Source organism: Hydrogenophaga pseudoflava (genome assembly GCF_004353865.1).
Taxonomy (GTDB): Bacteria; Pseudomonadota; Gammaproteobacteria; order Burkholderiales; family Burkholderiaceae_C; genus Hydrogenophaga; species Hydrogenophaga pseudoflava.
In genome coordinates, this window is sequence record NZ_CP037867.1 from 1,497,059 (window position 1) to 1,609,285 (window position 112,227).

Annotated in this window: 105 protein-coding genes, 1 tRNA gene and 1 riboswitch (2 of these 107 only partly in view); of the genes, 77 read left to right on the forward strand and 29 right to left on the reverse strand. The window is 67.6% G+C overall.

Annotated elements, in window-relative coordinates; genetic code table 11:
• The 7 genes from ahbB (HPF_RS07355) to HPF_RS07385 form a co-directional block, all read left to right on the forward strand.
• Positions 1–45, forward strand: partial view of a siroheme decarboxylase subunit beta gene (ahbB, locus tag HPF_RS07355; protein WP_165961664.1) — the final stretch only. The gene continues 981 nt to the left of window position 1, outside the view; 45 of the gene's 1,026 nt are visible here — the last part of the coding sequence; its start codon lies off the left edge, out of view; it ends in the stop codon at positions 43–45.
• On the forward strand, positions 29–529 hold the full coding sequence (locus HPF_RS07360) for an Lrp/AsnC family transcriptional regulator (protein WP_127806818.1): 501 nt from the start codon (positions 29–31) through the stop codon (positions 527–529). Before ahbB (HPF_RS07355) ends, HPF_RS07360 begins: the two co-directional genes overlap by 17 nt.
• Positions 516–998, forward strand: coding sequence for a siroheme decarboxylase subunit beta (gene ahbB / locus HPF_RS07365; RefSeq protein ID WP_133156193.1), 483 nt, complete (start codon positions 516–518; stop codon positions 996–998). Before HPF_RS07360 ends, ahbB (HPF_RS07365) begins: the two co-directional genes overlap by 14 nt.
• Positions 999–1,003: 5 nt before the next feature.
• Positions 1,004–2,233 carry a heme d1 biosynthesis radical SAM protein NirJ gene (gene nirJ, locus HPF_RS07370; protein WP_133156194.1) on the forward strand — a complete coding sequence of 410 codons (1,230 nt, stop codon included), beginning with the start codon at positions 1,004–1,006 and terminating at the stop codon, positions 2,231–2,233.
• 70 nt (positions 2,234–2,303) lie between these two features.
• Positions 2,304–3,857: a nitrite reductase gene (locus HPF_RS07375; RefSeq protein ID WP_243721759.1), complete on the forward strand. Its 1,554-nt coding sequence runs from the start codon at positions 2,304–2,306 to the stop codon at positions 3,855–3,857.
• The gene (locus tag HPF_RS07380) at positions 3,854–4,429 is read left to right on the forward strand and encodes a cytochrome c oxidase subunit 3 (RefSeq protein ID WP_243721701.1); all 576 of its coding nucleotides are present in this window, start codon (positions 3,854–3,856) and stop codon (positions 4,427–4,429) included. The genes HPF_RS07375 and HPF_RS07380 overlap by 4 nt, the downstream gene beginning before the upstream one ends.
• 14 nt (positions 4,430–4,443) lie before the next feature.
• Positions 4,444–4,719 (forward strand): cytochrome C oxidase subunit IV family protein, encoded by a 276-nt coding sequence (locus tag HPF_RS07385; RefSeq protein WP_133156196.1) that lies wholly within the window; start codon positions 4,444–4,446, stop codon positions 4,717–4,719.
• Here the strand turns inward: HPF_RS07385 and HPF_RS07390 are convergent, their stop codons facing one another.
• Together HPF_RS07390 and HPF_RS07395 are read right to left on the reverse strand one after the other, a co-directional pair.
• A complete protein-coding gene (locus HPF_RS07390) occupies positions 4,720–5,730 on the reverse strand; it encodes a hypothetical protein (RefSeq protein WP_133156197.1) in 1,011 nt (336 codons plus the stop codon).
• Positions 5,731–5,813: 83 nt separating this feature from the next.
• Positions 5,814–6,146, reverse strand: coding sequence for a metal-sulfur cluster assembly factor (locus tag HPF_RS07395; protein WP_066150018.1), 333 nt, complete (start codon positions 6,144–6,146; stop codon positions 5,814–5,816).
• Positions 6,147–6,255: 109 nt separating this feature from the next.
• Here HPF_RS07395 and HPF_RS07400 point away from each other — a divergent pair, with 109 nt between their 5' ends.
• The 32 genes from HPF_RS07400 to HPF_RS07555 all read left to right on the forward strand — a co-directional run bounded on the left by HPF_RS07400 (position 6,256) and on the right by HPF_RS07555 (position 37,398).
• Positions 6,256–6,690 (forward strand): c-type cytochrome, encoded by a 435-nt coding sequence (locus HPF_RS07400; protein WP_066150021.1) that lies wholly within the window; start codon positions 6,256–6,258, stop codon positions 6,688–6,690.
• 13 nt (positions 6,691–6,703) lie between these two features.
• Complete coding sequence (locus HPF_RS07405) at positions 6,704–8,155, forward strand: cbb3-type cytochrome c oxidase subunit I (protein ID WP_133156198.1); 1,452 nt, start codon at positions 6,704–6,706, stop codon at positions 8,153–8,155.
• Positions 8,156–8,173: 18 nt separating this feature from the next.
• A complete protein-coding gene (locus HPF_RS07410; RefSeq protein ID WP_133156199.1) occupies positions 8,174–8,986 on the forward strand; it encodes a CbbQ/NirQ/NorQ/GpvN family protein in 813 nt (270 codons plus the stop codon).
• Between the two features lie 52 nt (positions 8,987–9,038).
• Complete coding sequence (locus HPF_RS07415; RefSeq protein ID WP_079366941.1) at positions 9,039–9,992, forward strand: 4Fe-4S binding protein; 954 nt, start codon at positions 9,039–9,041, stop codon at positions 9,990–9,992.
• Positions 9,992–11,842, forward strand: coding sequence for a nitric oxide reductase activation protein NorD (locus HPF_RS07420; protein WP_133156200.1), 1,851 nt, complete (start codon positions 9,992–9,994; stop codon positions 11,840–11,842). The genes HPF_RS07415 and HPF_RS07420 overlap by 1 nt, the downstream gene beginning before the upstream one ends.
• A gap of 70 nt (positions 11,843–11,912) precedes the next feature.
• Positions 11,913–12,605, forward strand: coding sequence for a Crp/Fnr family transcriptional regulator (locus HPF_RS07425; protein ID WP_133156201.1), 693 nt, complete (start codon positions 11,913–11,915; stop codon positions 12,603–12,605).
• A 25-nt stretch (positions 12,606–12,630) separates the two neighbouring features.
• Entirely contained in the window at positions 12,631–13,722 is a 1,092-nt protein-coding gene (gene tsaD, locus HPF_RS07430) for a tRNA (adenosine(37)-N6)-threonylcarbamoyltransferase complex transferase subunit TsaD (protein ID WP_066150040.1), read from the forward strand.
• A gap of 120 nt (positions 13,723–13,842) precedes the next feature.
• On the forward strand, positions 13,843–15,132 hold the full coding sequence (locus HPF_RS07435) for a branched-chain amino acid ABC transporter substrate-binding protein (RefSeq protein WP_133156202.1): 1,290 nt from the start codon (positions 13,843–13,845) through the stop codon (positions 15,130–15,132).
• A 15-nt stretch (positions 15,133–15,147) separates the two neighbouring features.
• Positions 15,148–16,326 carry a pyridoxal phosphate-dependent aminotransferase gene (locus tag HPF_RS07440; RefSeq protein WP_133156203.1) on the forward strand — a complete coding sequence of 393 codons (1,179 nt, stop codon included), beginning with the start codon at positions 15,148–15,150 and terminating at the stop codon, positions 16,324–16,326.
• Positions 16,327–16,456: 130 nt separating this feature from the next.
• Positions 16,457–16,723, forward strand: coding sequence for a 30S ribosomal protein S15 (gene rpsO, locus HPF_RS07445; RefSeq protein ID WP_066150048.1), 267 nt, complete (start codon positions 16,457–16,459; stop codon positions 16,721–16,723).
• 229 nt (positions 16,724–16,952) lie between these two features.
• Entirely contained in the window at positions 16,953–19,082 is a 2,130-nt protein-coding gene (pnp, locus tag HPF_RS07450) for a polyribonucleotide nucleotidyltransferase (protein WP_133156204.1), read from the forward strand.
• Positions 19,083–19,099: 17 nt separating this feature from the next.
• Entirely contained in the window at positions 19,100–20,089 is a 990-nt protein-coding gene (locus tag HPF_RS07455; RefSeq protein ID WP_133156205.1) for an NAD(P)H-quinone oxidoreductase, read from the forward strand.
• A 19-nt stretch (positions 20,090–20,108) separates the two neighbouring features.
• On the forward strand, positions 20,109–20,852 hold the full coding sequence (gene tpiA / locus HPF_RS07460) for a triose-phosphate isomerase (RefSeq protein WP_066150057.1): 744 nt from the start codon (positions 20,109–20,111) through the stop codon (positions 20,850–20,852).
• A gap of 33 nt (positions 20,853–20,885) precedes the next feature.
• The gene (gene secG, locus HPF_RS07465; protein WP_066150060.1) at positions 20,886–21,281 is read left to right on the forward strand and encodes a preprotein translocase subunit SecG; all 396 of its coding nucleotides are present in this window, start codon (positions 20,886–20,888) and stop codon (positions 21,279–21,281) included.
• A gap of 155 nt (positions 21,282–21,436) precedes the next feature.
• Positions 21,437–21,521, forward strand: a tRNA-Leu gene (locus tag HPF_RS07470).
• Positions 21,522–21,570: 49 nt separating this feature from the next.
• Positions 21,571–21,930, forward strand: a complete 360-nt coding sequence (locus HPF_RS07475; protein ID WP_066150062.1) for an NADH-quinone oxidoreductase subunit A — start codon at positions 21,571–21,573, stop codon at positions 21,928–21,930.
• A gap of 27 nt (positions 21,931–21,957) precedes the next feature.
• Positions 21,958–22,437, forward strand: a complete 480-nt coding sequence (locus HPF_RS07480; RefSeq protein WP_066150065.1) for a NuoB/complex I 20 kDa subunit family protein — start codon at positions 21,958–21,960, stop codon at positions 22,435–22,437.
• Positions 22,438–22,469: 32 nt separating this feature from the next.
• Positions 22,470–23,084 (forward strand): NADH-quinone oxidoreductase subunit C, encoded by a 615-nt coding sequence (locus tag HPF_RS07485; RefSeq protein ID WP_079366933.1) that lies wholly within the window; start codon positions 22,470–22,472, stop codon positions 23,082–23,084.
• 2 nt (positions 23,085–23,086) lie between these two features.
• Positions 23,087–24,340 (forward strand): NADH-quinone oxidoreductase subunit D, encoded by a 1,254-nt coding sequence (locus HPF_RS07490; protein WP_066150070.1) that lies wholly within the window; start codon positions 23,087–23,089, stop codon positions 24,338–24,340.
• Between the two features lie 35 nt (positions 24,341–24,375).
• Entirely contained in the window at positions 24,376–24,870 is a 495-nt protein-coding gene (nuoE, locus tag HPF_RS07495; RefSeq protein WP_066150074.1) for an NADH-quinone oxidoreductase subunit NuoE, read from the forward strand.
• The gene (gene nuoF / locus HPF_RS07500; protein ID WP_066150077.1) at positions 24,867–26,234 is read left to right on the forward strand and encodes an NADH-quinone oxidoreductase subunit NuoF; all 1,368 of its coding nucleotides are present in this window, start codon (positions 24,867–24,869) and stop codon (positions 26,232–26,234) included. The genes nuoE and nuoF overlap by 4 nt, the downstream gene beginning before the upstream one ends.
• Before the next feature lie 13 nt (positions 26,235–26,247).
• Entirely contained in the window at positions 26,248–28,374 is a 2,127-nt protein-coding gene (nuoG, locus tag HPF_RS07505) for an NADH-quinone oxidoreductase subunit NuoG (RefSeq protein ID WP_133156206.1), read from the forward strand.
• Entirely contained in the window at positions 28,371–29,453 is a 1,083-nt protein-coding gene (gene nuoH / locus HPF_RS07510; RefSeq protein WP_066150083.1) for an NADH-quinone oxidoreductase subunit NuoH, read from the forward strand. The genes nuoG and nuoH overlap by 4 nt, the downstream gene beginning before the upstream one ends.
• A 15-nt stretch (positions 29,454–29,468) precedes the next feature.
• Positions 29,469–29,978, forward strand: coding sequence for an NADH-quinone oxidoreductase subunit NuoI (gene nuoI / locus HPF_RS07515; protein WP_066150086.1), 510 nt, complete (start codon positions 29,469–29,471; stop codon positions 29,976–29,978).
• A 19-nt stretch (positions 29,979–29,997) separates the two neighbouring features.
• Positions 29,998–30,636, forward strand: coding sequence for an NADH-quinone oxidoreductase subunit J (locus tag HPF_RS07520; RefSeq protein ID WP_066150089.1), 639 nt, complete (start codon positions 29,998–30,000; stop codon positions 30,634–30,636).
• A complete protein-coding gene (gene nuoK, locus HPF_RS07525; RefSeq protein WP_066150092.1) occupies positions 30,633–30,950 on the forward strand; it encodes an NADH-quinone oxidoreductase subunit NuoK in 318 nt (105 codons plus the stop codon). The genes HPF_RS07520 and nuoK overlap by 4 nt, the downstream gene beginning before the upstream one ends.
• Before the next feature lie 4 nt (positions 30,951–30,954).
• Positions 30,955–32,985: an NADH-quinone oxidoreductase subunit L gene (gene nuoL / locus HPF_RS07530; RefSeq protein ID WP_133156207.1), complete on the forward strand. Its 2,031-nt coding sequence runs from the start codon at positions 30,955–30,957 to the stop codon at positions 32,983–32,985.
• A 13-nt stretch (positions 32,986–32,998) separates the two neighbouring features.
• Positions 32,999–34,474 carry an NADH-quinone oxidoreductase subunit M gene (locus HPF_RS07535; RefSeq protein WP_066150098.1) on the forward strand — a complete coding sequence of 492 codons (1,476 nt, stop codon included), beginning with the start codon at positions 32,999–33,001 and terminating at the stop codon, positions 34,472–34,474.
• A 35-nt stretch (positions 34,475–34,509) separates the two neighbouring features.
• Positions 34,510–36,018 carry an NADH-quinone oxidoreductase subunit NuoN gene (gene nuoN, locus HPF_RS07540; RefSeq protein WP_133156208.1) on the forward strand — a complete coding sequence of 503 codons (1,509 nt, stop codon included), beginning with the start codon at positions 34,510–34,512 and terminating at the stop codon, positions 36,016–36,018.
• Positions 36,015–36,317: a DUF2818 family protein gene (locus tag HPF_RS07545; RefSeq protein ID WP_133156209.1), complete on the forward strand. Its 303-nt coding sequence runs from the start codon at positions 36,015–36,017 to the stop codon at positions 36,315–36,317. Before nuoN ends, HPF_RS07545 begins: the two co-directional genes overlap by 4 nt.
• Positions 36,318–36,326: 9 nt before the next feature.
• Positions 36,327–36,923: an NUDIX domain-containing protein gene (locus tag HPF_RS07550; protein WP_133156210.1), complete on the forward strand. Its 597-nt coding sequence runs from the start codon at positions 36,327–36,329 to the stop codon at positions 36,921–36,923.
• A 7-nt stretch (positions 36,924–36,930) separates the two neighbouring features.
• Entirely contained in the window at positions 36,931–37,398 is a 468-nt protein-coding gene (locus HPF_RS07555) for a DUF1178 family protein (RefSeq protein ID WP_133156211.1), read from the forward strand.
• 40 nt (positions 37,399–37,438) lie between these two features.
• Here HPF_RS07555 and HPF_RS07560 read toward each other — a convergent pair whose 3' ends face one another.
• Both HPF_RS07560 and HPF_RS07565 read right to left on the reverse strand, forming a co-directional pair.
• Entirely contained in the window at positions 37,439–38,767 is a 1,329-nt protein-coding gene (locus tag HPF_RS07560) for a Glu/Leu/Phe/Val family dehydrogenase (protein WP_066150115.1), read from the reverse strand.
• Positions 38,768–38,900: 133 nt separating this feature from the next.
• Complete coding sequence (locus HPF_RS07565) at positions 38,901–39,878, reverse strand: dipeptidase (RefSeq protein WP_133156212.1); 978 nt, start codon at positions 39,876–39,878, stop codon at positions 38,901–38,903.
• Positions 39,879–40,083: 205 nt separating this feature from the next.
• On the opposite strand from HPF_RS07565, the gene HPF_RS07570 reads away from it, so the two are divergent.
• The 6 genes from HPF_RS07570 to HPF_RS23630 all read left to right on the forward strand — a co-directional run bounded on the left by HPF_RS07570 (position 40,084) and on the right by HPF_RS23630 (position 45,832).
• Positions 40,084–41,676, forward strand: a complete 1,593-nt coding sequence (locus HPF_RS07570) for an ABC transporter substrate-binding protein (protein WP_066150119.1) — start codon at positions 40,084–40,086, stop codon at positions 41,674–41,676.
• Positions 41,677–41,760: 84 nt separating this feature from the next.
• On the forward strand, positions 41,761–42,789 hold the full coding sequence (locus HPF_RS07575) for an ABC transporter permease subunit (RefSeq protein WP_133156213.1): 1,029 nt from the start codon (positions 41,761–41,763) through the stop codon (positions 42,787–42,789).
• On the forward strand, positions 42,786–43,643 hold the full coding sequence (locus HPF_RS07580) for an ABC transporter permease subunit (protein WP_066150124.1): 858 nt from the start codon (positions 42,786–42,788) through the stop codon (positions 43,641–43,643). The genes HPF_RS07575 and HPF_RS07580 overlap by 4 nt, the downstream gene beginning before the upstream one ends.
• Before the next feature lie 19 nt (positions 43,644–43,662).
• Positions 43,663–44,637: an ABC transporter ATP-binding protein gene (locus tag HPF_RS07585; RefSeq protein WP_133156214.1), complete on the forward strand. Its 975-nt coding sequence runs from the start codon at positions 43,663–43,665 to the stop codon at positions 44,635–44,637.
• A complete protein-coding gene (locus HPF_RS07590) occupies positions 44,637–45,629 on the forward strand; it encodes a dipeptide ABC transporter ATP-binding protein (protein WP_207959325.1) in 993 nt (330 codons plus the stop codon). Before HPF_RS07585 ends, HPF_RS07590 begins: the two co-directional genes overlap by 1 nt.
• A gap of 62 nt (positions 45,630–45,691) precedes the next feature.
• Positions 45,692–45,832 (forward strand): hypothetical protein, encoded by a 141-nt coding sequence (locus HPF_RS23630; RefSeq protein ID WP_164868443.1) that lies wholly within the window; start codon positions 45,692–45,694, stop codon positions 45,830–45,832.
• A gap of 224 nt (positions 45,833–46,056) precedes the next feature.
• Here the strand turns inward: HPF_RS23630 and HPF_RS07595 are convergent, their stop codons facing one another.
• On the reverse strand, positions 46,057–47,844 hold the full coding sequence (locus HPF_RS07595; protein WP_133156215.1) for an ABC transporter transmembrane domain-containing protein: 1,788 nt from the start codon (positions 47,842–47,844) through the stop codon (positions 46,057–46,059).
• A gap of 148 nt (positions 47,845–47,992) precedes the next feature.
• Here HPF_RS07595 and HPF_RS07600 point away from each other — a divergent pair, with 148 nt between their 5' ends.
• Positions 47,993–49,321: a GDSL-type esterase/lipase family protein gene (locus tag HPF_RS07600; protein WP_165961665.1), complete on the forward strand. Its 1,329-nt coding sequence runs from the start codon at positions 47,993–47,995 to the stop codon at positions 49,319–49,321.
• Between the two features lie 6 nt (positions 49,322–49,327).
• Here HPF_RS07600 and HPF_RS07605 read toward each other — a convergent pair whose 3' ends face one another.
• The 3 genes from HPF_RS07605 to HPF_RS07615 form a co-directional block, all read right to left on the reverse strand.
• Complete coding sequence (locus tag HPF_RS07605; RefSeq protein ID WP_066150139.1) at positions 49,328–49,564, reverse strand: hypothetical protein; 237 nt, start codon at positions 49,562–49,564, stop codon at positions 49,328–49,330.
• A 155-nt stretch (positions 49,565–49,719) separates the two neighbouring features.
• Positions 49,720–50,820 carry a lipocalin-like domain-containing protein gene (locus HPF_RS07610; RefSeq protein WP_133156217.1) on the reverse strand — a complete coding sequence of 367 codons (1,101 nt, stop codon included), beginning with the start codon at positions 50,818–50,820 and terminating at the stop codon, positions 49,720–49,722.
• Positions 50,820–53,387, reverse strand: coding sequence for an ABC transporter permease (locus tag HPF_RS07615; protein WP_133156218.1), 2,568 nt, complete (start codon positions 53,385–53,387; stop codon positions 50,820–50,822). The genes HPF_RS07610 and HPF_RS07615 overlap by 1 nt, the downstream gene beginning before the upstream one ends.
• Positions 53,388–53,481: 94 nt before the next feature.
• Between HPF_RS07615 and HPF_RS23635 the strand changes: the two genes are divergently transcribed.
• The 10 genes from HPF_RS23635 to HPF_RS07660 all read left to right on the forward strand — a co-directional run bounded on the left by HPF_RS23635 (position 53,482) and on the right by HPF_RS07660 (position 63,044).
• A complete protein-coding gene (locus tag HPF_RS23635) occupies positions 53,482–53,652 on the forward strand; it encodes a hypothetical protein (protein WP_165961666.1) in 171 nt (56 codons plus the stop codon).
• Between the two features lie 80 nt (positions 53,653–53,732).
• Positions 53,733–53,841, forward strand: a riboswitch (TPP riboswitch).
• A gap of 60 nt (positions 53,842–53,901) precedes the next feature.
• On the forward strand, positions 53,902–54,942 hold the full coding sequence (locus HPF_RS07620; protein WP_133156219.1) for a thiamine ABC transporter substrate-binding protein: 1,041 nt from the start codon (positions 53,902–53,904) through the stop codon (positions 54,940–54,942).
• A 2-nt stretch (positions 54,943–54,944) separates the two neighbouring features.
• Positions 54,945–56,537, forward strand: a complete 1,593-nt coding sequence (locus tag HPF_RS07625; RefSeq protein ID WP_133156220.1) for an ABC transporter permease — start codon at positions 54,945–54,947, stop codon at positions 56,535–56,537.
• Complete coding sequence (locus tag HPF_RS07630; protein ID WP_127806690.1) at positions 56,530–57,183, forward strand: ABC transporter ATP-binding protein; 654 nt, start codon at positions 56,530–56,532, stop codon at positions 57,181–57,183. Before HPF_RS07625 ends, HPF_RS07630 begins: the two co-directional genes overlap by 8 nt.
• Before the next feature lie 176 nt (positions 57,184–57,359).
• A complete protein-coding gene (locus HPF_RS07635) occupies positions 57,360–57,770 on the forward strand; it encodes a MarR family winged helix-turn-helix transcriptional regulator (RefSeq protein WP_241559591.1) in 411 nt (136 codons plus the stop codon).
• Positions 57,771–57,820: 50 nt separating this feature from the next.
• On the forward strand, positions 57,821–59,266 hold the full coding sequence (locus HPF_RS07640) for an efflux transporter outer membrane subunit (protein WP_133156221.1): 1,446 nt from the start codon (positions 57,821–57,823) through the stop codon (positions 59,264–59,266).
• 31 nt (positions 59,267–59,297) lie between these two features.
• Complete coding sequence (locus HPF_RS07645) at positions 59,298–60,545, forward strand: HlyD/EmrA/EmrK family protein (protein WP_133156222.1); 1,248 nt, start codon at positions 59,298–59,300, stop codon at positions 60,543–60,545.
• Positions 60,546–60,547: 2 nt separating this feature from the next.
• Positions 60,548–62,152, forward strand: a complete 1,605-nt coding sequence (locus HPF_RS07650) for a DHA2 family efflux MFS transporter permease subunit (RefSeq protein WP_133156223.1) — start codon at positions 60,548–60,550, stop codon at positions 62,150–62,152.
• Positions 62,153–62,173: 21 nt separating this feature from the next.
• Entirely contained in the window at positions 62,174–62,617 is a 444-nt protein-coding gene (locus HPF_RS07655; protein ID WP_066150160.1) for a hypothetical protein, read from the forward strand.
• Between the two features lie 79 nt (positions 62,618–62,696).
• Complete coding sequence (locus HPF_RS07660) at positions 62,697–63,044, forward strand: heavy metal-binding domain-containing protein (protein ID WP_079366915.1); 348 nt, start codon at positions 62,697–62,699, stop codon at positions 63,042–63,044.
• Here the strand turns inward: HPF_RS07660 and HPF_RS07665 are convergent.
• Genes HPF_RS07665 through HPF_RS07675 form a run of 3 tightly spaced genes read right to left on the reverse strand, consistent with a single transcriptional unit; the run spans position 63,016 to position 66,708 of the window.
• Complete coding sequence (locus tag HPF_RS07665; protein WP_133156224.1) at positions 63,016–64,278, reverse strand: lytic murein transglycosylase; 1,263 nt, start codon at positions 64,276–64,278, stop codon at positions 63,016–63,018. The genes HPF_RS07660 and HPF_RS07665 overlap by 29 nt on opposite strands.
• A gap of 16 nt (positions 64,279–64,294) precedes the next feature.
• Positions 64,295–65,659: an MBL fold metallo-hydrolase RNA specificity domain-containing protein gene (locus HPF_RS07670; RefSeq protein WP_127806685.1), complete on the reverse strand. Its 1,365-nt coding sequence runs from the start codon at positions 65,657–65,659 to the stop codon at positions 64,295–64,297.
• 26 nt (positions 65,660–65,685) lie between these two features.
• Positions 65,686–66,708 (reverse strand): ZIP family metal transporter, encoded by a 1,023-nt coding sequence (locus HPF_RS07675; RefSeq protein ID WP_133156225.1) that lies wholly within the window; start codon positions 66,706–66,708, stop codon positions 65,686–65,688.
• A 211-nt stretch (positions 66,709–66,919) separates the two neighbouring features.
• On the opposite strand from HPF_RS07675, the gene HPF_RS07680 reads away from it, so the two are divergent.
• The 4 genes from HPF_RS07680 to HPF_RS07695 are packed head-to-tail and all read left to right on the forward strand — an operon-like array spanning position 66,920 to position 69,753.
• Positions 66,920–67,939 carry a sulfate ABC transporter substrate-binding protein gene (locus HPF_RS07680; protein WP_133156226.1) on the forward strand — a complete coding sequence of 340 codons (1,020 nt, stop codon included), beginning with the start codon at positions 66,920–66,922 and terminating at the stop codon, positions 67,937–67,939.
• 42 nt (positions 67,940–67,981) lie between these two features.
• Complete coding sequence (gene ssuE, locus HPF_RS07685) at positions 67,982–68,581, forward strand: NADPH-dependent FMN reductase (RefSeq protein ID WP_133156227.1); 600 nt, start codon at positions 67,982–67,984, stop codon at positions 68,579–68,581.
• Positions 68,582–68,608: 27 nt separating this feature from the next.
• Positions 68,609–68,824, forward strand: coding sequence for a TOBE domain-containing protein (locus tag HPF_RS07690; protein WP_066150175.1), 216 nt, complete (start codon positions 68,609–68,611; stop codon positions 68,822–68,824).
• Positions 68,825–68,826: 2 nt separating this feature from the next.
• Complete coding sequence (locus HPF_RS07695; RefSeq protein WP_127806682.1) at positions 68,827–69,753, forward strand: CysB family HTH-type transcriptional regulator; 927 nt, start codon at positions 68,827–68,829, stop codon at positions 69,751–69,753.
• A gap of 67 nt (positions 69,754–69,820) precedes the next feature.
• On the opposite strand, the gene HPF_RS07700 is transcribed toward HPF_RS07695, so the two are convergent.
• Positions 69,821–71,191 carry an LLM class flavin-dependent oxidoreductase gene (locus HPF_RS07700; RefSeq protein WP_243721702.1) on the reverse strand — a complete coding sequence of 457 codons (1,371 nt, stop codon included), beginning with the start codon at positions 71,189–71,191 and terminating at the stop codon, positions 69,821–69,823.
• A gap of 24 nt (positions 71,192–71,215) precedes the next feature.
• The gene (locus HPF_RS07705; protein WP_133156228.1) at positions 71,216–72,085 is read right to left on the reverse strand and encodes a TauD/TfdA dioxygenase family protein; all 870 of its coding nucleotides are present in this window, start codon (positions 72,083–72,085) and stop codon (positions 71,216–71,218) included.
• A gap of 262 nt (positions 72,086–72,347) precedes the next feature.
• Here HPF_RS07705 and HPF_RS07710 point away from each other — a divergent pair, with 262 nt between their 5' ends.
• From HPF_RS07710 to HPF_RS07760, 11 genes are all read left to right on the forward strand, one after another.
• Complete coding sequence (locus HPF_RS07710; RefSeq protein WP_133156229.1) at positions 72,348–73,427, forward strand: ABC transporter substrate-binding protein; 1,080 nt, start codon at positions 72,348–72,350, stop codon at positions 73,425–73,427.
• Positions 73,428–73,455: 28 nt separating this feature from the next.
• Positions 73,456–74,298, forward strand: a complete 843-nt coding sequence (locus HPF_RS07715; RefSeq protein ID WP_133156230.1) for an ABC transporter permease — start codon at positions 73,456–73,458, stop codon at positions 74,296–74,298.
• Between the two features lie 23 nt (positions 74,299–74,321).
• Positions 74,322–75,104 carry an ABC transporter permease gene (locus HPF_RS07720; protein ID WP_133156231.1) on the forward strand — a complete coding sequence of 261 codons (783 nt, stop codon included), beginning with the start codon at positions 74,322–74,324 and terminating at the stop codon, positions 75,102–75,104.
• Between the two features lie 20 nt (positions 75,105–75,124).
• On the forward strand, positions 75,125–75,952 hold the full coding sequence (locus HPF_RS07725; RefSeq protein WP_133156232.1) for an ABC transporter ATP-binding protein: 828 nt from the start codon (positions 75,125–75,127) through the stop codon (positions 75,950–75,952).
• A 25-nt stretch (positions 75,953–75,977) separates the two neighbouring features.
• Positions 75,978–77,078 (forward strand): ABC transporter substrate-binding protein, encoded by a 1,101-nt coding sequence (locus HPF_RS07730; RefSeq protein ID WP_133156233.1) that lies wholly within the window; start codon positions 75,978–75,980, stop codon positions 77,076–77,078.
• Positions 77,075–78,409 carry a sulfatase family protein gene (locus tag HPF_RS07735; RefSeq protein ID WP_133156234.1) on the forward strand — a complete coding sequence of 445 codons (1,335 nt, stop codon included), beginning with the start codon at positions 77,075–77,077 and terminating at the stop codon, positions 78,407–78,409. Before HPF_RS07730 ends, HPF_RS07735 begins: the two co-directional genes overlap by 4 nt.
• Positions 78,410–78,491: 82 nt before the next feature.
• Positions 78,492–79,052 (forward strand): RBBP9/YdeN family alpha/beta hydrolase, encoded by a 561-nt coding sequence (locus tag HPF_RS07740; RefSeq protein WP_133156235.1) that lies wholly within the window; start codon positions 78,492–78,494, stop codon positions 79,050–79,052.
• A gap of 103 nt (positions 79,053–79,155) precedes the next feature.
• A complete protein-coding gene (locus HPF_RS07745) occupies positions 79,156–80,154 on the forward strand; it encodes a sulfate ABC transporter substrate-binding protein (RefSeq protein ID WP_133156236.1) in 999 nt (332 codons plus the stop codon).
• A gap of 3 nt (positions 80,155–80,157) precedes the next feature.
• A complete protein-coding gene (gene cysT, locus HPF_RS07750) occupies positions 80,158–81,048 on the forward strand; it encodes a sulfate ABC transporter permease subunit CysT (protein ID WP_133156237.1) in 891 nt (296 codons plus the stop codon).
• Positions 81,045–81,962 carry a sulfate ABC transporter permease subunit CysW gene (cysW, locus tag HPF_RS07755; protein WP_133156238.1) on the forward strand — a complete coding sequence of 306 codons (918 nt, stop codon included), beginning with the start codon at positions 81,045–81,047 and terminating at the stop codon, positions 81,960–81,962. The genes cysT and cysW overlap by 4 nt, the downstream gene beginning before the upstream one ends.
• A gap of 19 nt (positions 81,963–81,981) precedes the next feature.
• Positions 81,982–83,088 (forward strand): sulfate/molybdate ABC transporter ATP-binding protein, encoded by a 1,107-nt coding sequence (locus HPF_RS07760; protein ID WP_133156239.1) that lies wholly within the window; start codon positions 81,982–81,984, stop codon positions 83,086–83,088.
• Positions 83,089–83,100: 12 nt separating this feature from the next.
• Here the strand turns inward: HPF_RS07760 and dmeF are convergent, their stop codons facing one another.
• The 3 genes from dmeF to HPF_RS07775 form a co-directional block, all read right to left on the reverse strand.
• Positions 83,101–84,069 carry a CDF family Co(II)/Ni(II) efflux transporter DmeF gene (gene dmeF, locus HPF_RS07765; protein WP_133156240.1) on the reverse strand — a complete coding sequence of 323 codons (969 nt, stop codon included), beginning with the start codon at positions 84,067–84,069 and terminating at the stop codon, positions 83,101–83,103.
• Between the two features lie 73 nt (positions 84,070–84,142).
• A complete protein-coding gene (locus HPF_RS07770; protein ID WP_133156241.1) occupies positions 84,143–84,994 on the reverse strand; it encodes a plasmid replication/partition related protein in 852 nt (283 codons plus the stop codon).
• Between the two features lie 62 nt (positions 84,995–85,056).
• Positions 85,057–86,682 carry a gamma-glutamyltransferase family protein gene (locus tag HPF_RS07775; RefSeq protein ID WP_133156242.1) on the reverse strand — a complete coding sequence of 542 codons (1,626 nt, stop codon included), beginning with the start codon at positions 86,680–86,682 and terminating at the stop codon, positions 85,057–85,059.
• 485 nt (positions 86,683–87,167) lie between these two features.
• On the opposite strand from HPF_RS07775, the gene HPF_RS07780 reads away from it, so the two are divergent.
• Together HPF_RS07780 and HPF_RS07785 are read left to right on the forward strand one after the other, a co-directional pair.
• On the forward strand, positions 87,168–88,829 hold the full coding sequence (locus tag HPF_RS07780) for an AAA family ATPase (RefSeq protein ID WP_133156243.1): 1,662 nt from the start codon (positions 87,168–87,170) through the stop codon (positions 88,827–88,829).
• A gap of 28 nt (positions 88,830–88,857) precedes the next feature.
• Positions 88,858–89,727 carry a DNA adenine methylase gene (locus tag HPF_RS07785; RefSeq protein WP_133156244.1) on the forward strand — a complete coding sequence of 290 codons (870 nt, stop codon included), beginning with the start codon at positions 88,858–88,860 and terminating at the stop codon, positions 89,725–89,727.
• A gap of 188 nt (positions 89,728–89,915) precedes the next feature.
• Here the strand turns inward: HPF_RS07785 and pdeM are convergent, their stop codons facing one another.
• From pdeM to HPF_RS07820, 7 genes are all read right to left on the reverse strand, one after another.
• Complete coding sequence (pdeM, locus tag HPF_RS07790) at positions 89,916–90,590, reverse strand: ligase-associated DNA damage response endonuclease PdeM (protein WP_133156245.1); 675 nt, start codon at positions 90,588–90,590, stop codon at positions 89,916–89,918.
• Positions 90,587–91,210 carry a glutathione S-transferase family protein gene (locus tag HPF_RS07795; RefSeq protein ID WP_133156246.1) on the reverse strand — a complete coding sequence of 208 codons (624 nt, stop codon included), beginning with the start codon at positions 91,208–91,210 and terminating at the stop codon, positions 90,587–90,589. The genes pdeM and HPF_RS07795 overlap by 4 nt, the downstream gene beginning before the upstream one ends.
• Before the next feature lie 86 nt (positions 91,211–91,296).
• Positions 91,297–93,801 (reverse strand): ABC transporter permease, encoded by a 2,505-nt coding sequence (locus HPF_RS07800; protein WP_133156247.1) that lies wholly within the window; start codon positions 93,799–93,801, stop codon positions 91,297–91,299.
• On the reverse strand, positions 93,785–94,510 hold the full coding sequence (locus HPF_RS07805) for an ABC transporter ATP-binding protein (protein WP_133156248.1): 726 nt from the start codon (positions 94,508–94,510) through the stop codon (positions 93,785–93,787). Before HPF_RS07805 ends, HPF_RS07800 begins: the two co-directional genes overlap by 17 nt.
• 53 nt (positions 94,511–94,563) lie before the next feature.
• Positions 94,564–97,110 (reverse strand): ligase-associated DNA damage response DEXH box helicase, encoded by a 2,547-nt coding sequence (locus tag HPF_RS07810; RefSeq protein WP_133158052.1) that lies wholly within the window; start codon positions 97,108–97,110, stop codon positions 94,564–94,566.
• Between the two features lie 23 nt (positions 97,111–97,133).
• Entirely contained in the window at positions 97,134–98,789 is a 1,656-nt protein-coding gene (locus HPF_RS07815; RefSeq protein ID WP_133156249.1) for an ATP-dependent DNA ligase, read from the reverse strand.
• Positions 98,786–99,844, reverse strand: coding sequence for a ligase-associated DNA damage response exonuclease (locus HPF_RS07820; RefSeq protein WP_079367112.1), 1,059 nt, complete (start codon positions 99,842–99,844; stop codon positions 98,786–98,788). The genes HPF_RS07815 and HPF_RS07820 overlap by 4 nt, the downstream gene beginning before the upstream one ends.
• Positions 99,845–99,979: 135 nt before the next feature.
• On the opposite strand from HPF_RS07820, the gene HPF_RS07825 reads away from it, so the two are divergent.
• The gene (locus tag HPF_RS07825) at positions 99,980–100,606 is read left to right on the forward strand and encodes an ankyrin repeat domain-containing protein (protein ID WP_165961667.1); all 627 of its coding nucleotides are present in this window, start codon (positions 99,980–99,982) and stop codon (positions 100,604–100,606) included.
• A gap of 3 nt (positions 100,607–100,609) precedes the next feature.
• On the opposite strand, the gene HPF_RS07830 is transcribed toward HPF_RS07825, so the two are convergent.
• The 4 genes from HPF_RS07830 to HPF_RS07845 form a co-directional block, all read right to left on the reverse strand.
• Positions 100,610–101,749 carry an NAD(P)/FAD-dependent oxidoreductase gene (locus HPF_RS07830; RefSeq protein ID WP_133156251.1) on the reverse strand — a complete coding sequence of 380 codons (1,140 nt, stop codon included), beginning with the start codon at positions 101,747–101,749 and terminating at the stop codon, positions 100,610–100,612.
• Positions 101,750–101,816: 67 nt separating this feature from the next.
• Positions 101,817–103,184, reverse strand: coding sequence for a DUF1254 domain-containing protein (locus HPF_RS07835; RefSeq protein WP_133156252.1), 1,368 nt, complete (start codon positions 103,182–103,184; stop codon positions 101,817–101,819).
• Positions 103,181–104,539, reverse strand: coding sequence for a DUF1254 domain-containing protein (locus tag HPF_RS07840; protein ID WP_133156253.1), 1,359 nt, complete (start codon positions 104,537–104,539; stop codon positions 103,181–103,183). Before HPF_RS07840 ends, HPF_RS07835 begins: the two co-directional genes overlap by 4 nt.
• Positions 104,536–106,686, reverse strand: a complete 2,151-nt coding sequence (locus HPF_RS07845) for an acetate--CoA ligase family protein (protein WP_133156254.1) — start codon at positions 106,684–106,686, stop codon at positions 104,536–104,538. Before HPF_RS07845 ends, HPF_RS07840 begins: the two co-directional genes overlap by 4 nt.
• Positions 106,687–106,769: 83 nt before the next feature.
• On the opposite strand from HPF_RS07845, the gene HPF_RS07850 reads away from it, so the two are divergent.
• The 3 genes from HPF_RS07850 to HPF_RS07860 are packed head-to-tail and all read left to right on the forward strand — an operon-like array spanning position 106,770 to position 109,758.
• Positions 106,770–107,483 carry a TetR/AcrR family transcriptional regulator gene (locus HPF_RS07850; RefSeq protein ID WP_066150258.1) on the forward strand — a complete coding sequence of 238 codons (714 nt, stop codon included), beginning with the start codon at positions 106,770–106,772 and terminating at the stop codon, positions 107,481–107,483.
• Complete coding sequence (locus HPF_RS07855; protein WP_066150262.1) at positions 107,480–108,739, forward strand: alkyl sulfatase dimerization domain-containing protein; 1,260 nt, start codon at positions 107,480–107,482, stop codon at positions 108,737–108,739. Before HPF_RS07850 ends, HPF_RS07855 begins: the two co-directional genes overlap by 4 nt.
• A 44-nt stretch (positions 108,740–108,783) precedes the next feature.
• Entirely contained in the window at positions 108,784–109,758 is a 975-nt protein-coding gene (locus HPF_RS07860) for a Bug family tripartite tricarboxylate transporter substrate binding protein (protein ID WP_133156255.1), read from the forward strand.
• A gap of 285 nt (positions 109,759–110,043) precedes the next feature.
• Here HPF_RS07860 and dnaJ read toward each other — a convergent pair whose 3' ends face one another.
• Both dnaJ and dnaK read right to left on the reverse strand, forming a co-directional pair.
• Positions 110,044–111,180 carry a molecular chaperone DnaJ gene (dnaJ, locus tag HPF_RS07870; protein WP_133156256.1) on the reverse strand — a complete coding sequence of 379 codons (1,137 nt, stop codon included), beginning with the start codon at positions 111,178–111,180 and terminating at the stop codon, positions 110,044–110,046.
• 86 nt (positions 111,181–111,266) lie between these two features.
• Positions 111,267–112,227 carry the 3' portion of a molecular chaperone DnaK gene (gene dnaK / locus HPF_RS07875; RefSeq protein WP_066150268.1) on the reverse strand. Its footprint extends 986 nt past the window's final position, so the window shows 961 of its 1,947 coding nt (coding positions 987–1,947); its start codon lies off the right edge, out of view; the stop codon is at positions 111,267–111,269.

Here is a 112,227-nt window from a genome sequence, read left to right on the forward strand (position 1 = left end):
GCCGCAGCCCCTTTGCCGGAGGTGCCCCATGGCTTCGCCCGATGACCTGCGCCTGATCGACCGCCTGCACGGAGGCTTTCCGCTCTGCGACCGGCCCTTTGCCGAGGTCGCCGCCACACTGGGCTGCACCGAGGACATGCTGATCGACCGTCTGCAGCGCCTGCTGGCGCACGGCGACCTCACGCGCTTCGGTCCGCTGTTCCAGATCGAACGCGCCGGTGGCCGCTTCGTGCTGGCCGCGATGGCCGTGCCCGAGCAACGCTTCGAGACCGTGGCCGCGCAGCTGGGTGCCATGCCCGAGATCGCCCACAACTACCGCCGCGAGTCGGCCCACCCCGACCAGCCCGGCGCCACGCCGCTGAACATGTGGTTCGTGATCGCGGTCGAACACGCCGACCAGGTGGACCGCGTGACCCAGGACATCGAGGCCATGACCGGCCTGCCGGTCTATGCCTTCCCCAAAGAGCGCGAGTTCTTCGTCGAACTGCGCCTGCCCCTGCTGCCCGGAGGCCACCATGTCCCTGGATGAACTGGACCGCCGCATCATCCGCGCTACCCAGTCGGGCCTGCCGCTGGTGCCCCGCCCCTACGAGGCCGTGGGCGCGGCGCTGGGCATCAGCGGCGAACAGGTGCGCGAGCGCCTGCAGGCCATGCTGGACGAAGGCCTGGTCCGCCGCATTGGCGCCGTTCCCAACCACTACCGCCTGGGCTTCACCGCCAATGGCATGAGCGTGTGGGACGTGGCCGACGAACGCGTCGACGAACTGGGCGAGCGCGTGGGCCAGCTGCCCTTCGTGAGCCACTGCTACCGCCGCCCGCGCCGCGCACCCGTCTGGAACTACAACCTGTTCGCCATGCTGCACGGCCGCTCGCGCGACGAGGTCGAGGCCCAGGCGCAGCAGGTCGCGGCCCTGCTCGGCGACGCCTGCCGCGCACACGACATCCTCTATTCCACCGCCATCCTCAAGAAGACGGGATTGCGGATTTCCGAAAGCTGAGAACCATGTTCCGCATCAGCCAGTACATGCGCGAACTCGCGCAAGCACAACAGACCGGGCAGTGGCCCGCCGCCAGCCGCCGCGGGTTGGGCACACCGCCCGGACCCGTCGTGATCTGGAACCTCATCAGGCGCTGCAACCTCACCTGCAAACACTGCTACGCACTCTCGGCCGACCACGACTACACGGGTGAGCTGAGTGGCGACGAGGTGGCCACGGTGATGGACGACCTCAAGGCCTTCCGTGTGCCGGTGCTCATCCTCTCGGGCGGCGAGCCGCTGATGCGGCCGGACCTCTTCGAGATCGCCGAGCGCGCCAAACGCATGGGCTTCTACACCGGCCTGTCCACCAACGGCACGCTGATCGACGCGCCCATGGCCGACCGCATCGCCGCGCAGGGTTTCGACTACGTGGGCATCAGCCTGGACGGCCTGCGCGAAACACACGACAAGTTCCGCCGGCTCGAAGGGGCCTTCGACCGCAGCCTGGCGGCGGTGCGCCTGCTGCGCGAGCGCGGCGTCAAGGTCGGCCTGCGCTACACCATGACCGCGATGAACGCGCACGACTTCGCGCCACTGCTCGACCTGATGCGCGCCGAGCGGGTCAACAAGTTCTATTTCTCGCACCTGAACTACGCCGGCCGCGGCAACATCCACCGCGGCAAGGACGCGCAGTTCCAGTCCACCCGCGACGCGCTGGACCGGCTGTACGACCGCGCCTGGCAGGCCGCGCGCGACGGGCTGGACGAGGAGTACGTGACCGGCAACAACGACGCCGACGGCCCCTACCTGCTGCAGTGGGTGGCGCAGCGCTTCCCGCGCTGGACCGAGGCCCTGCGCGAACGCCTGGTGGCCTGGGGCGGCAACGCCAGCGGCGTGAACGTCGCCAACATCGACAACCTCGGCGAGGTCCACCCCGACACCATGTGGTGGCACCACGCCCTGGGCAATGTGCGCCAGCGGCCGTTCTCGCAGATCTGGATGGACACGTCCGACCCGCTGATGGCCGGGCTCAAGGCCAGCCCGCGCCCGGTGGAAGGGCGCTGCGCGAAATGCCAACACTTCGCCATCTGCGGCGGCAACACCCGCACGCGGGCGCAGCAGCTGACCGGCAACGCCTGGGCCGAGGACCCGGGCTGCTACCTGAGCGACGAAGAGATCGGTCTGCCCGCCGGTGACGCCACGGCGTCCACCCGCCGCACGACCATCCTGATGAAGGAGGTGGATCATGTCTGAACCCGCGAACCGCTGGACCGAACGCCTGGCCAACACCGCACGCGCCGCGCTGGTGCTGGGCCTGTGCTGGATGGGCGTGGACATGGCCGGCGCGCAGACCATCGACGCCAAGGCCCTGTACCAGCAGAACTGCGCCGCCTGCCATGGCGAGCAGCGCACCGGCGCCATGGGCCCGGCCCTGCTGCCCGAAAGTCTGGAGCGCCTGCGCCCGGCCGAGGCGCTGAAGGTCATCCAGCAGGGACGCCCCGCGACGCAGATGCCGGGCTTTGCCCAGCAGCTCAGCGCCGAAGAGATCAACGCGCTGGCGACCCACATCCGCACCCCGGTGCTGCCCGCCCCGCGCTGGACCGAGGCCGACATCCGTGCCTCCCGCACCTTCAATGAAGCGCCCAAGGGCGAGCCGGCGAAGCCGCTGTGGTCCGCCGACCCGATGAACCTGTTCGTGGTCGTCGAAGGGGGTGATCACCACATCAGCCTGCTCGACGGCGACAAGTTCGAAGTCATCACCCGCTTTGCCAGCCGCTTCGCGCTGCACGGCGGCCCCAAGTTCACGCCCGATGGGCGCTACGTGTTCTTCGGCTCGCGCGACGGCTGGATCACCAAGTACGACCTCTGGCGCCTGCGCGTGGTGGCCGAGGTGCGCGCCGGCCTGAACATGCGCAACGTGGCGGTGAGCGGCGACGGCCAATGGGTCATGGCCGCCAACTACCTGCCGCACAGCGTGGTGCTGTTCGACGCCGACCTGAACCTCCGGCAGACCTACGCCGCCGCCACGCTGGACGGCAAGGCCACTTCGCGCGTGTCGGCCGTGTACGACGCCACGCCGCGCAACAGCTTCGTGGTGGCGCTCAAGGACATCCCCGAGCTCTGGGAGATCTCCTACGACCCGAAGGCCGCGCCGATCTACGACGGCCTGGTGCACGACTACAAGATGGGCGAGGCGATCGCCAAACCCGGCTTCCTGGGTGTGCGCCGCACGCCGCTGGAGGAGCCGCTGGACGACTTCTTCTTCGACCAGAGCTACCGCCATGTGCTGGGGGCCACACGGCCGAAGGACGTCTCCACATCCGGGCCGAAAACCGGCGACGGCGCGGCCACCGCGCAGGTGGTCAACCTCGACGTGCGCCGCAAGATCGCCGACCTGCCCATCGCCGGCATGCCGCACCTGGGCTCGGGCATCACCTTTGCGTGGAACGGCAGCACCGTGCTGGCCTCTCCGAATTTGAAAGGCGGCGCCATCGACGTGATCGACATGAAGACCTGGAAGCCGGTCGCCACCATCCCCACGCCCGGTCCGGGTTTTTTCATGCGCAGCCACGAGAACAGCCGCTATGCTTGGACCGACTCGATGATGAGCCCGACCGCCAAGGACACCATGACCCTCATCGACAAGACCACGCTGCAGCCCGTGGCCACGGTGAAGGAGCCCGGCAAGACCCTGGCCCACATCGAGTTCACCAAGGACGGCAAGTACGCACTGGCCAGCGTCTGGGAAATGGACGGCGCGCTGATCGTCTACGACGCCGCCACCTTCAAGGAAGTCAAGCGCCTGCCCATGAGCAAGCCGGTGGGCAAGTACAACGTATGGAACAAGATCACGCGCTCCGAGGGCACCTCGCATTGACGTCGGCGGTTCATCATGAGCCGCGCCTGGCCGGCGACGGTGTGGTCTGGTTGCTGGTGCTGGCCGAGCTGCTGACCTTCGGTCTGCTCTTCGTCTCGTTCGCAGTCACCCGCCACCTGCAACCCGAGGTGTTCGGCCCCGGCCAGGCCGCATTGAGCCTGCACACCGGGGCCCTCAACACCCTGCTGCTGGTGGCGGCCAGCTGGGCCGCCGTGCGCGCGGTGCGCTGCTTTGAAGCGGACCAGGGCCGGGCGGGCGCGCACTGGCTGCTCGCCGCGCTGGCCGGCGCCATTGGTTTCCTCGTCGTCAAAACCCACGAGTTCGCGGGCAAGGTGCAGCAAGGGTTCGACTGGGCCACCGATTCGTTCACGCTGCTCTACACCCTGCTCACCGGCTTCCACTACCTGCACGTGCTGGTGGGTGCCATCGTGTTCGCCGTGCTCTGGTTCAAGGCCCGTGCCGGCGCCTACGGGCGTGCCAACCACATGGCGCCGGCCTCGGGTGCGGTGTTCTGGCACATGGTCGACCTGCTGTGGATGGTGCTGTTCCCGCTGGTCTACGTCATCCGCTGAAGGCTGTGAAGAACATGCGATTGAACAAAGCCGACACCATCTTCGCGCTGCTCGCGCTCGCCACCTTGGCCAGCTGGTGGCTGGGCGAGGGCGCTGCCGTCAGCGGCCAGCACCTGGGCACGGTGGCGACACTCGCCGTGCTTGCGCTCTCGGCGCTCAAGGGCGCGCTGATCGCGCTGGACTACATGGAACTGCGCCAGGCGCCCGCGCTGTGGCGCCGCGCGGTGATGGGCTGGCTGGTGGTGGTGCTGGGGCTGATCGTGCTGTTCAGCGTGGGGCTGCGCGGCTGATCAGCGCCCCCGCCGCACCGCCCGCACCATCACCGCCCCGAACAGCACAAACGCCAGCGCGTGGCCCGCGCCTGCCGCCGCCAGTCCATCCGCCCAGCCCGTGACCGATGCCCCCACCCGCAGCGCCAGGCTCACCCCCAGCACCGCCAGCGGCAGCAGCGCCCAGCGCGTGGGTTCGGGCCGCCAGCCGGCCAGGGCCGGCAGCATGATGGGGGCGTGGCCGAAGACCATGGCCATGACGAAACCCAGCCAGAGCGCGTGCCAGGCGACGGTCTGGCCCATCAGCCCCAGCACCGACCCCGTCGCCAGCCAGACGTAGCCGACCACAAGGCAGATCGCAGTGTGGCCGGCCCAGCCTTTGGCGCGCCACTGGCGCGTGGCCACGTCCCAGCGCAGCAGCCAGGCGGCCAGCAGGGCCATGGTGGTCCACCACAGCACCGTGGCCACACCGGGTTGCCACAGCGCCAGCAGCACCGCGGCCACTGCACCGGCCCAGACCAGCAGGAAGGCTTTCGAGGCCCACCCGGGCAGCTTCACCAGCCGCGTCAGTTCGCGCCGTTCGCCGGCGATGGTCAGCACCAGGAAGGCGCTCCAGCCGATGCGGGCGGCGTCCATCTGGCCCATCGCGAAGGCGGCGTTGGCCACCAGCAGGGCCAGCGCACCCGAGGCCTCCACCGCCAGCGGCAGCGACATGGCGCGGTTCGATCCGGCCCAGGCGTAGAGCCACACCAGCCCGGCGGCCGAGGCCACCCACAGCACGCCCGCAGCGGTCCATTGGCCCACGCCCCAGGCCAGCCAGCCGCCCAGGGCCGCCAGCACCGGCACCCACAGGCCGCGCCGCAGCGCGACCACGCGTTCGAGCGCGATCAGGGCGCCGAAGAAGCCGGCCATCATCACCGCGCCGTGGGCCGTGATGGCGTGGGCGCCGGTGGGGCCGAAGCCCTGCGCGGGCAGGCTGCCCAGGCGCACCAGGCCGCCACCCACGGCGCCCAGCAGATTGAGGATGGCCATGACAGCCGCCAGGCCGACGGCCCAGCGGGGCAGGGGCGGCGGTTCGGCCGGGCGCGCCGGGCGGGGTGGCCTGGGGGGCGGGTTCACCATCCGAAGCGCGCCCGCAGCGCCGGCGCCAGCCGCTCGGGCGACCACTCGGTGTCCCAGTCCATCTGCACGTCCACCGTGGTGCCGGGCGGGCAGACACGCTGCACGGCGGTCAGGGCGTCGTCCACCATCACATCGGCCATGGGGCAGGTGGCGCTGGTGGGAATGAGCGTGACGGCGACCGAGGCGCCGTCGATGCGCACCTCACCGACCACACCCAGGTCCACCAGGTTCTCGCCCATTTCGGGGTCGTCCACGGTGGCCAGGGCGGCCATGACGGCGCTGTGCAGGTCGGCGCCCGGTGCGTTCGTATCGGTCTTTGTGTCCATGGAACCTCACTGTGAACGGGCCTTGTGACCCCATCCTTGAACCAGTTCAAGGACGATACCCGAGCAAAACAGGAGGATACGCGCCATCAACCAGTGATGGAGGGCTTCCATGAGCCAGACGCAAAGCGGGTTTACCAAACAGACCGCCCGCAACATGTTCTACGGTGGCAGCGTGTTTTTCGCGCTGCTTTTCGCGGTGATCGTGTTCGACACCGAGAAACGCATCCCCGAGCGCTCCAACGCGCAGGCGATCACACCCGCCGTCGTGGCGGGCAAGAAGATCTGGGAGACGCGCAACTGCATCGGCTGCCACACGCTGCTGGGCGAGGGCGCCTACTTCGCCCCCGAACTGGGCAACGTCTACAAGCGCCGTGGTGGCGATTTCATCAAGGGCTGGATGAAGGCCATGCCCACGGGGGCGCCGCACCGCCGCCAGATGCCGCAGTTCGACCTGAACGAGCAGCAGCTCAACGATCTGGTCGAGTTCCTCAAGTGGACCGGCGAGATCAACACCGAGAAGTGGCCGCCCAACATCGAAGGCTGACCGGAGAAGCACCATGACCATCGCAACACTCAAGTACCAGAGCCAGTCGGTCTCCAGGAACTACTTCATCGCCGCCATGGTGCTGTTCGCCGGACAGGTGATCTTCGGCATCACCCTCGGCCTGCAGTACGTGATCGGGGATCTTTTCTTCCCCTACATCCCCTTCAACGTGGCCCGCATGGTCCACACCAACCTGCTCATCGTGTGGCTGCTGTTCGGCTTCATGGGCGCGGCCTACTACATGGTGCCGGAGGAATCCGAAACCGAGCTGTATTCGCCCTTGCTGGCGAAGATCCTGTTCTGGGTCTTCCTGGCGGCCGGAGCGCTGACCATCGTCGGCTACCTCACGCTGCCCTACGCCAAGCTGGCCGAACTCACCGGCAACCAGTTGCTGGAGACCATGGGCCGCGAGTTCCTGGAACAGCCGCTGCCGACCAAGATCGGCATCGTGATCGTGGCGCTGGCCTTCCTGTTCAACATCACCATGACCGTGCTCAAGGGCCGCAAGACCGCCATCACGGTGGTGCTGCTGATGGGCCTGTGGGGCCTGGCGATCTTCTTCCTGTTCAGCTTCGTCAACCCGCACAACCTGGTGCGCGACAAGATGTACTGGTGGTTCGTCGTCCACCTCTGGGTGGAAGGCGTGTGGGAGCTGATCCTGGGCGCGCTGCTGGCCTATGTGCTGGTCAAGACCACCGGTGTGGACCGTGAGGTGATCGACAAGTGGCTGTACGTGATCATCGCCTTCGCGCTGATGACCGGCATCCTGGGAACGGGCCACCACTTCTTCTTCATCGGCCTGCCCGGCTACTGGCAGTGGATCGGCTCGATCTTCTCGGCCATGGAACCCATTCCGTTCTTCATGATGACGGTGTTCGCCTTCAACATGGTGCAGCGCCGCCGCCGCGAACACCCGAACCAGGCCGCCGTGCTGTGGGCCGTGGGGACCTCGGTCATGGGCTTCCTGGGCGCCGGCCTGTGGGGCTTCATCCACACGCTCAGCCCGGTCAACTACTACACCCACGGCTCGCAGATCACCGCCGCCCACGGTCACCTGGCCTTCTACGGTGCCTATGTGCTGTTGGTCATCACGCTGATCAGCTACGCCATGCCCACGCTGCGCGGCCGCATCGCCAACAGCCAGAAGGCCCAGTCCGCCGAGATGTGGAGCTTCTGGGTCATGACCATCGGCATGTCCGTGATGGTGCTGGCCCTGACCGGCGCCGGCATCCTCCAGGTCTGGCTGCAGCGCATGCCCACCGAAGGCGCCATGGGCTTCATGGCCACGCAGGACCAGCTGGCCTTCTTCTACTGGACCCGCGTCGCCGGGGGTGTGATCTTCCTGCTCGGCCAGTTGCTGTACTTCGCCAGCTTCTTCATCGGTGGCGAGCCGGTGCGCGCCGACACCGTGAAGACCAGCGCAGGTGGTGGCGTGCTCGGTGCCCGTCCCGCACAACGCGCCTGATGGAACGAGGACACGGTCATGGACCACAGTGAACAGCAGCATCTGGTGAATGCCCCGTTCTACGCCGAACAGGCCGGCGAGGTCGCGCTCTTCGAGCACGCCTTCCGCCAGCGCCTGCCGGTGCTGATCAAGGGCCCCACCGGCTGCGGCAAGACCCGCTTCGTGGAGCACATGGCCGCGCGCCTGGGCCGGCCACTCATCACCGTGAGCTGCCACGACGACCTGAGCGCGGCCGACCTGGTCGGCCGCCACCTGATCGGCGAGCAGGGCACGGTCTGGGCCGACGGCCCGCTGGCCCGCGCGGTGCGCAGCGGCGCCATCTGCTACCTCGACGAGGTGGTGGAAGCCCGCAAGGACACCACCGTGGTGCTGCACCCGCTGGCCGACGACCGCCGCGTGCTACCCATCGAACGCACCGGCGAACAACTGGTGGCGCCACCGGGCTTCATGCTGGTGGTCAGCTACAACCCCGGCTACCAGAACCTGCTCAAGAGCCTCAAGCCCAGCACGCGCCAGCGCTTCGTGGCGCTGACCTTCGGCTACCCCGCGCCCGACGTGGAGCGCGGCATCGTGGTGGCCGAGGCGGGTGTCGAACCCGCGCTGGCCGAACGCCTGGTGACGCTGGCGCAGGCCTTGCGCCGCCTGACCGACCACGACCTCGAAGAAACCGTGAGCACGCGCCTGCTGGTGATGGCGGCGCGCCTGGTCGCCAGCGGCCTGCCGCTGCACGTGGCCTGCCGCTCGGCCATCGTCGACGCGCTGACCGACGACTTCGAGACCGCCGCCGCGCTCGACGAGGTGGTGGTCGCCATCCTCGGAACCCGCACCTGAATTCCGTTTGCAGCGGCGGCGCTGCGCCTTCCTCCTCGTTTGCCACACAAACATGCAGCGCCGCCGCCTCTTCTTCCAGCTCGGCTTCTTCGCCCTGTTCCTGCTGGCCCCCGCACTGAACCTGCTGCGCTTCGACCTGCACGAGGCCCAGCTCTGGGTCTTGGGCCAGCGCTGGAGTCTGGGCATCGACGCCTTCCGCGCCGGCGAGATCAGCGCCAACCAGGCCGCCATCCAGATCTTCGTCAGGGCCTTCCTGCCCGCCATCGTGCTGATCGTCGCCTTCCTGGGCGTGGCCTGGAAGTACGGCCGCCTCTACTGCGGCTGGCTCTGCCCGCACTTCACGCTGGTGGAAACGCTCAACACCGCGCTGCACCGCGCCTGCGGCAAGCTCAGCATCTGGGACAAACACCGCACCCGGCGCGCAGGCGTCCAGCCCTCGGCCCGCTGGTGGCCGGTGTTCTTCACGCTCTGCGCCGTGTTCGGCTTCCTCTGGGCCATCACGCTGCTGACCTACCTGCTGCCACCGGCCGAAATCTGGGGTGGTCTGTTCAGCGGCACGCTCACGCCCAACCAGGCGCGTTTCCTGGGCGCGGGCTCGCTCATCTTCACGCTGGAATTCGCCTTCGCCCGCCACCTGTTCTGCCGCTTCGGCTGCGCGGTGGGCCTGTTCCAGAGCCTGGTCTGGATGGCCAACCCCAAGGGCATGGTGGTGGCGTTTGACCGCGACAACGCCCGCGACTGCCGCACCTGCACCACCGCCACCTACCCGCAGGGTTCGGCCTGCGACAACGGCTGCCCCATGCGCCTGCACCCGCGCAACATCAAACGCATGATGTTCTCGTGCGTGCAATGCGGCCAGTGCCTGGATTCGTGTGAAGAAACGCGGACCGCTCAAAAGAGCGAGCCGCTGCTGGAATGGAAGGTCGGCGCCGACGCGGTGCGCGAAACATTGCGCCAACGCAAGGCTGAGCGCGAAGCGGCCGCCGTCCTCGAAAGGAACGTCTGATGGAAGAGTGGGTCGGCAAACAGTGGGACCGCTTCATCCGCCGCGCGGCCCACCGCCAGCACGATGCGGCCGCGGTCACCCTCGGCGACATGCAGCGCACGCTGCACCTGATGTTCCGCGCCGCAGGCGGCGCACCGGCGGTGCGGGTGGCGCCCGCGGCCGAGACCCGCGTGGGCGGCGCCCGCGACTGGCTGCAGCGCGTGGCCGGCACCGGCACCCACGCGGCCACCGGCCGGCTGGAACCCGAGGCGCTGTCGCTGCCGCCGGTGATCGCCGTGCACGCCGACCCGGCGCTCAACCGCGCGCTCTACCTGTGGCTGGCCGCGCTGGCCGCCCACATCGAACCCACCGGCGACTGGATCGCCGACAACCGGCACGCCACGCAGCGTGCGCTGGCCACCTTCCCCGGTCTGGCCGAACGCCACACCCAGCTGCTGGCTGCCGAAACCGCACTGCGGCCAGCCCCCTCGCGCCTGCGCGGCCGAGCCGCCGAGGCCGAGCGCCGGGTGCAGCAGGCGCTGGCCGGGCAGGACGATGAACCCGTGGGCGGTCATCCGGTCGGCGATGTTCGGCCCGACGAGGTGGCGCCGGTCTGGCTCTGGCTGGACACCACGGCCGCAGCCGCCGCCGCGCCGGTAGCGCGCGACCAGGAACCCGAGGCATCGGGCGCCGAGCGCCCAGCCACCACCCAGGACGCGCGCCGCCGCCGTGCGCAGACGGTGGCCGACGAACGCGACAAGGCGCCGCTGATGATGTTCTTCCGCGCCGAATCCATCCTGTCCTGGGGCGAGTTCGTCAAGGTCAACCGCGCCAGCGACGATGACGACGACGGCAACGCGCTGGCCGCGGCCAACGATATGGATGTGCTGGCCATCGCGCCCGACGGACAGACCACGGCCTCGCGCGTGAAGTTCGACCTCGACCTGCCCAGCGCCGCCGCCGACGACCGGCCGCTGGGCCCTGGCATCCGTCTGCCCGAGTGGGACTGGCGCCGCGGGCAGCTGATCGAAGACCACTGTGCGCTGCAGACCCTGGTGACGGCCGAGCCACCGGTTTTTTCGCCACCGCCGGCCCTGAAGGTCACGGCCCGCCGCGTGCGCCGGCGCATGGAGGTGCTGCGCGGTGGCATGGGCCGCCTGCACGCCCAGCCCGAAGGCGACGAGCTCGACCTGGACGCCTGGGTGCGCCACGCCGTGGAAGCGGCGGCCGCCCCGCGCAGCGAGTCGCCCGCGGTCTTCAGCCGCCGGGTGCGCAGCGAGCGCAGCCTGGCCACGCTGCTGCTGGCCGACCTCTCCCTGTCCACGGACGCCTACGCCACGCAGACCGCGCGTGTGATCGATGTGATCCGCGACGCGCTCTATGTGTTCGGCGAGGCGCTCTCCGCCAGCGGCGACCCGTTCGAGATGCTGGGCTTTTCTTCGGTGCGGCGGCAGAACGTGCGCATCCACCAGCTCAAGGGCTTCGATGAGGCCTGGGGGTCACGGCCCCGCGACCGCGTGGGGGCCATCAAGCCCGGCTACTACACCCGCATGGGCGCGGCCATCCGCCACGCCACCGCGCGGCTGGCCGAGAGGCCCGAACGCCAGCGCCTGCTGCTGTTGCTGACCGACGGCAAGCCCAACGACCTGGACGTGTACGAAGGCCGCTACGGCCTGGAGGACACGCGCCACGCGGTGCAGGCCGCGCGCACGGCCGGTCTGCTGCCGTTCTGCATCACCATCGACGAGACCGCCCACGACTACCTGCCCGCGCTGTTTGGCGACCAGGGCTACGCGCTGGTGCGGCGTCCGCAGGAACTGGTCAACAAGCTCTCGGCGGTGCACCAGCGCTTCATGGCCCGTGCCGCCTGAGGTCATGCCCGGTACCGGGCACGGTTCGCGGCTACAGTCGGTGGCTCCACCGATCCGACCGCCTGTTCCCATGGACCTGTCCCGCTTCGACCTGCCGCGCTACCTCTCGATGCTGCCCCTGTTCCAGGAGATGCAGGCTCCCGAGCTGCAGCGCCTGGCCCAGGGCAGCCAGTTGCGCGAGTTCGCGCGTGGCGCCGACATCTTCCGCATCGGCGACCCCTGCGACGAGTTCCACGTCACCGTGGCGGGCCAGGTCAAGCTGTTCGCCATCTCGCCGGCCGGGCAGGAAAAAATCATCGAGCTCGTCGGGCCGGGCAACAGCTTCGCCGAGGCGCTGATGTTCATGCAGCGGCCCTACATCATCAACGCCCAGGCCCTGACCGACACCCTGCTGCTGAGCGTGTCGCGCGCGGCGGTGATGCACGAGATCCAGGGCGACGCGCAGTTCTGCATGCGCATGCTCGCGGGCCTCTCGCGCCGCCTGCACGGCCTGGTCAACGACGTGCAGGCCTATTCGCTGCACAGCGGTGTCGAGCGCGTGATCGGCTACCTGATGCGCGACCTGCCCGAAGAGGGCGGCGAGGCCGCGGCCAGCGTGCTGCTGCCTGTGAGCAAGGCCTCCATCGCCTCGCGCCTGTCGATGACGCCGGAGTACTTCTCCAAGGTACTGCGCGAACTGGAAGACCAGGGCCTGATCGAGGTCGACAAGCGCGAGATCCGGTTGCTGGACACCCAGCGCTTGAGCCGCTACCCCTTGCAGTGAAGGTGGCCCGTACACTCGCCGCCCTATGTTGATTCTCGGATTCGAGTCTTCCTGCGACGAAACCGGTGTCGCCCTGGTCGACGCCAGTGGCGACGCCACGCCGCGCCTGCTGGGTCACGCGCTGCACAGCCAGATCGAGATGCACCAGGCCTACGGCGGCGTGGTGCCCGAGCTGGCCAGCCGCGATCACATCCGCCGCGTGCTGCCGCTGACCGACGCGGTCATGGCCCAGGCCGGACTGCCGCTGTCGGCGGTGGACGCCATCGCCCACACAAGAGGACCCGGTCTGGCCGGCGCGCTGCTGGTGGGCTCGGGCGTGGCCTGCGCCCTGGGCATGGCCCTGGGCAAGCCGGTGATCGGCGTGCACCACCTCGAAGGCCACCTGCTGTCGCCCTTCCTGAGCGCAGACCCGCCGCAGTTTCCCTTCGTCGCGCTGCTGGTTTCCGGCGGGCACACCCAGCTGATGCGGGTGGACGGGGTGGGGCGCTACGAACTGCTGGGCGAGACCATCGACGACGCCGCCGGCGAGGCGTTTGACAAGTCGGCCAAGCTGCTGGGTCTGGGCTACCCGGGCGGGCCGGCGCTGTCGAAGCTGGCCCAGCAGGGCGACCCGGCGGCCTACAAGCTGCCACGGCCGCTGCTGCACAGCGGCGATCTGGACTTCTCCTTTGCCGGCCTCAAGACGGCGGTGCTCACACAGGTCAAGCGCCTGGCCCAGGCGCACCCGGATGGCCCGGCCACCAGCCACCTGGCCGACCCGCTGACGGCGCAGCAGAAGGCCGACGTGGCCGCCAGCGCGCAGGCCGCCATCGTGGACGTGCTGGTGAAGAAGTCGCTCGCGGCGCTCGACCAGACCGGCCTGCAGCGCCTCGTGGTCGCTGGTGGCGTGGGCGCCAACAGCCGGCTGCGCGAGCAGCTCAACGCCGCCTGCGCCCGGCGCAAGGTCCGCGTGCACTACCCCGAGCTGCACCTGTGCACCGACAACGGCGCCATGATCGCCCTGGCCGCAGGCCTGCGCGTGCAGGCCGGTCTGGCGGATCTGGCGCCGGGTGGCTACCACTTCGACGTGCGCCCACGCTGGCCACTGGCCGAGTTGTCGGCCGACACCGCCGTCTGATCCTTCCGCCCGAACCCGCGCCATACCCGGGTGGGGTAGCCTCTGTAATTATGAATTAGACTGCGATCAATCTGTCGCGTAGGTGACTCCTTGCGGCGGTGAACCACGGAGCCCACCAATATGCAATTCACTGAACACTTCTCGCGCCGCGGCGCCCTGGCCGCCCTGTTCGCGGCGTCCCTGTCATGCACCAGCGCCTGGGCGCAGCCTGCGGCCGAGCCCATCCGCATCGGCATGATCGAAGGCCTCTCGGGCCCGGTGGGCAACGCCGGCGAGGCGGTGTACCGCAACCTGGTCTGGGCCACCGAGCGCGTCAATGCGCGCGGCGGCGTGAAGCTGCCGGCCTCGCAAGGGGGCAGCCGGCCTCTGGAGGTGGTTCGCTTCGACAGCAAGGGCCAGACCGAAGAGGCGCTCTCGGGCCTGCGCTCGGCCGTCGACAAAGGCATCACCATCGTCGCGCAGGGCAATTCGTCGGCCGCAGCGGCCGGTCTGATCGACGCCATCAACAAGCACAACGAGCGCGACACCGCGCGCCAGGTGGTGTTCCTCAACTACTCGGCGGTCGACCCGCTGCTGACCAACGCCAAGTGCAGCTACTGGCACTTCCGCTTCGATGCCCACGCCGACATGCGCATGGGCGCGCTGATGAGCGTGCTCAGGGAAGACAAGGCGCTGAAAGGCATCTACCTGATCGGCCAGGACTATTCCTTCGGCCAGGCGGTGCTCGCCGAGGCGCGCCAACAACTGGCGGCCCAGCGGCCGGACGTGAAGATCGTCGGCGACGAGCTGCACCCCATGGCCCGCATCAAGGACTTCGCGCCCTACGCCGCCAAGATCAAGGCCAGCGGCGCGCAGGCCGTGCTCACCGGCAACTGGGGCAACGACCTGACCCTGCTGGTCAAGGCCGCCCGCGAGGTCGGTTTCGAAGGCAGCTTCTACACCTTCTACGGCAACGCACTGGGCGCCCCGGCGGCCATGGGCGACGCCGGCATCGGCAAGGTGGTGGCCGTGGCCGACTGGTTTCCCAATGTGCCCACGCGCGAGTCCGAAGCGTTCTACCAGTCGTTCCGCCAGCGTTTTCCCAGCCCGGCCGACGACTACGTGCACATGCGCATGCAGCTGATGATCGAAGCGCTGGCGCAGGCCATTGAGAAGGCCGGCTCGGTGAAGGCGGCCGACATCGCTGCCCAGCTGGAGAAGGCCCAGGTCACGCTGGCGGGCCAGACCGCCCGCATGCGCGCGGCCGACCACCAGTTCCAGCAGCCGCTGGCCGTGGCCGTGATGGACGGCCAAGGCGCGCCGGGTGTGAAGTTCGATGTCGAGGGCTCGGGCTACGGCTTCCGCGTCATCCGCCAGCTCACGCCCCAGCAGGCCGAGATGCCGCACAGCTGTAACATGGCACGTCCCTGATTGATTGGAGCGTTCATGCGGCCGGTGGTGGAGAGTCTGGAAGAGTCGCGCATTCGCGAAGTGGCCAATGCGGGCATGGGCCTGGATGGCGTGCTCAAGTTCTGGTTTGGCGAGAGCGACGAGGTCACGCCCGACTTCATCCGCGAGGCGGCGATTGCCTCGCTGAACGTGGGCGAAACCTTCTACGCCCGCAACCTCGGCCTGCCCGAACTGCGCCACGCCATCGCCGGTTACACCCACACCCTGCACCCGCAACTGGCCACCGACCACTGGTTCGACCGCATCGCCGTCACCTCGGGCGGCGTCAATGGCCTGATGCTCGCGTCCCAGGCGCTGGTGGAGGCGGGCGACGAGGTGGTGGTGGTCACGCCGGCCTGGCCCAACCTTGTGGCGCAGCCGCAGATCATGGGCGCCCGGGTGCGCACCGTGCCGCTGACGGTGGCCGCCGATGGCGCCTGGGTGATGGATCTGGACGCCCTCCTGGCGTCGGTGACACCGGCCACGAAGCTGTTGATCCTCAACGCGCCCAACAACCCGACCGGCTGGACGCTGACCCGCGACGAGCAGGCCGCGATCCTGGCGCATTGCCGCCGCACCGGCACCTGGGTCTTGGCCGACGAGGTCTACGAACGCCTGTACTTCGCCAGCGACACGGCCAACGGTGCGGCGCCGAGCTTCCTGGACGTGGCCGAGCCCGATGACCGGCTGATCGTCGCCCACAGCTTTTCCAAGAGCTTCCTGATGACCGGCTGGCGCCTGGGCTGGCTGCTGCTGCCCAAGGCGCTGACGCACCCGGTCGGCAAGCTGATCGAATTCAACACCTCCTGTGCCCCCGTGTTCGTGCAGCGCGCCGCCACGGTGGCGCTGCAGCGCGGTGACGAGGTGACACCCGGGTTGGTGAAGCATCTCCAACGCTGCCGGGACACCCTGGTGCCCCTGCTGCGCGAGATCCCGGGCGTGCAGCTGGCCGAGCCCAAGGGCGGCATGTACGCCTTTTTCCGCCTCGAAGGCCAGGACGACTGTCTCGCCACCGCCAAGCGCCTGGTGCGGGAGGCGGGGCTGGGGCTGGCCCCGGGCAGTGCCTTCGGGCCGGAAGCCGCGGGCTGGCTTCGCTGGTGTTTTGCCAGCCGCGACCCGCAGCGCCTGGCCCAGGGCGCCGAGCGCCTGCGCCATTGGCTGCGCACTGCAGCCTGACCCACTGGTCTATAATGCGCGGTTGTCGCCCGATCCGGGTGGCATCTTCACGCCCGTTGTGGCGGCCGGGTTTCTCCAGGGAAAGGTCGGCTGGCTGCGGCGGGTCGCACGTAACCAGACTGGAATCACCATGATCGAAAAAACCGTCAAGGCCGCTGTGGTGGCCGACAACGCCCGTGCTGCCAACGACACCGGCAGCCCCGAAGTGCAGGTCGCCATCCTGACCGCACGCATCAACGAACTGACCCCCCACTTCAAGCAGCACGCCAAGGACCACCACGGTCGCCGCGGTCTGCTGCGCATGGTCAGCCGCCGTCGCAAGCTGCTGGACTACCTCAAGTCCAAGGATGCCGACCGCTACATTGCCTTGATCGCCAAGCTGGGTCTGCGCAAGTAATCTTGAGCTTGCCGTGACACGCGAAAACGCCTGAGTTGGCTCGCCGGCTCGGGCGTTTTTCACTTTGATTTTTCAGAAAATTTTCGGATAAGGGGACGAGCAGAGCGAAGCTGTGTCATTCCAAGGGGCCTGCAACGGCGCAGGCCCGCTGGAATGGCATCGTGTTCTGCAGGTTTCCGGCTCCGGGCCGCGGGCGGCGCCACAGACGCCCATCCAACAGGAGAGACACATGACCATGTTCAACAAAGTCACCAAGACCTTCCAGTGGGGCCAGCACACGGTCCGGATGGAAACCGGCGAAATCGCCCGCCAGTCCAGCGGCGCCGTGCTGCTCGACATGGAAGGCACCGTGGTGCTGGCCACCGTCGTGGCCAAGAAGGACGCCAAGGCTGGCCAGGACTTTTTCCCTCTGACCGTCGACTACCTCGAAAAGTCCTACGCCGCCGGCAAGATTCCGGGCAGCTTCTTCAAGCGCGAAGGCCGCCCTTCCGAGTTTGAAACCCTGACCAGCCGTCTGATCGACCGCCCGATCCGCCCGCTGTTCCCGGACGGTTTCTTCAACGAAGTCCAGGTGGTCATCCACACCGTGTCGCTGAACCCGGAAGTGGACGCCGACATCGCCGCCATGATCGCCACCTCGGCGGCCCTGTCGATTTCCGGCATCCCGTTCAACGGCCCGATCGGTGCTGCGCGCGTGGGCTACATCAACGGCCAGTACGTGCTGAACCCCGGCCAGACCGAGCGCCAGAACAGCCAGATGGATCTGGTGGTGGCCGGCACCGAGGCCGCCGTGCTGATGGTCGAGTCCGAAGCCGAGCAACTGTCCGAAGAAATCATGCTGGGCGCCGTGGTGTTCGGCCACGAGCAGGGCAACATCGCCATCGCCGCCATCAACGAGCTGGTGCGCGACGCCGGTAAGCCCGAGTGGGACTGGCAGCCGCCGGCCAAGAACGAGCCGCTGATCGCCAAAGTCGAAGCCCTGGGCAAGACCAAGCTCGAAGCCGCTTACCAGATCCGCAACAAGCAGGCCCGCACCCAGGCCTGCCGCGAGGCCTATGCCGCCGTGATGGACGGTCTGAAGGCCGAGGGCGTGGAGTTCGACAGCGTGGCCGTCGAAGGTCTGCTGTTCAACATAGAAGCCGCCATCGTGCGTGGCCAGATCCTGGCTGGCGAGCCGCGCATCGACGGCCGCGACACGCGCACCGTGCGCGCCATCGAGATCCGCAACAGCGTGCTGCCGCGCACCCACGGCTCGGCTCTGTTCACCCGCGGTGAAACCCAGGCTCTGGTGATCGCCACGCTGGGCACCGACCGCGACGCGCAGCGCATCGACGCACTGTCAGGCGACTTCGAAGACCGCTTCATGCTGCACTACAACATGCCTCCGTTCGCCACCGGCGAAACCGGTCGCGTGGGCAGCCCCAAGCGCCGCGAAATCGGCCACGGCCGCCTGGCCAAGCGCGCGCTGATTGCCGCGCTTCCGACCAAGGAAGACTTCCCCTACACCATCCGTGTGGTGTCCGAAATCACCGAGTCCAACGGTTCTTCGTCGATGGCCTCCGTCTGTGGCGGCTGCTTGGCGCTGATGGACGCCGGCGTGCCGATGAAGGCGCACGTGGCCGGCATCGCCATGGGCCTGATCAAAGAAGGCAACCGCTTCGCGGTGCTGACCGACATCCTGGGGGACGAGGACCACCTCGGCGACATGGACTTCAAGGTGGCCGGCACGACCAACGGCATCACCGCCCTGCAGATGGACATCAAGATCCAGGGCATCACCAAGGAAATCATGCAGGTCGCCCTGGCTCAGGCCAAGGAAGCACGCATGCACATCCTGGGCAAGATGCAGGAAGCCATGGGCGAAGCGAAGACGGAAATCTCCAACTTCGCGCCGCGCCTGTACACCATGAAGATCAACCCGGAGAAGATCCGCGACGTGATCGGCAAGGGCGGCGCCACCATCCGTGCGCTGACCGAAGAGACCGGTACCCAGATCGACATCGGCGAAGACGGCACGATCACCATCGCGTCCACCGACGGTGCCAAGGCCGAGGAGGCCAAGCGCCGCATCGCCGAGATCACGGCCGAAGTGGAAGTGGGCAAGGTCTATGAAGGCCCGATCACCAAGATCCTGGACTTCGGTGCTCTGGTCAACCTGCTGCCCGGCAAGGACGGCTTGCTGCACATCAGCCAGATCGCCCACGAGCGCGTCGAGAAGGTCACGGACTACCTCAAGGAAGGCCAGATCGTGAAGGTCAAGGTGCTCGAGACCGACGAGAAGGGCCGCGTCAAGCTGTCCATGAAGGCGCTGCTGGACCGCAATGGCGGCGGCGAGCAGGCCCAGCAACAGCAACAGTAAGTCGCTGGGGCCAAGGCATGGAAGCGGTCGAGATCAGCGGCTTCGGTGCGCCCGAGGTCCTGCGCCTGACGGAGCGTCCGGCGCCGGTTGCGGGCGCGGGCGAGGTGCTGATTCGCGTGCGCGCCTCGGGCGTGAACCGCCCTGACGTGCTGCAGCGCAGCGGCTCCTATCCGCCGCCGCCGGGCGCTTCCGACCTGCCAGGTCTGGAGGTGGCCGGGGTCATCGAGTCGGGTGATGCCGATGCGATGGCGCAAGCGGGATTCAGGCTGGGCGATCGCGTCTGCGCGCTGGTGGCCGGCGGTGGCTATGCCCAGCACTGCGTTGCACCGGTCGGCCAGTGCTTGCCGGTCCCGGCTGGGTTCGACGACGTGCAGGCCGCGGCGCTGCCCGAGACCTTCTTCACCGTCTGGAGCAACGTGTTCGACCGTGGCCGCCTGCAGGCAGGCGAAACCCTGCTGGTGCAGGGTGGGACCAGCGGCATCGGTGTGACCGCGATCCAGCTGGCCAAGGCCTTTGGCGCCACCGTGATCGCCACGGCCGGCAGCGACGAGAAGTGCGCCGCCTGCCAGAACCTGGGTGCCGACCACGCCATCAACTACCGCACGCAGGACTTCTCGGCCGTGGCCAAGGAGCTGACGGGCGGGCAGGGCGTCAACGTGGTCCTCGACATGGTCGCAGGCGACTATGTGGCTCGTGAAGTCGAGTGCCTGGCCGAAGACGGCCGCTTGGTCATCATCGCGGTGCAGGGCGGCGTCAAGGCCGGATTCAACGCCGGTCTGGTGCTGCGTCGCCGGCTGGTGATCACCGGTTCCACGCTGCGGCCACGCCCGGTGGCGTTCAAGGCCGCCATCGCCGCATCGCTGCGTGACAAGGTGTGGCCGCTGCTGGAGCAGGGCCGGGTCCAACCCGTGATCCACAGCACCTTCCCAGCGGCTCGCGCCGCTGAGGCCCACGCATTGATGGAGTCCAACCAGCACATCGGGAAGATTGTGCTGACCTGGGCCTGATCCCCTTTCGGAGACTGAGATGAGCAAGAAACTGATCGCCGGCAACTGGAAGATGAACGGCAGTCTGGCAGCCAACGAGGCATTGGTTCAGGCCATGCTGGCGGGCATCGGTCAGCCGCCGGCCGAGGTCGCACTGTGCGCACCGGCACCCTACCTGGCCCAGTTGCAGGCGCTGCTGCAGGGCAGCCCGATTGCCTGGGGTTCGCAGGACGTGTCTGCTCACGAACAGGGGGCATACACCGGCGAGATCAGCGTGGCCATGCTCAAGGACTTTGGGTGTCGCTACGCCATCGTCGGCCACAGCGAGCGCCGCCAATACCACGGTGAGACCGACGAGATCGTGGCTGCCAAGGCGCAACGCGCTCTGTCGTCTGGCATCACGCCCATTGTGTGTGTCGGTGAAACCCTGGCCGAGCGGGAAGCGAACGAGACGGAGTCCGTGGTCAAGCGCCAGCTGGCAGCGGTGATCCACACCGTGGGTCATTGCATCACCGAAATCGTGGTGGCCTACGAGCCCGTGTGGGCCATCGGCACCGGAAAGACGGCCACGCCGGAAATGGCGCAGGCTGTGCACGCCGTCTTGCGGGCCCAGCTGGCCGCCGCGACCACGAACCCCAAGCGGGTGCACATTCTCTACGGTGGCAGCATGAATGCGGCCAACGCGGCCAGCCTGCTGGCTCAGCCCGATATTGATGGTGGCCTGATCGGTGGTGCATCGCTCAAGGCTGCAGACTTCCTGCAAATCGTCGCCGCGGCCGGCTGACGATCATCCCCCTCACGCATTTTCGGAGCAGACATGAACGTTTTGATGACCATCCTCCAGGCTGTCCAGATCCTTGCTGCCATCGGCATGATCGGCCTGATCCTCATGCAGCATGGCAAAGGCGCCGATGCCGGTGCCGCCTTCGGCGGTGGCGCGGGTTCGGCGAGCCTGTTTGGGGCCTCCGGAGGTGCCAACTTCCTCTCGCGCACCACTGCGGTGCTCGCAGGCGTCTTCCTGACCTGCACCTTGGGCCTGGCCTACTTCGGCAACCTTGTTCCGACGACGGCGCGCTCTGGGAGCGTGTTGGAGAGCGTCGTTCCCGCGACGCAGATCCCGGCAGATTCAACTGCTCCGGCCGGTTCTTCCGCCGCGCCGGCAGAGACCCCGGCTGCACCGGCCACCGGCGCAGCGCAGATCCCTGGCAAGTAACTGCTGACAGGTGTGTGCGGCCGCTCTGGAGAGTGCATGGCGGCCGCCCCGAAAAAGCCCGGGAATTATCGAAAACCCGGATCGTTTCAGGGTAAACTCTATGGGTTGTCGAGAACGCTCACACCAGCCCTCGTGAGCCAGACAATGCAGACCCAGCCGACGTGGTGAAATTGGTAGACACGCTATCTTGAGGGGGTAGTGGCGAAAGCTGTGCGAGTTCGAGTCTCGCCGTCGGCACCAGACAAAGGCAGGCAGGGCCATCAGGCCCTGCGCATGGAACCGACCCACGATGAGTCTCGAACAATATCTCCCCGTGCTCTTGTTCATCCTGGTCGGTCTTGCCGTCGGCGTGATCCCCCAGGCCTTGGGCTACATCCTGGGGCCGAATCGGCCCGATCCCGAGAAGAATTCCCCCTACGAATGCGGCTTCGAGGCCTTCGAAGATGCGCGCATGAAGTTCGATGTCCGCTACTACTTGGTGGCCATCCTCTTCATTCTCTTTGATCTTGAAATCGCGTTCCTGATTCCCTGGGCGGTGGCGCTGACGGACATCGGTTCGACCGGCTTCTGGGTGGGCGTCATCTTCCTGATCGATCTGCTGGTCGGGTTTGTCTACGCTTGGAAGATTGGCGCCCTGGACTGGGAATGATGCGCCTGCGGGCGCTGTGGAGCACACATGATTGAAGGTGTCCTGAAAGAAGGCTTCATCACCACGAGCTACGACTCGGTGGTGAACTGGGCCAAGACTGGATCTCTCTGGCCTATGACCTTTGGTCTGGCCTGCTGCGCCGTGGAGATGATGCATGCCGCCGCAGCGCGATATGACATCGGTCGCTTTGGTGCAGAGGTGTTCCGGGCCAGCCCCCGTCAGTCTGATCTGATGATCGTGGCCGGCACCCTGTGCAACAAGATGGCGCCTGCTCTGCGCAAGGTGTACGACCAGATGGCCGAGCCTCGCTGGGTGTTGTCCATGGGGTCTTGTGCCAATGGTGGTGGCTACTACCACTACAGCTATTCCGTGGTGCGTGGCTGTGACCGCATCGTGCCGGTGGATGTCTATGTGCCAGGCTGCCCACCGACGGCCGAAGCGCTGATCTACGGGATCATCCAGCTGCAGCAGAAGATCCGTCGCACCAACACGATTGCCCGCGCCTGACCGGTGCCTGGACTGAGTCAGAAAGACGGCCCATGAGCGACACAGCTTTCTCCATCCCTGCCGAGACCATTGCTGCCCAGGTGGCGCAACTGCTTGGCGAACGCGCGCGGTCTGTCACAACCGACCGCGGTGAGGTCACCCTTGTGGTGGCTGCATCCGACTACCTTGAGGTCATGCAGACCTTGCGTGATGCGTCACAAGCTCGTTTCGAGCAACTCATTGATCTGTGCGGCATCGATTACTCCACCTACGGCGACGGCCGGTGGGAGGGGCCCCGCTTTGCAGTGGTCGTCCATCTCCTGTCGGTGAGTCTCAACCAGAGGCTGCGCGTGCGTGTGTTCTGCTCGGAAGACGATTTTCCGGTGGTGGCGTCGGTGTCCGGTCTCTGGTCGGCGGCCAACTGGTACGAGCGTGAGGCCTTCGACCTGTACGGCATCGTGTTCGAAGGCCACAACGACCTGCGCCGCATCCTGACCGACTATGGCTTCATCGGTCACCCCTTCCGCAAGGACTTTCCGCTGTCGGGTCATGTCGAGATGCGCTACGACGCCGAACGTCAGCGAGTGGTCTACGAGCCGGTGACGATCGAGCCTCGCGAAATCACACCCCGCGTGATCCGTGAAGACAACTACGGCGGGCTGCACTGATCATGGCTGAAATCAAGAACTACACACTGAACTTCGGTCCGCAGCACCCTGCAGCACACGGCGTGCTGCGTCTGGTGCTGGAGCTCGACGGTGAGGTGGTGCAGCGTGCCGATCCGCACATCGGATTGCTGCACCGCGCCACTGAGAAACTGGCCGAGCACAAGACCTTCATCCAGTCGCTGCCTTACATGGACCGTCTCGACTACGTGTCCATGATGTGCAACGAACATGCCTATTGCCTGGCCATCGAGAAGCTGCTGGGTATTGAAGTGCCGATCCGTGCGCAGTACATCCGGGTGATGTTCAGCGAGATCACCCGTCTGCTGAACCACCTGATGTGGCTCGGTTCGCACGGCAATGACTGCGGCAGTTCGACCATCCTGATCTACGCGTTCCGCGAGCGGGAAGACCTGTTCGACATGTACGAAGCGGTGTCGGGTGCGCGCATGCATGCGGCCTACTTCCGTCCGGGTGGTGTCTATCGCGATCTGCCGGACACCATGCCGCAGTACAGGCACAGCAAGATCCGCAACGCCAAGGCGATGGCTGAGTTGAACCAGAACCGCCAAGGCTCGTTGCTCGACTTCATCGACGACTTTACGCAGCGGTTTCCGACCTACCTGGCGGAGTACCACACTCTGCTGACCGACAACCGGATCTGGAAGCAGCGCACGGTTGGCATCGGTGTTGTCAGTCCGGAGCGTGCTCTCAACCTGGGCATGACCGGTCCCATGCTCCGCGGTTCCGGCATCGCCTGGGATCTGCGCAAGAAGCAACCGTACGACGTGTACGACCGGGTCGAGTTCGACATCCCGGTTGGCAAGACCGGTGACACCTACGACCGCTACCTCGTCCGAATGGAAGAGATGAAGCAGTCCAACCGCATCATCAAGCAGTGCGTGGACTGGTTGCGCGCCAATCCGGGCCCGGTCATCACCGACAACCACAAGGTGGCGCCTCCCTCGCGCGAAGCGATGAAGTCGAGCATGGAAGAGCTGATCCACCACTTCAAGCTCTTCACCGAAGGCTTCCACGTGCCCGAAGGTGAGGCCTATGCCGCCGTCGAGCACCCCAAGGGTGAGTTCGGCATCTACCTGGTGAGTGATGGCGCCAACAAGCCGTACCGGCTGAAGATCCGCGCCCCTGGTTTCACTCACCTGTCCACGCTGGACGAAATGGCCAAGGGCCACATGCTGGCCGATGCGGTGGCCATCATCGGCACGATGGACATCGTTTTTGGAGAGATTGACCGATGATCTCGACCCCCGCTAACCAAGGCCCTGTGACGGCCATGGAACTGTCCGAGGCCACCAAGGCCCGCTTCGCCCGCGAAGTGGCCAAGTACCCCACGGAGCAGGCCCAATCTGCCGTGATGGCGTGTCTGTCGATCGTGCAGCAGGAGCAAGGCTACGTCAGCCATGCTGCCGAGCAGGCGATTGCCGACTACCTGGGCATGCCGGTGATGGCCGTCCACGAGGTGACGACCTTCTACAACATGTACAACCAGCGGCCGGTGGGCAAGTACAAGCTCAACGTTTGCACCAACCTGCCGTGCCAGCTGCGCGAGGGGTACACCGCGCTGCACCACCTGGAAAAGAAGCTGGGCATCGCCATGGGCGAGACCACGGCGGACGGCCTGTTCACGCTCCAGCAGAGTGAATGCTTGGGCGCCTGTGCCGATTCGCCGGTGATGCTGGTGAACGACCGCCACATGTGCAGCTTCATGAGCAATGAGAAGCTCGATCAGCTGATCGATGGTCTCAGGGCCGCGGAGGGCAAACAATGAACGCCCAGCAAGTGCTTGCTCAGTTCGCTGCCACGGGCGTGCAGACCTGTTTCCATGGTCGCCACATTGAGCCTCAGATCTACAAGGACCTGAACGGCAGCAACTGGTCGCTCAAGGACTACGAGGCGCGCGGTGGCTACCAGGCCCTGCGCAAGGTGCTGGGCATGGATGGTTCCGCGCCGAATCCCGAGACCGGTGCCGTGGGCATGACGCAGGACCAGGTGATCGCGACCGTCAAGGAGTCCGCGCTGCGCGGCCGCGGGGGCGCCGGTTTCCCCTCGGGCCTGAAGTGGAGTTTCATGCCCCGCCAGTTCCCCGGGCAGAAGTACCTCGTGTGCAACTCGGACGAGGGCGAGCCGGGCACCTGCAAGGACCGCGACATCCTCATGTACAACCCGCACATCGTCATCGAAGGCATGGCGATCGCGGCGTACGCCATGGGCATCAGCGTGGGCTACAACTACATCCACGGCGAAATCTTCGAGGTGTATGAGCGTTTCGAAGCCGCCCTGGAAGAAGCCCGTGCCGCCGGTTACCTGGGCAACAACATCATGGGCTCGAACTACTCGTTCCAGCTCCATGCCCACCATGGTTTCGGTGCTTACATCTGCGGTGAAGAAACCGCGCTGCTCGAATCGCTGGAAGGCAAGAAGGGGCAGCCCCGCTTCAAGCCGCCGTTCCCGGCCAGCTTTGGTCTCTACGGCAAGCCGACCACCATCAACAACACCGAGACCTTCGCGGCGGTGCCCTGGATCATCCGCAATGGTGGCCAGTCCTACCTCGAATGCGGCAAGCCGAACAACGGCGGTACCAAGATCTTCTCGGTCAGCGGTGACGTGAACCTGCCGGGCAACTACGAAATCCCGATGGGCACGCCGTTCTCGAAGCTGCTGGAGCTGGCCGGTGGTGTGCGCACTGGCCGCCAGCTCAAGGCGGTGATTCCTGGCGGTTCGTCTTCGCCCGTGCTGCCGGCCCACATCATCATGGACTGCACGATGGACTACGACTCCATCAGCAAGGCCGGTTCCATGCTGGGGTCGGGTGCCGTGATCGTGATGGACGACACCCGCTGCATGGTCGAGTCGCTCAAGCGCCTGTCCTACTTCTACATGCACGAGTCCTGCGGTCAGTGCACACCCTGCCGCGAAGGCACGGGCTGGCTCTGGCGCCTGGTCGACAAGATCCAGCGCGGTGACGCCAAGCCGGCCGACATGGACCTGCTGGACAACGTGGCCGAGAACATCATGGGCCGCACGATCTGTGCCCTGGGTGATGCAGCGGCCATGCCGGTGCGCGCCATGCTCAAACACTTCCGTCACGAGTTCGCGGCCATGATCAAGGCCGACACCGCGACCTCTGCCTGATCCGGAACACAACATGGTTGAAATCGAACTCGACGGCCAGAAGGTCGAAGTGCCCCCGGGCAGCATGGTCATGCATGCGGCCGAGAAGGCAGGCACCTACATCCCGCACTTCTGCTACCACAAGAAGCTCTCCATCGCCGCCAGTTGCCGCATGTGTCTGGTAGAAGTGGAGAAGGCTCCCAAACCCATGCCCGCCTGCGCCACGCCGGTGACCATGGGCATGATCGTGCGCACCAAGTCCGACAAGGCCATCAAGGCCCAGAAGTCGGTGATGGAGTTCCTGCTGATCAACCACCCGCTGGATTGCCCGATCTGCGATCAGGGCGGCGAGTGCCAGTTGCAGGACCTGGCCGTGGGCTACGGTGGTGGTGCCTCGCGCTACGAAGAAGAGAAGCGCGTGGTGTTCCACAAGAACGTCGGTCCGCTGATCTCCATGGAGGAGATGAGCCGCTGCATCCACTGCACCCGCTGCGTGCGTTTCGGCCAGGAGATTGCCGGCGTGATGGAGCTGGGCATGTCCAACCGCGGAGAGCACGCCGAGATCGAGACGTTTGTTGGCCAGTCGGTGGATTCCGAACTCTCGGGCAACATGATCGACATCTGCCCGGTTGGTGCGCTCACCAGCAAGCCCTTCCGCTACAGCGCACGCACCTGGGAGCTCTCGCGGCGCAAGAGCGTGAGCCCGCACGACTCGACGGGTGCCAACCTGATCGTTCAGGTGAAGAACCACCAGGTGATGCGCGTGGTCCCGCTGGAGAACGACGCCGTCAACGAATGCTGGATCGCCGATCGCGACCGCTTCTCGTACGAGGCCCTCAATGGTGAAGACCGCCTGACCCAGCCCATGCTCAAGCAAGGTGGCGAATGGCAGACCGTGGACTGGCAAACCGCGCTGGAGTATGTGGCCAACGGTCTCAAGTGCGTCAAGGACAAGCATGGCGCTGCAGCGATCGGTCTGCTGGCCAGTCCGCACAGCACGGTTGAAGAACTGTCTCTGGCCGGTGCCCTGGTGCGTGGCCTGGGCAGCGAAAACATCGACAGCCGTCTGCGCCATGCCGATTTCGGCAACGCTGCGCCGGCCGGTCAGGCCCGCTGGCTCGGGCGTCCGATTGCTGAGTTGTCGCAGTTGCAGCGCGTGCTGGTCGTGGGCTCCAACCTGCGCAAGGACCATCCGCTGTTTGCCCAGCGCATCCGCCAGGCGGCCCGCAAGGGATGTCAGGTCAATGTGCTGGCGGCACAGGCCCCTGACTGGGCGATGTCGCTGAAGAACGTGTTGCTCGCCGACAGCAGTGTCTGGGTCAGTGCTCTGGCCGGAGTCGCCGCCGCTGTTGCTGCGGAAGCCGGCGTGCAGCCGCCGGTCGCGGGCAGCATCACCGACGAGGCCCGCGCGGTGGCTAAGTCCCTGCTGGGGGGCGACCAGAAGGCCGTCCTTCTGGGCAACGCCGCTGCCCACCACGAAAAGGCCTCCAGCCTGCTGGCACTCGCCAACTGGATTGCTCAGCAAACGGGCGCCTCGGTGGGCTACCTCACCGAAGCTGCCAACACCGTCGGTGCGCAGCTGGTGCGCGCCGTGCCAGGGCAGGGTGGCCTCAACGCCACGCAGATGCTCGGTGGCCAGCTGAAGGCCGCCATTCTCCTGAACACGGAGCCGGCCTTTGACAGCGCCAAGGGTGCCGAAGGACTGAAGTCCGCCGACATGGTGGTCACGCTCAGCCCTTTCAAAGCCAATATGGACATCAGCGACGTGTTGCTACCCATTGCGCCTTTCACGGAGACCTCCGGGTCCTTCGTCAACGCCGAAGGCCGGTTGCAGAGTTTCCATGCGGTGGTGCGTCCGCTGGGCGACACGCGCCCGGCATGGAAGGTGCTGCGTGTGCTGGGCAATCTCATGGGTTTGCCCGGGTTCGATGCCGACACCTCGCAAGCGGTGCTGGCCGCTGCCCTGCCAGGTGTGGCGGGTGGATCGCTGATGGCGGCCTCTCGTCTCAGCAATAGCGATGCCGGTGTGGGACCTGCTGCTGCCGACCATTCGCCGGCCCATACCGCTCCCTGTGTGGCGCCGATCTACCAGCTCGACGGGCTGGTGCGCCGCGCCACCTCGCTGCAACTCACGAGCGACGCCCGAGGAGCCCGCGCATGATCGACGCGATGTACAACGGAGGCCTTGGCCTCATCAACGCCTCCTGGTGGACCACGGCGGCCTGGCCGGTCATCTGGAGCCTGCTCAAGATCGTTGCTGTCGTCGCCCCGCTGATGGGGGCCGTGGCTTACCTGACCCTGTGGGAGCGCAAGCTGCTGGGTTTCATGCAGGTTCGCTTTGGCCCGAACCGCGTCGGCCCTGCCGGGCTGCTTCAGCCGATCGCCGATGCGGTCAAGCTGCTCACCAAGGAGTTGATCAGCCCCACCGCCGCCAGCAACGGGCTGTTTCGCCTGGGTCCCCTCATGGCCATCATGCCGGCGCTCGCCGCGTGGGTGGTGGTGCCGTTCGGTCCCGAGGCAGTGATCGCCAACATCAACGCCGGCCTGCTGGTCATCCTGGCCATCACCTCGATCGAGGTGTACGGCGTGATCATTGCCGGCTGGGCCTCGAACTCCAAGTACGCCTTCCTGGGCGCGCTGCGCGCCTCTGCCCAGATGGTGAGCTATGAAATCGCCATCGGCTTCTGCTTCCTGGTGGTCGTGATGACCGCGGGCAGCTTGAGCCTGGGCGACATCGTTGCGTCGCAGGCCAAGGGCCACGGTGTGAACATGGGGCTGGACTTCCTGTCTTGGAACTGGCTCCCGCTGCTGCCCATTTTTATGGTCTACCTGATTTCGGGCGTGGCCGAAACCAACCGGCACCCGTTTGACGTGGTCGAGGGCGAAGCAGAAATCGTGGCCGGCCACATGGTCGAGTACTCAGGCATGGGCTTTGCGATCTTCTTCCTGGCCGAGTACGCCAGCATGTGGCTGGTGTCCATCCTGGCGGTGCTGATGTTCCTCGGCGGCTGGCTGCCCCCGATCGACAGCGCCCTGTTCAACTGGATTCCAGGCTGGATCTGGCTGGGTGCCAAGACCTTCTTCGTGGTGTCCCTGTTCATCTGGATCCGCGCCACTTTCCCCCGTTTCCGCTACGACCAGATCATGCGTCTGGGCTGGAAGATTTTCATTCCCGTCACGCTGGTCTGGCTGCTGCTCGTCGGCGGCCTGATGCAGACCTCGTGGAATCTCTGGAAATAAGCAAGGCGATCGATCATGTCCACCTCCGCCGTTGCCCCCTTTTCGCTGAGCGACTTTTTCAAGAGCTTCATGTTGCTGGAGCTCTTCAAGGGCATGGCCCTGACGGGCCGCTACGCCCTGCGTCGCAAGGTCACGGTCCAGTTCCCCGAAGAGAAAACTCCGCTGTCTCCTCGTTTCCGCGGTCTCCATGCCCAGCGCCGTTACGAGAACGGCGAAGAGCGCTGCATCGCCTGCAAGCTGTGCGAGGCCGTCTGCCCCGCCATGGCCATCACCATCGAAGCGGGTGAACGCGAAGACGGGACCCGCCGCACCACCCGGTACGACATTGATCTGACCAAGTGCATTTTCTGCGGTTTCTGCGAAGAGGCCTGTCCGGTCGATGCCATCGTCGAGACCCAGATTCTTGAGTACCACGGCGAAAAACGCGGTGACCTGTACTTCACCAAAGAAATGCTGCTGGCTGTCGGAGACCGCTACGAGCCCGAGATCGCCGCAGCCAAGGCCGCGGACGCCAAGTACCGCTGAGCCGGCGAAAGACAAGACCATGGACTACCAGACCGGCTTTTTCTATTTGTTCGCGGCGGTGATGCTCTTCGCCGCCTACCGTGTCATCACGGCGCGCAACCCAGTGCACGCCGTGCTGTTCCTGATGCTGGCGTTCTCCCAGGCCTCTGGCCTGTGGCTGCTGCTCAAGGCCGAGTTCCTCGGGCTGACACTGGTGCTCGTGTACCTGGGCGCGGTCATGGTGCTGTTCCTGTTCGTCGTCATGATGCTGGACATCAAGCTCGACGGAGACCGTTGGGGCTTCTGGCAGAACTTCCCCTTGGCCGCCACGCTGGGGGCACTGGTGGCCGCCGAGCTGATTGCCGTGCTGTGGGTCGGTTTTCCGAACATGGTGGCACCGGTGGCGGTACAGGCCGCCGAGGTGTCGAACACGAAGGCCCTTGGCACACTGATGTACACCGAGTACCTGTACCCGGTCGAGATTGCCGCAGTGATACTGCTGGTGGCCATGTTCGCGGCCATCGCGCTCACGCTGCGCAAGCGCAAGGACAGCAAGGCCATTGATCCGGGACTGCAGGTTCGCGTGCGGGCTTCAGACCGTCTGGTGGTCGTGCCAATGGCCGCAACCAAAACACATGCTGCCGCCAGCGCAGTTGCCGCGGAGGAGGGCAAAGCATGAGCTTCACCAGTCTGTCACTCGGTCACTTTCTTTCGGTGGGTGCGATCCTGTTCGCGTTGTCCGTCATCGGCATCTTCCTGAACCGCAAGAACATCATCGTGTTGTTGATGGCCATTGAGCTGATGTTGCTGGCGGTCAACATGAACTTTGTAGCCTTCTCCCACTACCTTGGAGATCTCCACGGGCAGGTGTTTGTGTTCTTCATCCTGACGGTGGCCGCCGCCGAGTCGGCCATTGGCCTGGCCATTCTGGTGCTGTTGTTCCGCAGCAAGTCCACCGTCAGCGCCGAAGAACTCAACACCCTCAAGGGTTAAGAACATGAGCACCACCCTTTCCGCAACGACCCTACTGGCCGTGCCACTGGCGCCGCTGGTCGGCTCGGCCCTCGCTGGCATTCTGGGCACCACGTTTGGCGGCAACCTGATCGGCCGCCGCGCCTCGCACTCTCTGACGATTCTGGGTGTGCTGGTGGCATTCATCATTTCGGCCATGACACTCAAGAGCGTGGCGCTGGACGGCGCCCGCTTCAACGCAACCATCTACGAATGGATGGTGGTCGGTGGCCTCAAGATGGAGATCGGTTTTCTCGTCGACGGCCTGACCGCCATGATGATGTGTGTGGTGACCTTCGTCTCGCTGATGGTCCATCTCTACACCATCGGCTACATGGAAGAGGATGCTGGCTACAACCGCTTCTTCGCCTACATCTCGCTCTTCACCTTCTCCATGCTGATGCTGGTGATGAGCAACAACCTGCTGCAGCTATTTTTTGGCTGGGAAGCGGTGGGTCTGGTGTCGTACCTGCTGATTGGCTTCTGGTTCAACAAGCCGACGGCCATCTTCGCCAACATGAAGGCTTTCCTGGTCAACCGCGTCGGCGACTTCGGCTTCATCCTGGGCATCGGCCTGATCGTGGCCTACGGCGGCTCGCTGAACTACAGCGAGGTGTTCGCCAAGGCGCCCGAACTGGCCAAGCTGGGCTTCCCCGGCACCGACTGGATGCTAGTCACCGTCATCTGCATCTGCCTGTTCATCGGTGCCATGGGCAAGTCGGCCCAGTTCCCGCTGCACGTCTGGCTGCCGGATTCGATGGAGGGTCCGACGCCTATTTCCGCGCTGATCCACGCCGCCACCATGGTGACGGCTGGCATCTTCATGGTCTCGCGCATGTCGCCCCTGTTCGAGCTGTCGGACACCGCGCTGAACTTCATCATGGTGATCGGCGCCATCACGGCGCTGTTCATGGGTTTCCTGGGCATCATCCAGAACGACATCAAGCGTGTCGTGGCGTATTCCACACTCTCGCAGTTGGGTTACATGACCGTGGCGCTCGGTGCCTCGGCTTACTCGGTGGCCGTGTTCCACCTGATGACCCACGCCTTCTTCAAGGCCCTGCTGTTCCTTGCGGCCGGTTCGGTGATCATGGGGCTGCACCACAACCAGGACATTCGCTGGATGGGCGGCGTGCGCAAGTACATGCCCATCACCTGGATCACCTCGCTGCTGGGGACCCTGGCCCTGATCGGCACACCGCTGTTCGCCGGTTTCTACTCCAAGGACGCGATCATCGAGGCGGTGCATTTCAGTAACCTGCCGGCCGCTGGTTTCGCACACTTTGCCGTGCTGGCAGGTGTGTTCGTGACCTCGTTCTACTCGTTCCGTCTGTACTTCCTGGTGTTCCACGGCAAGGAGCGCTACGACCAGAATCCGGACGCCCACCATGGGCACGACGACCACCACGACGACCATGGTCACCACGGTGATGGCAAGCCGCACGAAACCCCATGGGTGGTGACCGTGCCTTTGTTGCTGCTGGCCATTCCTTCTGTGGTGATCGGTTTCATGACCATCCAGCCGATGCTGTTTGGTGACTTCCTCAAGGACGCCATCACGATCAACTCGGCCGCTCACCCGGCGGTGGCGAAGTTCGCCGAAGAGTTCCACGGACCTCTGGCCATGGCCCTGCACGCCTTCTCCACCGCACCGTTCTGGCTGGCGCTCGCAGGAGCCGTGACGGCTTGGTACATGTACCTGGTCAACCCCGCGGTTCCTGCCGCCATCGGTCGTGCGCTCAAACCGATCATCACCATTCTGGAGAACAAGTACTACATGGACTGGTTCAACGAAAACGTGCTGGCCCGTGGTGCGCGTGCACTGGGCACGGGTCTCTGGAAGGGCGGCGACCAGGGTGTGATCGAGACCGGTGTGGTCAACGCCAGTTGGAAGATTGTGGGCGGCTTCTCGTCGGTGGTCCGTGGCTTTCAGAGCGGTTACCTCTACCACTATGCGCTGTTGATGATCGTGGGCGTGTTTCTGTTCATGACGTATTTCGTGTGGCTCGCCAAATAAGGAGAACAAGAAGATGGGTTTGCTGAGCCTCGCGATCTGGGCACCAATCCTTTTTGGTGTCGTGTTGCTGGCACTGGGTCGGGATGACCAGGCCAATGTGGTCCGCTGGATCGCGCTGCTGGGGGCGCTGGTCTCGCTGGCGGTGACGATTCCTCTCTACACCGGCTTCGAGCTGGGTACGGCTGCGATGCAGTTCGTGGAGAAGATGCCCTGGATTGAGCGCTTCAACATCCACTACCACCTGGGCGTGGACGGCATCTCCCTTTGGCTGGTGTTGCTGACCGCGTTCATCACGGTGATCGTGGTGTTGGCCGGCTGGGAGGTGATCACCGAGCGCGTGAACCAGTACATGGGCGCGTTCCTGATCCTCTCAGGTCTGATGATCGGCGTGTTCTCAGCGCTGGACGGCATGCTGTTCTATGTGTTCTTCGAGGCCACACTCATCCCGATGTACCTGATCATCGGCATCTGGGGCGGTCCCAACAAGATCTACGCCGCCTTTAAGTTCTTCCTGTACACACTGATGGGTTCGCTGCTGATGCTGGTGGCCCTGATCTACCTGTACAACCAGTCGGGTGGCAGTTTCGACCTCGCGGCCTGGCACAAGCTGCCGCTGGGCAGCACCGCCCAGACCCTCCTGTTCTTCGCCTTCTTTGCCGCCTTCGCGGTAAAGGTGCCGATGTGGCCGGTGCACACCTGGCTGCCCGACGTGCACGTCGAGGCGCCCACCGGTGGCTCGGCCGTGCTGGCGGCCATCATGCTCAAGCTGGGTGCCTATGGCTTCCTGCGTTTTTCCCTGCCCATCCTGCCCGATGCCTCCCACCAGTGGGCCTGGCTGATCATCACCCTGTCGCTGGTGGCCGTGATTTACGTTGGCCTGGTGGCCATGGTGCAGAAGGACATGAAGAAGCTGGTGGCCTACTCGTCGGTGGCCCACATGGGCTTCGTGACGCTGGGCTTCTTCGTCTTCAGCGACATGGGCGTGTCCGGCGCCATCGTTCAGATGATTGCCCACGGCTTCGTCTCGGCCGCCATGTTCCTGTCGATCGGTGTGCTGTACGACCGCGTGCACTCGCGCAACATCGCCGACTACGGCGGTGTGGTCAACACCATGCCCAACTTCGCCGCGTTCGCGCTGTTGTTCACCATGGCCAATTGCGGTCTTCCGGGCACCGCGGGCTTCGTGGGCGAGTGGATGGTGATTCTGGCGGCGGTGAAGGCCAACTTCTGGATCGGTGCCGCCGCGGCATCGGCCTTGATCTTCGGCGCAGCCTACTCGCTCTGGATGTACAAGCGCGTGTACCTGGGTTCGGTGGGCAACCACCATGTCAAGGAACTCACCGACATCGGTCGCCGCGAGTTCCTGATCATGGCGCTGCTGGCCATCGCTGTGCTGTACATGGGCGTGCATCCGAAGCCGTTCACCGACGTGATGGATGCGTCCGTGGCCGAGCTGCTGCGCCATGTCGCCATCTCCAAGCTGCCCTGAACGCTGCCTGAGCAAACACACGAACGAGTCTTCACATGATTGATCAACTCAGCTTGGTGGCGGTCTACCCCGAGATTTTCTTGCTGGTGATGACCTGCGTGATTTCGCTGGTCGACCTGACCGTCAAGTCGCCGGCCCGTCGCCCCACCTATCTGCTCACCCTGCTCACGCTGGCCTGTGTGGCCTTCCTGCAGGGCAAGAATGCCTTGGCCGGCCACTCGATCAGCGGTTTCGGCGGCATGATCGTGAGCGATCCGATGGGCCTGTGGCTCAAGTGTTTTGCCGCCATCGCCATGTTCGTGACGCTGGTCTATGGCCGCGACTACGCCTCCAGCCGCGACATGCTGCGTGCGGGCGACCTGTTCACGCTGTCGCTGTACGCGCTGCTGGGCATGTTCGTGATGATCTCCGGCCACAACTTCCTGGTGATCTATCTGGGCCTGGAGCTGTTGACCCTGTCGAGCTATGCCCTGGTGGCCCTGCGCCGAGACGATGGCAAGGCCATCGAAGCGGCCATGAAGTACTTCGTGCTGGGTGCGCTGGCCAGCGGTTTCCTGCTGTATGGCTTGTCGCTGGTCTACGGCGCCACCGCCTCGCTGGACGTGGCCGACGTGATGAAAGCCATAGCCGGCGGCCCTGAAACCCTCAAGGGTTCGTCGCAGGTGCTGATGCTGGGCCTGGTGTTCGTGGTCGCAGGTCTGGCGTTCAAGCTGGGGGTGGTGCCCTTCCACATGTGGGTGCCGGACGTGTACCACGGCGCTCCCACCGCGATCACGCTGATGGTGGGTGGTGCGCCGAAGCTGGCCGCCTTTGCCATCGTGATCCGCCTGCTGGTCGAAGGCTTGGCACCGCTGGCGGTGGACTGGCAGCAGATGCTGGCGGTGCTCGCCGTGGCTTCCCTGCTGATCGGCAACCTGGCCGCCATCGCCCAGACCAACCTCAAGCGCATGCTGGCGTTCTCCACGATCGCCCAGATGGGCTTCATGCTGCTGGGTCTGTTGGCCGGTGTGGTGCATGGCGAGAAGGGACTGGACACGGGCAACATGGTCAACGCCTACAGCGCCACGATGTTCTATGTCATCACCTACGTGCTGACCACCCTGGGCACCTTCGGCGTCATCCTGCTGCTTTCTCGCGACGGCTTCGAGTCCGATGAGATCGCCGATCTGGCCGGCCTGAACCAGCGCAGCCCGCTCTATGCGGGTGTGATGGCCGTGTGCATGTTCTCTCTGGCCGGTGTGCCGCCGCTGGTGGGCTTCTACGCCAAGCTGTCGGTGCTGCAGGCCCTGCTGGCCTCGTCGCAGCCGGTCTACATCGGTCTGGCGGTGTTCGCCGTCGTGATGTCGCTCATCGGCGCCTTCTACTACCTGCGCCTGGTCAAGGTCATGTACTTCGATGCGCCCACGCAGACCGCTGGCATCACTGCTGGCATGGACGTGCGCTCGGTGCTGTCGGTCAACGGTGCGCTGGTTTTGGTGCTTGGCGTGGTCCCGGGTGGGCTGATGGCCCTGTGCGCGCAGGCCATCGCCTCACTTCTCGCGTGAGCGCGTCGGTTTCTGTCTGGCTGGTGCTGCTGGCGGCCGTACTGGCCGCCAACCTGCCGTTTATCAACCAGCGCTGGCTGGGGCTGGTGCCGCGTTCGACTCCCAAGTCCCTGGGCATTCACCTGCTGGAGCTGGTGATCTGCTATGGCCTTGTGGGGGCGCTCGGCTTGGCGCTTGAAAAGGCCGACGGCCAGATCTACCCCCAGGGCTGGGAGTTCTACGCCACCACTGGCGCCTTGTTCCTCACGCTCGCCTTCCCGGGCTTTGTCTACCGCTACCTGTACAAGCGCCACGGTTGAAGACGCGCCATGAGCCAGGATGCCCACCTGCGTGAAGAGCCCGTCGCCCGCACCGAGTTGCTCAAGGGTCACTTCCTTCATGTCGTGCGGGACACCGTACGCCTGCCTTCTGGGCAAGAGGCGACACGTGAATATGTGCTGCACCCGGGGGCGGTGATGGTGATCGGTCTGCTGGACGACGGTCGTGTGGTCATGGAGCGCCAGTTCCGGCATCCCATGCGCAGCGTCATCGTGGAGTTTCCGGCGGGCAAGCTCGATGCCGGTGAGGGCAGCCTGGCCTGCGCCCGGCGCGAGCTGGCAGAAGAGACGGGATACAGGGCCACGGAATGGGCGTTTGCGGGCAGGCTGGCACCGACCATCGCCTACTCCGACGAAATCATCGACATCTGGTTCGCCCGGGGGCTGTCGCAGGGCGAACGCCGGCTGGATGAGGGCGAATTCCTGGACGTGTTCAACGCCACGCCCGACGAAGTGAATGGCTGGTGTCGCGACGGCAGCATCATTGACTGCAAGACCCTGGTCGGTGCCCTCTGGTTGCAGAACGTGCTGTCGGGCGTGTGGTCACTGGACTGGTCCGGCGCCATGCCCGCCGACGTCGCACGATAATTCAGTCATGAAGGTTCTCAACCTGCAGTGTTCGCACCAGCACGACTTCGAGGGCTGGTTCGCGTCGGAAGACGATTTCCATCAGCAACTGGAGCGTGGCCGGCTGAGCTGCCCGCTGTGTGGCGACGCGCAGGTGCGCAAGATGCTGTCGGCGCCGCGGTTGAACCTGGGTCGCACAAGCGAGGAACCGGTGGCGCGTGCCGGCATCGACGAGGGCCTGGTGGAGTTGGGCCGGACTGCGCCGGGGTCCGAACTGCAGGGGCGCCTGTTGCGCGCCGTGCGCGAGCTGATGAGCCAGACCGAAGACGTGGGCGAACGCTTTGCCGACCAGGCGCGGGCCATGCACCACGGCGAGCTGGCACAGCGCAACATCCGCGGCCGCACCACACCCGAGGTGGCGATGGAACTGATCGAGGAGGGTATCGACGTGATGCCCCTGCCGGCCTTGCCGGCCCTGAAAGAAACACTGCAATGAAAAAAGCCCCGCGATGCGGGGCTTCTTCATGCTCGGCCCATCAGGGATACAAACCGCGCAGGTCGCGTGCGTGCAGGATGCGCTTGCAGGCCACGATGAATGTCGCAGTGCGCAGGCTGACCTTGTTCTCCTCGGCCACCTGCCAGACGGCAGCAAACGCGCCTTTCATGATGCGCACCAGGCGCTCGTTGATCTCGTCCTCGCTCCAGAAGAAGCTGGAGAAGTCCTGCACCCACTCGAAGTAGCTCACCGTCACGCCGCCAGCGTTGGCGATCACGTCGGGCAACACCAGGATGCCGCGGTCGTGCAGGATGTCGTCGGCCTGGGGCGTGGTCGGACCGTTGGCGCCTTCGATGATCATCTTGGCCTGGATGCGGCCGGCGTTGGCTTCGGTGATCTGCTGTTCCAGCGCAGCCGGGATCAGGATGTCGCAAGGCACGCCCCAGAAGGCGTCGTTGTCGATCACTTCGCCACCGCTGAACCCGGCGACCGAGCCCACGCGGGCCACGTGGGCGAGCAGGGCGGGCACGTCCAGGCCGGACTCGCGGTAGACGGTGCCGCCGTGGTCTTGCACCGCCACCACCTTGGCGCCGGCTTCCGCAAACAGCTTGCCTGCGACGCCGCCGACATTGCCGAAGCCCTGCACCGCCACGCGGGCCTTGGAAATGTCCATGCCGGTGTGCTTGGCGGCTTCGACGCCCACCGTGAACACACCGCGGCCGGTGGCTTCGCGGCGGCCCAGCGAACCGCCGAGGTCGACCGGTTTGCCGGTGACGACGCCGGTGGCCGTGGCGCCTTCGTTCATCGAGTAGGTGTCCATCATCCAGGCCATCACCTGTTCGTTGGTGTTGACGTCGGGGGCGGGGATGTCCTTGGTCGGGCCGATGATGATGCCGATCTCACTGGTGTAGCGACGCGTCACGCGCTCAAGTTCACCGATCGACAGTTGGCGTGGGTCGACGCGGATGCCGCCCTTGGCGCCGCCGTAGGGCACGTTGACCGCCGCGTTCTTGATGGACATCCAGGCCGACAGCGCCATCACCTCGGACAGGGTCACGTTCTGGTGGAAGCGCACGCCGCCCTTGCCGGGGCCGCGGCTGGTGTTGTGCTGCACGCGGTAGCCCTCGAAGTGGGCCACGGTGCCATCGTCGAGGTGGATTGGCACGTCGACGATCAGGGTGCGCTTGGGGCGCTTGAGGGTGTCGACCCAGCGGGCGAGGCTGCCCAGGTAGGGCGCGACGCGGTCAACCTGTTGCAGATAGATGCCCCAGGGGCCGAGGTTGTTGGGGTCCAGATAGGACGGCAGGGCGTTGGTGAAGGCTGCCGGGCTGTTGGCCGCGGCGCCGGCCGGGTGCGGTGCTTGTGACATTTGCGAGGTGTCCTTGTGGGTTGTCTCATCGTTCCACGGTGGAGCCGATGGCCGGGACTGTAAGGACCGGGTGCCACCACTGTCCAAGGCCGAGTTGCCATTCCGTTATGCGCCTGCTGCATAACCCTGGGTGTCAGGCGGGTGGTCGTTCCCAGACCTGCCGGGCCACCCGTGCCATGTTTCCACCGAGGATGCCGTCGATGTCGTTGTCGTCCATGCCCGCCGCGCGCAGGGCCTCGGGCAGCTGCTTCCAGGTGTCGACCGGTGCGTACCGCATCTGCCGGATGCCGCGGCCGTAGCCCGCGCCAGCGGGCCACCAGTACTCCGGATCAAAGGGCGGGGGCGGGTCGTCGTCGAGGCCGGGTTCTCCGAAGCCGATGTCCAGTCCCAGGCCGACGTGCCGGGTCCCGACGAGCTCGGCGACGTGCAGCAGGTGGCGCACGATGTCGCTCGCGGCGGGCGATTCGGCGCCGAGAAAACTGGAGACACCGGAGATGCACACCACGCCGCCGGTGGTGGCGCAGGCGCGGATCTGTTCGTCGGTGATGTTGCGACCATGTTCGACCAGGGCCAGCGGATTGGCATGGCTGAACACGACCGGCCGGTCCGAGTGGGCCATGATGTCCAGCGTGGTGCGGCGCTCGGTGTGCGAGCAGTCGATGATCACGCCCGCCGCGTTCATCGCCTCGACCATCCGGCGCCCCAGCGCGGTCAGGCCTTGCGGCGCGTCGTGGCAGCCGCCGGCCACGCTGTTGTTGCGGTTGTAGGCGAAGTGGATCTGGCGCACGCCGAGGTCGCGGTACAGCGCCACCATTTCCGGCCGTTCCAGCAGCGGCAGTGCGCCTTCGAGGTCGAAGCCGACCGCGAGTTTTCCCTCGTGACGCGCGCGTTCGATGTCGGCTACCGTGTCCGGCAGGAGGTATCGATCAGGTGCTGCAAGCAGCCGGGCGCGAAACGCCGCGATCACCGGCAGGATCTGCGACAGCGGGTTCATGTCCATGCCCACATTGATGCTCACGTAGTGCACGCCCGCGGTGCGGTAGTGCTCCAGTGGTGCAAAGCTGGCGTCGGGGTGCAGGGGCAGGCAGGTGTGGGCTTCCCAGCGAATCATGGGGTCCTTGGTGGTTGTGGCGCTTTCAGCGAGGCGGCGCGAGATGGCACCGATTTTGCAGTTCTTGATGCGGGTCAAGTGGACCTGTGGTTCAACACCAGTGGCACCAACGCAGGTGACAGCGGCACAGGCATTTGTCTTGATAATCATTTTTCACCCGACGGGCGAGCACTTCGCTGCGCCCGCATAACTTGAGGAAGACCCTATGTTTGAAGTGAAGAAACTGGCGCTGGCGCTGAGCCTGACGGCTGTTGCCGCTGCGTCGCATGCCGCAGGTACGCTGATTTACTGTTCCGAAGGCAGCCCGGAAGGCTTCGACACCGCGCAATACACGGCCGGCACCACCTTCGATGCCGCCGGTCACGCGCTCTTCAACCGCCTGACCCAGTTCAAGAAGGGCGGCACCGACGTCGAACCCAGCCTGGCCGAGTCCTGGGCCATTTCCGCCGATGGCCTGACCTACACCTTCAAGTTGCGCAAGGGCGTCAAGTTCCACACCACCGACTACTTCAAGCCCGGTCGTGACCTGACCGCCGACGATGTGATCTTCACCATCGAGCGCATGGTCAACAAGGAGCACGCCTTCAACAAGGCCTACCCGGCGCAGTTCCCCTACGCATCCGACGTGGGTCTGGAGAGCAACACCGAGTCGGTCACCAAGACCGATCCGCTGACCGTGGTCGTGAAGCTCAAGAAGCCGGATCCCGACCTGCTGGTCAAACTGGCCATGCCGTTCGCCTCCGTGCTGTCCAAGGAGTACGCCGACAAGCTGCTGGCCGAAGGCAAGGCCAGCATGATCAACCAGCAGCCCGTGGGCACCGGCCCGTTCGTGCTGCGCCGCTACGAGAAAGACGCGCAGATCCGCTACGCCAAGCACAAGGACTACTGGAACGCCAAGAACGTGCTGGTGGACAACCTGATCTTCGCGATCACCACCGACGCGTCGGTGCGCTTCCAGAAGCTCAAGGCCGGCGAGTGCCACATCATGTCCTTCCCCAAGCCGCAGGACATTGCCGCGATGAAGACCGACCCCAACCTGAAGGTCGACACCGCCCCGGGCTTCAACATCGGCTACCTCTCGTACAACACCGAGAAGGCCCCGATGAACAAGCTGGAAGTGCGCCAGGCGCTGGACATGGCGATCAACCGCAAGGCGATCATCGACGCGGTCTACCAGGGCCAGGGCCAGGAAGCCGCCAACCCGTTCCCGGCTTCGCTGTGGTCCTACAACAAGAACCTGAAGAACGCCGCCTACAACCCCGAGAAGGCCAAGGAGCTGCTGAAGAAGGCCGGCGTGGCCGAAGGCACCGAGATCACCCTCTGGGCCATGCCGGTGCAGCGCCCCTACAACCCCAACGCCAAGCTGATGTCCGAAATGATCCAGGCCGACTGGGCCAAGGTGGGCATCAAGGCCAAGATCACCCAGTACGAATGGGGTGAGTACCTCAAGCGCATGAAGAACGGCGAGCACGACACCGGCCTGATCGGCTGGACCGGGGACTACGCCTCGCCCGACAACTTCCTGGGCGTGCTGCTGACCTGCGAGGCCGTGGGTGGTTCCAACTACGCGCGCTACTGCAGCAAGGAATTTGATGGCTACACCCTCAAGGCCCGCAACAGCACCAACCAGAAGGAACGCACCGAGCTGTACATGAAGGCGCAGGAAGTCTTCAAGAAAGACCTGCCCTGGACGACCATCGCCCACTCGACGGTCAACCAGCCAATGCGCAAGAACGTGTCCGGCTTCGTCATCAGCCCCTTCGGCGACTACAACTTCGAAGGCGTGGGCGTGAAGTAAAGTCTTCGCTTTGGCTCACATGGCAGGCGTCAGGTTTGACGCCTGCTTTTTTTGTATTTGCATAACAACAAGGAGTGTTCTCTCATGCTGAGATACCTTCTCCAAAGACTGCTGGTGCTCATACCCACCTTTCTGGGCATCACGCTGCTGACCTTCTCGCTCATCCGGCTGATCCCGGGTGATCCGGTGGAGGTCATGATGGGCGAGCGCACGCTCGACCCCGAAATGCACGCCGCCGCGCTCAAGAAGCTCGGCCTGGACCAGCCGCTGTACGTGCAGTACGGCCGTTACCTGGCCGATCTGGCGCAAGGCAACCTGGGCCAGTCGCTCAAGACGCAGGCCAGCGTCTGGGCCGAGTTCAAGTCGCTGTTCCCGGCCACGCTGGAGCTGGCGCTGTGCGCGCTGCTGATCGCGCTGGTGTTCGGCGTGATTGCGGGCGTGCTGGCGGCCGTCAAGCGCGGCACCTGGCTGGACCACACGGTGATGACGGGTGCGCTCACCGGCTATTCGATGCCGATCTTCTGGTGGGGCCTGCTGCTGATCCTGATCTTTTCGGTCGGCCTGGGCTGGACGCCGGTGTCCGGGCGGCTCGACCTGATGTTCGATGTGCCGCCGCAGACGGGCTTCATGCTCATCGACGCCTGGCTGGCCGAGCAGGCCGACCCCGAGCTCAACGCCGGCGCCTGGTGGGATGCGGTGCGTCACCTGATCCTGCCGGCCGTCGTGCTGGGCACCATCCCGCTGGCGGTGATCGCGCGCATGACGCGCTCGTCCATGCTGGAGGTGCTGCGTGAGGACTATGTGCGCACCGCGCGTGCCAAGGGTCTGTCGCCCTCGCGGGTGGTTTTCGTGCACACGCTGCGCAACGCGCTGATTCCGGTGCTCACCGTGGTCGGCCTGCAGGTCGGCACGCTGATGGGCGGCGCGGTGCTGACAGAGACCATCTTCTCCTGGCCGGGCATCGGCAAGTGGCTGATCGAAGCGATCGGACGGCGCGACTACCCCGTGGTGCAGAACGGCATCCTGCTGGTCGCCACCCTGGTGATCCTGACCAACTTCACCGTGGACTTGCTCTACGGTGTGGCCAACCCTCGCATCCGGGTGACCTCATGAATTTCAGAGAATTCTGGCGAGCCTTCTCGCTCAACAAAGGGGCCGTGGCCGGTCTGCTGTTCATGGCCGTGGTGGTGCTGCTGGCGCTGTTCGCGCCGCTGGTCGCACCGCACAGCCCGATCGAACAGTACCGCGACCACTTCCTGCAGGCCCCCGTCTGGGCCGGCGGCAGCTCGCAGTTCCTGCTGGGCACCGACGAGCTCGGCCGCGACCTGCTCTCGCGGCTGATCCACGGTGCGCGGCTGTCGCTGCTGGTGGGTCTGGTGTCGGTGCTGATGGCGCTGGTGCCGGGGGTGATCCTCGGTCTGGTGGCGGCCTTCGCCGGCAAGTGGGTCGACTCGACCATCATGCGCGTGATGGACATCGTCATGGCACTGCCCTCGCTGCTGATGGCGGTGGCCATCATGGCCATCCTTGGTCCGGGTCTGGTCAACGCCATGATCGCGATCGCGCTGGTGTCGCTGCCAGCCTATGTGCGCCTGGTGCGCGCCTCGGCGATGAGCGAGCTCAAGCGCGACTACGTCACGGCCGCACGGCTGTCGGGCGCGCGCACGCTGCGCCTGATGTTCGTGACCGTGCTGCCCAATTGCACGGCGCCACTGATCGTGCACGCCACCATGAGCTTCTCGGCCGCGATCCTCGAAATCGCGGCGCTGGGCTTCCTCGGCCTGGGCGTGCAGCCGCCGCTGCCCGAGTGGGGCACCATGCTCGCCTCGGCGCGCGACTACATCGAGAGCGCCTGGTGGGTGGTGACATTGCCGGGCCTGACGATCCTGCTGTCGGTGCTGGCGATCAACCTGGTGGGCGATGGTCTGCGCGACGCGCTCGACCCCAAACTCAAGTCGGCCTCATGAACGGGCAAGGAATACCAACATGAGCCTTCTGGACATCCAACAACTGAGCGTCGAGTTCGGCGCCAAGGGCCGCGGTTTTCGCGCGGTCGATTCCCTCGACCTGCAGCTGAACCAGGGCGAGGTGCTGGGCATCGTCGGCGAGTCGGGTTCGGGCAAGTCGGTCTCGATGATGGCGATGATGGGCCTGCTCGCGGGGCAGGGGCGCGTGAACGCGCAGCGCCTGCACTTCGACGGCCAGGACCTGCTCACCATCAGCGACCGGCAGCGGCGCAAGATCCTGGGCAAGGACATGGCCATGATCTTCCAGGACCCCATGACCTCGCTGAACCCGTGCTTCACCGTCGGCTACCAACTTGAAGAGGTGCTGCGCGAGCACATGGGCCTGCGCGGCGCGGCGGCGCGCGCGCGGGCGCTGGAGCTGTTGCAGATGGTCGAGATCCCGGGCGCGCAGAGCCGGCTGGACAGCTACCCGCACCAGTTCTCCGGCGGCATGGCGCAGCGCGTGATGATCGCGATGGCGATCGCCTGCAACCCCAAGCTGCTGATCGCCGACGAGCCGACGACGGCGCTGGACGTGACCATCCAGGCGCAGATCATGGAGCTGCTGGTGCAGCTGCAGCAGGCGCACCACATGGCGCTGATCCTGATCACGCACGACCTGGCGGTGGTGGCCGAAGTGGCGCAGCGCGTGGCCGTGATGTACGCGGGCCAGGTGGTCGAGCAAGGCCCGGTGGACCGGCTGTTTGCCGCGCCCTCGCACCCCTACACCGCCGCGTTGCTGCAGAGCGTGCCCGAGCACAGCCGCGGCGCGCGTCGCCTGCACACGCTGCCGGGCATCGTGCCCGGGCAGCACGACCGGCCGGCCGGCTGCCTGCTGTCACCGCGCTGCCCGAAGGTGCAGGAACGCTGCCAGATCGAACGCCCCGGACTGCTCGCCCATGAGGGCACCCAGGTGCGCTGCTTCTTCCCCCTCGTGGCCGAGGAGGTGGCGTGATGAACAATCCAAACCAATCACCGATGAGTCCGTCCGCTGCACCCGTGATGCAGGCCGAGTCACTGACGCGCCACTACGGCGTGTCGCAGGGCGCGTTCAAACCGAAGCTGACCGTCAAGGCCCTGGTCGATGTGTCCTTCTCGCTTGCCGCCGGTCAGACGCTGGCGGTGGTGGGTGAATCGGGCTGCGGCAAGAGCACGCTGGCGCGCCAGCTCACGCTGATCGAGGAGCCGACCGAGGGCCGCCTGCAGGTCGGCGGCGAATGGGTCGTGCCGGGCGACCGCACGCAGTACAAGCGGCTGCGCAGCCAGGTGCAGATGGTGTTCCAGAACCCGTATGCCTCGCTGAACCCGCGCCAGAAAATCGGTCACCAGATCGCCGAGCCGCTGCTGCTGAACACCACGCTGTCTGCAGACGAGCGAAAGCAGAAGGTGCAGGAGATCCTGCAGCGCGTGGGACTGCGCCCGGAGCACGCCGACCGCTACGCCCACATGTTCTCGGGCGGTCAGCGCCAGCGCATCGCGATTGCGCGGGCGATGGTGCTGCAGCCAAAGATCCTGGTGGCGGACGAGCCGACCTCGGCGCTGGACGTGTCGATCCAGGCGCAGGTGCTGAACCTGTTCATGGACCTGCAGGAACAGCTGCAGACGGCCTATGTGTTCATCTCGCACAACCTGGCGGTGGTGGAACACATCGCGGACCACGTGATGGTGATGTACCTGGGGCGGGTGGTGGAGTCGGCGCCGAAGGAGGCGCTGTTTTCACGCGCGCTGCATCCGTACACGCAGGCGTTGCTGTCGGCGACGCCCTCGATCGATCCGGCGCAGCGGCAGAAGAAAATCCCGATCACGGGCGAGCTGCCGAGTCCGCTGAATCCGCCCTCTGGCTGTGCTTTTCACAAGCGCTGTCCTCGGGCGGATGCGCGTTGTTCTTCCGAGTTGCCGCTGTTGCGCGAAGTTGAAGGGCGGCTGGTGGCTTGTCACCACGTCTGACTTCTTGCTCTGACGTTTTTCCTTCGGCGCTCTGGCTTTGCTGGCAAGGGCAGGTGGTGCGGGTGGTCGTTCTCCGTCCCACCTCGCGGGGGTCTGCGCGGGTGTGCCTGCGGCACTTCGTCAACGACTCTGTGGTGATCCAGCGCGTGGGCAACCGCGAATGGGGACTGCGCCCGTCCACCCGCACCACCTGCCCCGAGTGAGGTTTGAGCTTGCGTTGTCCGTGGTGCGCTCGTGCGTTGGTTCAGGGTGATGGCGGCAGCCCCGGGCGCAGGCCCCATTCGCCGTTGCCACAGAGTGTGCGAGCGGTACCGGTGTTGACGCAGCAGCGGTTGCGAACCCGTTCCTCCGACGGCGAGCGTGGGCCGGAGCACGGGGCTGCCGCCATCACCCTGCGCGAGGTGCAGGCGATCAAACCAACAAGAACTCAGGAAGAAAACTGCAGAGCAGCCAGCCGCGCATACACCCCACCGAGCGCCACCAGCTCGGCGTGCGTGCCTTGCTCCACGAGCCGGCCGTGGTCCAGCACCAGGATGCGGTCGGCCTGCTGCACCGTGGCCAGGCGGTGCGCGATCACCAGTGTCGTGCGGTCCTTCATCGCCGACTCCAGCGCCGCCTGCACCATGCGCTCGCTCTGCGCGTCCAGCGCACTCGTCGCCTCGTCCAGCAACAGCAGCGGCGGGTTCTTGAGCATGGCGCGCGCGATCGCGATGCGCTGGCGCTGGCCACCCGAGAGCCGCACACCGCGCTCGCCCAGGAAGGTGTAATAGCCCTCGGGCAGGCGCGCGATGAACTCGTCGGCAAACGCCGCCTTTGCGGCGGCAAGCACCTCCTCATCGCTCGCACCGGGCTTGCCGTAGCGGATGTTCTCCATCGCGCTGCTGGAGAAGATCACCGGGTCCTGCGGCACGATGCCGATGCGCTCGCGCAGCGCCTGGAGGTCCAAGTGGTGGATCGGTGCGCCGTCCAGCGTGATGGTGCCCGAGGCCGGGTCGTACCAGCGCAGCAGCAGGCCGAACACCGTGGTCTTGCCGGCGCCGCTGGGACCGACCAGGGCCACGGTCTGGCCCGGTGCCACGTCCAGCGTCAGGTCCGACAGCGCGGCCTGGTCCGGGCGCGAAGGGTAGTGGAAGGTGATGCTGTCAAAGCGCACCGCGCTGCCGCCCTGCGGCCAGGGCACCGACACTGGTTGCGCCGGCGACTGGACCGGCGAGCGCAGCGCCAACAGCTCCATCAGGCGCTCGCTCGCGCCGGCCGCGCGCAGCAGGTCGCCGTAGACCTCACCCAGCACCGCCACCGCGCCCGCCAGGATGATGATGTAGACCACCGTCTGGCCCAGGTGGCCGGCGCTGATCTGCCCTGCGATCACCGCCTGCGTGCCCTGGTACAGGCCCCACAGCAGCAGGGCCGCGGTGCTGATGATGATGAAGGCGATCAGCGCGGCGCGGGCTTTGCTGCGCCGCACGGCGGTGAGGAAGGCGCTGTCGGTCGAGGCCGAGAAGCGCTGCGCCTCGCGGTCTTCGGCCGCGTAGCTCTGCACCACCGGAATCGCGTTGAGCACCTCGGCCGCAATGGCGCTGGAATCGGCCACGCGGTCCTGGCTGGCGCGTGAGAGCTTGCGCACGCGCCGGCCGAACCACATGCTGGGCGCCACCACCAGCAGCAGGATCAGCAGCACCTGCGTCATCACGTAAGGGTTGGTCCAGATCAGCATGCCCAGCGCGCCGATGCCGGTGACCGCGTTGCGCAGGCCCATCGACATCGACGAGCCGACCACGGTCTGCACCAGGGTGGTGTCGGTGGTCAGGCGCGAGAGCACCTCGCCGGTCTGGGTGGTCTCGAAGAACTGCGGGCTCTGGCGCAGCACATGGCTGTAGACGGCGTTGCGCAGGTCGGCCGTGACGCGCTCGCCGATCCAGCTGACGAAGTAGAAACGCACCGCCGACGAAAGGCCCAGCAGCACCGCCACGCCGAACAGCTGCAGAAAGTGGCCGCGCAGGGCCATGGTCTGGTCGCCGCGGTCGGCCGAGACCAGCCCGCCGTCGATCAGCTGGCGCAGCGCCAGCGGAAACAGCAGCGTGGCCACGGCGGCCAGCGTCAGGAACAGCAGGGCGCCGGCGATCTGCCAGCGGTAGGGCCGCAGGAACGGCAGCAGGCCGCTCAGGGATGTGGGGGTGGTGGCGCGGGGGCGGTCTGCCGGCGAAGGGGTGCTCATGATGTGCAGTGTGCCCCGATAATTCGGGGCTCTTCGACAGGCGCTCGACCCATCGGTCGGACAGGCCTGTCCGTTTCGCTGTCTGGACAAGTCTCCCATGCCTGCTTCCCGGTTTGCCCTTCTCTCACGCGTTGCCCTTGGTCTTGTGGTGGCTCTTCTGTCGGCCTGCGGCGGTGGCTCCGATCAGGACGCGGCGCCGTCTTCCAACACGACGACCAGCGCGGACGCGCCGGCGGGAACCACCAGTCTGCTGGATGAGTGGGCGCGCTACGCGGATTCCGGGCAACCGCTGCTGGTGGACGGCGAAGACGCCACCGAGGCCCATCTTGGAAAAGCCGCACGGCTCAACAGGGAGCAGCTGGGTGAGTACCAGAGAAAGTCTGCCAGCGCGCAGAAGTCCGGTTTGCTGACGCCCAAGGCGTTCACCGGGCTGGTTCCTGTCTACCGATTCCTCAACCGCCAGACCGGTGCGCACTTCTACACCATCGATACGGCCGAGCGGGACCTCGTCATTGCGACGATGCCGCAGTTCAACTATGAGGGCCAGGCATTCCTCGTCAGCCCGACCGCTCAGCCGGGGTTGCTGCCGGTGCACCGGTTCAACAACACGGTCAACGGTGTGCACCTCTACACGATCAGTGAGGACGAGAAGAACTACATCCAGGCCAACCTGCCCAGCTATGTTTACGAAGGCGTGGCCTACCATGCCAGCCCGGTCGGCGGTGCCGGGCTCAAGCCGCTGTTCCGTTTCTACCGGTCCGACCGGGGGCTGCACTTCTACACCGCCGACCACACCGAGCGGGATGGCGTCATCGCCAGCCTGTGCGCGTACCGGTATGAGGGCCCCGCCTACTATGTGATGGACCCTGCGGCGGTGTCCGACCCACCGACGGCAACGCCCAATGCGGTGGTGCTGGTGGTGGGAGACTCCCTGTCCCAGGGCTACGGTACCAGCATCAACGGCAACCCCTACAGCTTCGTGTCGCCGGGCAAGGTCTGGACCCAGAAGCTCGCCACGGAGATCAGGACCCGCACAGGACGGGCCTGCAACCGGCTGGTCAATGTCAGCGTGGGCGGCATGCGCACCGACCACGGTCTGGCACGCATCCAGGGGTGGTTGAACCAGTACGCGCCCACCCACGTCATCCTCGCGCAAGGCACCAACGACGCCTGGCAGAACCGGGGGGTGTGGTCCATGGAGGCCAACCTGGGCGCGATGGCGCAGGCCAGCCTCGCGGCGCACGCCAGGGTGTATGTGATGGACTTTGCGTTCTACCCCAAGGGCAGCGCGTACCGCCAAGGCATGACGGAGATGTACCAGCGCGTGGCGACCAACAACGCGGGCACCTACTTCGCAGGATCGGGCGGCATTCCGTTCACCGGCACCTACTACCACCCGGACCAGGTGCACCTGAAGGACGCCGCGCAGCCGGCCATCCTGGAGAACGTCTGGCAGGCGCTCGTCCCCTCTTTCTGAGGGCGTTCAGTGGGGGGGCGGCACCTGGGCCAGAACCCGGGAATGGGCGCGTTCCAGTTCACCGATCAGGTCGTCGATCTGTGCCATGAACTGGTCGCGGCTGGCATAGGGGTGGCGGGTGATCAGTGCGGTCGAGCGATCAGCCAATTCGGGCTCGCCGGCCTGGCGGGCCCAGCGGCGCACCTCGCAGTAGGCCAACAGGGCCAGGCGGCCCATGTCGCCGGTGCGGCGGGCGTGTTGCATGTCGCCGAGGAGGTCCTCAAGGCCAACTTGCAGGGGAGCAGTGGTGGTACCCATGGTGCAGCGCAACATTATGGGTAAAACCGTTATGGGTTGCAACGAGTGAGCGCGTTTTAGGGGTTTCTCCCTTTTTGAGACCGCCCGCCGCCTTTGTGTGCTCAGAGCACCAGGCGTTTCGCGTAGCCGGTCATCTCCAGGTAGCCGCGGCCGACGCGTTTTCCATTGCTGTCGAACAGGTTGGACAAACCTTCCCAGTACACGGTGCCGGTGCTGCCCCGGGCGTCCAGTTCCTGTGGGTCGATCACCGCCTTGACGGTGTAGAAGTCGCCCGGTGTGCGCACCATCCACTCCACCGGATAGCGCGCACGGGTGCGCGGGCTGGTCCAGTGGCGCTGCGGCACCCAGTCCAGTTCCCCGGGCCGGAAGCGATAAATGTCGGTGGGGCTCTGGGCGCTGCCCGCGGCGCGGAAGGACCCACCCGCCCAGAGCTTGCTGCCGTCTGCGCGCCGCAGCTGGAAGGCTGTGATGCTGTGGCCTCCCTCCTGGTTCATGCCGAACCAGTCCCAGCCCACCGCATCGGGGTGCATCAGCGCCTCGCTCCACTCGTGGTCCAGCCAGGCCGTGCCCTGGACCTCGAACCGCTGTCCTTTGAGGTCCAGCGTGCCACGCACCGCCAGCTGCGGGTGGCTGACGTAGAAGCTGGCCTGGGACGGCTCGGGGCCCTTGCGCGAGAAGCCTTGGTCGCCCTGCAGCAGCCAGGCCTGTGTGGGCGTGACCTCCAGGTCGATCTGCAGCTCGTCGCCCGGGGCGCGGGTGGTGTAGCGGCCGTCGGCCTCGCGGCGCAGGAACCAGTCGCGGATCGCCACATGGGTATCTTCGGTGCTGGCGAACACCGCGCGCTCGGTGCGCGCCGGCGGTTCGCCGTTCCAGCGCGCGATGCGCTGGTCGTGCAGCAGCCGGCCGCTGTGCACGTCGGTGATGGCGGCGTGCGCGAACAGCAGCTGGCGCGCGGCGAGGCGGCCGGGCAGGGCTTCGGTGCCGTCGACCCGGCTGCGGAAGAAGGTGATCTGGAAGCCGAACTCGCGCCCGCCGACGTCTTTCGCGTGGCCGGTCAGGTACCACCACTCGGTGCGCGTGTCGTTGTGGGTGCCGTGGTCGCGCGGGAACACCAGCGGGCGCGGCACCAGATCGCGTGAAAGCGCAGGCAGCGGCGCCGCCAGCCCGGCGGCGATCAGCGCGCGGCGCGTGAGACCGTCCATCACCAGTCCTCCTTGACCGCCTGGACCGCATCGCGGCCGGCGGCGGCGCGCCCGGCCAGCCAGGCCGTGACCGTGCCGGCGGCGACCACGGCGGCGCACAGCGCCAGCAGGCGCCACCAGGGCAGCGACAGCTCCATGGTCCAGTGAAAGCTCTGCGGGTTGACCACGTGCACCAGCACCACGCTCACCGCCAGCCCGAGCGCCAAGCCGGCGAGCGCCCCCAGGGCGGTCCACGACAGGCCTTCGAGCGCCACCACGCCGAGGATCTGCCGGCGCGTCAGCCCCAGGTGGGCCAGCAGCCCGAACTCCTTGCGCCGCGCCAGCACCTGGGCGCTGAAGCTGGCCGCCACGCCGAACAGGCCGATACCGATCGCCACCGCCTGCAGCCAGTAGGTGACGGCGAAGCTGCGGTCGAAGATGCGCAGCGAGGTGGCGCGGATCTGGCCCGCCGAGGCGAATTCGATCAGGTCCTGTGCGCCTGCGGACTGCGCCAGCACACGGATGGCCTCGCGCACCGCATCTTCGTCGGTATCGGGCGACAGGTGCAGGGCGAGGTCGTTGACGCGGCGGTCGCCCGAGAGCCGCTGGTAATCGGCCAGGTCGATGACCACGCTGCCGTGCTGGCGCGCGTAGTCGCGCCACACGCCGGCCACGAAGAAGCGGGTGCCCGCCGGCAGGGCCGGGAACGCTGGGGCGAGCGCGTCCAGCGCGCCGCCCGGGCGCGCGCTGTGCAGGTCCACCATGGCCTCGCTCACGTACACCGCGACCGCGCCCACCGGCGGGATCACCGCGTCGCCGACCAGGGGCAGGCGCTGGCCGGGCACGCCGGTGTCGTCGTGCACCAGTGGCCGCGCCAGCAGGGTCACCGCCGGCCGGGCCGGGTCGACCAGCACCTCGGTGGCGCGCAGCGGGTCGACGCGGTTGACGCCCGGCACCGCACGCACCGCGGCCACGAAGTCCGGCGGCAGGGCCTGCCCTTGCGCGCCACTGCCCGCACTGCGCACATACAGCTGCGCCGGCAGCACGCCGTCGAGCCACTGCGCCACCGAGTCGCGGAAGCTCGCCACCATCACCGTCAGCGCGACCGACAGCGCCAGGCTCGCGACCACGCCGCTGGTGGCCACGGCGGCGGTCTCGCGCAGGCGCCGCGAGCGTTCGACCGCCAGCAGGGGCAGGGCCAGCCTGGCCACACGGGGCGCCACGCGGTCCAGCAGAGCGCCCACCGCCAGCGGCAGCGCCGCGATGCCGCCCACCAGCAGCAGGCCCACCGACACATAGGCGGCCAGCGGAATGCCCGCGACCGGCGGTGCCCAGGCCAGGGCTGCGGCCAGGACCATCAGCCCCAGAGCGAGCCGGTGGCTTCGCCGGGACACCGGGCCGGATGCCCCCAGCCCCTTCAGCGCCAGGGCCGGCGCCATGGCGGCGGCGGCGCGCGCCGGCCACCAGCCGCCGACCAGGGCGGCGACCACGCCCAGTGCGCCGTAGACCAGGGCGGCGGGCGTGCTCCAGTGCAGCGAGGGTGCGACGCCCGAAAAGTAGCCGCCACCCAGGTCGCCTCCCAGCAGCCGCAGCGCGGCCACAGCCAGGCCGGTGCCCAGCGCCACGCCCAGCGCGCTGCCGATCAGGCCCAGCACCGCCGACTCGGCCAGCACCAGACGCAGCCGCTCCGGCGCCGACAGGCCCAGCACGCCCAGCAGCGCAATCTGCTGCTGCCGCCGCGCGACCGACAGCGACAACACCGAGAACACCAGGAAGCCTCCGGTGAACAGCGCCACCAGCGCCAGCACGGTCAGGTTGACCCGGTAGGCGCGCGAGAGGTTGTCGGCGCGCTCACCCGCCTGGCCCGGCGGCTGGGCGATCACGTGGGGCGGCAGGGCGAGCCCGCGCAGCAGTGCCTGGGTGTCGGTGCCTGGCGCCAGGCGCAGGTCGATGCGGCTGACTTCCCCGGTGCGGCCCATCAGCGCCTGCGCCGCCGCGATGTCCATCACCAGCATGGGCGCGCCGGGCGCGTTGACGCTGCCGGCCACCCGCAGGGTCGCGCGTTCCAAGCCACTCTGCACCTGCAGCGTGGCCGGCAGATCGCCCGAGGGCGCCAGCACCTGCCGCGCCGCCGGGTTGAGGAACACCGCATCGGGGGCAAACAGCTCGAAGCGTCCCTGGGCGGCCGGATCGTCGCGCGGCGTGGGCTGCGGCATCAGCGCGGGTGAGACGGCGGCCACCGACAGCGCATCCACGCCGACCAGCCGCACGCCCTGGCGCCGGGCATTGGCGAGCAGCACCGAGGTGGACACTTCCAGCACCGGGCTGGCGGCGGCCACACCGGGTGCCTGCGCCACCGGCTCCAGCAGCGCGTCGTCCAGCCCACCCTGGCGCGCGCGCAGCGACAGGTCGGGCTGACCGTTCACCGCGCTCACCGCCCCGGAAAACTCCGCCAGCGCCGATGCATTGATCAGCTGCACCGCCAGCGCCAGGGCCACGCCCAGCATCACCGCCACCACGGCAGCGACCGTGCGCCATGGGTGGTGGCGCAGTTCCTGCCAGGAGTAGGTCTTGAGCAGCGCAAACATCGTGTGAGCTTAGCGCTCCGGCCAGGCTCCCCATGGGGGACGTGGTCATGTGGTCCAATACGGGGTTTCCAACCAACTTTCCCTTGAGACCGACATGGGCAACAAAATCGTCACCGAAGCCGACCGCAAAGCCACTCCCCGTCCCACCGCCGCCGACGGCGTGGTGCTGCCCACCCCCGGCCGCGGCCAGCGCGTGAGCCTGGAGCGTGGTGTCGCCACGCGCAGCAAGAAGAACCCCGGCAAGCGTTCGAAGAAGGGCGGCTGATCGCCTGGGGTCCGGTCCCCACCCCGAGAAAAGGCCCGTCAGGGCCTTTTCTGCTTTTTGGGCCCGCCGATTAAAATTGCCGGCTTCACCGGGGGTGCCGGGCCCGCAGCAATGCGGGCGGCGGCTGAGAAATACCCCTCTCACCTGATCTGGGTTGTGCCAGCGTAGGGAGCGTGACAAGCCGGTCCGCCGTTTGCCGTGGTCCGTCCTGCTCAAGCCCTCGCGGGCGTTTTGACAAGGCGGATGCACATGCAACGGCGGTTTCTCTTTTCGGCGCTCCTCTCCCTTTCTTCGTTGTCGCTCGCGGGCCTGGCCCAGGCGCAGGCACCGATGCCGCTGCGGGTGCTGACCCACAGCTCGTTCGACCTGCCCAAGGAGCTGCTGGCGCAGTTCGAGAAAGACGCGGGCGTGCGGCTGCAGATCGTCAAGGCCGGCGATGCGGGCGAGATGACCAACAAGCTCATCCTCACCAAGGCCAAGCCGATCGCCGATGTCGCCTACGGCATCGACAACACCCTGCTGCCGCGCGCGCTGGCCGCCGGCGTGGTCGAGCCCTACACCGGCCCGGCGGCGCAGCGTGCGGCGGCGGTGAGCATGGACGGCGGCGTGGTGCCGGTGGACTTCGGCTACGTCAACCTCAACATCGACAAGGCCTGGTTCGCCAAGAAGGGCCTGGCGCTGCCGGCCTCGCTGGACGATCTGGCCAAGCCCGCCTACGCCAAGCTGCTGGTGGTGCAGAACCCGGCGACCTCCAGCCCCGGCCAGGCCTTCCTGTACGCGACCATTGCCGGTCTGGGCGAAGAGGGCGCATTCCAGTGGTGGGGCCGGATGCGCGGCAACGGTGTGAAGGTGGTCAAGGGCTGGACCGAGGCCTACTACACCGAGTTCACGCGCAACGGCGGCACGCGCCCCATCGTGGTGAGCTACGCCAGCAGCCCGGCGGCCGAGGTCTTCTACAGCAAGGAGAAGATCACCGAGTCGCCCACCGCCAACCTGTTCCTCAAGGGCGGCGTGTTCCGCCAGGTCGAGGGCGTGGCCCTGGTCAAGGGCGGCAACCCGGCCGCGCGCGAAGCCGCCGGCAAGTTCATCGAGTTCCTGCGCTCCGCCCCGGCGCAGCAGGCGCTGCAGACCACGATGTGGATGTATCCGGCCGAGGCCGGCGCGGCGCGGGTGGACGTGATGAAGGCCCATGCGGTGGAGCCGACGGCGTTCGACAACCCGTCGGCCGCCGATGTGTCCGCCAAAAACAAGGCCTGGCTGCAGCGCTGGACCAAGACAGTCTTGAAGTGAGGATGTCTCGCCGCTGGCTGCTGCCTGCGCTGCCGCTGGTGTTTCTGGCGGTGGTGCTGGTGGCGCCGGTGCTGCGGCTGCTGGCCGAGGGGCTGGCGCCTGGCGCGGCCGACGGCGCCGAGCCGCTGCGCTGGCTGGACGTCTGGCAGGACGATTACCTGCGCTGGCGCGTGCTCTGGTCGTTCGCGCAGGCGGGCATCACCTGCGCGCTGGCCCTGCTGCTGGGCCTGCCCTGCGCCTGGGTGCTGGCGCGGCGCGAGTTCCCGGGGCGGGCGCTGGTGTTGCGCCTCTTGATGCTGCCCTTCGTGGTGCCGACCCTGGTGGCGGCCATGGGCGTGCTGGCGCTTTGGGGGCCGCGCGGCCTGATCGGCGGGCCGCTGGCCGAGGTCGGCATCGAGCTCGCCGACACGCCCTGGCTGCTGCTCTACGGCAACCTGTTCTTCAACCTCTGCCTCGTGGTGCGCGCCGGTGTCGACGCGCTGGAGCAGGTCGGCGCGCAGCGGCTCGCAGCCGCGCGCACCCTGGGCGCCACGCCCTGGCGCGCGTTCTGGCGCATCGAATGGCCGGCCATCGCGCCCTGGCTGGCCTCGGCGCTGTGCCTGGTGTTCCTCTACTGCTTCGCGGGTTTCGGCCTTGCGCTGGTGCTGGGCGGCCAGCGCTACGCCACCGCCGAGGTCGAGATCTACACCCTGGTGGCGCACGAGCTGGAGCTGGGCCGAGCGGGCGTGCTCGCGGTCTGGATGATGGCGCTGACCGGCGCGGTCGCGCTGGCCTACGCCTGGCTGGAGCGGCGGCTGGCGGCGCCGGCGCGGGTCGCGCCTGTGCCGCGGCAGCGGCCGGCCACGGCCCTGCAGTGGCTGGGTGTGGCGGGCGCGATGGGGCTGCTGGTGCTGGTCTGTGTCGCGCCGCTGGCGGCCATCCTCTGGCACGCCGCGTCGGCGCTGTTCGTCGGCCAGGGCGCGGCCGTGCTCACCGATGCCGACACCCTGGCCGCGCTGGGCAACACGCTGCGTTTCTCGGTGCTGGCCGTGGTGTTCGCCACCGCGCTCGGCCTGTCGCACGCCTTCGCCCTGCAGTCTTCGGTGACCTGGCGCGCGCTGGCTTTCCTGCCTTTCGTTGTCTCGCCGGTGAGCGTAGCCTTTGGCCTGCTGCTGCTCTACCCCGACTGGAGCGCGAGCCTGCCGGTGCTGCTGGCGGCCTACGCGCTGCTGGCCTGGCCTTTCGTCACCAAGTCTGTAACCGCCGCGCTTGACGGCCTGCCGGTCCACTGCGCGCAGGCCGCGGCCACGCTCGGTGCCACCCCCTGGCGCGTGTTCCGGCGCGTCACGCTGCCGATGATCGCGCCTGCGCTGCGGCGCGGCATGGCCTTTGCCGCCGCCACCGCGCTGGGCGAGTTCGCTGTCACGCTGTTTCTCTCGCGGCCCGAATGGACCACGCTCACCACCCTGATCCACCAGCACCTGGGCCGGCCCGGCGCCGCCCCGCTGGATGCGGCCTTCGTGCTCGCGGCGCTGCTGATGGCGCTGGCGCTGCTGGCCTTCCTGCTGATCGAGGGCCGCGACCGCCGCGCCGGGGACAATGCCCGCCATGCTTGAACTGCGCGACATCCACAAACACTGGCACGACGCACCCGAATGGCCGCTGCTGTCTGGCGTGAACCTGCGCGTGGACGCGGGCGAGACGGTGGCGCTGCTCGGTGCCTCGGGCAGTGGCAAGAGCACGCTGCTCAAGATCGTGGCCGGGCTCGAAGCGCCGGAGCAGGGCAGCGTCTGGTTCGACGGCGTGGACATCACCGGCTGGCCGCCCGAGCGGCGCCGCTTTGCGCTGATGTTCCAGGACTTCGCGCTGTTCCCCCATCTGAACGTGCGCGACAACGTGGCCTTCGGCCTGATCGAGCAGCGCGTGCGCAAGGCCGAGGCCCGTGATCGCGCGCAGGCCATGCTGGCGCGCTTCGGCCTGGCCGGTCACGGCGACGCGCGCGTCTGGACCCTTTCGGGCGGCGAGCAGCAACGGGTGGCGCTGGCGCGTGCGCTGATCACGCAGCCCAGAGCGCTGCTGCTGGATGAGCCTTTCAGCGCGCTGGATGCCCACCTGCGCGAGCAATTGCGCGACGAGTTTCGCGAGCGCATCACCGAGGCCGGCATGGCCGCGATCCTGGTGACGCACGACGCGCAGGAGGCCCAGGCCATGGCGCAACATGCGTGGACCTTGCGTGAGGGGCGCCCGCAGCCCCTGTGGTGAGCGTTCGCAGAGACCCTTGCATTCTTCCGGGCATAAGATGCCTGGTCATTAATTGACTAGGCAGGTATATACTGTGGCTCCCTTCGTCGCCCGCCGCTGCCATGTCCAGAACTCCGAAACCCGTCCAGTTTTACAAGGCGGAAACCTACAACGCCGAGGAAAGCCTGGGCTTTCTCATGAAGCGGATCTTGCTGTCTGTCGTCCAGCAGGTGGACAAGCGGCTGGTGGCGCATGACCTGACCACGGCACAGTGGGGGCCCCTCAAGCACCTGCAGTCCAACGGTGGTCGCAGCACGGTGGCCGAACTGGCCCGCTGGACGAACTCCGATGCCGGCGCCATGACGCGCCTTCTGGACCGGCTGGAGAAAAAAGGACTGTGCAAGCGTGTGCGTTCGACCGAAGACCGGCGGGTGGTTCTGGTCGACCTCACACCTGAGGGCGAGGCGGCTCTGGTGCATGTGCCGCAGGTTCTGTCGGACGTGCTCAATGCCCACCTGGCGGGGTTTTCCAAGTCGGAATGGGAGGCCCTCAAGGGTTACCTGACACGCATGGCCGAGACCGGGGATGCATTGCGCGACGCCGGGTGAAGCTTTGCAACGGTGCGCGTTTTTTTTGGCTCAAAAATTTGACTAAGCAAATGAAGCCTGATCAGTTAATTGACTTCCGCCTCGGCTCTGCTGTGGTGGTTCTGGCCGCGGCCGGTCTTCTGGCTGGTTGCGCCAGCACCGACGGGATTTCCGCATCTGCACGGCAGCTGAGTGCCTCAGACGTGGGTTTGGCGCAGACCGCGGCGCCCGCTCCGCTGGCCACCGACTGGTGGAAGGCCTGGGGTGACGACACGCTGTCGGATCTCATCGAGCAAGCCCTGCGATCGCAGCCCAGCCTGAAGGTCGCTCAGGCAAGGCTGGCCCGGGCGCAGGCCGCGGTGGAGGGCGAGCAGTCCACCAGCGGCCTTCATGTGAATGCGTCGGCCGACACCACCCGTGAGCATTTCAGTGCCACCAGCATCTACCCGGCTCCGCTGGGTGGCTCCATACGGACCCTGGCAAACGTGCAGGTGGCCGCCCAGTGGGAGTTCGACTTCTTCGGGCGCCACCGGGCCGCCCTGGACGCGGCGCTGGGCCAGACCCGTGCCGCGCAGGCCGACCTGCAGGCCGCCCGCAACCTGTTGGCCAGCCAGGTGGCACAGACCTGGGTGCAGCTGGGACGGCTGCAGGCGCAGCGCGAGGTGGCGCAGCGCACGCTGACCCAGCGGCAGCAGATGCTGGCCGTGATCCGCCAGCGCGTGGACGCGGGGCTCGACACCCGTGTCGAACTGCGCCAGGGGGAGGGGGCTTTGCCCGACGCGCGCCAGCAGATCGAAGCGCTCGATGAACAGATCGCACTTGCGCGCCATGCGCTGGCCGCGTTGGTGGCGCAGCCACCGAACGCATTCGAGACACTCAGGGTGGACCTGTCGCGGTTGCAGGCCGGTGATCTGCCAACCGGGGTGCCGGCGGACCTGCTCGGCCGCCGGCCCGACCTGGCCGCCGCGCGCTGGCGCGTGGAAGCTGCCATGCGTGGGGTGGACGTGGCCCGTGCGCAGTTCTATCCCAACGTCAATCTCGCGGCGTTCATCGGGCTCTCCAGTATCGGGCTGGACCGGTTGATCGAGGCCGACAGCCGACAGTTTGGCGTGGGGCCGGCGATCCGCCTGCCGATCTTCGACAGTGGCGCCCTGCGCGCCAACCTGCGGGGGCGCACCGCCGAACTGGACGCTGCCATCGAGGGCTACAACAGCGCGCTGCTGGAATCGGTGCGCGACGCGGCCGACCAGCTGAGCAGCCTGCAGTCGGTGCAGCGCCAGCAGGCCGAGCAGGCCCAGGCTCTGGCCGCCGCCGAATCGGCGTACGACATCGCGCTGCAGCGCTACCGCGCTGGTCTGACCGGCCACCTCACCGTGCTGACTGCCGAGACCACGCTGCTCACCCAGCGCCGCCTGGGCGTGGACCTGCGGGCCCGCGACCTGTCCGCCCGCATCGGTCTGGTGCGCGCACTGGGCGGTGGCTACACGGACGACACCCCCACGCCATCGCGCGGCTGATGCCACACCCCAACGCTCACGGAATTTCGACATGACCACCCCCGACACCACCACCCCCGCCCCCCAAAGCAACACCGCCCGCCGCAAGGCACTCACCGGCGTGGCCGCCGCCGTGGCGCTGGCCGCCGTCGGCTACGGCGCCTACTGGGCGCTCGTGCTCAATCACTACGAAACCACCGACAACGCCTATGTGCAGGGCAACGTGGTGCAGCTCACCCCGCAGACCGGCGGCACCGTGGTGGCCATCAACGCCAACGACACCGACCACGTCAAGGCCGGCCAGTGGCTGGTTCGCCTGGACCCGGCCGACGCCCAGGTTGCGCTCGACCAGGCCGAGGCGCAGCTGGCCCAGACCGTGCGCGAGGTGCGCACGCTGTACGCCAACAACCGCACGCTGGCCGCGCAGATCGCCTTGCGCGAGGCCGATCTGGCCCGCGCCCAGAGCGAGCAGGCCCGGTTGCAGGACGACGTGAACCGCCGCCAGCCGCTGGTGGCCACCGGCGCCGTGGGGCGCGAAGAGTTCAACCACTTCAGCGCCCAGCTGGCCGCGGCCCGCAGCAGCGCCGAAGCGGCGCGCTCGGCCCTGCTGGCCGCGCGCGAGCAGCTCGCGTCCAGCCAGTCGCTCACCGACGGTATCGCCTTCGACCAGCACCCGAGCGTGCAGCGCGCCGCTGCGCGGGTGCGGGAGGCCTTCCTGGCGCTGCGCCGTGTGGAGGTCCAGGCGCCGGTGGACGGCTATGTGGCGCGCCGCAATGTGCAGCTTGGCCAGCGCGTGCAGGCCGGCGCGCCGCTGCTGTCGGTGATCGCACTCGACCAGGTCTGGGTCGAGGCCAACTTCAAGGAAAACCAGCTGCAGAAGCTGCGCCTGGGCCAGCCGGCCGAGCTCACCGCCGATGTGTACGGCTCCAAGGTGGTTTACCACGGTCAGATCGATGGCCTCGGTGCCGGCACCGGCGCAGCCTTCGCCCTGCTGCCGGCGCAGAACGCGACCGGCAACTGGATCAAGGTGGTGCAGCGCGTGCCGGTGCGCATCAAGCTCGATGCCGCCGAGCTCCAGCAGCACCCCTTGCGCGTGGGCCTGTCGATGGAAGCCCGTGTGGATGTGAGCCAGACCGATGGTGGCGTGCTGGCCGCCGACGCCAGCACCGCAGCCCCGGCCGAGACCAAGGTGTTCGAGCAGGACAGCCGCGAGGCCGATGCCCGCGTGCACCAGATCATCGCGGCCAACAGCGGCGGCGCCCGTGCCCACGCCGCCGTCGCGGGCGGCAACGGAGCCTGATCATGTCGGCCGCCGTCACCGCGCAGCCGGACGCCGCTGCGCCACCACCACCGCCTTCACCTCCCGCGCGGGCAGTGGCCTATCCGCCCCTGCAGGGGCGGGAGCTGGTGCTGGGCACGCTGGCGCTGTCGCTGGCCACGTTCATGAACGTGCTCGACACCTCCATCGCCAACGTCTCCATCCCCGCCATTGCGGGCGACATGGGCGTGAGCCCGGCCCAGGGCACCTGGGTCATCACCTCGTTCGCGGTGGCCAACGCCATTGCCGTGCCGCTGACCGGCTGGCTCACCCAGCGCTTCGGTCAGGTGCGCCTGTTCACCATGAGCGTGCTGCTGTTCGTCGTGGCGTCCTGGCTCTGCGGCCTGGCGCCCAACATCGAGCTGCTGATCGCCTTCCGCGTGCTGCAGGGTCTGGTGGCCGGTCCCATGATCCCGCTGTCGCAGACCCTGCTGCTGGCCAGCTACCCGCCGGCCAAGGCCGGCATGGCGATGGCCATGTGGGGCATGACGGTGCTGGTCGCGCCGGTGGCCGGCCCGCTGCTGGGGGGCTGGATCACCGACAACATCTCCTGGCCCTGGATCTTCTACATCAACATCCCGGTGGGCATCTTCGCCGCCGCCCTGACCTGGTCGATCTATCACAAGCGCGACCCGGGGCCGCGCCGCGTGCCGCTGGACGTGGTGGGCCTGCTGCTGCTGGTGCTGTTCGTCGGGACCATGCAGATCATGATCGACAAGGGCAAGGAGCTCGACTGGTTCGAGTCCGGCGAGATCATCGCCCTGACCGTGGTGTCGGTGGTCAGCTTCCTGTTCTTCCTGGCCTGGGAACTGACCGACCAGCACCCCATCGTCGAACTGCGGCTCTTCGCGCGGCGCAACTTCCTCACCGGCACACTCTCGCTGTCGGTGGCCTATGGTCTGTTCTTCGGCAACGTGGTGCTGCTGCCGCTGTGGCTGCAGCAGTTCATGGGCTACACCGCCACCTGGGCCGGCCTGGCCACGGCGCCGGTGGGGCTGCTGGCCATCGTGCTCTCGCCCTGGGTCGGCAAGAACGTCGCTCGCATCGACCCGCGCAAGCTCGCCACCGTGGCCTTCGTGGGCTTTGGGGTGGTGCTGTGGATGCGCTCGCACTTCAACACCCAGGCCGACTTCACGACCATCCTGATCCCGACGGTGTTGCAGGGCGCCGCCATGGCGTTCTTTTTCATCCCGTTGCAGGCCATCGTGTTTTCGGGGCTGACGCCGCAGCAGATGCCCTCGGCCGCCGGGTTGTCGAACTTTGTGCGCATCACCGCAGGTGCGGTCGGCACCTCGCTGTTCACCACCCTGTGGGACAACCGTGCCGCCATGCACCATGCCCAACTGGTTGAAGCCGTGCACAGCGGCAGCGCCACCGCCGTGGGCACCCTGGACCAGCTCATGGCCTCCGGCATGAGCCGTGAGCAGGCGCTGGCCAGCGTTGACCGCATCCTCAGCCAGCAGGCCTACACCCTCGCGGTGACCGACCTGTTCTATCTGTCCTCGGGCCTGTTTTTCCTGCTGGTCGGCGTGGTGTGGCTTTCCAGGCCTGCGCGCGGTGCTGCGGGCGGGGGTGGCGGGGCGCACTGACGGCTGCATGAGAATGGCGGTATGGACGCATACCTGCTCATTGGCAACGCCAACACCCGCAAGACCTCCGTCATCCGCAGCCTGACCGGCTGCTTCAACCGCAGCGTGCGCGACATCCAGCTGCAATCGGGCAAACCGGTGCGCTTCTATGCCCGCGTCGGCGCGCTGCAGAACACCCGCACGACGCTGGACGACTTTGTCCAGGAGGTGAACCGTTCGCGCTGCCAGGCGGTGCTGTTCGCCCTGTTGCCGAATGCCGTGCACACCGACCTCATGGGCTACCCCGACGCGCAGACCTATGTGGCCGGTCTGCGCGAGCGGGGCTGGCGCATCAAGGGCGTGGCCGTGCTGGGGCAGGACGGTGGCGGCGTGCGTGCGACCAACCTGCGCCAGTACATCCAGGCCGGCACCGCGCCGGTCAACGTCACGGCCCGCGAGGTGCGCGCCCAGTTCGGCTGGCTCTGATCGCCGCCACAGGGCCGCGCGGTCAGAATCGGTAGGCACCCGCCACGCGGTGCGTTTTCAACTCAAACGGAGCACACAGATGGGCTGGTTTTCCAAAAGCACCGACGGTTTTTTCCTGTCTACCACCACGCCGCCGGACATCAGGCAGAGCCAGTACCTGGGTGTGGTCAACGGCGAGGCCATCATCGGCGCCAATATCTTCCGCGACATGTTCTCGTCAGTGCGCGACGTGGTCGGCGGCCGGGCCGGGGGCTATGAGCGGGCGCTGTCGGGCGCGCGCGATGCCGCGCTGGAAGGCCTGATCGAGGCTGCGAAAGAACTGGGCGCCAACGGCGTGATCGGCATCGACTTCGACTACGAGGTCATGGGCGAGACCAACGGGATGATGATGGTCGCGGTCAGCGGGACGGCGGTGAAGCTGGGGTGATCTCCGCGGCAGGCGCGGCAGGCGGTGTCTCGGCGCGCAGCGCCTGCAGCAGCTTCATCCCGCCCCGCCCGTTGACCTCCTGCCCCAGCCGCTCCTGCTCGGCGCGGATCGCGTTGCGGCTTTTGTCGCCGAGCATGCCGTCGACCAGACCCACGTTGTGGCCTGCGAGCAGCAGCAGGACCTGCAGTTCGCGCCGTTCGGCGCGTGAGAGGCCGGGGTCGTCGGTGGGCCAGGGCGTGGTGAACGGGCCGGCGCCGCGCAGGCGGTCGCTCAGGTGGGCGATGGCCAGGCCGTAGCTTTCGGCGGCGTTGTAGCTGTAGATCGCGTCGAAGTTTTTGAACACCAGGAAGGCCGGGCCCGTGGGGCCGGCCGGCGTCATCAGGCCGGCGCTGCCCAGGCCCGTGGGCAGCGCCGAGCCATCCACCTTGCGCAGGCCGCGCGCCACCCACTCGCTGACCGGCCGCTTGCTGCGCCGGCCTTCGCCGTCGGTGCTGAAACCGGGCGGCAGCCGCACCTCGAAGCCCCAGGGCTGGCCGCTCTGCCAGCCGGCCTTGGCCAGAAAGTTGGCGGTGGAGGCCAGCGCATCGGCGGTGTTGTCCATCAGGTCGCGCTTGCCGTCGCCATCGCCATCCACGGCCAGTCGCTCGAAGGTGCTGGGCATGAACTGGGTGTGGCCGAAGGCGCCGGCCCAGGAGCCGAGCAGGCGCTCGGGCGCGATGTGGCCGGCCTGCAGGATGCGCATGGCCGAGTACAGCTCGCCCTGGAAGAAGGTCTGGCGCCGGCCGTAGCACGACAGGGTGCCCAGCGCCTGCACCAGCGGGTACTTGCCCTGGCTCTGGCCGAAGTTGCTCTCCACGCCCCAGACCGCGACCACGGTGGCCGGGTCGACGCCAAAACGCTGCTGCACCCGTTCGAGCACTGCCGCGTGCTGCTGCAACATGGTCTGGCCCTGCTGTACGCGCTCGTCGTCGACCAGGCCGCTGAGGTAGTCCCAGATCGGCATGCTGAACTCGGGCTGGTAGTTCAGCTTGTCGATCACGCTCATGTCGGGCGCAAGGTCGCGTGTGAGGAAGCGGAAGGTGGTTTCCGACACGCCCTCGCGGCGCGCGGCGTCGCGCAGGCCGTCGAGGCACCGGGTCAACTCGGGCGGTATGGCGGTGGGCTCGGTCTGTGCGAATGCGGGCAGGGCGATGGCCAGCGCAGCGGTCGCCAGAAGCGGGGAGAGGCGGTTCATGAAAACGGAAAAGGAATCAGACGGCCCAGGTGGAACCGTGTTCGGGAACGAGGGCGCGCCAGCCGAGTTCGTGCTCGATGCGCTGGCGCAGCGCGTCGGAGGCCCCCGGGTCGCCGTGCGTGACGAACACGCGGTGCGGTGCGTGCGGCGAGGCGCGCAGCCAGTCCATGAGCTGGCTGGCGTCGGCGTGGGCCGAGGCGGACTGCAGCTGCACGACCTCGGCGCGCACCGGCACGTCCTGCCCGTGGATGCGGATGGCCTTGCTGCCCCGGGACAGCGAGTCGCCGCGTGTGCCCGGTGCCTGGTAGCCGGTGAGCACCACCATGTTGCGGTGGTGGCCCAGGTAGAGCGCCAGGTGGTGCAGCACGCGGCCGCCGGTGGCCATGCCGCTGGCCGAGAGGATGACCTTGGGGCCGTGCTGCTGCGCAATGGCCTTGGACTGGTCGACCGAGGTGACCATCTTCGCCACATGCTCCATGTCGCGGCACTGCGCGGCGTTCAGGCGGTGTTCGCCCAGGTGGCGGTCGTAGAGGTCGGTGGTGTGCACGGCCATCGGGCTGTCGAGATAGATCGGCAGACTGTGCGGCAGCACGCCGTTGGCCTTGAGCAGCGCAACGGCGTGCAGGATCTCCTGTGCGCGGCCGACGGCAAACACCGGCAGCACGGCGGTGCCGCCGCGCGCGGCCACGCGCTGCAGGGCCGGGCCAAGTTCGGCCAGCACGTCTTCGTCCGGGTGCTCGCGGTCACCGTAGGTGGACTCGATCACCACCGCGTCGGCGGCGGGTGGCTTGTCGGGCGGCAGCATCAGCATGTCGTCGGGTCGGCCCAGGTCGCCCGAGAACAGGATCTTCTTGCCGCCCACCTCCAGCAGCAGGCTGGCCGCACCGAGGATGTGCCCGGCGCGGATGAAGCGGGCTGTCCAGCCGTGCAGCGGCTCGAAGGCGCGGTCCATCGGCACGGTGTGCAGCAGCTTGAGCGAATCGAGCGCGTCGGCCTCGGTGTAGAGCGGCAGGGCGGGCGCGTGTTTGCTGAAACCCTTGCGGTTGGCGAAGGCCGCGTCTTCTTCCTGGATGTGGCCGCTGTCGGGCAGCAGGATCTGCGCGAGGTCGCGCGTGGCCGTCGTGCACCAGACCTTGCCGTGGAAGCCTTCCTTGGCGAGCAGAGGCAGGTAGCCGCTGTGGTCCAGGTGCGCGTGCGTCAGCAGCACGGCGCCGATGTGGTTGGGCAGCACCGGCAGCGGGTCGCGGTTGCGCAGGCGCAGCTGCTTGTAGCCCTGGAACAGGCCACAGTCGACCAGCAGGCTCTGGCCGTTGAACTCGACGAGGTATTTGGAGCCGGTGACCGTGCCCGCGGCACCGAGGAAGCGGATGTGGACGTTCATGCGGGGCATGTTACCCCGCAGGGGGCTCAGGACAGTGTCTCGGAGAGCAGCAGCATGAAGATGAAGCCCGCCATGAGCGTCACCGAGGCCATGCCCTCGAAACCGTTGCGGTGGGTCTCGGGAATGATCTCGTGGCTGACCACGAACAGCATGGCGCCGGCCGCGACCGCCAGGCCCACCGGGTAGAAGGCCGGCAGGCTGCCGAGCACGGCCAGACCCACGATGGCGCCGAAGGGCTCGGCCAGGCCGGTGAGCGCGGCCACAGCCCACGAGCGGCCGGCGCTCTGGCCGAGGGTGCGCAAGGCCATGGCGACGATCAGGCCCTCGGGCATGTTCTGCAGCCCGATGGCCAGCGCCACCGGGGCACCCGCATTCACCGCCACGCCACCGTCCACGCCCAGGGCGCTGCCCGCATAGGCGGCGCCCACGGCCAGGCCTTCGGGCACGTTGTGGATCAGGATGGCCAGCACCATGAGCCAGGCGCGCTGGCCGGCGGTGTGTTCGTCCGTTTGCGGCATGGCGTGGCCGGCGGCCGCGGGCGGCAGTACGGCGTGTTCGTGCGGCGTGAAGCGGTCGATGGCGAGCATCAGCGCCATGCCCAGGGCCAGGCCCAGCGCGGTGAGGCCGGCGGCGCCGGCCGCGCCGGCACCCGTGGTGGCCATGAGCGCGCGGCCCGCGTCCAGCGAGGGCAGCAGCAGCGCGAAGAAGGCCGCGGCCAGCATCACGCCCGCGGCGAAGGCCATGAAGGCCGCTTCCTGCCGCTTGCCCAGGCGCTCCACCAGAAAGACGGGCAGGGCGCCCACCGCGGTGGCCATGGCCGCCAGGAAAGAGGCCTGCACGCCGGCCGTCATGCCGCTGCTGGCGCCGGTGGCGTCCCACCAGAGGCGGGTGGGGGTCCAGAAGGTGCTGCCCGCGGCCAGCCCAGCCATCAGCAGCAGGCCCGCGCCCAGGGCCAGCAGGGCGTTGCGCAGCGCATGCGGCGGCACCGGCAGTTCCAGCTGCTGCATCTGCAACCAGACGGGGCGGACTTGGCGGATCAGGGCGGTCATGGCGGTTCTCCAGCGAGGCAATCGGCAATGGCTGGTAGTTTGTCAAAAACTATCTATTGAGGCCATTTGATTGTCCGAATGAACGCGATAGACGGCTGTGGTGAGGTTGCTCAGTTGATTTGGTAATAAACAACTAAAAACGTATTCGTTCCAGTTTTGATGGCCGGCTTTCATGATCCGCTCCCTCGAATACCCCATCCGGAGCAACACCATGAACACCCGCCGCCACTTCACCACTTCGCTGATCGCAGCCGCCGCGCTGACCGCCGCCACCGGCGCCGCCTGGGCCCAGCCCGCCCCCGTGACCCTGCTCAACGTGTCGTACGACCCGACCCGCGAGCTGTACGTGGAATTCAACGCCGCTTTCGCCAAGGCCTGGAAGGCCAGGACCGGCCAGGACGTGACCATCAAGCAGAGCCACGGCGGCTCGGGCAAGCAGGCCCGTTCCATCATCGACGGGCTGGACGCCGACGTCGCCACCCTGGCCCTGGCCGGCGACACCGACGCGCTGCACACCAACGGTGGCTGGATTCCCAAGGACTGGCAGAAGCGCCTGCCACACAACAGCACGCCTTACGCCTCCACCATCATCCTGGCCGTGCGCGCGGGCAACCCCAAGGGCATCAAGGACTGGGACGACCTGGTCCGCCCCGACGTCAAGGTCATCACGCCCAACCCCAAGACCTCGGGCGGCGCCCGCTGGAACTACCTGGCGGCCTGGGAATTCGCCAAGCGCAAGTTCGGCAGCGATGCAAAGGCCAAGGAATTCGTGGCCAAGCTGTACGGCAACGTGCCGGTGCTCGACACCGGCGCCCGCGGCTCCACCATCACCTTCGCGCAGCGCAACCAGGGCGACGTGCTGATCGCCTGGGAGAACGAGGCCTACCTGCTGGAGAAGGAGTTCAACACCAGGTTCGACGTGGTCTACCCCTCGCTGTCCATCCTGGCCGAGCCGGCGGTAACCGTGGTCGACAGGAACGTGGACAAGAAGGGCACCCGCGCCGTGGCCACCGCTTACCTGGAGTACCTGTACACCGAAGAAGGCCAGGACATCATCGGCAAGCACTTCTACCGCCCGGTGGTCTCGGCCAAGGCCCAGGCCAAGTACGGCCAGCAGTTCCCCAAGCTCAACCTGTTCAGGATCGACGAGGCCTTCGGCGGCTGGGAGAAGGCGGCCAAGGAGCACTTCGCCGATGGCGCGTCGTTTGACCAGATCTACACCCGCAAATAAGGCGCCGCACAGTCTGCGGTCACACACCTCAGGGAGTTCTTCATGTCTGTTCTGCTGATCGCCGGCAGCCCCACCGAACACTCGCGCTCGGCCACGTTGCTGGACGGTGTGGAGGCGCGCCTGCACGCCGCGGTCGACGACCGGCGTCTGCGCGTCGAGCGCCTGCGCATCCGCGAGCTCTCGCCGCAGGCGCTGCTGCTGGCCGATTGGGGCCACGCCAGCGTGGTGCGCGCCATCGAGCAGGTGGCCAACGCCCGCGCGCTGGTGATCGCCACGCCGGTCTACAAGGCCGCCTACAGCGGCGTGCTCAAGGTCTTCCTGGACCTGCTGCCGCAGACCGCGCTCAAGGGCAAGGCGGTGCTGCCCATCGCCACCGGCGGCAGCCCGCACCACATGCTGGCGCTGGACTACGCGTTGCGGCCGGTGCTGCAGTCGCTCGGCGCGCGCCACATCCTGCCGGGGGTGTACGCCTCCGACGCGCAGATTCCGAAGGATGAGACGACGGGCGACTACCAGATCGGCGGTGAGATCGCCCAGCGACTGGACGACGCCACGCACACCCTGCTGCAGGAGGGGCTGCGACTGTCTGCGGTGCCCGTGTCCCGTCCCGTGCCTTTTTCACAGGCGCTCTACAGCGCCTGACCACTTTTTTTCAAAGGAGCTTCTGTCATGTCCATTCAAGCCATCAACGTCCGCAACCAGTTCCGCGGCAAGGTCAAGGAAATCATCAAGGGCGACGTCGTGTCCGAGGTCGATGTCGAGACACCCTGGGGCGTCGTGACCTCGGTCATCACCACACGCTCGGTGGTCGATCTGGGGCTGGCCGTGGGGTCCGACGTGGTCGCGCTGGTCAAGTCCACCGAGGTGTCCATCGCGAAGGTCTGAGGGTGAACTTTCAACAGCTGCGCTCGGTCCGGGAGGCCGAGCGCTGCGGCTTCAACCTCACCGAAGTCGCTGCGGTGCTGCACACCTCGCAACCCGGCGTGAGCCGGCAGGTGCGCGAGCTGGAGGAGGAACTGGGCGTCGAGCTGTTCGTGCGTTCGGGCAAGCGCCTGCTCGGTCTCACCTCGGCCGGCAGGGCCCTGCTGCCCATCATCCAGCGCGTGTTGCTGGACGCCGAGAGCCTGCGCCGCGCCGGCCAGGAACTGCAGGGCCGCGACGAGGGGCGCCTGTCGATTGCGGCCACGCACTCGCAGGCGCGTTACGCGCTGCCGCACGTGGTGCGCGACTTCCGCCAGCGCTACCCGCGCGTCACGCTGCATCTGCACCAGGGCTCGCCCCGGCAGGTGGCCGAGATGCTGCTGGCGGGCGACGCCGACATCGGCGTGGCCACCGAGGCGCTGGCCGGCTACGGGCAACTGGTGACGCTGCCCTGCTACCGCTGGAGCCACAGCATCGTGGTGCCGCCCGGGCACCCGCTGCTGTCGCTGGAACGACCGGTGACGCTGCTGGACCTGGTCGCGTTTCCCATCATCACCTACGAGGTCGGCTACACCGGCCGTTCGCACATCGACGACGCGTTTGCGGCTGCGGGCCTGCGGCCCGACGTGGTGCTGACCGCCATGGACGCGGACGTGATCAAGACCTACGTCGAGCTGGAGATGGGCGTGGGCATCGTCGCCTCCATCGCCTTCGACGAGGAGCGCGACACGCACCTGCACGCCATCGACGCGGGGCACCTGTTCCAGATCAACCTCACCCGTCTGGGGCTGCGACGCAACCACTGGCTGCCCGGCTTCGCTTACGGCTTCATCGAAACCTTCGTGCCCACGCTCACGCGCGAGGCGGTGATGGCGGCGCAGGACAGCGCCTGAGCTTCCGAAAAAAAGCGGGGCCTGCCCCCTGGCAGCACCCCGCTTCAACCCCACGCACATCGTCTGATCAGGCCGCCTTGGCCTGCGGTTCTGCGTAGCGGCTCGCCGGCCGCTCCAGCCCCAGGTTCTCGCGCAGCGTCGTGCCTTCGTAGGCGGTGCGGAACAGGCCGCGTTTCTGCAGCTCGGGCACCACCAGGTCGACGAACTCGTTCAGGCTTTGCGGCAGCACCGGCGGCATGATGTTGAAACCGTCGGCGGCGCCGTTCTCGAACCATTCCTGGATGCGGTCGGCGATCTGCACCGGCGTGCCCACCACCACCCAGTGGCCGCGCGCGCCGGCCAGGTACTCGTAGAGCTGGCGCACGGTGTAGCGCTCGCGCCGGGCGAGTTCGAGCACCACGTGGGCGCGGCTGTGGATGCCTTTGGGCGGCTCGGGGATGTAGGGCGGGCGCGCGTCCAGGTCCCATTTCGACAGGTCTTCGCCAGGCCAGAACGGCGCCAGCGTGGCCAGGCCCACCGAGGGGTGGATCAGCGCCTGCAGCTCGGCCCACTTGGCCTGGGCTTCTTCTTCCGTGCGGCCGATCACCGGCGAGATACCCGGCAGCACCAGCAGCTGGTCGGGCCGGCGGCCGTATTTGGCCAGGCGCCCCTTCACGTCCTTGTAGAAGGCCTGCGCTTCGGCCAGGCTGGTCCAGGCGGTGAAGATGGCTTCGGCCGTGGCGGCTGCCAGTTCCTTGCCGTCTTCGGACGAGCCGGCCTGCACGATCACCGGGTGCCCTTGCGGCGGGCGCTCGATGTTCAGCGGCCCTTTCACCTTGAGGTGCTTGCCGATGTGGTTGAGCGCGTGCAGCTTGTCAGGGTCGAAGTACACGCCCGAGGCCTTGTCGCGGATGAAGGCTTCGTCCTCGAAGCTGTCCCACAGGCCCTTGACCACATCGACGAACTCGTGGGCGCGCTCGTAGCGCAGGGCCGGGTCCGGGTGCGCGTCCAGGCCGAAGTTGCCGTGCACGTTCTCGGCGCTGGTGGTCACCACGTTCCAGGCCGCGCGGCCCTTGCTGATGTGGTCCAGTGAGGCGAACTTGCGCGCCAGCAGGTAGGGGTCTTCGTAGGTGGTGGACGCGGTGGCGACGAAGCCGATGTGTTTCGTCACCGCCGACAGCGCGGCCCACAGCGTGACCGGCTCGAAGTGCGAGAGCCGGCCCTGGCGGCTGAACGACTCGCGGTCGCCCTGGTGCCAGATGCCGGGGCTGTCGGCCACGAAGACCTGGTCGAACAGGCCGCGCTCGGCCGTCTGTGCCAGTTCGATGTAGTGGTCGATGTTGACGCCCGCATCGGCCTGGGCGCCGGGGTGGCGCCAGGCCGCGATGTGGTGGCCGGTGGCCATGATGAAGGCGCCGAGGCGGAGCTTTCGTAGCGGTTGCAGTTGCGCTTGGGTCATGTTGGTTTCCTCCTTGTTGTGCGATCAGAAGGTCTGGTCGGTCGTGATCGTGATGCGGTGCAGCTTGCGGTGCTGCGGGAAGAAGTCGCCCACCGCGTAGTGCTGGGTCGAGCGGTTGTCCCACACCGCCAGGGTGCCTTGCGCCCAGCGCAGCCGGGCCTGGAATTCGGGCACGCGGGCGAGTTCGAACAGCTGCGTCAGCAGGGCGTCGCTGTCCGAGCGCGACAGGCCCTTGATGTGGCTGGTGAAGGTGCTGTTGACGTACAGGATCTTCTTGCCGGTGACCGGGTGCACGCGCACCACCGGGTGCTCCACCGGCGGGTACTTGGCGCGCGCGGCCTTCAGCTCGTCGCCGCTGGCGTCCTTGCGCAGCAGGTACTCGGTCCAGCCGCTGATTTCCCAGGTGTGCACCGCGGTGAGTGTTTCCAGGTAGGCCTGGAAGGCCGGCGGCAGGCTGTCGTAGGCCGCGGTCAGGCTGGCCCACAGCGTGTCGCCGCCGGTGGCGGGAATCACCTGCGCGTACAGGCTGGTGCCCAGGGGCGGCTGTTCGCGCCAGGTGATGTCGGCGTGCCAGTTGCTGGCGGCCTTCGGCTTCTCGGACGTGCTCTCGACGATCTCGATCTCGGGGTGCGCTTCGAGCCTCGGGAAGAAGGCCTTGACCTCGGCCACGCCGCCGAAGCTGCGCGTGAAGGCCACGTGCTGTTCGGGCGTGAGGTCCTGGTCGCGGAAGAAGATGACTTCGTGGCGCGCGAGTGCGTCGCGCAGTTCGGCCTGGGTGGCTTCGTCCAGCGGCTGGCGCAGGTCCAGGCCGTGGATCACGGCGCCGATGTTCGGGGTGTAGGGCTCGACCTTGAAGCGCGAGTAGGTGCCGGGCAGGTCGTTGAGCTGGGACATGGGGAACTCCTTGACTGGATGGTTGCTGTGGAGGGCACGAAGGGCGCCGTCCTTTTTCCAGTCTGGGTGCGCGCGCACGCCCCGTGAACGAAGCGTTTTGCATATGCAAACGCGGCCAACAGGGGGTTCTCATGCACTGCGCGGCATGAGCTCATGACCACAACAGCGCTGCGTTTGGATATCCGTTTTCATTCGTTCCCCGAGCAAGGCGCCGTCCGTAGATTCCGTCCGGTCCACAGCCATCGATTCAACCGGAGGAACCATGAATCCACGTCAACGACTGGGCCTGCTCGCGCTGGCCTTCACCCTGTCCACCACCGGCCTCGCGCAGGCCCAGACCGCCCCCGAACCGCTGAAAGTCATCCGCATCGGCGTGGCCACCGGCGGCGTGGGCAGCAACCCGATCCGCCACGGCGGCACCACCACCGCGCTGGCCTACACCGACGGCGCGTTTGAAGACGAGTTCCGCAAGGACGGCGTCGAGATCAAGTGGGTGTTCTTCAAGGGCGCCGGCCCGGCCGTCAACGAGGCCCTGGTCAACAAACAACTGGACTTCGCCTGGCAGGGCGACCTGCCGGCCATCGTGGCGCGTGCCAACGGCGTCAAGACCAGGCTGATCGCCGGCAGCGGCGTGCGCACCGGGCTCTACCTGGCGGCGCAGCCCGATTCGGGCATCACCCGGCTCGAAGACCTCAAGGGCAAGCGCGTGGCGCTGTTCAAGGGCACCAACCTGCACCTGGCCGCGTCCGCCGCGCTGGCGGCGCACGGCCTGAAGGAAAGCGACCTCAAGCTCATCAACCTGGACCTGGCCGGTGGTCGCACCGCGCTGGTCAACAAGGATGTGGACGCGTTCTTCGACTACGTCGGCGCCTTCGACCTGCGCGACAAGGGGCAGGCGAAGATCGTCTGGTCGGCCGCGGCCGACAACTACAAGTTCACGCGCCAGACCCACCTGCTGGTGACCGAGGACTTCGCGGCGAAACACCCGCAGGCCGTGCAGCGCGTGGTGACCACCCTGGTGAAGGTGGCGCACCGCTATTCGAACGAGGCCAACCGCGCCGAGCTGTTCGAGCGCTGGGGCAAGACCGAGTACCCGGAAAAGATCTGGCGCGAGGACTTCATCGGCCAGCCGCTGCGCGTGCGCCTCTCGCCACTGCTCGACCCCTTCCTGGTGTCGCGCTACAAGGAAGCGGCGAAGGACGCGCACGCGCTCAAGCTGACCCGCTCGGTGCCCGAGATCGACAGCTGGTTCGACCGCCGTTACCTGAACGTGGCGCTCAAGGAACTCAAGCTGGAAACCTACTGGCCGGTCTACGGACCCGACGGCCAACTGGCGAATTGACGGCACGACCCGAGTGGAGAGCATCACCATGTCTTCATCCCTTGGTGCGACCGCGTCGCTGCCGTCGCCGGCCTCCGTGACGTCTGCTCAGGGCGTCACGGCACGGCCCTGGCGTCCGCCGCTGCAATGGCTCTGGGCCTGGCCGTTCCCGCTGGCGGTGCTGCTGCTGTGGCACCTGTCGTCCGTCTGGGGCTGGGCGCCCGAGCAGGTGCTGCCGCCGCCGGCCCAGGTGTTCCGGACCTTTGCCGACATGGTGGCCAGCGGCGAGATATGGGCCAACCTGCAGATCAGCCTGGTGCGCGTTTTCACCGGCTTTGGCATCGGCCTGCTCGGTGGCCTGGTGCTGGGTTCGGTCATGGGTCTCTTGCCCACCGCGCGCGACTACCTGTACCCGCTGTTCAAAGCCTTCGCCCAGGTGCCGGTCATCGGCTGGCTGCCGTTGCTGATGCTGCTGGTCGGCATCGACGAGGCGCTCAAGTTCCTGCTCATTGCCAAGGCCACCCTGGTGCCGGTCACGCTCAACACCTGCCAGGGCATCCAGGGCGTGCCCAACCGCTTCATCGAGGTGGCCAAGGTGTATGGCTTCACACGCAGGCAGATGTTGACCCGCGTGGTGTTCCCGGCCGCCACGGCGCCGATCTGGAACGGGGTGCGCTACGGCCTGACCCACGCCTGGCTGGCGCTGGTGGTGGTGGAGCTGCTGGCCTCGTCCGAAGGCATCGGCTTTCTCATCGTCTACGGACGCCAGCTGTTCCAGCTGGACGTGGTGCTGGCCTCGGTGCTGGCGGTGGGCATCGTGGGCCTGGCCATCGACAAGCTGCTGTCGCTGGCCGAGGCCTGGCTGCTGCGCTGGCGCAAGCCCGGTTTGTGAACCAGGAGACCCACATGTCAAGAATGCTTTCTTTGACCGTCGTGCCGCCGGCTTTGCGGGGCTGGGTGCTGCCCGCGCTGATCCTGCTGTTCTGGTGGTGGGCTGTGGCCTCGGGCTGGTCCACCTCGCCGCTGCTGGTCTCGCCCGTCGCGGTGTGGGACCGCGCCGTGCAACAGCTCACCAGTGGCGAGCTGTGGACCGCGCTCTCGGCCAGCCTGTGGCGCAATGCGCGGGGCTTCCTGCTGGGCGCCAGCGCCGGGCTGGCGGTGGGCGTGCTGCTGGGCTGGTCGCGCTGGGCCGAGCGTCTGGTGGGACCGTCCTTCCACACGCTCAAGCAGATCTCGCTGTTCGCCTGGATCCCGATGCTGTCGATGTGGTTCGGCCTGGGCGATGGCGCCAAGGTGGCCTTCATCGCCATGGCGGCCTTCTTCCCGATGGTGCTCAACACCTACGAAGGCCTGCGCAGCGTGCCGCGCGAATACCTCGAGGTGGGGCGCGTCTACGGCTTCGGCCTCTGGCAGCAGCTCACCCGCGTGATCGCGCCGTCGGCCGCGCCCTCGGTGTTCACCGGGGTGCAGCTGGCGCTGATCTACAGCTGGCTGGCCACGCTGGGCAGCGAATACCTGATGGCGTCCGGCCCCGGCATCGGCAACACCCTGATCGACGGCCGCGAGCACTTCCAGATGGACCTGGTGCTGTTCGGCGTGGCCGTGATCGGCCTGGTGGGCTACGCCCTCAACGCCATCACGTCCGCTCTGGAGCGCCGCCTGCTGGCCTGGCGCGACCGCACCGTCGCCCGTTACTGATTTTTCTGGAGAAACACACCATGGCACACGCCGGCACCCTGGACATCCGGGGTCTGAACAAGCAGTACGAGGTCAAGGGCCAGCCCCTGCCCGTGCTGCAGGACATCCACCTCACCATCGCCCCGGGCGAGTTCGTCAGCATCGTGGGCACCAGCGGCTGCGGCAAGTCCACGCTGCTGCGCCTGGTCATCGGCCTGGAAGAGGGCTACCAGGGCGAGATCCTGCTGGACGGCACGCGCATCAAGGGCACGAACCTCAACCGCGGCATCGTGTTCCAGGAGCACCGCCTGTTCCCCTGGCTGACGGTGGAGAAGAACATCGCGCTGGGCCTGCTGAACTCGGACCTGACCGAAGGCCAGCAGCGCGCCACCATCCGCGAGCACATCGAACTGGTCGGCCTCACCGGCTTCGAGAAGGCCTATCCGCACCAGCTCTCGGGCGGTATGTCGCAGCGCGTGGCGATCGCCCGCGCGCTGGTGAATCGGCCCGACATCCTGCTGCTGGACGAACCCTTTGGCGCGCTCGACGCCATGACCCGCGCCCACCTGCAGCAGGAGCTGCACCGCATCTGGCAGACCGAGGGCATCACCATGATCCTGGTGACGCACGACGTGGAGGAGGCGGTCTACCTGGGCGACAAGGTGGTGGTGATGGAGCCGCGCCCCGGCCGCATCCGCCGCACCGTGCCCGTGCCGCTGGCCCACCCGCGCGACCGCTCGTCCTACGCCTTCACGACCGTCAAGGACAGCGTGCTGCGCGAGTTCGGCGAACACAGCGCCGCCGACCTGGCCGAGCCTCCGCTGAAAAACGAACGCCCCGAACCGGCCAGCTGGCAGTTCGCCGTCTGACCTTCCCTGTTTCCTGAGAACCCCTATGAACAAGACCCCATCCCCCTTTCTTCAACGCCGCCACTTTGTGAGCGGTCTCGCCGCAGCGGGCCTGGCCGCCCCCTGGATCGCCCGCGCGCAGTCCAGTCCCGCCAGGGTGGTGCGCATCGGTTCGCCCGACCTGGGCACCGCCGGCAAGCCCTCGCCGGGCGGTGGCACGCTGGCCATCGTGCAGGCCAACCGGTGGCTCGAAGAAGCGTTCGCCAAAGACGGCATCGAGGTGCAGTGGCACTTCTTCCGCGGCGCCGGCCCGGCCGTGGCCGAAGCGCTGGCGGCCAAACAGCTGGACATCGTCTCGCTCGGTGACCTGGCCTCTGTGATCCACAAGGCCCGCGGCCTGCCCACACGCTTCATCGCCGCCACCGGCCGCGGCACCGACAGCTACCTGGCCACCGCGCCGGGTTCGACCATCAGGACGGTGGCCGACCTCAAGGGCAGGAAGGTCAGCGTGCTCAAGGGCACGGCCTACCAGCGCCCGTTCGACAACCTGCTGGCCGCCTCCGGCCTGAGCGAGAAGGACGTCAAGCTCATCAACATGGACTGGCCCAGCTCCAAGGCCGCGGTGGTGGCCGGACAGATCGACGCCACCTTCGGCGGGCCGGACCTGTTCATCCTGCGCGAGAAAGGCGTGAACATCCTGCCGCTGACGCGGGGCCAAGGGCCGGCCTTCACCATCAACTCCGGCCTGCTGGCCACGGAAGACTTCCTGTCGGGCAACGCCGCGCTGGCGCAGCGCGTGGTCACGCAGCTGGTGCGCGCGGCGGCCTGGGCCTCGAAGGAAACCAACCGGGAAGCGCTCATCAAGCTGTACGCCAGCAACAGCGGCAACCCCGAACTGTCGTTCCGCGAGGAACTGGCGGGCGACAACCTCGGCGTGCGCTACTCGCCGTTGCTCGACGAGGGCTTCATCGCCAACTACCAGACCGTGCTGAACGACGGCCTGCGCCTGGGCCTGATCCGCGGCGAGGGCTTCGACGTGAAGGCCTGGTTCCAGCCGCAGTTCGTGCAGCAGGCGGTGAAGGATCTGAAGCTGGAGAAAGTCTGGCGAGAGACCAACGCCACCGGCAAGGCCAAGGGGGCGGCATGAGTGACGCAGAGAAGCAACCAAACATCGTCTTCATCCTGGCCGACGACCTCGGCTGGGCGGACCTGAGCGTCTACGGGCAGACCCAGTACCAGACACCGCATCTGGACGCGCTGGCGGCCGGCGGCGTGCGCTTCACCCAGGCCTACGCCAACTCGGCAGTGTGCTCGGCCACACGCTTCGGCCTGATCACGGGGCGTTACCAGTACCGCCTGCGCGGCGGGCTGGAAGAGCCGCTGGTGCGCACCGCCCACCTGCACGGCCTGCCGACCGACCACCCCACGCTGCCCTCGCTGCTGCGCGATGCGGGTTACGAGACCGCGCTGATCGGCAAGTGGCACCTGGGCAACCTGCCCAACTACGGCCCGCTCAAGAGCGGCTACAACCGCTTCTTTGGCAACTACGGCGGCGCCATCGACTACTTCACCCACAAGCCGGGCGTGGGCGCCGCGGTGCCGCGCGACCTGTACGAGGGCGAGGTGCCGGTCGAGCGCGTGGGCTACTACACGCAGCTGCTGGCCGACGAGGCCTCGTCCTGGATCGCGCAACAGGCCGAAGAAAAGCCGTTCTTCCTCTCGCTGCACTTCACCGCGCCGCACTGGCCCTGGGTCGGCCCGGAAGACGAGCACGTCTCGCGCGACCTGACCGACCTCTTCCACTACGACGGCGGCAATCTGCACACCTACGCGAAGATGGTGCGCTCGCTCGACGCCGCGGTGGGGCAGGTGGTGCAGGCGCTCAAGGCCAAAGGGGTTTTCGACAACACCATCGTGATCTTCACCAGCGACAACGGCGGCGAGCGCTTCTCCAAGACCTGGCCCTTCACCGGCCAGAAGACCGAGCTGCTCGAAGGTGGCATCCGCGTGCCCACGCTGCTGTCCTGGCCGGCGCGCCTGCAGCCACAGGTCAGCGAGCAGGTCACCATCACCATGGACTGGCTGCCCACGCTGCTGTCGGCCGCGGGCACGGCGCCGCACCCCGACTACCCGAGCGACGGCGAGAACATCCTGCCGGTGCTGCAGGGCCAGGCGCCGGTGCACGAGCGTCGCCTGTTCTGGCGCTACAAGGCGCAGCGCCAGCGCGCGGCGCGCGAGGGCCGCTTCAAGTACCTGCGCATCAATGACAACGAGTTCCTGTTCGACGTCGAGGACGACACGCTGGAGCGCGCCAACCTCAAGGACCAACACCCCGCCGTGTTCGCCCGCCTGCGCCAGGCCTGGGAGGACTGGAACGCGCAGTTCCTGCCCATCACGGACGAGGTGTTCACGCACGGCGTGACGCCCGACATCCAGGCCGACCGCTATGCGCCCGAGCGGGCAAACCGCGGCCTGTGAGCGACGGTCTTAGACGAAAAGCTAATAAACAAACTACGACTCAGTCGTTTGTGTTTTGAAGCGTGCTGACCAGAATCGCCGCATGTCTTCTCCCACCGTTGTCATCGTTCCCGGCTGGCGCAACTCCGGCCCCGGCCACTGGCAGAGCCTGTGGGCCAGCCGGCTGTCCCGGGTGCTGCGCGTCGAGCAGGACGACTGGCTCAGCCCGCTCAGGCGGCCCTGGGTGCAGCAGATCGCGCGCACCATCGAGCAGGCACCGGGCGAGGTGGTCATCGCCGCGCACAGCCTGGGCTGCATCGCCACCACCCACCTGCCCGACGCCGCCAAGGCGCGCATCCGCGCGGCCCTGCTGGTGGCGCCGGCCGACCCCGAGCGGCGCGGCGTGCTGGCCGACTTCGCGCCCGTGCCCTACCAGCGGCTGCCGTTCCCCAGCATCGTCGTGGCCAGCAGCAACGACCCGTACTGCCCGGTCCGGCTGGCAGGCGCCTATGCCCGCGCCTGGGGCAGCGAGTTCATGCGCCTGAACGACGCAGGCCACATCAATGTGGAGTCCGGGCACGGGGAGTGGCCGCTGGGCCTGGCGCTGCTGCAGGCGCTGGGCGCGGAGATCACGCCGTCACAACCGCTCCCGCTGGCGGCCTGATCTTTATTCCGTATTCATATAAGAAAACAAAAACAAAGTCGTTTGATTTAGAACGACACGGTTTCAGAATGTCATGCATTCCCTCTATCGGAGCCCGATTTCCATGAAAAACACTTTCAAGCTCGCCCTCGGCGCCATCGCTTTCGCCGCCGCCTCCGCCGCTTCTGCCCAGACCACGCTGCTCAACGTCTCCTACGACGTGGCGCGCGAGTTCTACAAGGACCTGAACACCGCCTTCGTGGCGAACTACAAAAAGACCACCGGCAAGGACATCAAGGTCGACCAGTCACACGCCGGTTCGAGCGCCCAGGCCCGTGCCGTGGCCGACGGTCTGGAGGCCGACGTGGTGACCTTCAACACCACCACCGACGTCGATTTCCTGGCCGAGAAGGGCGTGGTCGCCAAGGACTGGCGCCAGAAATTCCCCAACGGCGCAGCGCCCACCACCTCGACCATGCTGTTCCTGGTGCGCCAGGGCAACCCCAAGGGCATCAAGGACTGGGACGACCTGATCAAGCCCGGCGTGCAGGTGGTGGTGGTCAACCCCAAGACCGGTGGCAACGGCCGAATGGCCTACCTGGCCGCCTGGGGCCAGGTGCGCGCCAAGGGCGGCACCGACGCGCAGGCCGCCGAGTTCGTGAGCAAGCTCTACAAGAACGTGCCGGTGCTGGCGCGTGGCGGCCGCGACGCGACGGGCATCTTCCTGCAGCGCAACATCGGCGACGTGCTGGTGACGTTTGAGTCCGAAGTCGTGTCGGTGGACAACGAATTCGGCAAAGGCAAGGTCGATGCCATCCACCCCAGCGCGTCCATCGTGGCCGAGAACCCGGTGGCCATCGTCGAGCGCACCGTGGCCAAGAAGGGCACGGCCGCCGACGCCAAGGCCTACCTCGACTTCCTGTACTCGCCCGAAGGCCAGGAGATCGCCGCCAGGCACAACATCCGCCCGCGCAACGAGGCGGTGCTGAAGAAATACGCCGCCGCGTTCAAGCCGATCAAGTTCTTCACCGTCGAGCAGTACTTCGGCTCGCTGGCTGAGGCGCAGAAAGTGCACTTCAACGACGGCGGCCAGTTCGACAAGCTGTACACCGCGGGCAAGTAAGCCATGTCCGGACACGCTGTTTCGCTGCCGGGCACCGCGCCGGCGGCCGGGGGCGGTGCGCGCCGCAGCGGCGCGCGCGTGCTGCCGGGCTTCAACCTCACGCTAGGCATCACGGTGCTGTACCTGAGCCTGATCGTGCTGATCCCGCTCTCGGCCCTGGTGTTCAAGACCTTCACGCTGACCTGGCCGCAGTTCTGGGAGGCGGTCACGTCCCCGCGCGTGCTGGCGTCGTATCGCCTGACCTTCGGGGCCTCGTTCATCGCGGCCTGTGTGAACGTGGTGTTCGGCCTGCTGGTGGCCTGGGTGCTGGTGCGTTACCCCTTCCCGGGCAAGAAGATCGTGGACGCGCTGGTGGACCTGCCGTTCGCGCTGCCCACCGCCGTGGCCGGCATTTCGCTCACCGCGCTGCTGGCCGGCAACGGCTGGATCGGTTCGCTGCTGGAGCCGCACGGCATCCAGCTCGCCTTCAACCCCAACGGCGTGGTGATCGCGCTGATCTTCATCGGCCTGCCGTTCGTGGTGCGCACGGTGCAGCCGGTGCTGGAAGACGCCGAGAAGGAACTGGAAGAAGCAGCCACCTGCCTGGGCGCCACGCGCTGGCAGACCTTCAGCCGCGTCATCTTCCCCAGCATCGCGCCCGCGCTGCTGACCGGCTTTGCCATGGCCTTCGCGCGCGCCGTGGGTGAGTACGGCTCGGTCATCTTCATCGCCGGCAACATGCCCATGGTCTCCGAGATCACGCCGCTGATCATCATCGGCAAGCTGGAGCAGTACGACTACGCCGGCGCCACCGCGGTCGCCACCGTGATGCTGGTGATCTCCTTCATTCTGCTGCTGGTCATCAACGGCCTGCAGGGCTGGCAGCGCAAGCGTTCGGCAGGTAACTCCCAATGAGCCAGAACAACATTCGCACCGCCCAGCGCGGCACCACCGAAGCGCCCTGGATCCGCTGGGCGCTGACCGGCATCGCACTGACCTTCATGTTCCTGTTCCTGGTGCTGCCGCTGGCGGCGGTGTTCACCGAAGCCCTGCGCAAGGGCTGGGACGCCTACTGGGAAGCGCTGAAAGAGCCCGACGCCTGGGCGGCCATCCGCCTGACGCTGCTCACCGCCGCCGTGGCGGTGCCGCTGAACCTGGCCTTCGGCATCGCGGCCGCCTGGGCGATTGCCAAGTACGAGTTCCGGGGCAAGTCCTTCCTGACCACGCTGATCGACCTGCCGTTCTCGGTCTCGCCCGTGGTGGCCGGCCTGATCTACGTGCTGGTGTTCGGCGCGCAGGGCTGGCTGGGCCCCTGGCTGATGGAGCACGACATCAAGATCGTGTTCGCCGTGCCCGGCATCATCCTGGCCACCATCTTCGTCACCTTCCCCTTCATCGCGCGCGAGCTGATCCCGCTGATGCAGGCCCAGGGCAACGACGAGGAGCAGGCCGCCATCGTGCTGGGCGCCACCGGCTGGCAGACCTTCTGGTACGTGACCCTGCCCAACATCAAGTGGGGCCTGATCTACGGCGTGATCCTGTGCAACGCGCGCGCCATGGGCGAGTTCGGCGCGGTGTCGGTGGTCTCGGGCCACATCCGTGGCCAGACCAACACCATGCCGCTGCACATCGAGGTGCTCTACAACGAATACCAGTCGGCCGCCGCCTTCGCCGTGGCCTCCCTGCTGGCCCTGCTGGCCCTGGTCACGCTGGTGATCAAGAGCGTGGTGGAGTGGCGCCACGAACGCGAGATGAAGGCGATTGCCGAACTGCCGCCCGAGAACCCGCACGCGCGCGCCGCGCCGGCCCCCGTGGCCACCGCCGCCTGACCCGAACGAGGACGAAACCATGAGCATCCAGATCCGCGACGTCAACAAGCACTTCGGCAGCTTCCACGCGCTGAAGAACGTCAACCTCGACATCGACTCCGGCGAGCTGCTGGCCCTGCTGGGCCCCTCGGGCTGCGGCAAGACCACGCTGCTGCGCATCATCGCCGGCCTGGAAACGCCGGACACCGGCAGCATCCACTTCAGCGGCGAAGACACCACCGACGTGCATGTGCGCGAGCGCAACGTGGGCTTCGTGTTCCAGCACTACGCGCTGTTCCGCCACATGACGGTGTTCGATAACGTGGCCTTCGGCCTGCGCGTCAAGCCGCGCGGCGAGCGCCCGAGCGAGGCGCAGATCAAGCAGAAGGTGACCGACCTGCTCAAGCTGGTGCAGCTGGACTGGATCGCCGACCGCTACCCCTCGCAGCTCTCGGGCGGCCAGCGCCAGCGCATCGCGCTGGCCCGCGCGCTCGCGGTCGAGCCCAAGGTGCTGCTGCTGGACGAGCCCTTCGGCGCGCTGGACGCCAAGGTGCGCAAGGAACTGCGTCGCTGGCTGCGCCGCCTGCACGACGAGCTGCACGTCACCTCCATCTTCGTCACGCACGACCAGGAGGAAGCCCTGGAAGTGGCCGACCGCGTGGTGCTGATGAACCAGGGCGTGGTCGAGCAGGTCGGTTCGCCGCAGGACGTGTGGGACCACCCGGCCAGCCCGTTTGTCTACGGCTTCCTGGGCGACGTGAACCTGTTCCACGGCCGCGCCCACGAAGGTCTTCTGCACCTGGACGGCGTGGCCATCCAGACGCCCGAACACGCCGGCGCACAGAACGCCCAGGCCTTCGCCTACGTGCGCCCGCACGACCTGGACGTGCACCGCTACCAGGCCGGTGGCGAGGTCGATGCCGCGGGGCGCCCGCATGGCATCGTGGCCCGGCTCGACCGCGCCATCGTGGTCGGCCCCATCGCGCGGCTCGAACTCATGCCGGTGGACGCCGCGCCGCGCGACGGCCACGACCCGCTGATCGAGGCGCAGATTCCGGCGCAGCAGTTCCGCGAACTCGGCTTCCAGGAAGGCGAGACCCTGGTGGTCTCGCCGCGCAAGGCGCGCGTGTTCCTGCAGCCGACCTGACGGCGCGGGGCTTCAGGCCCTTTGCAGTTCGACGGTGACGTGCATGATCTCCTCGTGCACCGCCAGCCACTGCCGCACGGCGTCCGCGGTGAGCGCCGGGTCGCTGGTGACCAGGGTCAGCGCGCAGGCCCAGGCCCCGCGGCCCACGCGCCAGACGTGCAGGTCGGTCAGCCGCAGGCCGTGGGCGGCCGCGTTTTCGGTTATCACCTCGCGGATCTCGCCGACCACCGGGTGGTCCATCTCCCGGTCCAGCAGCACCTTGCCGGTCTCGGCGATCAGGCCCTTGGCCCAGACGGCTACCAGCACCGCGCCGACCACGCCCATCACCGGGTCCAGCCAGCTCCAGCCCAGCCACCAGCCGCCCGCCAGCGCCAGGATGGCCAGCACCGAGGTGGCGGCGTCGGCGATCACGTGCAGGTAGGCGGCGCGCAGGTTCAGGTCTTCGTGGTGGCCAGGGCCATCGTGGTCGTGGTGCTCATGGGCATGCGCGTGGCCATGGTCGTGACCGTGGTGCGCGCCGCCGAGGATGAAGGCGCTGGCCAGGTTCACCACCAGCCCCAGCACGCCCACCGCCATCGCCTCGGCGTAACGGATCGGCTGCGGGTCCAGCAGGCGCTCCACCGAGCCCACCACCATCAGCGCCGCCACACCCAGCAGGAAGAGCGCGCTCGAAAAACCGGCCAGCACCTCGATCTTCCAGGTGCCAAAGGCAAAGCGCGGGTCGGCCGCCAGGCGCCGCGCCATGGCGTAGGCCAGGGCCGAGAGGCCGATGGCCACCGCGTGCGAACTCATGTGCCAGCCGTCGGCCAGCAGCGCCATGGAGTTGAACCACCAGCCGGCGGTGATCTCCACCACCATGGTGCCCAGCGTGAGCCACATCACCAGGCGCGTGCCGCGCTCGGCGGCCGGGTTGCCGCTGTCGAAGGCGTGGCCGTGCGAGCAGTGGGGCGGACGGGTGGCGGGTGTGGGCAGCGTGTTCATGGCGCGGTCGTGCGGGCGGTGCGGCGATTGTCCCGCACGCGGCCCGCGCACCAGCCGCCTCAGACCGGCCGCCTCAGACCAGCTGCGCGCTGAGCATCTGCACCTGCTGGCGCAGTTCGGCGTTCTCGGCTTCGAGTTGCGCGACGCGCTGGCGCAGGGCGCTCACCTCGTCGCTGGCGGGGGCCGCTTCGGGGGCCGCGTCGCTGGAGGCTTCGGCGCTCTCATCGCGCGGCTTGCGGCGCGACTCGCGCACGCGCTTGGCGGCCTGCTTCAGCTCGTCCTTGCCGGCGGCCGCGGCGGCGCGCTGTTCTTCCTCCGGCAGGGTGGCGACCACGGCGGCGGCGTTGAGCGAAATGTCACCGGCCCGCACGGCGGCCACCACCTCGGGCGCGGCCTGCTTCTGGATCTTTTCGATCATGCCGACCTGCGAGGCGCTCAGGCGCGCGGCGCGCGCGATGTCCTCGCGGCTCTGCAGGGGCTTGGGTTCGAGCACCGCGGCCAGCGCGGCGGCGGGCGCCTCGCCTTCCCAGGGGGCGTCGCCCGTCGGCGCTTCGGGCACCGGCGCGGTGGTCTGGTCCGCCTCGGCCTTGGCGCGCGAGCGCCGCTCGGCCACGATTTCGCGCTTGCGCAGCGCCAGCACACCGCGCTGGAAGTCCGACAGGCTGCGCCGCCCCAGGTGCTGGTCGATCATCCACAGGTGCACGTCTTCCATCGACTGGAAGCGCGGGTTCTGCACGGTCTGGAACGGCAGGCCGTGCTTGGTGCAGATGCCGTAGCGGTTGTGGCCATCCACGAGGATGTCGCCCCACAGCACCAGCGCGTCGCGGCAACCCTCGGCCAGCAGGCTGCGCTCCAGCGCATCGTGCTCGTCGGGGGTCAGCGGCTCGATGTAGGCCTTGAGTTCTTCCAGGACGACGATGTTCACGGTGCGCGCTCCCTCGGGCAAAAGGGCGCGATTGTAGAGAAGCGCCGAAGCCGTCTGTCGTCTCAGAACCCCACGGCTGCGCCGTCCCGCCGCGGGTCGCTGGCGGCCACATAGCCTTCGCTGCCCGGGTCGCCCAGCCGCCAGATGAACTGGCCGGCGCCGAAGTCCTGGTAGGGGTCGTCGATCAGGCGGGTCTGGTGGCCCAGGTCCTTGAGGCCCTGGACCGTGGCCGGGTCCATGGCCGATTCGACGTTGATGTGCAGGCCCGCGTCGAAGCGCCAGCGCGGCGCGTCGCAGGCGGCCTGCAGGCTCTGGCCGTGGTCGAGCAGGCGCACCAGGGTCTGCATGTGGCCCTGCGGCTGCATGTTGGCGCCCATCACGCCGTAGCTCATCACCGGTTGCCCGTCTTTCGTGAGGAAGGCCGGGATGATGGTGTGGAAGGGCCGCTTGCCAGGCGCCACCAGGTTGGCGGTGTTGCGGCCCGGGCCGGTGCCGAGGTTGAAGCCGTGGCCGCGGTTCTGCAGGCTGATGCCGAAGGTGGGTTCCACCGCACCCGAGCCGAATCCCATGTAGTTGCTCTGGATGAAGCTCACCATCATTCCGCGCTCGTCGGCCGCGGTCAGGTAGACCGTGCCGCCCCTGGCGGGGTTGCCGGCGCCGAAGTCCTGCGCCCGCTGCATGTCGATCAGCTTCGCGCGTTCGCGCAGGTAGGCCGGGTCCAGCATCTGCGCGGGCGTCACGTCCATCGCGCCGGGCTCGGCCACGTAGCGGTACACGTCGACGAAGGCCAGCTTCATGGCCTCGATCTGCAGGTGCTGCGCGGCCACGCTGTCGACCTTCATGGCCGCCAGGTCGAAGTTCGACAGGATGCCCAGCGCGACCAGCGCGGCAATGCCCTGGCCGTTGGGCGGGATCTCGTGCAGCGTGTGACCCCGGTAGTCCTGCGCAATGGGCGTCACCCATTCGGGTCGGTAGGTCGCCAGATCGGCCTCGGTCAGCGCGCCTCCCTGCTCGGCGGAGAACCGGGCCAGCGCTTGCGCGATGGGGCCGCGATAAAAGGCCTCGCCCTTGCTCTCTGCAATCGCACGCAGGCCCTTGGCCGCGGCTGGAAAGCGGAACAGCTCACCCACCTGCGGCGCACGGCCCCAGGGCAGGAAGGCCTCGGAAAACCCCGGCAGCGACTGCAGTTCGGGCGTGGCGGCGGCCCACTTCTGCTGCACCACCACCGGCACCGCATAACCGCGCTCGGCCAGCTCGATGGCGGGTGCCATCAGGTCGGCAAAGGGCAGCTTGCCGAAGCGCTCGCTCAGCGCCACCCAGCCCGCCACTGCGCCAGGCACGGTCACCGAATCCAGCCCGCGCTTGGGCGGCGTCAGCGCATCGGCGCCGTACTTGCCGTGGAAATAGCCGGGCGTCCAGGCCTGGGGCGCGGTGCCGCTGGCGTTCAGGCCGTGCAGCTGCTGCCCGTCCCAGAGGATGCAGAAGGCGTCCGAGCCCAGGCCGTTGCTCACCGGCTCGGTGATGGTCAGCGCCGCCGCCGCGGCAATGGCCGCGTCCACCGCGTTGCCGCCGGCCAGCAGCATGCGTAGCCCGGCCTGCGCGGCCAGCGGGTGCGAGGTGCTGACGACATTGCGCGCGAACAGCGGCAGGCGGGTGCTGGCGTAGGGGTTGGGGGTGTGCAGGTTCATGGCGGGGCTCCGGCAAACAGAGCGGCCATTGTGGGGCGCGCGGTGGTTGGTGCTGTGTCGCGGGGGATCAGTCGCCTGGTGGGCAACCACATGGCCACTGCGCAGGGCGCGGACCATCGGGCTTGATTCTTTCTTGTGTGAAGCGGTGGATCGGAATGGCCTTCAGGCTGCTGCAATGGTCCGAACAGGGGTCGCTTGCAGCGGTTGCTGCCGGTGGTCGCCGCAGGATGGATTTACCCTACCTACCACCAAGCAGTCGTTGGGCCCAATGACAATCGGAAACTTAAGGAGGCATGGCAATCCAACGCTGTGTTACCCGGCCCAGGCGCGCAATCGCACAATCGAATGCCGATCCCGAACGACGCTTTGCAGCGGCGTTCCTCGACTCCAGCACGCAGACGGCCCAGCACTTTCGATAAGATGCACATAGCTCTCGGCATAGGGAGCCCCGTCACCACGAAGATGAACAATATTCAGGAGGTTCAGTGGCAGCCAAGGTTCAGGTCAAATCGCTGACGTTTGGGAGTCCCCCATTTCGTAAGCTGGGTAATATCAACATTGAGTTCGCCGACCGGCTAACCCTCATCGCAGGGCATAACGGGATTGGCAAATCGACCATCTTGGGCTTGATCGCTAACACCTTTGGCATCACTGACCGAGGTGGTCCAAAAAGCTACTTTGGCGAACACTTCTCGGCAAACATTGAGCGCATCGTGTACTTGGCCTTGGCTGAAGTGGACGAAACCCAGAAAGACCCGGCTTCCGCTCCTGTTGTGACAGCCTGTGTCAATGGTGTTGAGGTAAAAAAGCGTTGTTCAATGACCCGCCGATCGGTCTGGAAGCGCGCACGGGTTGTGCCGCGGACCATCGATAAGGCCGAAGACGACACGGTAGGGCAGGATGCCAAGATACCGCTGCCGACCATATACCTTGGAATGCGGCGGCTTGCCTCGGCAGGTGAGGCCGACGAAAAAGAAGTAGCCAGCAGCAAACTGGATATGCACTCTGCCGACAGCGCCCTGATGGTGGCCTTCGTCAGTTCAGTGATTCATGGCACCGAACTGAACACGGACGTGACCCACCAGACCATCAAAGGCTCCAAGAAGAAAACTGCTCAACCCGGCTACACCCGGCATGACGCGCTCGCCGTGTCCATGGGGCAGGACAGCCTGGGCAGCATGGCGACAGCACTGGCGTCATTCAACCAACTGAAACGGGAAATGGGTGAGACATATACGGGGGGCTTGCTGGTGATTGACGAAATGGATGTGGGCTTCCACCCGCATGCCATTGAACGGCTCGCTAAGTCACTAAAAACTTACGCCAATCGACTTGACCTCCAAATCATTGCCACCACGCACTCACCTCGGCTGATACAAGCAGTCCATCCTGACGGCGACGGGAACGCCAATGCCCCCGACAAGGTGATTTACCTGCTTGACACCAAGTTTCCTAGGCTGGCTGAAGATCAATCGCTTCGGGCCATGCTCAACGACATGGCCTTGACACCTGACGAAGAAAAACCGAAGAGAAAAGCAAAGCCTTCCTTGGCCGTTTACTTTGAAGATGATGAAGCTGCCCAGTTTTGTGCCAGTTTGATTCCAGCCGTCAAGAAAAGCGCCTTATCCAAGAAATATGGCGTTCGCATCAACTGGATTCCACTGGGGATAGGTGGATCACATCTGGTCAAGCTCCCAGAAAAAGACCCGCTGTTCTTGGACAGAGTTCTGGTCGTCGATGCGGACACACCCGTGCCTCAAAGCGCAGCAGCTAGAGGCAATATCGTCAAATTGCCGAATGTGCCAGGCACAACCGGCGTTGCACGGTCATTGGAAAACACTACCAAACAATTCCTGCGCGACATCACCAATACCGCAGACGGCCCACTGCACCAAGCGCTACTGAACCTCAACACGCCAAACCCTACCAGTGACAAAGTTCATAAAAACTTTTTCCAAGATGGTGATGGCGACAGCACAAAGCGAGAGAACACCAAAGACTGGTGGAAGAGGCATTGGACCAAGCTGAAAAACTGGGGGGTGATAGAGCAGTGGGCCGTGGTGTACGAACCTGAGGTGAAAAAATTTGAAGCCGCCTTTGCGGCTGCCGTCGCCCGCACTGCCGGTCGGCTGAAAGACAAGGCATAAGGTAGGCTACTCGCATACCTGCTTATCCATGTACTCCAACAAGCTTTACACCCCTCTGCGCTACCCCGGTGGCAAAGCTCGCTTTGCCCCGTTGATCGCCGAGGTCATCGCCACCAACAACCTTGTCGGAGGACACTACCTTGAGCCGTATGCAGGGGGCGCAGGTGTTGCCCTTTCACTGCTAATCGACAACGTCGTTGAGCACATCCACATCAACGACGCAGACCCCGCCATTGCAGGGTTCTGGCGTGTAGCCACCCAACAGACAGCCGAATTGGTGACCATGGTCGCCACCGAACCCATCACCATGGATGCGTGGCACCACTGGCGTGGGGTGATGCTGAGGCAGGAAACCGGAACAGAACTGGAACGCGGCTTTGCCACGCTGTTCATGAACCGGACCAACCGTTCAGGCATCCTGAAAGGTGGCGTTATTGGTGGCAAGGCACAAGCGGGCAGCTACAAAATCGATGCGCGTTTCATGCGTGACGAGCTTTGCGCTCGTCTGGAGCGCATTGGCAAGCACGCCGAAGGCATTCACGTGTATGAAGAAGATGCACATGCGCTGCTGCAGCGTTGCCACCAGTTTTTGCCCGCCAAATCGCTGATCTACCTGGACCCGCCGTACTACGTCAAAGGTGCGGGCCTGTACCGCAACTTTTACAAGCACGACGACCACGTAAAGATCGCGCAGCTTCTGGGGCGGCAACGCTTCAACCGACCGTGGGTCGTGTCGTACGACAACGCGGAAGAAATTAGAGAGATGTACGCATACGCCACACCCTATGCGTACGGACTCCACTACACAGCACAGCGCCGCTACACGGGTTCAGAAGTCATGTTTTTCAGCAAACACCTTCAGGCACCGCTGGATACGATGGAAAAGATTGCGGCCTGACGCATGAGGCACTTGTCGTCGAAGGGCCAGTAGCGATCACTGCAGACCTTCGAGCGCTGCCTTTGTGTGACTCAACTCAACCTTAAACGGTCATGCAATGCTCGTATCTAGTCGAGCACGTAGGCCGACCAAGGAAGCAGCGCACAAACGTCCGAACGGGCTGTATCTCACGGCAGACAACCGAGTCATCAACCCCCTGGCAGTTCCCAGACCCGATCACCGCCCACCGCAAAAAAGCGCCGGTCCTGCGCGGCGGGCAGTGCATGCCCGCCAGTGAACGCACCGAAGGCAGGCAGCAGTGCCTGACCCGGTTCGCTCACGAAGCAGGGCAGGCGCAGCGCGTCGCGCGCGCGGCCGCTCAGGTGGATCACCGGGTGCAGGTGGCCGGCGAGGATGAAGTGGGTCGGGTGGCGGTCGCCGTCCGGTCGCGGGTGGTGGCAGCAGGCGAAGGGGCCGAGCAGCCAGGGCTCATCCACCACCTCGATGCCGGCCTCGGGCGGCGGCTCGCCGGCGCGATCGTCGTGGTTGCCACGCACCAGGGTCATGGCCACGCCGCGGTGACGCGCGCGCCAGTCGCCCAGCGCCTGCAGCACCGCCGGCGTGCGGCCCGACGCGGCGTGCAGGAAGTCGCCCAGGCACACCAGGCGCTGCGGCCGGTGTTCGGCGATCAGCGCGTCCAGCCGCGCCAGGTTGTCGCGCGTGGTGCCGCCGGGCACGGGCTGGCCCAGCGCGCGGTAGCTGGCGGCCTTGCCCAGGTGCAGGTCGGCGATGAACAGCGTTTCGCCCGACGGCCACCAGATGGCGTGCGCGGGCAGCAGGTGCAGCGCCTCACCGGCCCAGTGGACGGTGGCGTGGGCGCTCATGCGTAGTCGTAGGTCCCGCCTTTTTCGAGCGCCGTTTTGTAGGCCGGGCGCGCGTGGATCTTCTTCAGCCAGGCCATGGTGGCGGGGCGCGAGGGGCCGAGGCCCGCGCGTGAGACCGCTGCTTCGAGCGGGAAGCTCATCATGATGTCGGCGGCCGTCATGGCCTTGCCGGCGAACCAGGGGCGCGAGGCCAGCACCTGCTCCACATAGTCCAGGTGCACGTCCACCATGGGCTGCACCTTCTTGACCGCGATGCCCCCGATCAGCGGCACCTTGCTCATGGCCAGCATCAGCAGCAGGTTGGGCATGAGCGAGCCTTCGGCGTAGTGCATGAACTGGCGGTACTGCAGCAGGCCCTCGCCCTGGTTGGCCGGGCCGAGCTTGCCGGTCTTGTCGACCAGGTATTCGCAGATGGCGCCGGTCTCCACCAGCTTGAGCTTGCCGTCTTCGAGCACCGGCGACTTGCCCAGCGGGTGCACCTTTTTCAGCTCGGGCGGCGCCAGCATGGTCGCCTTGTCACGTTCGTAGAAGCGGATCTGATAGGGCAACTCCAGCTCTTCGAGCATCCACAGCAGGCGCTGCGAGCGGGAGTTGTTCAGGTGGTGGACGATGAGGCTCATGGTGAGAACGGTCCTGTGGGAAAGGGGCCTGTGCAGGGGCGGGTGGACACGCATTGTGCGGGCTCCGTCTCAACCTTGCAGCCGCCTCAGCCGCCGCTGCGCAGCAGCATGGCCGGGCTCAGGCGCATCTGCGACAGCAGGTAGCGCGCGCCCAGGGCCATGCTCAGGCCGCTGACGGCCAGCGCGGTCACGCCGCCGCTCCAGTACAGGCCGGCCGGGCTCATGTCCAGCCGCCACAGCAGCAGGCCGGTGGCCAGGGCGCTGCCGGCCAGCAGGGCGAAGCCGGCGGTGACGCTGGCCAGCAGCACGTATTCCCACACCAGCACGCCGCGCAGCAGCGAGTGGCGCGCGCCCAGCGCGTGCATCACCGTCGCGTCGTAGAGCTGGCGGCTGCGGCTGGCGGCGACCACGCTGGCCAGCACCAGCAGGCTGGCCGCCAGGCACACCCCGGCCACCACGCTCAGGCCGCCGCTGGCGCGGCCCATCAGCGCGCGGGTTTCGCGCAGCATGGACTCGGTGCGCGCCGTGGCGATGTTGGGCGCGGCGGCGGCCAGCCGGTCCTGCGCGTCCAGCGTCTGCTCGGCCGGCATCCAGGCCGCGCCCACGTGGCGGGTGATGAAAGGGTCGAGCACGCCGTCGCTGAAGATGGCTTCGAGCCACAGGCGCGACTGCATGCGGCGCTGGCTGTAGATGGCGGCCAGCTGCGCCTCCACCGGCTGGCCCAGGATCTCGAAGCGCAGGCGGTCGCCGACCTGCAGGCCCAGCTCGTCGGCCTCGCGGTCTTCCATCGCCACCAGCGGCTCGCCGCGGTGGTTGGCCGGCCACCAGGCGCCGCGGTCGATCACCACGTCGTCGAAGTTGCCGCTGCGGTCGCTGAGCTTGTGTTCGTCGCGCGATTCGCGGTCGCGTTCGGTGTCGCCGCTCTCGCGCAGCGCCGCGCCGTTGACGGCCACCAGGCGGCCCAGCACCAGCGGCGCGGTCTTCACGTCCTGGAGGCCGGGCGAGGCCTGCAGCGTCTCGCGCAGCAGCGGGATCTGCTCGGTCTGCACGTCATAGAACACCAGGGCCGGCGCCTGCGCGGGCACGGTGTCGTTCACGGTGCGCAGCAGGGTGACCACCACCAGGGTGCAGGCCACCAGCAGCGTGAGCGCCGAGCCCAGCGAGAGCAGGGCGGTGCGCAGCGGCGACTGCGGCTGCTGCAGGCCCGCCAGCGCCAGTTGCAGCGGCAGGGGCAGCGCGCGGTGGTGCTGCAGCCGCGCGGCGACGCGGCGCAGGCCGCGCGTGGCGCCGTCCAGCACCAGCAGCACGGCGGCGGTGGCGGCCACGAAGGCCAGGCCAAAGCGCGGGTCGGGCAGGGTGGCCACCAGCAGCGCCAGCGTCAGCACGGCGGCGCCCGCGGTGGCCTGGCGCGCCCAGCGCGGCACGGTCAGCGTGGCGCCCTCGGTGCCGCGGAACAACACCGCCGGCGAGACCGACAGCGCCCGCCCCAGCGCCGGCAACGAAAACGCCAGCGCGGTCAGCACGCCGAACAGCAGGGCCACCAGCGCCGGCTGCCACAGGCCGGCCAGCAGGAAGCTCACCGGCAGCTTGTCCGCCGCCAGCTGCGCGCCGGCCAGCGCCAGCCCCAGGCCGAGCGCCACGCCCACCGCGCTGGCCAGCAGCGCCAGCAGCCCGATCTGCAGCAGCACGAAGGCGGCCAGCCGCCGGTCGCGCAGGCCCAGCGCGCGCAGCGTGGCCAGGCCGGTGAGCTTGCCCTGCAGGTAGGCCTGCACGCTGTTGAACACGCCCAGGCCGCCGATGAACAGCGCCGAAAAGCCGATCAGCAGCAGGCCCGAGCCGATCTGGCCCAGCACCTCGGCCATGCGGTCGCTGCGCTCGTCGAAGCTGCGCACCTCGGCGTCCAGCGCCGGGAAGGCAGCGAGAAACGCATCACGCCAGGCGGGGGCGGCGTCGGGCGTGCGCACGCGGTAGCGGTATTCGACGCGGCTGAGCGGCTGCACCAGGCCGGTGGCCATGAGCGCGCCCTCGGCCACCAGCACCGGCGCGGCGCCCCAGTCGGCGCGCAGGCTGCGGTCGGGCTGGCGCACCACCAGCGCGCGCACGGTGAGTGGCAGGTCGCTGATGTGAATGCGGTCGCCGGGCTGCAGGCCCAGGCGCGTGGCGAGCGAGGCGTCGATGGCAGCGCCCCAGCGGCCGTCTTGCTGCGCCAGGGTCTCGGCCAGCGCGCCGGCCGGTTGCAACGCCACCGTGCCGTAGAGCGGGTAGGCGGCGTCGGCGCTCAGCAGTTCGATCAGCTGCGCGCGGCCGGCTTCGGTGCGCAGCATGGTGCGCAGCTCGATCACGCGCGAGACCGTGCCGCGCGCCTGCATCCAGGCCAGCGCGTCGGCCGGCAGCGGCGTGGGCGACTCCACCTCCACGTCGCCACCGAACAGCAGGCGCGCGTCGTGCCGCAGCGCGTCGGCCACCTGGCGGTAGAGGCCACCGCCCGCGGCCACCAGCGACACGCCCAGCACCAGGCAGGCGACGAAGATCCACAGCCGCCGGCCGCTGGCGCGCAGGTCGCGCCAGGCCAGGTCAAGCAGGAAGGGCATGGGCGCTCTCCGGCTGGCGGGTCACGGGCGTCTCGTGCAGCTGCCCGTCGTGCAGGCGCAGCACGCGGTCGCAGCGGGTGGCGAAGTCCAGGTCGTGCGTCACCAGCACCAGGGTGGTGCCCAGCTCGCGGTTGAGGCTGAACAGGAGCTCGCGCACCGACTCGGCGGTCTGGTCGTCGAGGTTGCCGGTGGGTTCGTCGGCCAGCAGCAGCTGCGGCCGGTGCACCAGCGCACGGGCGATGGCCACGCGCTGCTGCTCGCCGCCGGAGAGTTGCGCCGGCCGGTGGTACAGCCGGTCGCCCAGGCCGACGCGGCGCAGCATGTCGGCCGCGGTCTCGCGCGCGCCGCTGGCGCCCGCCATCTGCAGCGGCAGGGCGGCGTTGTCCAGCGCGCTCAGGCTGGGCAGCAGGTGGAAGCTCTGGAACACGATGCCGATGCGCTCGCGCCGCAGGTCGGCCAGGCCGTCGCTGTCCAGGCTGGCCAGGTCGGTGCCGGCGATGCGGATGCGGCCGGCTGCCGGGCGCTCCAGGCCACTGAGCAGCAAAAGCAGCGAGGTCTTGCCCGAGCCGGAAGGCCCGGCGATGGCCACGCGGGTGCCTGCCGCGATGCGCAGCTGCACGTCGCGCAGCACGGTCACCTGCCGTGGGCCGAGGGCGTAGTGCATGGAGAGGCCGTCGGCCTCGATCAGGTGGGGGGTGGTGTGGGGCATGGGCGGTGTGAGGGGCGGCGGGCGATCAAGTTCCCGGGCTTTTGCGCCGCCGCTCAGCGCGGGCGACGGGGCCGGTGCGGCCGGCGTTCGCGCTGGGCGTCTGCGGTCTTCTTCTCGGGGGCGCCCTCTCGCCCGAAGGCCAGCGATTCGCGCACCGTATCGGCGTCGCTCGCGGCGGCTCCTCCAGCCGCCTTCTCCAGCGGCGCCAGCATGCGAGCGATGCGGTCGGCCACGCTTTCGTTGCTCAGCTTCTCGCGCAGGCGCTCGACCATCAGCGGGAAGGCGAACGGGGTGGCGCGTTCCAGCGCCTTGAGCACCAGGGTCTGCCGCGCCATGCGGCGCAGCGCTTCGCGCAGGCGGCCGATCTCCAGCTCCTGCGCCAGCAGCTCGGCCTCGGCCTGTTGAAGCAGGCGGTTGCCGGGGTCGTACTTGCGGAACACCTCCCAGAACAGGCTGCTGGAGGCCTGCAGCTGCCGGCTGCTGCGTTTCTCGCCCGGGTGGCCCTGGAAGACCAGACCCGAGACGCGCGCGATCTCGCGAAAGCGCCGCTGCGCGAGTTCGCTGGCGTTCAGGCTCTGCAGGATCTCGCTCAGCAAGGCTTCGTCGTCGGTCTGTTCTTTCAATAGATCGGGCAGCAGCGATGGCCAGTCGATGGCGGTGGCGCTCAGCAGCTCGAAGCCGTAGTCGTTGACGGCGATGGAGAAGGTGTTGGGTGCGTGCTGCGCCACGCGCCAGGCGATCAGGTTGGCCAGGCCCAGGTGCGCGTGCCGGCCGGCGAAGGGGTAGAGGAAGAGGTGCGTGCCCTCGCGCGAGTGCATCACCTCGGCAAGCAGCGTGTGTGGCGAGGGCAGGGCAGACCACTGCGCCTGCAGTTCCAGCAGCGGCCGGGCGGCCTGCAGCTCGGGGTCGTCGTGGTCACCCGCCTGCACCCGCGCCAGCTGCGCCACCACCGCGTCGGCCAGTGTGGTCGAGAGCGGCATCTTGCCGCCGTTCCAGCGCGGCACGGCGGGCTTGCGGCCGGTCGCGCGCTTGACCCAGGCCGTCATGTCGTGGATGCGCACCAGTTCCAGCAGGCGCCCGCCGAAGGTGAAGCAGTCGCCGGGTTTCAGGCGCGCGGCAAAGCTCTCTTCCACGTTGCCGATCTTGCTGCCGCCCAGGTACTGCACGGCCATGCTGGCGTCGCTGACGATGGTGCCGATGTTCATGCGGTGGCGCCGTGCGAGGCGCGCGTCGGGCACGCGCCAGATACCGTGGTCGTCGGGCACGGCGCGGCGGTAGTCGGGGTAGGCGGCCAGGGACGCGCCGCCTTGCGAGACGAAGTCCAGGCACCAGCGCCAGTGGTCCTCGGGCAGGTCGGCGTAGGCCGCGGTCGTGCGGATTTCGGCCAGCAGTTCGTCGGACCTGAAGCCACCGCCCAGCGCGACGGTGACCAGGTGCTGCACCAGCACGTCCAGCGGCTGGTGCGGTGTCTCGCGCGCTTCGATCTGCCCGGCCCGTACTGCTGCGCGCGCGGCCGCGCCTTCGACCAGTTCCAGGCTGTGCGTGGGCACGAGGCTCACGCGCGAGGGCCTGCCTGGGGCATGGCCCGATCGGCCCGCGCGCTGCAGCAGGCGGGCGATGCCCTTGGGCGAACCGATCTGCAGCACGCGCTCCACCGGCAAAAAGTCCACGCCCAGGTCCAGGCTGCTGGTGCAGACCACGGCCCGCAGCTCGCCCGCCTTCAGCCCGGCCTCGACCCATTCGCGCACCGCGCGGTCCAGCGAGCCGTGGTGCAGCGCGATCAGGCCGGCCCACTCCGGCTTCGCGTCGAGCAGCGCCTGGTACCAGATCTCGGCCTGCGAGCGGGTGTTGGTGAAGACCAGGGTGCTGCCGCTGCTGGCGATCTCGTGCACCACCGACGGCAACATGGCCAGACCCAGGTGGCCGCCCCAGGGGAAGCGGTCCACGCGCGGCGGCAGCAGGGTGTCGATGGTCAGTTGCTTGGGCGTCTGCCCGCGCACCAGGCGGCCGGTGGCGGCGGCCTGCGGGCCGAGCAGGCTGTGCATCGCTTCACCCAGATTGCCCAGCGTGGCCGACATGCCCCACACGCGCAGCGCGGGGTTCCAGCGCCGCACCCGGGCGATCGCCAGCTGCGCCTGCACGCCGCGCTTGTTGCCCATCAGCTCGTGCCACTCGTCCACCACCACCAGGGCGGTGCGGCCCAGGGTGTCGGGCGCGTCGGCACGCGCGATCAGCAGGCTCAGGCTTTCGGGCGTGGTGACCAGCACCGTGGGCAGGCGCTCGGCCTGCTTCGCGCGCTCGCTGCTCGACGTGTCGCCGCTGCGCGCGCCGGCGGTCCAGGCGGGGGCCAGGTCGGGCAGCGGTTCTTTCAGCGCCCGCAGCGTGTCGGCCGCCAGCGCACGCATGGGCGTGAGCCAGACCACGGTCAGCGGCGGTGTGCGCTTGGCCTCCGCATCGGCCAGCGCCTGCAACGCACCCAGCCACACGGCGTAGGTCTTGCCCGCGCCGGTGGTGGCGTGCAGCAGGCCGCTCTCGCCGCGGGCCATCGCGTCCCACACCTCGCGCTGAAACGGGAACGGTGACCAGCCGCGCGCGGCCATCCAGTCGGCGGCGTCGGGCTTCTTCACGCAGCGCCCCCAGGCAGCAACGCCGCCAGCGTCTGCAGCGTGTCGGCCTCGTCGACGGGTTTGTCCTCGCGCCAGCGCAGCATGCGCGGGAAGCGTACCGCGATGCCGCTCTTGTGGCGCGGGCTGCGGCCGATGCCCTCGAAGCCCAGCTCGAACACCAGCGTCGGCCGCACGCTGCGCACCGGGCCGAAGCTCTCGATGGTGGTGGCGCGGATGATGGCGTCCACCCGTGCCATCTCGGCGTCCGACAGGCCGGAGTACGCCTTGGCGAACGGCACGAGTTGCCGGCCTTCGGTGCCCGTTGGCGCGTTCCAGACCGCGAAGGTGTAGTCGCTGTACACGCTGGCGCGGCGGCCGTGGCCGCGCTGTGCGTAGATCAGCACCGCGTCCACGCTCATGGGGTCGATCTTCCACTTCCACCAGGTGCCCGCGGCCTTGGTGCGGCCCACGCCGTAGGCGCTGGTGCGCTGCTTGAGCATGAAGCCTTCGGTGCCGCGTTCGCGCGCCTGTTCGCGCAGCGTGGCGAGTTGTGCCCAGGTGTCGCCGTTGAGCACCGGGCTGGCGATCAGCAGCGGGTGATTCAGGTTCTCCACCAATGCGTCCAGCGCCGCGCGGCGCGCGTGGAGCGGCTGTTCGCGCAGGTCCTGGCCGCCGTGTCCGAGCAGGTCGTAGGCCAGCAGCGCCACCGGCAGTTCGCGCAGGATCTTGGGGCCCAGGGTCTTGCGGCCGATGCGTTTCTGCAGGTCGGCGAAGGGCTGCGGTTCCCCTTCGCGCCAGACCACGATCTCGCCGTCCAGCACCGTGCCCTCGGGTAAGGCCTCGCCCAGCGCGGCGAGTTCGGGGAAGCGCTCGGTCACCAGCTCTTCGCCGCGTGACCACAGCCAGACCTGGCCCGCGCGTCTCACCAGTTGCGCGCGGATGCCGTCCCACTTCCATTCCACCTGCCAGTCGGAGGGCGGGCCGAGCAGCTCGTCGAAGCGGTCCAGCGCTTCGTTGAACGGATGGGCCAGGAAGAAGGGGTAGGGCTGGCCGCTGGTCTGCGGCTGCTGTTCGGCGGTGCTCTCCGGCGCCACCAGCGCCGCATAGTCGGAGGCCGACGGCTGCGCGCCGATGTGCGTGTAGCCCATCAGCCGCTGGGCCACCCGTTTGGGGTCGACCCCCGCCACGGCCGCCAGCGCCTGTGTGACCTGGAGCTTGGACACGCCGACGCGGAAGCCGCCGGTGATGAGCTTGAAGTAGACGAAGCGCTGGTCGTCGGGCAGGACGTTCCACTGCTCGCGCAGCTTCTCGTTCAATGCGTCTGGCGGCAGTCCGCGCAGCGGCAGCAGGTGCCGGGTCAGCCACTCGGCCAGACCACGGTCCACCGGCGCCGTGGCCGCCGGCAGCAGCAGCGACACCGTCTCGGCCAGGTCGCCCACGGTCTGGTAGCTCTCTTCGAACAGCCATTCGGGCAGGCCTGCCGCCGCCTGCGCCAGCTCGCGCAGCGCGCGCGTGGGCACGGTCTGGCGCGGCTTGCCGCCGGCCAGGAAGTACACCGCCCAGGCCGCGTCTGCCGCTGGCGCTTCGCTGAAGTAGCGCTGCAGGGCCGCCTGCTTCTCGCGCGTGGCGGTGCTGGCGTCCAGCTCGCGGTAGAGGGTGGCGAAGCGCTTCATGCCGCTGGCTCCGTGGGCGCCTCCGGCGCAGCCTTGTCCGCCGCGTCCTCGTCGCCGTACTCGGTCTCGAAGGCCTGCGCGTCCAGCCCCTGCTCGGTCAGCCAGCGCACCAGCACCGGCACGCTGCCGTGCGTCACGCGGATGTGCTCCGCGCCGGTCGCTTTGATGGCGCTCATCAGGCCCGGCCAGTCGGCGTGGTCGGACATGACGAAGCCGCGGTCCACGCCACGCCGCCGCCGTGTGCCGCGCACCAGCATCCAGCCGCTGGCAAACGCGTCCACCGCGTCGGCGCCGAAGCGCTTCATCCACGGCGTGCCCTGGGCCGAGGGCGGGGCGAGCACCAGCGCGCGCTGCAGCGCGGTCTTGTCGAGTTCGGTCACACGGTGCGTGGGCGGCAGTTCGACGCCGGCCGCGCGGTACACCGCGTTCAATGGCTCCACCGCACCGTGCACGACGATGGGGCCGATGCTGGCGTCCACCCCGTGCAGCAACCGCTGCGCCTTGCCGAAGGCGTAACACAGCAGCACCGAGGCGCGGCCCTCGTCGGCGTTGCGCCGCCACCAGGCGTTGATCTCGTCGAACAGCACCGCCTGCGTGGGCCAGCGGTAGATGGGCAGGCCAAAAGTCGATTCGGTGATGAAGGTGTCGCAGCGCACGGGCTCGAAAGGCGCGCAGGTGCCGTCGGCCTCGGTCTTGTAGTCGCCCGAGGCGACCCACACGCGCCCGCCATGCTCCAGCCGCACCTGGGCCGAGCCCAGCACATGGCCGGCCGGGTGCAGCGACAGGCGCACGCCGTTGTGTTCGATCACCTCGTCGTACTCCAGCGTCTGCAGGTGGATGTCGGCCCCCAGCCGCTGGCGCAGCGTGCCGGCGCTGTGCGTGTGCGCCAGGTAGTGCGCATGGCCCCAGCGCGCGTGGTCCGAATGGCCGTGCGTGATCACGGCCCGTTCCACCGGTCGCCAGGGGTCGATGAAGAAGTCGCCGGCCGGGCAGTACAGGCCTTCGGGACGGGCGACGATGAGGTCGGGAGCGGTGGCGGTGTGGGTGGCGGCCATGGCGCACGCCAGTGTGCCGCAGGCGCCCTGCATTGCCCCTTCGGTTTCTGCAGAAACCCCAGGGTGGTCGGCTCTCTGTCAGACTGCGCGTCGGTCGCAAGTTGCGGGCGACCACCGTCGAACAAGAGGGGACGTATGTCTGGAGGTGACTGGAAAGAGATGTTCAACGCCGGTTGCACGGGCGATCTGGCGCTGGTGGAACACCATGTGAAGTCGGGCGTCGACGTGAACTACGCCCACCCGGAGTTCCTGTCCACGCCGCTGGTGGCCGCGATTCTGGCGGGGCAGGAGGCGGTGGCCCTGTACCTGCTGGACCATGGGGCCAACCCGGCCCTGCCGTCCGAGTTCGACGCCGCCACGCCGCTGCAGGCCGCGCAGCAGATGGGGCTGGTGGCGGTGGAGGAGAAGCTGTACGCGATGGGCGTGCCCCGGCCGCCCGCCGGTGCCGCGGTCGCGGCGGAAGCCAGGCCATCGGGAACGCTGGCGCTTGCCGCAGCGGCGGTGTACGGGGCCTTGTTCGTCGCGCTGGTGGTCGGCGTGGTCTACGGCCTGCGCATGCACTGCGAGAGCTTCGGCTGCATGGGCCTGGGGGTCTACTGGTTCGCCTGGTCGGTGGTGTACGCCGTGTCGGGCCTGATCGGCCTGTGGGCGCGTTCACTCACGCGGAGCGCGGCTGTCGCGGCGAGCCCGGTGCGCTGGGCGGTCCGTCTGCACCAGCTCATGGGGCTGGCCCTGCTGGTCCTCTGGTGGTTCAGCACCTGATTCTCAGCCCTTCAGCGTCGCCCGCGCGGGCGACAGCATGGCCGCTGTCAGCCCGCAGGCGCTGATGTGCGCCGGCAGCGGCAGCCCGCGCACCAGTGCCGCGCAGGCCTCGCCCATGGCGGCACTGGTCTGGATGCCGTAGCCGCCCTGTGCCGCGCACCAGAAGAAGCCTTCGGCCGCCGCATCAAACCCGCCCACCAGCTCGCCATCGGCCACGAAAGACCGCAACCCTGCCCAGGTGTGGGTGGGGCGGGGTGTGAGCGTGGTCCAGGTCTCCAGCGCGTGCAGGCCCAGGGCAATGTCCAGCTCCTCGGGCTGCACGTCCTGCGGGTGCGTGGGGTCTTCGTTCACCGGCGAAGCGAGCAAGGCGCCAGCATCGGGCTTCATGTAGAAGCTCTCGTCGGCCGCCAGCAGCAGCGGCCAGCGCGCCGTGTCCACCCCCGCCGGGGGTGCAAAGGTGAAGGCGGTGCGGCGCTTGGGCACCAGGCCGATGGGCGCCACACCCGCCAGCTGCGCCACCGCGTCGCACCAGGCGCCCGCGGCGTTGACCAGCACCGGCGCGGCGAACTCGGCACCGGCGGCGGTGCGCGCGTGCCAGAGGTCTCCGCGGCGTTCGACGGCCACCACCTCCGCATCGCACACCAGCGTGCCGCCCGCGCGCCGGAAGCCGCGCAGGTAGCCCTGGTGGATGGCGTGCACGTCCATGTCGAAGCTGTCGGGTTCGTAGATCGCCTCGCTCACCTTCTCCGGCCGCAGCGCCGGCACCCTGGCCAGCGCCTCCTCGGCGCTCAGTCGGACACCGCGCGGGCTGGTCTGCTGCAGGGTGGCCCAGGCCTCGTCCAGGTGGTGCATCTCGTCCGGCCCGGCCACCGTCAGCAGCCCGCGCGGCGTGAGCAGCGGTGCCTCGGCAAAACCCGGTGGCGGGTTCAGGAAGAAGGGCTCGCTGGCGCGCGACAGCGCCCGCACCTGCGCCGGCCCGTAGCTGGCGATGAACTGCGCGGCCGAGCGCCCGGTGCTGTGGTAACCCGGCTGGCTCTCGCGCTCGAGCATGACGCAGCGGCCGTGTGGCGCGAGGAAGTGGCCGATGGAGGCACCTGCGATGCCGGCGCCGAGGATGAGGAAGTCGGTGGATGAAGCGTTCATGCCGTCCATGGTACGGCCCGCCGCCACCCGTGGCGACGGGTCGGGGCGTGCCGAGGACGCCGTTTCTTCAGTCCCCGACCGGCTCTGGGGCTGGCAGCACGTAGCGCCCGTCCAGCATCTCTGCGCGCGGCAGGTAGGCCCGCAGGCAGAGGAAGAAGCCGTCGGCCGGCGCAGGCAGCCAGTTGGCCCGGGCCGCGTCGTCCAAGGGTGGGGCGTGCTGGATGTGCAGGGTCAGGCCGCCGTCGGCATCGTGCTGCAGACCGGGTGTGCGGTCGCCGATGGCGTAGCGCGCGATGGGGTTGTCGACCAGCATGAAGTCGCGCGTGCTGTACAGGGTGATCGACCAGAAGGCGTTGACCGGCGGCAACTGCCCGGGTGCGAATCGCAGGCGGTAGCGCTGGGCGCCGTCGAGCATGCGGCCGGTGCTGTCGGTTTCGCAGCGGGGGTAGATCGCCTCATGGGGCGAGAGGGCGCCGATGCCCTGGCGTGCCACGAAGGCGCGCAGCAGATGGTCGTGGCCGAAGCCGCCGGTGAGGGACATCATGGAGCGGCTCCAGCCGGTGGCCGGGGTGTGCTGGCCCAGCGCGTCGGCGCGGTGGTCCAGCAGGGCCTGCACCGTGTCGGCGGCGCGGCGCCACACCTCGACCATGGCGGGGTCGGCCCACATCTGTGCCACGGTGGCGTCGTCGGCTCCCAGGCCCACCGCGCGCAGGCCGGTGAGCAGGGCGCTGTCGCCAGCAGGTGGCGGGTTCTCGCGCAGGGCGTCGTTGGCCATGGCCAGGAAGCGCTGGGGGGCGAAGGGCGCGCGCGGGTCGTGGCGGGCATCGAAACGGCGTGGAGCGCCGGGACGGCCGGCCTGCCAGTCGGCCAGGCTGCGGATGCCGAACCCGTCCTGCAGCGCATGCACCTGGTCCAGTTCGTGGGCGCCGTCGATCAGCAGGCGCCCGATGACCCAGACCCAGGGTGTGGGCGCCTCGATGTGCCGCCCCGGCGCCTGGAAGGCCTCTGGTACGCTGCCCTGCCAGCCAAGGGGCGTGACCAGCACGGCGCCACCGCCGTTGCCCAGGGTGCGGGTGCCGGGGTGGCCGAAGGGGTTGGTGAAGAAGTCCAGCATGCCCAGCACGTGGTAGCGCGCGCCCATGTCGGGCATGTCCAGCACCAGCGGGCCGGCCGACAGGTCCAGCCAGGCGTTGGTGTAGAGCGTGTCGTTGTTGGGCATCACGACGCGGCTGCGACCGGCGGTGAGCAGTTCGCGTTCGTGCACAAAGGCGTTGCACCAGCGCAGGCTGCTGTCGGGGCTCTCGCCTGCGAAGCCATGGCCGGCCAGCTTGCGCGGTGAGGTGGCGGAGCGCATGCGCTGCATCTCGTACAGCGGCCAGGCGTAGACCAGGGCCTGCACGGCCTGGGTGTAGAGGTACTCGTGTCGGGTGTTCATGCGGACTCCGCTTGCAGAGGGGGAATGGTCCAGCTGCGCACTTCGGGGCGCGGCAGGTACATGCGCAGCACCAGGTAGAACTGGCCGGCGGGGGCGGGCAGCCAGTTGCGCCGGTCTGCGGGGGGCTCGTGAGAGATGGCCAGCGTCAGGCCGCCGTCGGCGTCGTGCACCAGGTCGGGCGTGCGGTCGCCGATGGAATGGCGGCCGAGGGCGTTCGGGTACAGAAAGCGGTCGGCGTCGTACAGCGTGACCGACCAGAACGCGTCGACCGGCGGCAGCTCGCCGGGCTCGAAGCGCAGCCGGTAGCGCTGACGGCCGTGCAGCGGCGCCCTGGCGGCATCGAAGTCGCCCATGGCGTAGACCGCTTCGTCCGCGGCCAGGGCGCCCAGCCCCTTGTAGGCGGTGAGGGCCCTGACCAGGTAGTCGCAGCCATAGAGGCCCAGGCCGAAATGGGTCGCCCAGGGCCGGGCCTTGCGGCTGCGCGAGCCTTCCAGCATCAGCGCGGCACCGTCGCGCAGCCCCTGCAGCAGCCCGGCGCGCAGTGCTTCGTCGAGCTGGAAGAAGTCGAAGGACAGGTCGGGCATGAGGCCCTGGCTCGCGATCCAGCGGGCCAGGCCGGTGTCGGACTCGGGCACCTTCTGGCTGGCCAGGCCATGGCACAGGTTGTTGAAGAAGTGCGGGCCGAAGTTTTCGAGGTCGTCGGGCCGGGCCATCCATGCGGCCATGGTGTCTTCCGGTGGGCCGCTCCAGTGGTCCACCACACCGGGGCGCGCGCCGCTGCGCGTCCCCTCGGGCAGTTCCAGCCGGATCTCGGCCTGCAGCGCCTGCGCGGCGATCACATCGTCTCCGGCACCGGCGAGCACCCGCGCGATCAGCCACACCAGGTCGGTGGGCGCACGCAGCACGCGGCGCCCGTCGGCGGGCAAGGCGTCGGCCGGGTGGTCCGGGCCGACCAGCCAGATCGCCTCGCCCCCGGCCGCACAGTTGCGCAGGCCCGGGTTGTCGAAGTTGTTGGTCCAGGCGTCGTACAGCGCCAGCACGAAGTAGCGGCCCGGATGGCGGGCGGCGGCGGGCACGTGCAGCAGGCGCGGGCCATTGGCCAGGTTGATCCAGCCGGTGGTGTAGAGCAGGTCGTTGGCGGGCGTGACCACGTCGCGGTCGGCGTCGGTGGACACCCGGCGCACGTGCTGCAACTGGTCGATTTCGGCGCGCCAGCTGGCGTGCTCACCGTTGCCGGTCAAGGTCTGCAGGCGACAGGTGCGCAGGCTTTCCACCAGCGGATATCCCCAGACGAAGGCGGTCAGGCCGATGGCCTGGCCCAGGGCGTGGCGGGTGCTTGTGATGGGCGGGTTCATGCGGGCTCCTGTTCGTCGGGAGCGCGGCCGATCACGACAGCATCGACCGCGCAGCCACCGCCGCGCGAGGCCGGCAGGGCCATGAAGGGGTTGATGTCCACGCTCTCCAGCGTGTCGCCGCAGGCCACGGCAAAGCGCGACAGCGCCACGATCTGCTGTGCCAGCAGGTCCAGGTCGGCCGGTTCACGGCCGCGGGCGCCGGCCAGCAGGGCGTGTGCCTTGGTGGCCCGGATCATCTCGTGCGCCTGGTCCAGTCCCACCGGCGCCGGGCGCAGCACCACGTCGTGCAGGGTTTCGACGAACACGCCGCCCAGGCCGAACATGACCATCGGGCCGAACACCGGGTCGCGCTGGACGCCCAGCAGGCATTCGGTGCCGTGGCGGTCGACCATGGGCGCGACGAGCACGCCGTCCAGCCTTGCTTGGGGGACGTTCTGGTGCACGGCCGCCATCAGGCGGGCATACCCGTCGCGCACGGCCTCGGCGCCCTGCAGGTTGAGCACCACGCCACCTGCATCGGACTTGTGCAGGATGTCGGCCGACACGATCTTGAGCACCACCGCCGAGCCCAGGTGTCCGGCCGCAGCCACGGCTTCGTCGGCGCTGTGCACCAGGGCGTGCGGCACCACGCGCAGGCCGGCCTGCGCCAGCGCGGCCAGTGACTCGGGCTCGTTCAGCACCCGCGCCGGCAGGCTGAGCGGTGGTGCCGGCTCGTCGGCGGGCACCACCGGGGCGTCCAGGCGCTGGGCCAGGCGCGCCAGTGCGGACACGGTGCGCACGGCCTCGGTGGGTTCGCTGAACACCATGCAGCCCAGGGCCTCCAGGGCCTGCCGGCGTGCGGGCGTGAGCAAGGTGCTCAGGGCCAGCAGCTTGTCGGGGTAGTCTCTGCGCAGGTTGGTGACCAGCGACTCCAGCACCGGCCAGAAGCGTTCGGCGGTGCCGGCGGCGGCCAGGAAGCCGATCCAGCTCGCGTAGCCACCCTGGTCCAGCATCAGGCGCGCGGTGCGTTCGATCAGCGTGGCATCGTTGGTGACCTGGCCCGTGATGTCGACCGGGTTGGTGGGCGCAGCGAAAGGCACCCACTCGCGGATGGTGGCCTGGGCCGTGTCAGGCATCGGCCTCAGGTCGAGCCCGGCCTGGCTGGCCTCGTCGGCCATCAGCACGCCGACGCCCCCCGAGACGGTGAACAGGCCCAATGACGCATCGCGCGGCAGACCGCCGATCGCCGCGGCGGCGGCGACGCCGAAAAACTCGGTGATGTCTTTGGCGCGGTGCACGCCGTATTCGCGGAACACCGCGTCGTAGACGGCGTCGTTGCCCGCCAGCGCCGCGGTGTGCGAGGCGGCTGCCTTGGCGCCCGCCTCCGTGCGGCCAACCTTGACGATGACCACCGGCTTGCGCGCGGCCTGTGCTGCGGCCAGTGCCTGGCGCAGTCGCGGACCGTTGCGGCAGCCCTCCATGTAGCCCATGATCACCCGCGTCTGCGGGTCGTGCGCCAGCCACTCCACGCAGTCGGCGAAGTCGATGTCCGCCTCGTTGCCGGTGGTGATCCAGTGCGACAGGCCGATGCCGCGCTCGCGCGCCAGCGCGTAGGCATAGGCACCGAATGCCCCCGACTGGCTGACCAGGCCGATCGGCCCGTGCCGCACCTGGCCGCTGGCCGGTGCCGGCGAGAAGGTGGCGTAGAGCTGTTCGCCCACGTTCATGAAACCCAGGCAGTTCGGACCCAGCAGGCGCACGCCGCCACGGCGGGCGATGGCAGTGAGCTCGGCCTGCTGGCCCGCTCCGTCGTCGCCAGTCTCGGCAAAGCCCGAGGTGAACATCACCACGCCCTTGACGCCAGCGGCCACAGCGTCTTCCAGCGCGGCGCGCGAGAGCGAGGCAGGGATGGCGAAGATGGCCAGGTCCACCGGCTCGCCAATGGCCTGCAGCGAGGGGAAGGCCGGCAGGCCCTGCACCGTGGTCTGTTTCGGGTTGACCGGCAGCACCCGGCCAGCGTAGCCAAAGCGCTTCATGAAATCGACCGGGATGCCACCGATCTTGCTCACCGTGTCGGAGGCACCGACCACCGCGACCGAGCGGGGGGCAAAGATGGCCGAGAGCGTCTGCAGCCGCTGGCCGGTGTCGTTCTGGGGTTTGTCGCTCATGTGTCTCCTGTCCGTTGCTCTTGTCAATTTAATGTGACTGAATTAAAGTAATTCGAGCGAATTAAAACAGTCGGATTGCACAAATGTCAAACACCAGCACCACTCTCAGTCGCAAACGCGTCAGCCAGGTCACCATCCAGCGTGCGACCGAATCGCCCGACGCACAGCTGTCGGCGACGGCTCGCCACATGCTCGACGTGGCCGAGCCGCTGTTTGCGGAAAAAGGCATCGAGCAGGTGTCTCTGCGGGAGATCGTCGCGGCCAGCGGGCAGCGAAACCTCTCTGCCGCCCGCTACCACTTCGGCAGCCGCGAACAGCTCATAGCCCTGTTGCTGGCCAGGCGTCTATGGTTCATCAACGAGGACCGTCATGCGCGGCTGGACGCGCTTGAAGCCGCCGGGCGTGCTGGCGATGTGGAGGCGCTGGTGCGCGAGTCGCTGGACGCACTCGCCAGCACCGTGCGCGACCAGCCCTGGGGTGCGGACTACGTGCGGGTGGCGGCACAGGCCACTTTCAGTCCCCGGCTGAACCCCTACGACATCGTCGACCCGATCTATCTGAGCGGCCACACGCGCATTGCCCGGCTGCTGCGCGCGGCGCTGCCGGATCTGCCCGAGCGCACCTTCCATGACCGCATGCGGCTGATCAGCAACGAAATCGTGTTCACGCTGGCGCGCTGGATCAGCGACCACGGACCTGTGACATCACCCACCCGCCGCCGCTACGACGCTCTGGTGCGACACACCATCGAGTTCCTCGTCGCCGGCATGAAAGCCCCCTCCGGAGAACCGACATGAACACCAAGCCTTCCACAAGCGATGCGTTTCTGATCACGGGCGAAGGCGTCGACGCGGTGGCTCCCGGCCTGTGGATCGTGCGTGGTCAGGGCAACACCTTCGTCGCAGAGATCGACGCCGGGCTGGTGGTGATCGACAGCGGCCCTGGCGGAAAGGTCACCAGGGGCATGATCGATTCGCTCCGGACGGTGTCCGATCGGCCGGTGCATGCCATCTGCTTCTCGCACGGGCACATCGGCTACAACAGCGGCCTGCCGCTGTGGCTGGAACACGCGCGGCAGCGCGGCGACGCGCCGCCGCGCGTGATCGCCCATGCCAATCTGCCACGGCGCGCTGCGCGCTACCGCGAGACCATGGCGCTGCAGGAACGCATGGCCGAACTGCAGTTCCGCCGCGAGCCCGGCACCATGACCGGCAAGTTCCCGGTGCACGACCCGGCTGAAGTGTTCGATACGGCGCTCGTGCTCGGGGACCTGAACGGCCGCCACGTGGTGCTGATCTGGAGCCCGTCGGAAACCGACGACGCGGTGGCGCTCTGGTGCCCGGCCGAACGGGTGCTGTACGGCGGGCCGGCAGTGATCGACTCGATTCCCAATCTGGGCACGCCCTTTCGCACGCAGCGCGACACGGTGCGCTGGGCCGGCACGCTGGAGCGCCTGGCGCACCTGCGGCCACAGCGCGTGGTGCGCGAATTCGGTCCCTGCATTGAGGGCGAACAGGAGGTGCAGCGCGTGCTGCTGGACACCGCGCGCGCCCTGCGCTGGGTGCGCGACGAGGTGGTGCGGCTGATGAACCAGGGCCTGGGCGAGCGAGAGATCCTGGAAGCCGTGCGCTTTCCAGCCGACCTGTTCGCTCAGCCCTGGATGCAACCCACCTATGGCGACCCGCACTGGATCGTGCGCGACGTCTACCGTTCCGAGAATGGCTGGTGGGACCGCAACCCGACCCAGCTGCACCCCGCGGCGCCGTCGGCGGTGTCGGCCGCGCTGGCGCGTGCCCTCACCGACAAACCCGCGGTCCTGGCCGAGGCCCGGCGCCTGGCCGACCGGTCCGAGTGGCAGCTGGCGCTGCACGTCGTCGACCTGCTGGCGCTGCTCGATGTCGACGACCCTGATGTACACACCGCCCGGCAGTTGAAGGCGCACTGGCTGCGCCGGCGGGCCAGCGATGTGCGCAGCTATGTGTCCAAGAGCCTCTACCACGGTTGCGCGGACCTGCTCGAAAAAGGGCAGCAGGCCCGCTTCGGCATTCATTGACTTCCCTGTTCGCCCATCACACCCACCCCAAAAAGGAGACAAACATGTTCAAGTCCATCGTGGCCTCCCTGGCCGTCTCGTTGCCACTGGCCTGGTCCGGCAGCGCGCTCGCACAACAATGGCCCACCAAGCCCGTGAAAGTGGTGGTGCCCGGCGCCGCCGGCAGCGGCACCGACATCACCGCCCGCATCTTCACCGACGCGCTCAGCCGCAAGTTCGGCCAACCCTTCGTGGTCGACAACCGGGCGGGTGCCAACGGCATGATCGGCACCGAATACGTGGCGAAGCAGCCGGCCGATGGGTACACCCTGCTGTTCTCGTACACGGCGGCGCAGGTGGTCAACCAGAGCCTCTACCCCAAGACCGGCTATGACGGCGCCAAGGACTTCGCGCCCATCGTGCAGATCGGTTCGGGTGGCAACTTCCTCGTCGTGCCCGCGTCCATGCCGGTCAAGGACCTCAAGGAGTTCATCGCCTACGTGAAGGCCAAACCTGAAGACGAGCTGGCCTACGGTTCGTGGGGCAACGGCTCGGGGGGGCACCTCAGCATGGAGGCGCTCAAGCAGCAGACAGGCGTGAAAATCCGCCACGTGCCGTACAAGTCGTCGGCCGCCGCCAACACCGACCTGGCCGGTGGTGTCATCCAGGTGGCGTTTTCCGCCACGGCCTCAGCGTTGCCGCTGATCCAGGCGGGCAAGATCAAGGCGCTGGCCATCAGCGGACCGAACCGCCTGTCCACCATGCCAGAGATCAAGACCATGACCGAGCAGGGCGTCAAGTTCGACCTGGCCTCTTGGTATGGCATGTTCGCGCCCGCTGGCACGCCGCCGGCCATCGTCAATGCCATCAACGCCGAGGTGCACCGTCTCCTGCAACTGCCCGAAATGCGCGAAACCCTGAGCAAGGCGGGCCTGAGCGACTGGCCCGTCAAGACGCCTGAAGAGTTCGGGGCCACGGTGCGCAACGACGTGAAGGAGTGGGGCGACATCGTGCGCAGAGGCAACATCAAAGTGGATTGAGGCGCGCAGCCAGGAAGAGGGGCTGCATCATCCAGGCCGTGCAGCGTAGCGAAGTGGTTCCTGGCCTGCACCGACCTCGTCTTCGTCGCGCCGGTCTACTGGTTCAGCTTCCCCGGCACGCTCAAGGCGCAGATGAGCGCCAAGCGCCTTTGACTGATCACCACCAATGGCGACCGCGCCAAGGCGCAGCCCATGATCGACTCGACCGCCATGTCGAAGTGCCATGAAAAAGGGCGACGGTCACCCGTCGCCCCTTTGCATTTCTGAACCCTTCAGCGCGAAATATCAGCTGAAGAAGTCCTTCGCTTTCTCGAACCACCCCTTGTCGTTCGGGCTGTGCTTGTGACCGCCTTTCTTGAACGACTCGTCGAGTTCCTTGAGCAGCTTGCGCTGGTGTTCGGTCAGCTTCACCGGCGTCTCCACCGCCACGTGGCAGTACAGGTCGCCGGGGTAGCTGCTGCGCACGCCCTTGACGCCCTTGCCGCGCAGGCGGAAGGTCTTGCCGCTCTGCGTCCCTTCGGGCAGGTCGATGGTGGCCTTGCCTTGCAGCGTGGGCACGTCGATCTCGCCGCCCAGGGCGGCTGTGGTCATGCTCACCGGCACCTGGCAGTGCAGGTCGTCGCCCTCGCGTTCGAAGATGTCGTGCTTGCGCAGCCGGATCTCGATGTAGAGGTCGCCGGCCGGCCCGCCGTTCTGGCCCGGTTCGCCGTTGCCGCTGGAGCGGATGCGCTGGCCGTCGTCGATGCCCGCGGGGATCTTGATTTCCAGCGTCTTCTGCTTCTTGATCTTGCCCTGGCCGCTGCAGGTGGTGCAGGGCTCGGGAATGATCTTGCCGGTGCCGTGGCAGTGCGGGCAGGTCTGCTGCACGCTGAAGAAACCCTGGCGCATCTGCACCACGCCCTGGCCGTGGCAGGTGCTGCAGGTCTTGACGCTGGTGCCCGGCTTGGCGCCGGTGCCCTTGCAGGTCTCGCAGTCGTCCCAGCTGGGGATGCGGATCTGCGTTTCCTTGCCGGTGGCCGCTTCTTCCAGCGTGATTTCCATGGCGTAGGACAGGTCAGCGCCGCGGTACACCTGCCGGCCGCCACCGCCGCGGCGGGCGCCGCCGAAGATGTCGCCGAAGATGTCGCCGAAGGCCTCGCCGAAACCGGCAAAGCCTTCCGCACCGGGGCCGCCCGGGCCTCGCATGTTCGGGTCCACGCCGGCGTGGCCGTACTGGTCGTAAGCCGCCTTCTTCTGCGGATCCGACAGCATCTCGTAGGCCTCTTTGGCCTCTTTGAATTTTTCTTCGGCGCCCTTGGCGGCATCACCCTGGTTGCGGTCCGGGTGGTACTTCATCGCCAGCTTGCGATACGCCTTCTTGATCTCGTCGTCCGAAGCGTTCTTGGGCACGCCCAGCACTTCGTAAAAGTCGCGTTTGGCCATGGTGGTCAATCGGGGTTCTGTTGAGCACAAACGCCGCGCCAGGTTGCCCCGACGCGGCGGTAACGGTCAATCGGCGGGGCGGCCGATCAGCCCTTCTTCACTTCCTTGACTTCGGCGTCGACGATGTCGTCGTCCTTGGCGCTGGACGAGGCACCGGCGCTGGCCTGTTCGGCCCCACCGGCGGCACCCGCCGCGGCGGCGGCTTCGGCCTGCGAGGCGGCGTACACCTTCTCGCCCAGCTTCTGGCTGGCGGTCATCAGGGCCTCGGTCTTGGCTTCGATGGCGGCCTTGTCGTCGCCCTTGGCGGCTTCTTCCAGGGCCTTGATCGCGTCCTCGATGGCGCTCTTTTCAGCGGCTTCGAGCTTGTCGCCGTGTTCGCCCAGGCTCTTCTTGACGCTGTGCACCGAGGCCTCGGCCTGGTTGCGAGCCTGCACCAGTTCGACCTTCTTGTGGTCTTCGGCGGCGTTGAGTTCGGCGTCCTTCACCATCTGCTGGATCTCGGCCTCGGACAGGCCGGAGTTCGCCTTGATGGTGATCTTGTTTTCCTTGCCGGTGCCCTTGTCCTTGGCGCCGACGTGCAGGATGCCGTTGGCGTCGATGTCGAAGGTCACTTCGATCTGCGGCATGCCACGCGGTGCGCTGGGGATGCCTTCGAGGTTGAACTCGCCCAGCAGCTTGTTGCCGGAAGCGATTTCGCGCTCGCCCTGGAACACCTTGATGGTCACGGCCGGCTGGTTGTCCTCGGCGGTCGAGAAGACCTGCGAGAACTTGGTCGGGATCGTGGTGTTCTTGGCGATCATCTTGGTCATGACGCCGCCCATGGTCTCGATGCCCAGCGACAGCGGGGTCACGTCCAGCAGCAGCACGTCCTTGCGGTCACCCGAGAGCACCTGGCCCTGGATGGCGGCGCCCACGGCCACGGCTTCGTCGGGGTTCACGTCCTTGCGCGGGTCCTTGCCGAAGAACTCCTTGACCTTCTCCTGCACCTTGGGCATGCGGGTCATGCCGCCGACCAGGATCACGTCGTGGATGTCGCCCACGCTGATG

Excerpts from the sequence above, each read along its gene's own strand:
- HPF_RS07360 (WP_127806818.1), top strand. The coding sequence starts at position 29 with ATGGCTTCGCCCGATGACCTGCGCCTGATCGACCGCCTGCACGGAGGC.
- ahbB (WP_133156193.1), top strand. The coding sequence starts at position 516 with ATGTCCCTGGATGAACTGGACCGCCGCATCATCCGCGCTACCCAGTCG.
- nirJ (WP_133156194.1), top strand. The coding sequence starts at position 1,004 with ATGTTCCGCATCAGCCAGTACATGCGCGAACTCGCGCAAGCACAACAG.
- HPF_RS07375 (WP_243721759.1), top strand. The coding sequence starts at position 2,304 with ATGGGCGTGGACATGGCCGGCGCGCAGACCATCGACGCCAAGGCCCTG.
- HPF_RS07385 (WP_133156196.1), top strand. The coding sequence starts at position 4,444 with ATGCGATTGAACAAAGCCGACACCATCTTCGCGCTGCTCGCGCTCGCC.
- HPF_RS07390 (WP_133156197.1), bottom strand. The coding sequence starts at position 5,730 with ATGGCCATCCTCAATCTGCTGGGCGCCGTGGGTGGCGGCCTGGTGCGC.
- HPF_RS07395 (WP_066150018.1), bottom strand. The coding sequence starts at position 6,146 with ATGGACACAAAGACCGATACGAACGCACCGGGCGCCGACCTGCACAGC.
- HPF_RS07400 (WP_066150021.1), top strand. The coding sequence starts at position 6,256 with ATGAGCCAGACGCAAAGCGGGTTTACCAAACAGACCGCCCGCAACATG.
- HPF_RS07405 (WP_133156198.1), top strand. The coding sequence starts at position 6,704 with ATGACCATCGCAACACTCAAGTACCAGAGCCAGTCGGTCTCCAGGAAC.
- HPF_RS07410 (WP_133156199.1), top strand. The coding sequence starts at position 8,174 with ATGGACCACAGTGAACAGCAGCATCTGGTGAATGCCCCGTTCTACGCC.
- HPF_RS07415 (WP_079366941.1), top strand. The coding sequence starts at position 9,039 with ATGCAGCGCCGCCGCCTCTTCTTCCAGCTCGGCTTCTTCGCCCTGTTC.
- HPF_RS07420 (WP_133156200.1), top strand. The coding sequence starts at position 9,992 with ATGGAAGAGTGGGTCGGCAAACAGTGGGACCGCTTCATCCGCCGCGCG.
- HPF_RS07425 (WP_133156201.1), top strand. The coding sequence starts at position 11,913 with ATGGACCTGTCCCGCTTCGACCTGCCGCGCTACCTCTCGATGCTGCCC.
- tsaD (WP_066150040.1), top strand. The coding sequence starts at position 12,631 with ATGTTGATTCTCGGATTCGAGTCTTCCTGCGACGAAACCGGTGTCGCC.
- HPF_RS07435 (WP_133156202.1), top strand. The coding sequence starts at position 13,843 with ATGCAATTCACTGAACACTTCTCGCGCCGCGGCGCCCTGGCCGCCCTG.
- HPF_RS07440 (WP_133156203.1), top strand. The coding sequence starts at position 15,148 with ATGCGGCCGGTGGTGGAGAGTCTGGAAGAGTCGCGCATTCGCGAAGTG.
- rpsO (WP_066150048.1), top strand. The coding sequence starts at position 16,457 with ATGATCGAAAAAACCGTCAAGGCCGCTGTGGTGGCCGACAACGCCCGT.
- pnp (WP_133156204.1), top strand. The coding sequence starts at position 16,953 with ATGACCATGTTCAACAAAGTCACCAAGACCTTCCAGTGGGGCCAGCAC.
- HPF_RS07455 (WP_133156205.1), top strand. The coding sequence starts at position 19,100 with ATGGAAGCGGTCGAGATCAGCGGCTTCGGTGCGCCCGAGGTCCTGCGC.
- tpiA (WP_066150057.1), top strand. The coding sequence starts at position 20,109 with ATGAGCAAGAAACTGATCGCCGGCAACTGGAAGATGAACGGCAGTCTG.
- secG (WP_066150060.1), top strand. The coding sequence starts at position 20,886 with ATGAACGTTTTGATGACCATCCTCCAGGCTGTCCAGATCCTTGCTGCC.
- HPF_RS07475 (WP_066150062.1), top strand. The coding sequence starts at position 21,571 with ATGAGTCTCGAACAATATCTCCCCGTGCTCTTGTTCATCCTGGTCGGT.
- HPF_RS07480 (WP_066150065.1), top strand. The coding sequence starts at position 21,958 with ATGATTGAAGGTGTCCTGAAAGAAGGCTTCATCACCACGAGCTACGAC.
- HPF_RS07485 (WP_079366933.1), top strand. The coding sequence starts at position 22,470 with ATGAGCGACACAGCTTTCTCCATCCCTGCCGAGACCATTGCTGCCCAG.
- HPF_RS07490 (WP_066150070.1), top strand. The coding sequence starts at position 23,087 with ATGGCTGAAATCAAGAACTACACACTGAACTTCGGTCCGCAGCACCCT.
- nuoE (WP_066150074.1), top strand. The coding sequence starts at position 24,376 with ATGGAACTGTCCGAGGCCACCAAGGCCCGCTTCGCCCGCGAAGTGGCC.
- nuoF (WP_066150077.1), top strand. The coding sequence starts at position 24,867 with ATGAACGCCCAGCAAGTGCTTGCTCAGTTCGCTGCCACGGGCGTGCAG.
- nuoG (WP_133156206.1), top strand. The coding sequence starts at position 26,248 with ATGGTTGAAATCGAACTCGACGGCCAGAAGGTCGAAGTGCCCCCGGGC.
- nuoH (WP_066150083.1), top strand. The coding sequence starts at position 28,371 with ATGATCGACGCGATGTACAACGGAGGCCTTGGCCTCATCAACGCCTCC.
- nuoI (WP_066150086.1), top strand. The coding sequence starts at position 29,469 with ATGTCCACCTCCGCCGTTGCCCCCTTTTCGCTGAGCGACTTTTTCAAG.
- HPF_RS07520 (WP_066150089.1), top strand. The coding sequence starts at position 29,998 with ATGGACTACCAGACCGGCTTTTTCTATTTGTTCGCGGCGGTGATGCTC.
- nuoK (WP_066150092.1), top strand. The coding sequence starts at position 30,633 with ATGAGCTTCACCAGTCTGTCACTCGGTCACTTTCTTTCGGTGGGTGCG.
- nuoL (WP_133156207.1), top strand. The coding sequence starts at position 30,955 with ATGAGCACCACCCTTTCCGCAACGACCCTACTGGCCGTGCCACTGGCG.
- HPF_RS07535 (WP_066150098.1), top strand. The coding sequence starts at position 32,999 with ATGGGTTTGCTGAGCCTCGCGATCTGGGCACCAATCCTTTTTGGTGTC.
- nuoN (WP_133156208.1), top strand. The coding sequence starts at position 34,510 with ATGATTGATCAACTCAGCTTGGTGGCGGTCTACCCCGAGATTTTCTTG.
- HPF_RS07550 (WP_133156210.1), top strand. The coding sequence starts at position 36,327 with ATGAGCCAGGATGCCCACCTGCGTGAAGAGCCCGTCGCCCGCACCGAG.
- HPF_RS07555 (WP_133156211.1), top strand. The coding sequence starts at position 36,931 with ATGAAGGTTCTCAACCTGCAGTGTTCGCACCAGCACGACTTCGAGGGC.
- HPF_RS07560 (WP_066150115.1), bottom strand. The coding sequence starts at position 38,767 with ATGTCACAAGCACCGCACCCGGCCGGCGCCGCGGCCAACAGCCCGGCA.
- HPF_RS07565 (WP_133156212.1), bottom strand. The coding sequence starts at position 39,878 with ATGATTCGCTGGGAAGCCCACACCTGCCTGCCCCTGCACCCCGACGCC.
- HPF_RS07570 (WP_066150119.1), top strand. The coding sequence starts at position 40,084 with ATGTTTGAAGTGAAGAAACTGGCGCTGGCGCTGAGCCTGACGGCTGTT.
- HPF_RS07575 (WP_133156213.1), top strand. The coding sequence starts at position 41,761 with ATGCTGAGATACCTTCTCCAAAGACTGCTGGTGCTCATACCCACCTTT.
- HPF_RS07580 (WP_066150124.1), top strand. The coding sequence starts at position 42,786 with ATGAATTTCAGAGAATTCTGGCGAGCCTTCTCGCTCAACAAAGGGGCC.
- HPF_RS07585 (WP_133156214.1), top strand. The coding sequence starts at position 43,663 with ATGAGCCTTCTGGACATCCAACAACTGAGCGTCGAGTTCGGCGCCAAG.
- HPF_RS07590 (WP_207959325.1), top strand. The coding sequence starts at position 44,637 with ATGAACAATCCAAACCAATCACCGATGAGTCCGTCCGCTGCACCCGTG.
- HPF_RS07595 (WP_133156215.1), bottom strand. The coding sequence starts at position 47,844 with ATGAGCACCCCTTCGCCGGCAGACCGCCCCCGCGCCACCACCCCCACA.
- HPF_RS07605 (WP_066150139.1), bottom strand. The coding sequence starts at position 49,564 with ATGCAACACGCCCGCCGCACCGGCGACATGGGCCGCCTGGCCCTGTTG.
- HPF_RS07610 (WP_133156217.1), bottom strand. The coding sequence starts at position 50,820 with ATGGACGGTCTCACGCGCCGCGCGCTGATCGCCGCCGGGCTGGCGGCG.
- HPF_RS07615 (WP_133156218.1), bottom strand. The coding sequence starts at position 53,387 with ATGTTTGCGCTGCTCAAGACCTACTCCTGGCAGGAACTGCGCCACCAC.
- HPF_RS23635 (WP_165961666.1), top strand. The coding sequence starts at position 53,482 with ATGGGCAACAAAATCGTCACCGAAGCCGACCGCAAAGCCACTCCCCGT.
- HPF_RS07620 (WP_133156219.1), top strand. The coding sequence starts at position 53,902 with ATGCAACGGCGGTTTCTCTTTTCGGCGCTCCTCTCCCTTTCTTCGTTG.
- HPF_RS07625 (WP_133156220.1), top strand. The coding sequence starts at position 54,945 with ATGTCTCGCCGCTGGCTGCTGCCTGCGCTGCCGCTGGTGTTTCTGGCG.
- HPF_RS07630 (WP_127806690.1), top strand. The coding sequence starts at position 56,530 with ATGCTTGAACTGCGCGACATCCACAAACACTGGCACGACGCACCCGAA.
- HPF_RS07635 (WP_241559591.1), top strand. The coding sequence starts at position 57,360 with ATGAAGCGGATCTTGCTGTCTGTCGTCCAGCAGGTGGACAAGCGGCTG.
- HPF_RS07640 (WP_133156221.1), top strand. The coding sequence starts at position 57,821 with ATGAAGCCTGATCAGTTAATTGACTTCCGCCTCGGCTCTGCTGTGGTG.
- HPF_RS07645 (WP_133156222.1), top strand. The coding sequence starts at position 59,298 with ATGACCACCCCCGACACCACCACCCCCGCCCCCCAAAGCAACACCGCC.
- HPF_RS07650 (WP_133156223.1), top strand. The coding sequence starts at position 60,548 with ATGTCGGCCGCCGTCACCGCGCAGCCGGACGCCGCTGCGCCACCACCA.
- HPF_RS07655 (WP_066150160.1), top strand. The coding sequence starts at position 62,174 with ATGGACGCATACCTGCTCATTGGCAACGCCAACACCCGCAAGACCTCC.
- HPF_RS07660 (WP_079366915.1), top strand. The coding sequence starts at position 62,697 with ATGGGCTGGTTTTCCAAAAGCACCGACGGTTTTTTCCTGTCTACCACC.
- HPF_RS07665 (WP_133156224.1), bottom strand. The coding sequence starts at position 64,278 with ATGAACCGCCTCTCCCCGCTTCTGGCGACCGCTGCGCTGGCCATCGCC.
- HPF_RS07670 (WP_127806685.1), bottom strand. The coding sequence starts at position 65,659 with ATGAACGTCCACATCCGCTTCCTCGGTGCCGCGGGCACGGTCACCGGC.
- HPF_RS07675 (WP_133156225.1), bottom strand. The coding sequence starts at position 66,708 with ATGACCGCCCTGATCCGCCAAGTCCGCCCCGTCTGGTTGCAGATGCAG.
- HPF_RS07680 (WP_133156226.1), top strand. The coding sequence starts at position 66,920 with ATGAACACCCGCCGCCACTTCACCACTTCGCTGATCGCAGCCGCCGCG.
- ssuE (WP_133156227.1), top strand. The coding sequence starts at position 67,982 with ATGTCTGTTCTGCTGATCGCCGGCAGCCCCACCGAACACTCGCGCTCG.
- HPF_RS07690 (WP_066150175.1), top strand. The coding sequence starts at position 68,609 with ATGTCCATTCAAGCCATCAACGTCCGCAACCAGTTCCGCGGCAAGGTC.
- HPF_RS07700 (WP_243721702.1), bottom strand. The coding sequence starts at position 71,191 with ATGACCCAAGCGCAACTGCAACCGCTACGAAAGCTCCGCCTCGGCGCC.
- HPF_RS07705 (WP_133156228.1), bottom strand. The coding sequence starts at position 72,085 with ATGTCCCAGCTCAACGACCTGCCCGGCACCTACTCGCGCTTCAAGGTC.
- HPF_RS07710 (WP_133156229.1), top strand. The coding sequence starts at position 72,348 with ATGAATCCACGTCAACGACTGGGCCTGCTCGCGCTGGCCTTCACCCTG.
- HPF_RS07715 (WP_133156230.1), top strand. The coding sequence starts at position 73,456 with ATGTCTTCATCCCTTGGTGCGACCGCGTCGCTGCCGTCGCCGGCCTCC.
- HPF_RS07720 (WP_133156231.1), top strand. The coding sequence starts at position 74,322 with ATGCTTTCTTTGACCGTCGTGCCGCCGGCTTTGCGGGGCTGGGTGCTG.
- HPF_RS07725 (WP_133156232.1), top strand. The coding sequence starts at position 75,125 with ATGGCACACGCCGGCACCCTGGACATCCGGGGTCTGAACAAGCAGTAC.
- HPF_RS07730 (WP_133156233.1), top strand. The coding sequence starts at position 75,978 with ATGAACAAGACCCCATCCCCCTTTCTTCAACGCCGCCACTTTGTGAGC.
- HPF_RS07735 (WP_133156234.1), top strand. The coding sequence starts at position 77,075 with ATGAGTGACGCAGAGAAGCAACCAAACATCGTCTTCATCCTGGCCGAC.
- HPF_RS07740 (WP_133156235.1), top strand. The coding sequence starts at position 78,492 with ATGTCTTCTCCCACCGTTGTCATCGTTCCCGGCTGGCGCAACTCCGGC.
- HPF_RS07745 (WP_133156236.1), top strand. The coding sequence starts at position 79,156 with ATGAAAAACACTTTCAAGCTCGCCCTCGGCGCCATCGCTTTCGCCGCC.
- cysT (WP_133156237.1), top strand. The coding sequence starts at position 80,158 with ATGTCCGGACACGCTGTTTCGCTGCCGGGCACCGCGCCGGCGGCCGGG.
- cysW (WP_133156238.1), top strand. The coding sequence starts at position 81,045 with ATGAGCCAGAACAACATTCGCACCGCCCAGCGCGGCACCACCGAAGCG.
- HPF_RS07760 (WP_133156239.1), top strand. The coding sequence starts at position 81,982 with ATGAGCATCCAGATCCGCGACGTCAACAAGCACTTCGGCAGCTTCCAC.
- dmeF (WP_133156240.1), bottom strand. The coding sequence starts at position 84,069 with ATGAACACGCTGCCCACACCCGCCACCCGTCCGCCCCACTGCTCGCAC.
- HPF_RS07775 (WP_133156242.1), bottom strand. The coding sequence starts at position 86,682 with ATGAACCTGCACACCCCCAACCCCTACGCCAGCACCCGCCTGCCGCTG.
- HPF_RS07785 (WP_133156244.1), top strand. The coding sequence starts at position 88,858 with ATGTACTCCAACAAGCTTTACACCCCTCTGCGCTACCCCGGTGGCAAA.
- pdeM (WP_133156245.1), bottom strand. The coding sequence starts at position 90,590 with ATGAGCGCCCACGCCACCGTCCACTGGGCCGGTGAGGCGCTGCACCTG.
- HPF_RS07795 (WP_133156246.1), bottom strand. The coding sequence starts at position 91,210 with ATGAGCCTCATCGTCCACCACCTGAACAACTCCCGCTCGCAGCGCCTG.
- HPF_RS07800 (WP_133156247.1), bottom strand. The coding sequence starts at position 93,801 with ATGCCCTTCCTGCTTGACCTGGCCTGGCGCGACCTGCGCGCCAGCGGC.
- HPF_RS07805 (WP_133156248.1), bottom strand. The coding sequence starts at position 94,510 with ATGCCCCACACCACCCCCCACCTGATCGAGGCCGACGGCCTCTCCATG.
- HPF_RS07810 (WP_133158052.1), bottom strand. The coding sequence starts at position 97,110 with ATGGCCGCGCGCGGCTGGTCACCGTTCCCGTTTCAGCGCGAGGTGTGG.
- HPF_RS07815 (WP_133156249.1), bottom strand. The coding sequence starts at position 98,789 with ATGAAGCGCTTCGCCACCCTCTACCGCGAGCTGGACGCCAGCACCGCC.
- HPF_RS07820 (WP_079367112.1), bottom strand. The coding sequence starts at position 99,844 with ATGGCCGCCACCCACACCGCCACCGCTCCCGACCTCATCGTCGCCCGT.
- HPF_RS07825 (WP_165961667.1), top strand. The coding sequence starts at position 99,980 with ATGTCTGGAGGTGACTGGAAAGAGATGTTCAACGCCGGTTGCACGGGC.
- HPF_RS07830 (WP_133156251.1), bottom strand. The coding sequence starts at position 101,749 with ATGAACGCTTCATCCACCGACTTCCTCATCCTCGGCGCCGGCATCGCA.
- HPF_RS07835 (WP_133156252.1), bottom strand. The coding sequence starts at position 103,184 with ATGAACACCCGACACGAGTACCTCTACACCCAGGCCGTGCAGGCCCTG.
- HPF_RS07840 (WP_133156253.1), bottom strand. The coding sequence starts at position 104,539 with ATGAACCCGCCCATCACAAGCACCCGCCACGCCCTGGGCCAGGCCATC.
- HPF_RS07845 (WP_133156254.1), bottom strand. The coding sequence starts at position 106,686 with ATGAGCGACAAACCCCAGAACGACACCGGCCAGCGGCTGCAGACGCTC.
- HPF_RS07850 (WP_066150258.1), top strand. The coding sequence starts at position 106,770 with ATGTCAAACACCAGCACCACTCTCAGTCGCAAACGCGTCAGCCAGGTC.
- HPF_RS07855 (WP_066150262.1), top strand. The coding sequence starts at position 107,480 with ATGAACACCAAGCCTTCCACAAGCGATGCGTTTCTGATCACGGGCGAA.
- HPF_RS07860 (WP_133156255.1), top strand. The coding sequence starts at position 108,784 with ATGTTCAAGTCCATCGTGGCCTCCCTGGCCGTCTCGTTGCCACTGGCC.
- dnaJ (WP_133156256.1), bottom strand. The coding sequence starts at position 111,180 with ATGGCCAAACGCGACTTTTACGAAGTGCTGGGCGTGCCCAAGAACGCT.